The sequence below is a fragment of the Pseudomonas sp. GL_093 genome (genome assembly GCF_057837605.1).
The window spans coordinates 4790937-4903425 of record NZ_CM174448.1 but is presented as its reverse complement, the minus strand read 5'-3'; the positions used below and the strand labels follow the sequence as shown (position 1 = coordinate 4903425).

Sequence of the window (112489 nt, the reverse complement as noted above, 5' to 3'; positions counted from 1 at the left end):
CATGAACAGCACCACCAGGGTATGGAACAGCAGGGCGAAAGGACCGTTCTTGGACATGACGAGTTATCCCAATGACTTCTTGTAGCGGCCTTCGATCATCCGGTTCCACGACAGCATGATCAGCAGGTTGAGCAACAGCAGGGCCACGGCGATGGCCGCGCCCATCGGCCAGTTGAGCTCCGACAGGTACTGGTCGTAGATCAGCGTGGCGACCATCTTTATCCGGCGCCCGCCGAGCAGGCCGGGAATCGCGAAGGAGCTGGCTGCGAGACCGAACACGATCAAGGTGCCCGAGAGCACGCCGGGCATGATTTGCGGCAACACCACTTGGCGCATCACGGTGAAGTGGCTGGCACCGAGGGACATCGCGGCTTGCTCGGCGGCCGGGTCGAGTTTTTGCAGCGAGGTCCAGACCGGGATGATCATGAACGGCAGCATCACGTGGACCAGCGCAATCACCACCGCGAACGGCGTGTAGAGCAGCTTCATCGGCGAGCCACCGAAGGCTTGCAGGGTCTGGTTGACCAGGCCGTCGGCACCCAGCAGCAGGCTCCAGCCGAAGGCGCGCACCACCACCGAAATCAGCAACGGGGTGAGGATCAGAATCAGGAAAATCGAGCGCCAAGGCGTGCCCATGCGGCTGAGGATGTAGGCCTCGGGCACGCCGATCACCACGCAGAGGAGGGTGGTCAGGGCGCTGATCCACATCGTGCGCAGAAAGATTTCGTAGAAGTACGAATCGCCGAGCAGGCTGCTGTAGTGACCGAGGGTGTAGGCGTCGCTGTTAATCCCCGAGCTGTAGTCGAAGACGTTGAACGACAGCACCAACGTCAGCAGCAAAGGGATAACCAGCAGGCTGAGGTACAAGGCCAGGGCCGGTGCCGACAGCCAGTAACCCTGGCGTCCCTGGCGAATGGCGACAAGCGTACTCATGCCGGCACCTCGTCGACACTCAGCACCCGCAGCAACGTTGCGTCCCAATCGAGGCCGACCGCCGTGCCTTCGGTCAGCGGTGCCGAACCGTCGTTGCGGCGCACCACACTGAGTTCGCCCAGAGTCGTCGATACGCCATAAAGCCATTGGCTGCCAAGAAAGAAGCGACTGACGATGTTGCCTTGCAGACGGCCCTGACCTTTGTCCCGCAAGTCGATTTTTTCCGGGCGCAGGCTCAGGGTCAGTTCGCCGCCACTGCTCACTTGGACGGTGCCGGTACTGTCCCGATCGCCGGGCAGCAAATTGGCCTTGCCGACGAAGCCGGAAATGAACTCGGTGCGTGGGTGTTCGTAAAGGGTGTAGGGCGCGTCGATTTGGGTGATGCGCCCGGCCTGCATCACCACTACCCGGTCGCTGATGGACAGCGCTTCGGACTGGTCGTGGGTGACCATCAATGTGGTGATCCCGACTTCGCGCTGGATGCGGCGAATCTCGAATTGCATCTCTTCGCGCAGGTTGGCGTCGAGGTTGGACAGCGGCTCATCGAGCAGCAGCACCGGCGGTTCGATCACCAGGGCTCGAGCGAGGGCAACGCGTTGACGCTGGCCACCGGAGAGCTCTCGCGGGTAGCGCTCGGCATGCTGGTTGAGGCGTACCAGTTTCAGCACCCGGTCCACTCGCTGCTGCAACTCGCCGTTGGCCACTTTGCGCATGCGCAGGCCGAAGGCGACGTTGTCTTTCACGGTCATGTGCGGGAACAGCGCGTAACTCTGGAACACCACACCCAGACCACGGCTGGCGGGTTTGGCGTGGGTGATGTCGCGACCGTCCAGCACAATGCGTCCGCTCGTGACTTCGACGAAGCCGGCGATCATTTGCAGGGTGGTGGTTTTGCCGCATCCGGAGGGGCCGAGCAGCGAGACGAACTCGCCTTTTTCGACCGAGAGGTTAGTAGCAACGACGGCGTCGATCTCGCCGTAACGTTTGCCGAGTCCTTCAAGTTGCACAAAAGCCATAACTGCGCTCCACCTGAGATTGTTATGCGTCGCCCGAAGGCGCGCTTTTTTGTATGGGCAGATACGAAAAGTTCTTGCTGGGTGCGTTGGCGCTCGACTTCAGTCGGCTGCCGCTGTTGTTCGAATCGCCCCTGTCTGGACGCAGAGTAGGACGAAGAATAGGATGGGCTCAATGGCCTATTTCACTGAAGCGATGATTATTTTCAGTTTCATTCGGTGAGTAAATTAATTCTCGAGAAAAACCATGACAGATTCCATTGAACGGAATGAAAGCAAAAGTGATGTCGGTGTTGGCGCAGTCTCCAGACTGTTTGCCGTGCTGCGCAGCCTGGGTGACACCGTCGAGGGCGGGGAGCGGGTGACGCAACTGGCCCAGCGCATCGGTTTGTCACAACCGACCACGCACCGCTTGCTGCGCAGCCTGATGGATGAGGGCATGGTCGAGCAGGATGCGCGCAGCAAACGCTATCGCCTGAGCCTGGAGTTCTTTGCCCTGGCGGCCCGCGCCGGGAACACCGGAAACCTGCGCGAACTGGTGCGTCCGGCGTTGCTGCGGCTGTCGGCATCGTTGGGGGATTCGTTGTTTTTGTTGGCGCGCAGTGGTTTTGATGCGATCTGCCTGGATCGCAGTGAAGGGCCGTTTCCGATCCGTACGTTTACCGGTGACATTGGCGGGCGGGTGGCGCTGGGTGTGGGGCAGGGTAGCCTGGCGATTCTTGCGTTTTTGCCGGAAGAAGAGCGCGACACGGTGATTCACTACAACTTGCCGAGGCTCAAGGATTTCCACCTGTACGACGAGGTGTTCCTGCGCTCCGAAGTCGAGAACGTGCGCAAGCTCGGTTACGCCGGGCGCAACACCGGCGTGTTGCAGGGCATGGCCGGGGTGGCGGTGCCGATTCTGGATCGTGAAGGGCGGGCGGTCGCGGCGTTGAGTGTGGCCACCGTCAGTGATCGGCTGGGGCCGGATCGCTTGCCGACGGTGGTCGAAATGCTCAAGCGCGAAGCGGCGCTGATCGGGCCGCGGATCAATCCGTTCGACCCGTTGCTGCGTAGGCCTTCGCAAGTGTTTGGGCAGGGTTGAAACCGCCACAACTCCCCCTGTGGGAGCGGGCTTGCTCGCGAATGCGGTTCAACATTCAATATTTATGTCGACTGTCACACCGCTTTCGCGAGCAAGCCCGCTCCCACAGGGGGATTGGTGGTGTGTTCAGAACTGCGCGGTTTGCTTGAGCATCTGCGCCGCCGGCGTATCGCTCGGGCTGACCATCGCGTAGTTGTACCCGCCCCCCGACCAGTACTCGGCCTGCAACTCGCCATCGTTGCGACTGCCCCTCGGTAACAGGTAGTTTTTCGGTCCCGGTGGGCGGACGTAGAAGCTGACTTTATGGCCGCTTTGATCCTCGTAGACCACCATCGCCGCCGGCCCTTGCTCGGTGCTCAGCAAGCGCCCGCTGACCGGTTTGAAACCGGCGCCCGAGAGGTCAGGCAAGCGATTGGCCTGAGTGAAATAGCGGTCGAGCCAACCCTGCATGTCACCGTCATCGCTGACTTTGTAATCGGCCGGCAAGATGCCTTGCTGGGCAATCAGGCGATAGGCCTGCAGGGCATCGGTCATCGGCAGTTGGGCACTGACGAGCGTCATCTCCCGGGCTTGCCAACCGCTGAACCCGCCGACGCTGACCGCGATCAGCAACACGGCAGCGCTGGCCAGGTGACGGCGAGATTGTCGTTTGAGGCGTTGGCGAATCAGCGCCGGGTCGAGGTCCGGATTGGCCGGTTGCTGCAGGGCACCGCTCAATGCCGCGCGCAATTGCTGGGCGTCCTGCTGCCAGGCACGCACTTGTGCAGCCACTTCCGAGTTGCTGGCCAGAAAAGTGTCCACCAGACGTCGGTCGGTATCGCTGAGTTGCTGGTCGACATAGGCGTGCAGGTCACGCTCGCTTGGGGGCAGGCTGATCATTTGAGTCTCCGCAGAGAAGGGCGGGTGATTTCGCCGTCGCTCAACTGGCGCAAGGCTTGGCGGGCACGGGACAGGCGGGACATTACGGTGCCGGTGGGGACGTCGAGAATCTCGGCGACCTCTTTGTAACTCAAGCCTTCGACCGAGACCCAGAGCAGCAGGGCACGTTGTTCAGTGCTGAGTTGATCGAAGGCTTTCAGGGTCGATTGGGCGATCACGGTGCGTTCCACCGACGGCTGTGAATCGTCACGCCCGGTAAAGAATTCGAGCATCCGCGCATAACGCCGGGAGCGCCGGTGAGCATCGAGAAACTGTCGATACAGAATCGAAAACAACCAGGCGCGCAAGTCGCCCTCGGGGCGTTTGTCAACCCAACTCGACAGCGCGCGCTCAAGGCAAGACTGCACCAGGTCGTCGGCGCTGCTGGGATTGCGCGTCAACGACACGGCAAACCGGCGCAATCTGGGAATGATTTCTCGCAGTTGTTCGTCGATATCGTTCATGAAGTTCTGGCTAGTCACTACGCTTGAGTGTCTAGGAAGACGCCCGGCGTTCGAGGTTATTCCACGCCTGAAAAAATAAATACCGGGCGAGGGAATAAACCAGCGCGGGGTTCGTCTGCTTGATCCTTCTCACTTGTGGCCGATGGCCCTGGAGTCTTTCATGGTAGATCGCTCATCACCGCCAACCCGGCCACCTTTAAGTGCCGCGAGCCTGACATTACGTCTGGCCGGTATTGCTGTGGTGGTTGCCGCCCTGGCTGGGGCTTTTGCCTACGTCAACGGCACCTTCGACCCACAGCGCCTGACGCCGAAAAAACTGATCAATGTGCTGGAAACCAACAACGGCGTGCACCCGGGCTTCCGGCGTAACCACTCCAAAGGCGTGTGCGTGATCGGGCATTTCGAGAGCAGTGGCGAGGCGCGCAGCTATTCCAGCGCTCAGGTGTTCAATGTAGCGCGGACCCCGGTGGTCGGGCGTTTCGCATTGCCGGCCGGTAATCCTTATGCGCCAGACAACAGCGTGCCGATCCGCAGCCTGGCACTGCGCTTCACCCAGGCCAACGGCCAGCAATGGCGCACCGGGATGAACAGCATGCCGGTGTTCCCGGTGGGCACGCCCGAAGCGTTCTACCAATTGCAGCAGGCCCAGTCGCCGGATCCGGCCACCGGCAAGCCGAACCCGGCTGCCGTGCCAGCGTTCTTCGGTTCGCATCCGGAAGCTGCACCGTTCCTGGCCTGGATCAAAACCGCCAAGCCGTCGGCCAGCTACGTGACGGAAACCTACAACAGCGTCAATGCGTTTTACCTGGTGAACGCTGCGGGACAGCGGCAGGCGGTGCGCTGGAGCATGGTGCCCGTCGCTCAGGATGCAGCGGGTGCTACGGCGCCTGAGGGAGGTGAATTCCTGGAGAAAGACCTGGTACAGCGCATTTCCGCAGGGCCGCTGCGTTGGCAGTTGAACATCACACTGGCCAACCCTGGCGATCCGGTCAACGACGCCAGCAAGGCCTGGCCCGACGGTCGCAAAGTGTTGAACGCCGGCACGTTGGTGCTCGAAAGCACCCAGCCACAACTCAATGGCGAATGCCGGGACATCAACTACGACCCGCTGGTACTGCCCGCTGGTATCGAAGGTTCCGACGACCCTTTGCTCGCCGCTCGTTCAGCGGGGTACGCCACTTCCTACCTGCGTCGTACCAGCGAAGTCAGCCAGTTGCCCGCTGCTAATAAACAGGAGTCTCGTCAATGAGCGCTCAACCGAACCATTTCGCGCCGTTAGCGCGATTGCTGCACTGGCTGATGGCGCTGATGATCATTGCCATGCTGTTTATCGGCGCGGGCATGGCCGCTTCGGTGTCCGAGCGTCATGAGTGGCTGATTCATCTGCACAAACCCTTGGGCGTCGCGATTCTGCTGCTGGTGATCGTGCGCCTGGCCGTGCGATTTTCCACTCAACAGCCACCGCTGCCAGCGGATCTGCCGGGTTGGCAAGCGCTGGCGGCCAAGGCTTCGCATGTGTTGCTGTACGCCTTGATGCTGATTCTGCCGCTGCTGGGTTGGGCGATGATTTCGGCGGCGGGGGATCCGGTGATGCTCAGCAGTTCGTTACAGTTGCCATCGATCGTACCGGCGAATGCGCAGGTGTTTGCGTTCCTGCGCAAGGCTCACGGGTATCTGGCGTATTTGTTGTTCTTGACGGTGCTGCTGCATTTGGCGGCGGCGTTGTTTCACGGTTGGGTGCGCCGCGATGACGTGCTGGACAGCATGTTGCGGGGCAAGGATCGCGGCTGATCCCCTGTAGCAGCTGGCGAAGCCTGCGTTCGGTTCGGGCCGCGTTCGGACGAAGCAGACGTCAATCGATTCACCACGGTTTAACTGAATGACCGAGGCGTTTGATTTTGCGACTGCTTCGTCCGAACGCGGCCCGAACCGAACGCAGGCTGCGCCAGCTGCTACATGGATCGGGCCGTCAGCGCAAGGTGTTGACCATATCCGCAACGGTCGTCAGCACATCCTTGCCCAACTGCTTCGAACGCTTGCCGGACCAGCCGGTCAGCGCATTCGGCGCATCGTTGTTGTCCTTGAAGGGCATTTCCAGGGTCAGTGACAGGCAGTCGAATTTCTCGCCGACGCTGTTGCACGCCAGGGTCATGTTGGCTTTGCCCGGTTCGTCGCGGGTGTAGCCGTGCTTGGTCTGGAAGTCCTTGGTCAGGTGCTTCAGATGACTGCGGAAATGCTCTTCGAGTTTTTCGATCCGTGGCGTGTACCCCGGATTGCCTTCGCAACCGGCGGTGAACACGTAGGGGATTTCTTCATCGCCATGGATGTCGAGGAACAGGTCGACGCCGTACTTTTCCATCTGCTGCTGAACGAACAGCACTTCCGGGCTGATTTCCTGGCTGGCGCTCTGCCAGGCGCGATTCAGGTCCTGGCCCATGGCGTTGGTGCGCAGGTGACCGTGAAAAGCGCCGTCCGGGTTCATGTTCGGAACCAAGTACAGATCGGCGCTGGTCAGCAGTTTGTTCAATACCGGATCGTCGTGTTTTTCGAGACGTTCGATCACGCCTTCCATGAACCACTCGGCCATGTGTTCGCCGGGGTGTTGCTGGGCAATGATCCAGACCTTGCGCTGACCTTCGGCGCCCGTGCCTTTACGCAGCAGCTGGATGTCTCGACCTTCGACGCTCTTGCCGGTGGCCAGCATTTCGGTGCCGGCCTTGGTCAGCGCTTGCTCGATCAACCAGTCATGGCGACCGCGGCTGTAGGGTTCGAAGTAAGCAAACCAGGCGTTTGTGGCGGTGGCTTCAAGGCTGAAGCGCAGGCAGTCACCTTCGAAAATGGTCGGCACCCGGAACCAGTTGACGTGGTCGTAGGACGCCACCGCCTGATAACCATCCCAGGCTTTGTTGTAGGAGGACTTGCTGGCATTGTTCAGACGAAACCAGTGTTCCTGACCGACGTGCAGACCGCTGGCCTTGAAGTGGAACCACTGAAAGTGTTGGCTGCGGGTGTCTGGCTTGATGGCCAGCAGGGCTTGCAACGGATTGCTGATGTCCAGCACTTCAATGTTGCCACTGTCGAAGTTGGCACTGATGTCGAAAGAGGATTTAGCCACGGCCATAGTCGATTCCTGAATATGATTTTTATGGCTGCTACTTTACACGCTGGGAAGGGAAAAACCGGGGGAAATTATGGGCTGAAGCGGGGGGCGTCCTCCTTGACGCCGACGCAGCTTAGAGACTGTGCGATTGATTCTCAAGCGCTATTTTTTATTAGTTTGGGCCAATGATGCCGGGCTTCTCTTGCCAACGGATATTCTTTTGATATCATCCGCGCCATTCGAATTTGCAGCACCTAAAGACTTCATTAGCCTGAAGGTAAAGCCAGAATAACTGGCAAAAAAAAGACCCGGCAAAAAGCCGGGTCAAAAACCGTGATTAGCCTGATGAGGAGATAGTCCAGGAGACCGACCTAAGGTCACTTGGACAATCAACTGATCTCGCGACCAGCTGCATGCAATAATAATCATTCTCGTTTGCAAGTCAAATGCTTTTATCTGCGCGATTGGAAAAATCTTTCCTGTCCTCCTCGCAAGCACCCGTGTCTCACCCGTTCTGATCGCCCTCCAGGGATCGATCTACCATCGCCCTGGCCATGTCGATCATGTGCACCGCCGAAAACGCCAGGTCCCGACTTGCGCCCTGTAAATTGCTGGCTGACTCGTACGCGATGGCGGCGGCACAACGTAGCAAATCCGTGGCATGGACCAGCGCCTCTTCGCGGCTGATGTTGCGGTTTACGTCAAAGAAACGTTCTTCGACCACTTCTTCTGAAACAGCTGGTTTCAAGTAATAGTCCAGTGCTCGTTGCGCGGCGGCAGAGCCTTTTGGCGAGGTGAGGGACGTGTCGATTTGCATGTCAGGCAGGTCGTTGCTGGGGATGGACATGGCGATGGCAAGCTCCGTGATAGATTCAGATCCGTGAACCAATCCTAGTACGTACTGTATTTATGACGAGAGATTAAATACTACAATTTGTGTTTTGATGGCCGGAGGCGCCCACGTATCGTGCCGCACATGGATAAATGGATTGAATTGGTCAAGGCCAAGATGAGTGAACTCAAAGTCACTCAAGAAGAACTCGCAGATCGCCTCGGGATGTCCCAGGGCGGCGTCGGCCACTGGCTGAACAAACGCCGCGACCCCGGCGTCGTCAACATGAACCGTGTGTTGAAGGCGCTGGGCATGGACTTTCTCGAAGTGGTGCTGGTGATCCGCGAACCACTCATCCTGGAAGAGGAGGAGATGCCTCTGGCGCTGAAGTACAACCCGTACTTCCGCTACCCGGTCAGTGACTGGAAGGAGCCGGCGCAGCTGCGCGATGGTGAGCTGACGGTGTATCGCAAGGAGGAACGCTTCGAGCTGACCGACTACCACGCCCAGGGCCCGGCCTTCTGGCTGCGTGTGGTCGGCGATGCGATGACCGCGCCCACGGGTATCAGCATCGCCGAGGGCATGATGATCCTGGTGGACCCGGCCATCGTGCCGGAACCCGGAAAACTGGTGATCGCCCAATGGCCCGACAGCGCCGAGGCGACCTTTCGCAAGCTGATCGAAGAGGGCGGGCAGCGTTACCTGATCCCGCTCAATCCGACGTATCCGAAAGCCCTTTACACCGAAGAGTGCCGAATTATCGGCGTGGTGGTTCAGGCGACAGCCAGGTTCTAATCAGATCGGTCCTCGCAAGACGTAGGACCGATCTTCATTTCATGCTTCTTCAAACTCGACCAACGCACTGCCTTCACTGACCATCTCGCCTTCCTGGCAATACAGCGCCTTGATCACTCCGGCGTGTGGCGCACGAATGCTGTGCTCCATCTTCATCGCCTCCAGCACCACCAGTTGCGCCCCGGCTTCTACCGTTTGCCCGGCCTCCACCAGTACCCGCACGATGCTGCCATTCATGGGCGCGGTCAGCCCGCCGTGATGGCTGTGACTGGCTTCGACGGCACTGATCGGGTCGTAGGACTCGATGCGGCGCAATTCACCTTCCCATTGCAGATACAGAACGTCGCCACGGCGGATTGCCCGATGCTGGCGACGCAGGCCGTTGTGCTCGGTCAGCAGTTGCTCGCCCTTGAGTTGAGCGGTGTGGGCATCAGCGTCGCCCAGCGTCAGCGCGCGATCCTGGCCTTCACAACTCAAGTGCAGGGTGATTTCTGTCGGCAGTCCGGCACGGAAACCATTGCTGTTGGCCCAAGGCGAAACCGGGTCATCGGCTCGTGGAGAACTCGGCTGGCTTTGGGTAAATGCCTGGGCGGCGGCTTGCCAGAACTCGTCACTGAGGTCCGAGGCGACTGGCAGCAGTTCTTCCTGATAACGCGGAATGAACCCGGTATCCAGTTCAGCCGCAGCAAACGCCGGATGGCCGACGATCCGGCGCAGGAAGTTGATGTTGGTCTTGAGCCCGCCAATGGCAAACTCATCGAGCATGCTCAGCAGCCGCAGTCGCGCCTGTTCACGATCCTCGCCCCAGGCAATCAGTTTGCCGAGCATCGGGTCGTAGAATGGCGAGATCTCGTCGCCTTCTTCGACACCACTGTCCACCCGCCGTCCCGGACCTTGCGCGGATTCGCGATACAGTTCCAGTCGACCGGTCGCCGGCAGGAAATCATTGCTTGGGTCTTCGGCATACAACCGCACTTCGATGGCATGCCCGATCAGCGGAACCTCGGCTTGAGTCATCGGCAGCGCTTCGCCATGGGCCACACGAATCTGCCAGGCCACCAGATCGAGGCCGGTGATGGCTTCGGTGACCGGGTGTTCGACTTGAAGGCGTGTGTTCATCTCCATGAAGAAGAACTCACCGCGAGAGTCCAGCAGAAACTCCACGGTGCCGGCGCCGACATAGCCGATGGCTTGTGCCGAACGCACGGCGGCTTCGCCCATGGCACGACGCAGTTCCGGGCTCAAGCCTGGAGCGGGTGCTTCTTCAACGACTTTTTGGTGCCGACGCTGAATTGAACAGTCACGTTCGTTGAGGTACAGGCAGTTGCCGTGCTGATCGGCAAAGACCTGGATTTCCACGTGGCGCGGTTTGAGCAGGTACTTCTCCACCAGCATCCGAGAATCGCCGAACGAGGATTTCGCTTCACGCTGGGCCGAGGCCAGGGCTTCGGCCAACTGGCTGACGTCCTCGACCACTTTCATGCCTTTGCCGCCACCGCCCGCGGTGGCCTTGAGCAGCACTGGATAACCGATGCGTTCGCAGGCGTCGCGGAAGGTGTCGAGGTCCTGAGCTTCGCCGTGATAGCCAGGCACCAGCGGCACGCCGGCGGTTTCCATCAAGGCTTTGGCGGCGGATTTGCTGCCCATTGCATCAATGGCTGAGGCGGGCGGGCCGAGGAAAATCAGGCCAGCTTCTTCAATCGCGCGGGCGAACCCGGCGTTCTCGGAAAGAAAGCCATAACCCGGATGAATCGCCTGAGCGCCGCTGGCCTTGGCCGCGGCGATCAGTTTGTCGATTTGCAGGTAGCTGTCGGCGGCTTTGCTGCCACCGAGATCGACGCGGATATCCGCTTCGCGGCTGTGTCGGGCTTCACGGTCAGTGGCGCTGTGCACGGCCACGGTGGTCAGGCCCAGGGCTTTGGCGGTGCGCATCACCCGGCAAGCGATTTCGCCGCGGTTGGCCACCAGCAGGGTGGTGAGAACAGGTGCGCTCATCAACGCGGCTCCTTGGTGGTGGTTTCGGCTTGCCAGCTCGGCGGACGTTTTTGCAGAAAGGCCCGCAGGCCTTCCTGACCTTCGGGGCTGACGCGAATTCGGGCGATGGCATTTTCGGTGTAGCGGCGTAGTGCCGGGGTCAGCGCGCCGTGGCCGACTTCGCGCAGCAAGTCCTTGCTGGAGCGCATGGCGGCCGGGCTGTTGAGCAACAGGTTGTCGATCCACTGCTCGACTTTCTGTTCCAGCTCAGCGATCGGATAACTCTCCGACAACAGGCCGATTTCTCGCGCTCGTTGTCCGCCGAAACGCTCGGCGGTCAGCGCGTAGCGACGTGCTGCGCGTTCGCCGATGGCTTGCACCACGAACGGACTGATCACCGCCGGGGCCAGGCCGATGCGCACTTCCGACAGGCAGAACTGCGCGTCATCGGCGCCGATGGCCATGTCGCAGCAACTGATCAGGCCCAGCGCGCCACCGAATGCAGCGCCTTGCACCACTGCCAGCGTCGGGACCTTCAGCTTGGCGAGGTTGTACATCAACTCCGCCAGTTCCCGGGCGTCGTCGAGGTTGGTGTGGTAATCGAGTTCGGCCGATTGCTGCATCCAGGCCAGGTCCGCGCCGGCACTGAAATGCTTGCCGCGTCCACGCACTAACAGGAAACGCAGACTGGCATCGCTCGACACTTTGTCCAGCGCGAGGATCAGTTCGCGGATCATTTCGGCGTTGAACGCGTTGTTCTTTTCTTCACGGCTGAGCCACAGGGTGGCAAAACCACGCGGGTCGGTCAGCAGTTCGAGGGTGTTGAAGTCGCTCATGATTTTCTCCCGATCACATCCGGAACACGCCGAAGCGGCTCTGTTCGACAGGCGCATTCAGCGACGCCGACAAGGCCAGGGCCAATACATCGCGGGTTTGCGCCGGGTCGATGACACCGTCGTCCCACAACCGGGCGCTGGAGTAGTAGGGATGACCCTGTTCTTCATACTGGTCGAGGATCGGTTGCTTGATCTCGGCTTCCTGCTCGGCGCTGAAACTTTGGCCACTGCGCTCGGCCTGCTCGCGTTTAACCTGTACCAAAACACCCGCGGCCTGCTCGGCGCCCATCACACCGATGCGTGCGTTCGGCCACATCCACAGGAAACGTGGATCGTAAGCCCGGCCGCACATGCCGTAGTTACCGGCACCGAAACTGCCACCGATGATCACGGTGAACTTCGGCACCTTGGCGCACGCCACGGCGGTCACCAGTTTCGCGCCGTGCTTGGCGATGCCGCCGGCCTCGTATTTCTGGCCGACCATGAAACCGGTGATGTTTTGCAGGAACAGCAGTGGAATGCCGCGCTGGCAGGCCAGTTCGATAAAGTGCGCGCCTTTCTGCGCGGCTTCGGCGAACAGAATGCCGTTGTTGGCGAGGATCGCGATCGGGTAACCGTGCAAGTGGGCAAAGCCGCACACCAGGGTCGTCCCGAACAGTGCTTTGAATTCGTCGAACACCGAACCGTCCACCAACCGCGCAATCACTTCACGCACATCGAACGGCTGCTTGGCATCCGCCGAGACCACGCCGTACAACTCGTCGCTGTTGTAGAGCGGGGCGATGGGCGTGCGCTGTTGCACTTCGCCGAGTTTGCGCCAGTTGAGGTTGGCGATGCTGCGCCGTGCAATGGCCAAGGCGTGTTCGTCGCTCTCGGCGTAGTGGTCGGCCACTCCGGAAATCTTGCAGTGCACATCGGCCCCGCCGAGGTCTTCGGCGCTGACCACTTCACCCGTGGCGGCTTTCACCAGTGGCGGGCCGGCGAGGAAAATCGTCGCTTGCTCGCGCACCATGATCGCTTCGTCGGCCATGGCTGGCACGTACGCGCCACCGGCGGTGCAGGAACCCATGACCACCGCGATTTGCGGGATGCCCATGGCGCTCATGTTGGCCTGGTTGAAGAAGATCCGTCCGAAGTGCTCGCGGTCCGGGAACACTTCATCCTGACGTGGCAGGTTGGCGCCGCCAGAGTCCACCAGGTAGATGCACGGCAAACGGTTCTGCTGGGCAATGGTTTGGGCGCGCAGGTGTTTTTTCACGGTCAGCGGGTAATACGAGCCACCTTTTACGGTGGCGTCGTTGGCGACGATCATGCATTCGACGCCTTCCACACGGCCGATCCCGGCGATCACGCCCGCGGCCGGAACGTCCTCGCCATACACCTCGTAGGCCGCCAGTTGGCTGATCTCGAGAAACGGTGAACCCGGATCGAGCAGGCGATTGATCCGTTCACGTGGCAGCAGTTTGCCTCGCGAGGTATGGCGCTCTTGCGCCTTCGGGCCGCCACCTTGCTGCACTTTAGCGAGCAGGGTGTGCAGGGCGTCGACCTGTTTGAGCATCGCCGCGCTGTTGGCCGCGAACTCCGCCGATCGGGGGTTGAGCTGGGTATGCAGGATAGCCATGGACAGCTCCGTTTAGCGGGTTTCGTTGAACAGTTCGCGACCGATTAGCATGCGACGGATCTCACTGGTGCCGGCGCCGATTTCGTACAGCTTGGCGTCACGCAGCAGGCGACCGGCCGGGAATTCGTTGATGTAGCCGTTGCCACCGAGAATCTGGATCGCATCGAGGGCCATTCGGGTCGCGCATTCGGCGCTGTAGAGGATGACTCCAGCAGCGTCCTTGCGGGCGGTTTCGCCACGCTCGCACGCCTGGGCCACCGCATAGAGGTAGGCACGGCTGGCATTGAGTTGGGTGTACATGTCGGCGACCTTGCCCTGGATCAGCTGGAATTCGCCGATGCTTTGGCCGAACTGCTTGCGGTCGTGGATGTACGGCACGATCAGGTCCATGCAGGCTTGCATGATCCCTGTCGGGCCGCCGGACAGGACAACGCGTTCGTAATCGAGGCCGCTCATCAGCACCTTCACGCCGCCGTTGAGCACGCCGAGGATGTTTTCTTCCGGCACTTCCACGTCATCGAAGAACAGCTCGCAGGTGTTGGAACCGCGCATGCCGAGCTTGTCGAATTTGTTGCTGCGGCTGAAGCCTTTGGAATCGCGTTCAACGATGAACGCGGTGATGCCGTGGGGGCCTTTTTCCAGGTCGGTCTTGGCGTAGATCACGTAGGTGTTGGCGTCCGGACCGTTGGTGATCCAGGTTTTGCTGCCGTTCAGGACGTAGTGATCGCCGCGTTTGTCGGCGCGCAGTTTCATCGACACCACGTCAGAACCGGCATTCGGTTCGCTCATGGCCAGGGCGCCGATGTGTTCGCCGCTGATCAGCTTCGGCAGGTATTTGGTTTTCTGTTCGTGATTGCCGTTGCGGTTGATCTGGTTGACGCAGAGGTTGGAGTGCGCGCCGTAGGACAGGGCGACCGAGGCCGAACCGCGGCTGATTTCTTCCATGATCACCACGTGGGCCAGGTAACCCAGGCCAGCGCCGCCGTACTCTTCCGGTACGGTCACGCCCAGCAGGCCCATGTCGCCGAATTTACGCCACAGGTCGGCGGGGAACAGGTTGTCGATGTCGATCTGAGCAGCGCGTGGTGCGATCTCTTTGGCGACGAAGGACTGAACCTGATCGCGCAGCATGTCGATGGTTTCACCGAGGGCAAAGTTCAGGGATGGGTAGCTCATGGGTCACCTTTTGGCTTTTTTGTAGGGTAGGGAGGGCCGTGATGTGGTTCTCACCTTTACGTTAACGTAAGCCTGTGACGAATGGCTGTCAATCACCCTTTACGTTAACGTCAACTTGAGCGAGAGTAGAGCCAGTTCTGAATGATCGGGGCTAGCCATATGCCTCGTTCCAACAACCCACTAATAAAGACAATAGGGGTCGTCATGGATCAACCCAGTGCAAGCCCGCAGCGCAGCTATACCCGCGGTTCCCAGGACAAAGCCTTGCTGGCGATGACCATCGGCCAGGCATTCGATAACACCGTCGCGAAGTATCCGACCGGGGAGGCGCTGGTCGTGCGCCATCAACAGTTGCGCTACACCTGGCAGCAACTGGCCGAAACCGTGGATCTGCATGCCAAAGCGCTGTTGGCGTTGGGTTTGCAGACCGGTGATCGTCTGGGTATCTGGGCACCGAACTGCGCCCAATGGTGTATCAGCCAGTTCGCCAGCGCGAAAATTGGCGTGATTCTGGTCAACATCAACCCCGCCTACCGCAGCTCCGAACTTGAATACGTGTTGAAGCAATCCGGTTGCCAATGGCTGGTCTGCGCTGGCGCCTTCAAGTCCTCCGACTATCACGGAATGCTGCAAAGCCTCGTTCCCGAGCTGGCTGAGCAATCCATCGGAAAGTTGCAGAGCGAACGACTGCCGGAGCTGCGCGGTGTCATCAGCCTTGATCCTCAGCCGCCATCGGGCTTCCTGCCGTGGTCGCAATTGACCGATCTCGCGGGGAGCGTGTCGGCCGAGCAGTTGAACGAACGACAGCACAGCCTGCATTTCGACCAGGCGGTAAATATCCAGTACACCTCCGGCACCACCGGTTTTCCGAAGGGCGCGACCCTCAGTCACTACAACATTCTGAACAACGGTTACATGGTCGGCGAAAGCCTCGGCCTGACCGCGAGTGATCGTCTGGTCATCCCGGTACCGCTGTATCACTGCTTCGGCATGGTCATGGGCAACCTCGGCTGCATGACCCACGGCAGCACCATGATTTACCCCAACGATGCCTTCGATCCGCTGCTGACGTTGACCACTGTCGCTGAGGAAAAGGCCACCGCGCTCTATGGTGTGCCCACCATGTTCATCGCCATGCTCGATCAGCCCAAACGTGCTGAATTTGATCTGTCGAGCCTGCGCACCGGGATCATGGCCGGGGCGACTTGTCCGATCGAAGTGATGCGTCGGGTCATCAGTGAAATGCACATGAGCGAGGTGCAGATTGCCTACGGGATGACGGAAACAAGTCCGGTGTCGTTGCAGACAGGTCCGTCAGACGAACTGGAATTGCGCGTCACCACCGTCGGCCGAACTCAGCCGCAACTGGAAAGCAAAATCATCGACGAGGCGGGCAACCTCGTGCCGCGCGGCACTATCGGTGAGCTGTGCACCCGCGGCTACAGCGTGATGCTCGGTTACTGGAACAACCCGCAAGGCACCGCGGAAGCGATTGACCAGGCCGGCTGGATGCACACCGGTGATCTGGCGAGCATGAACGACGAAGGCTACGTATGCATTGCCGGACGTAACAAGGACATGATCATCCGCGGCGGTGAGAATATTTACCCGCGGGAGTTGGAAGAGTTCTTCTTCACCCACCCGGCTGTCGCCGATGTGCAAGTGATCGGGATTCCGTGCTCGCGTTATGGCGAAGAGATTGTTGCGTGGATCAAGTTCCATCCGGGCCACAGCGCCACCGAGCAAGAGCTGCAAGCGTGGTGCAAGGAGCGCATCGCGCACTTCAAGACACCGCGTTACTTTAAGTTCGTCGATGAGTTTCCGATGACCGTGACCGGGAAGATCCAGAAGTTTCGGATGCGTGAGATCAGTATCGAGGAGTTGCGCGGTAACCAAGACTGACAACAATCCCCTTGTGGGAGCGGGCTTGCTCGCGAAGGCGGTGGATCAGTCGACACATGCAGTGACTGACACGCCGCCTTCGCGAGCAAGCCCGCTCCCACAATTTGATCGAGGAAAACCTGAATGCCAGAAAGCACAAAGGGGAGCCGAAGCTCCCCTTTAATTTTGTCGTTGCGCGTGCTCTTTTTTTATTATTGAGGGGCGGTCTGTTGTTGTTTTTTGAAACCGTGGCCCTTTACCGCTGTTTTTGTCGATCCCCATCCGGGATCAAGAGCAAACGTATTTTTTTGAGCGCTGATCTACTTTTTCGCTAAGCGATCCAACCAGTTCGGGAGCTACCTGAAGGTAGTTTTATTGTTCTCTGCCCGGTTGCGGGTTACTCCGAAAAGCACCCTGAAAAGCACATCCTCTCCAAAAAAATCTGTTAGCTGCGTCTCTGCCGTGTTGTTTTTGTTATGTCAGAGTCGTTACGTCTTATTTTTATTAGGTTTGCCGCTTTTTTTGTTCTTGTTATGTAATAGAGATAGCAGAAGGCGTGCCAACTTTTAAAAAGCCTTTAAAATCAACGTCTTAAGTTTTTGTCGGGTTTTTCGTTCAGTCAAAACCCGACAATTTGTTTCCGTGTTACTCGCTTGTGCCCCACGTTTCAGACGCAGCGGTAACACCCGGACACATCCGCGCACTCACTGTGCGCTACGAGCCTTGGCCACGCGCGAACCGGTCGGTCGCCCCAGCACCGTGCAAATCTGCTGACCGGCCAGAATCAAGGCGTCCAGGTCGATACCGGTCTCGATACCCAGGCCGTTGAGCAGGTAAACCACGTCTTCGGTAGCGACGTTACCGCTGGCGCCCTTGGCGTACGGGCAGCCGCCGAGGCCGGCGATCGAGCTGTCGAACACCGAGATGCCTTCCAGCAGACTGGCGTAGATGTTGGCCATGGCCTGGCCATAGGTGTCGTGGAAGTGTCCGGCCAGTTTTTCACGGGGTACATCGGCTGAGACCACGTCGAACATCTTGCGGGTCGCGCCAGCGGTGCCCGTGCCGATGGTGTCGCCTAGGGAAACTTCATAGCAGCCCATCGCGTAGAGCTCGCGAGCGACTCGAGCGACTTGTTCCGGCGCCACGTTACCTTCGTAAGGGCAGCCCAGCACACAGGACACGTAACCGCGCACGCTGACACCGTGTTGCCTGGCCGCGTCCATGATCGGCACGAAGCGCTCCAGGCTTTCGCTGATCGAGCAATTGATGTTGCGCTGCGAAAACGATTCCGACGCGGCGGCGAACACCGCGACTTCCTTGACCCCGGCCGCGATGGCGTCTTCAAACCCGCGCAGGTTCGGTGCAAGTGCACCATAGGTCACGCCCGATTTACGCTGGATTTGTGCGAAGACGTCGGCGGAACCGGCCATTTGCGGTACCCATTTGGGTGAAACGAAACTGCCGACTTCTATATAGCCGAGACCGGCGGCGGTCAGCGCGTCGACCAGTTGCACCTTGTCCGCAACGCTGATGGGTTGGGCTTCGTTTTGCAGACCGTCGCGTGGGCCGACTTCGACCAGGCGTACGTGGGCGGGAAGGGACATAAGCAATTCACCTGTGGGTTAAGGACTACTGAACGGTCTGTTGATTCTTGATGGTCTGTTCCAGCGCCTGTGTGCAACGCTCCTGCGCGGTGTCCAGTTCCAGCTTCATCTGTTCGATGTCGAGCATTTGCTGCTCGAGCTGTTCACGACGTTCGGCGATTTTGGTCAGCATGGTTTGCAGCTGTTTCTGATTGCCACCGGTGGGGTCGTAGAGTTCGATCAACTCGCGGCATTCGGCCAGGGAGAAACCAATGCGCTTGCCCCGCAGAATCAGCTTCAGGCTGACTTTGTCACGGGGTGAGTAGATGCGTTCCTGACCGCGTCGCTCGGGGCTGAGCAGGCCTTGCTCTTCATAAAAGCGAATAGCCCGCGTGGTGATGTCGAGCTCGCGGGCGAGGTCGGAAATGCTATAGGTCTGGCTGCTCATGGAAGCGCTCGAAAAAGGTCATAGCGCTAAGCTAAAGGCAGGTTGACGTTTACGTCAAGCGGCATGAATCTTCAGTGTTCTTGCGGACCTCATCGCGAGCAAGCTCGCTCCCACACTGGACCGAGGTGAACTCAAATCCAATGTGGGAGCGAGCTTGCTCGCGATGGGGGCGCCTCGGTGTCCAGTCCTACACTTTATCGAGCTTCTTCTCATGTGCGGTAACTTGCTGGCATAACTCGATCATCTGCTCGCGCATCCAGCGGTTGGCCGGGTCCTGATCAGTGCTTTCGTGCCAATAGAGGTGGGTTTCCACCGGTGGCACATCGTTGACCGGCAGGTTCACCGAGTACAAATCGTGGCGACGGGCAAAGCGTTCCGGCACGGTCATGACCATGTCGGTCTGCTGCAACACCTGAGATGCCATCAAGTAATGCTGGGATCGCAGGGCGATCTTGCGCTGGATGCCCATTTTGCCCAGGGCCAGGTCGACATGGCCCAGACCGCTACGGCGGCTGGAGATATGGATGTGGGTCAGCGACAGGTAATCATCGAGGGTGAACTTCTCTTTACCCGCCAGCGGATGGCCTTTGCGCATGGCGCACACGTAACGGTCTTCCATCAACTTGACGTGGCGCACTTGCGGGTCGGTGTTGAGCGGTGCATCGACGGCGAAATCGAGACGCCCGGCCGCCAGTTCCTTGGTGGTTTCGCGGCGCTTGGACAGAAAGCTTTCGATGATCACCGTCGGCGCCAGGCGCCGCAGGCGCTGGAACAGTGCCGGCAGGATCACCGCTTCGGTGAGGTCGGTCATGCTGATGCGATACGTCTTGACCGCCTGCAACGGGTTGAAAATACGGCTTTCCTGCACCGACACCCGCAGCAAGGAGAGGGCGTTGCGCACCGGTCCGATAATGTTCTGCGCCATGGGCGTCGGGACCATGCCCTGAGCGGTACGCACGAACAACGGGTCATTGAAGGTCTCGCGCAGACGGGCCAGAGCGTTCGAGACCGCCGGTTGAGTAATGCCGACAATCTGCCCGGCACGGGTCAGGTTGGCTTCGGTGTAGATCGCGTCGAAGACGATGAAAAGGTTGAGGTCGACCTTGCTCAGATTCATTGCGCTGCACTCTTATTGTTGGGCTCTCGATTAGCCGATCATATATCGGTGATGAATGTTAATACACGCCGAGAATAGGCTAGGTAAATTTTCGTAGCTGTTCTAGCATCGATTGCATGACCTGAACAACTCATCAAAACCCTCCGTTAAAAGGTAGAGCTGCCCATGGATTTCGCTTATTCGCCCAAGGTGCAAGAACTGCGTGAGCGCGTGACCGCGTTCATGGACACCTACGTTTATCCCGCCGAAGCGGTGTTCGAGCGCCAGGTCGCCGAGGGCGATCGCTGGCAGCCGACCGCAATCATGGAAGAGCTCAAACTCAAGGCCAAGGCTGAAGGTTTGTGGAATTTGTTTCTGCCGGAGTCCGAACTCGGCGCCGGCCTGACCAACCTCGAATACGCGCCGTTGGCCGAAATCATGGGTCGCTCGCTGCTGGGCCCTGAACCGTTCAACTGCTCGGCGCCAGACACCGGCAACATGGAAGTACTGGTGCGTTACGCCAACGAAGAGCAGAAGCAACGCTGGCTCGAACCGCTGCTGCGCGGCGAAATCCGCTCGGCGTTCGCCATGACCGAGCCGGACGTGGCCTCGTCCGACGCCACCAACATGGCGGCCCGCGCCGTGCGTGATGGCGACGAGTGGGTGATCAACGGTAAAAAATGGTGGACCTCAGGCGCTTGCGATCCACGCTGCAAGATTCTGATCTTCATGGGCCTGAGCGATCCTGACGCGCCGCGTCATGCCCAGCACTCGATGATTCTGGTGCCGGTGGATGCTCCGGGCGTGAAGATCGTTCGTCCGCTGCCAGTGTTCGGTTACGACGATGCACCTCACGGCCACGCCGAAGTACTGTTCGAAAACGTCCGCGTGCCGTACGAAAACGTCCTGTTGGGCGAAGGACGCGGCTTTGAAATCGCTCAGGGTCGCCTTGGCCCGGGTCGGATTCACCACTGCATGCGTTCAATCGGCATGGCCGAACGTGCATTGGAACTGATGTGCAAACGGGCGGTAACCCGTACTGCGTTCGGTAAACCTTTGGCACGTCTGGGCGGCAACATCGACAAGATTGCCGACTCGCGGATGGAAATCGACATGGCGCGCCTGCTGACGTTGAAAGCGGCGTACATGATGGACACCGTGGGCAACAAGATTGCGAAAAGCGAAATCGCTCAGATCAAGGTTGTCGCGCCGAACGTAGCCTTGCGGGTGATCGACCGGGCGATCCAGATCCATGGCGGGGCAGGGGTGTCCAACGATTTCCCACTGGCCTACATGTATGCGATGCAACGCACCCTGCGCCTGGCCGATGGCCCGGACGAAGTGCACCGCGCGGCGATCGGCAAGTTCGAGATCGGCAAGTACATGCCTAAAGAGATGATGCGCAGCAGCCACTAAGACCGCGACGTTTGTATCGCGGGCCTGGATCAGGCTCGCGATAGCGTTGAAGCGGCCTCAATCAACAGAAGGCAACCCGTAGAACGCTCGCGCACACGCCGTACTGTGAGCAGCCAGATCTTCCTCGCTCTCCCCGCGATGCAACGCCACTTCACGCAACACTTCGGTCAGATACGCCGGTTCGTTGCGACCATTCTTCGGCTTGGGTCGCAGACTGCGCGGCAACAGATACGGCGCATCGCTTTCCAGCATTAGCCGTCCCTGTTTGATCTCTTTCACCAACGGATGCAGGTGCGTGCCCCGGCGCTCGTCGCAGATCCAGCCGGTGATGCCGATGTGCAAATCCAGATCGAGGTAACTGAACAGCGCCTTCTTTTCGCCCGTGAAGCAATGCACCACGGCGGCCGGCAATTGATCACGGTAATCGCGAAGGATCTCCAGCAAGCGCTGACTGGCATCGCGCTCGTGGAGGAACACCGGCAATTGCAGCTCGACTGCCAACTCCAAGTGTTTTTCCAGAACTTTTTCCTGCTGTGGGCGCGGCGAGAAATCGCGGTTGAAATCCAGCCCGCATTCACCCACCGCCACGACGTTCGGCTCTTTGAGCAAACTGCGCAGACGCTGGGCGCTGTCGGCGTTCCAGTCGCTGGCGCAGTGGGGATGAATGCCGGCGGTGGCGAACAGCCGTTGAGCCGTTTCGTCCAGTTGCCGGCACAATTCCAGCGCCTGCTCGCTGCCCTCGACACTGGTGCCGGTGAGCACCAATTGGCAGACCCCGGCAGCGTAGGCGCGGTCGAGTACAGCCTGGTGTTTGTCGGCAAAACTGGGGTTGGTCAGGTTGACGCCGATATCGATGAGTTGCATGGTGCTACCTCGGACCAAAGGCCGGAAAGCATATCAGAGCTGTAGATTTATAAGAAAAGCCAAGAACTACAATGAGTTAAAGCTGTCTCTTGATGCCGCGAGACAGGTCAGGGTGGCTAAGGTGCCATCACTGTGCCAGTCTTTCGCACTTTGCCAGCGCTCACGGCGCTCTGTTTCTGTCGTTCGATTTCATGAAAATTCTTGAGGTCGGCCCAGTATTCTTTCTGGAGAGTGGATGATACGTCCCTCGGTTCTGCTACTGCTGTGTTGCTCGTTGCTGCTGCCGATGCCGGCGGTTGCGCGTCTGGCCGGGCCGCTGCAAGCCGTGCCTTCGGCCAAAGTGCGCGACTTGGCGGAAATCCGCAGCAGTCGCGTGCTGCGCGTGTTGGTCAACCAGAGCCGCAACAGCTCCGGCGAAGTCCAGGGCCAGGCCATCGGTGTTGAATACCATCGCTTGCGTGCCTTCGAGCAATACCTCAACGGTCACGCCCGTGACGGTCAGGAAATCACCCTCAAGATCATTCCCAAGGGCAAGGATCAACTGATCGGCGCTTTGCAGCGCGGCGAGGGTGATCTGGTCGCACCGGGGGAACTGCTGGACCTGCAACCGGGCCACGCGATCAGCACCAGTGAACCGATTGCCAGCAACATCCCGTTGATATTGGTCGGGATCAAAGGCGAGCGACGTTACACCCGTCTCGAACAACTCTCTGGCAAGACCCTGGCGTTGCCCACCGGCAGTGCCGCCGGGGACGCGGTCAGTCAGATCAATCAAAAGCTCGCACTGCTTAAACTGCCACCGGTGACCATCGAGTGGGTCGATCCCAGTCTGGCGGTCGAGGATGTGCTGGAGATGGTCCAGGGCGGAATCTTTCACCTGACGATCGTCGAACAACCCATTGCCGAGCGCTGGGGCAAGATCCTGCCCAAGTTGCGTTTCGATCGGCAGGTGCTCATCAGTGAGCCGGGCGAAGAGTTCTGGTTCGTGCGCCGCGACGCCTCAATGTTGCGCGCGAGCATTGATCGCTTCCTGACCGGTTACAAAAAACCATCGGATCAGGATGCCGCGTTCCTGCGGATCTATCGACGTCTGTATCAAGTGCACTATCCATTGGCCAAGGCTGATCGGCAGCGGCTCGAGAAACTTCGACCAGTGCTGCAGAAGCACGCCGAAGCCCAAGGTATGGACTGGCTGAACCTGGCGGCCCTGGCGTTCAAGGAATCAGCCCTGCAACCCAATGCCCGCAGTGGCAGCGGTCCTACCGGCCTGATGCAGATCACCCCGTCCGCCGCCCAGCGGGTGGGGGTCAACAACATTCAGGATCTCGACGCCAATGTGCAGGCCGGGGCCAAGTACCTGGCGATGATCCGCCGCAAGTTCTTTGCCAGCCCCAAACTCAACGAGCGCGAGCGCATGGCGTTCGTGCTGGCGGCCTACAACATGGGGCCGGAGCGGGTTCAGGGCATGCGTGCCGAGGCTCGTCGGCGCGGTTTGAATCCCAATCAGTGGTTCTTCCAGGTCGAGCGCATTGCCATGGAGCAGGTGGGAATGGGCGCCGTCAGCTATGTTAATAGCGTGAACAAGTATTACTTGGCGTTCGATCGGGAGCGGGAGTCGTTGGAGCCCCAGGGGCAGAAAGTTGCCTCACGTAAGTGATCGAATAAACTGATTGTTATGGCGAATTTATTGCGCTTTTAACATGAAATTTACTGATTAATATAGCGGCCAACCAACACACACTGACAACGGATGACACAGCATGAGCACACTGATCAACAAGGTACTGTTTACCCGCGCTGGCTACGGCCTGACCCTTCTGCGGATCTTCGTCGGCATCATCTTCGCAGCCCACGGCTCGCAGAAACTTTTCGGGGCGTTCGGTGGTTACGGTCTGGCGGGCACCGCGCAGTACATGGAAAGCATTGGCCTGGCGCCGGGTTACCTGATGGCGACGCTGGCCGGTGGTACCGAGTTCTTCGCCGGTCTGGCCTTGATCATCGGCTTGTTGGTTCGCCCGGCAGCCCTGGGCCTGACCATCCTCTCACTGGTGGCGATCTTCTCGGTGCATCTCCCTCACGGTCTGTTCATGGTCAACAACGGTTATGAATTCGCCCTGGCCCTGCTCGGTGGCACTATCGCGGTGTTGATCGAAGGCGCCGGCAAGCTCTCGGCTGACCGCGCTATCGCTGGCTGACCGCTCTGGTTCAATGAAAAGGCCCGCATAGCGCGGGCCTTTTTTGTGCTCGTCATTCTTGACACTGTCCGGTCAGCTTCTCTAGGATGCTGCCTATGCGCCGATTTAAACAGCTACTTGCGGGGCGCCAGGTGACTCATTCAGTTGCCGATAGAAGCTTGAAACAGGCTTCGAAATACCGCTAAAGCGCTGGTTCGGTGTTGCCTCTCACCTGCCATGCAGACTTTTGAGGCAGAGACACGACACAATGAATGCACTAAGCCCCGTTATACGCCCCGCGCCGATCACGGCACACCAGACCCAGCGCAATCCAAAAATCCTGCTTGGCGGCAAACATCAGCCGACACTTTTGCGTTATCTCGATGGCTGGCCACGTCGCACCGGTGGGCCTGCGGCCTTCCTGATCCAGTTTGTCGAAGAGGGTGAATCGCTGGCTCGATTTGCCAGCGACAGTTTCGATCTGGCGGTGATTCAATCGCCCAGCCTCGAGGACGCCCCCGAAGTGATCAAGCAATTGATTCGCGTTGCCCGACAGGGGCTGATTACCCGCCGTTGAGGCGTTGAACGCTGCGGCTCAAAGATACTCGATCGCGACGATATACACGCACTGCTCACCGGTCGGTGTCTGGACCCGAACCTCGGCGTCCAGCGCCTTGCCGATCAGGGCGCGGGCCAACGGCGAATCGATGCTGATCAGGCCCAGTTTCAAATCCAGTTCATCCGGCCCGACGATGCGGTAGCGCGACTCCTTCCCGTCCTCGTCTTCAATCGTGACCCAGGCGCCAAAATAGACCTTGTTTGGATTGCTCGGTTTTTCGCTGACGACTTTGAGCGCTTCCAGCCGCTTGGTGAGAAAGCGTACGCGACTGTCGATCTCGCGCAGCATTTTTTTGCCGTAGGTGTATTCGGCGTTCTCCGAGCGATCTCCCTGTGCCGCGGCCTCGCTGACCGACTGTGTCACCTGCGGCCGGCGCACATGCCAGAGCTCATGAAACTCGGCCCGCATCCGCGCTTCACCTTCGGGGGTGATCAGCGCGGTGCCAGCGGTGCGGGGAGGGCGATAACGGCTCATGGCAACTTCTTGTGGTGGAGAGAGCTTGAGTCTATCAACCCTCGCGCAAGACTGTCAGGGGGCTGGCGTTCAGCGCGCGACGTGTGCCGAACACGCCAGCACCGCCGATCAGCACCGCGCCGATCAGTGGCAACACCAGCAACCACGGATGCGGGTGCCACGGCAGGTCGAAGGCGTAGCGGTAGAGCACCAGACTCACCAGTTCCGACCCCAGCGCCGCCAACAATCCGCTGACCGCCCCAAGCAAACCGAACTCGATCCGCCGGGCCTTGACCAACAGTTGCCGCTCGGCCCCCAGCGCTCGCAACAATGCGCCTTGGCGAATGCGTTCATCGAGCGTCGCCTGCAAGCCTGAAAACAACACCGCCATCCCCGCCGCCAACACGAACAACAGCACGTATTCCACCGCCAGGGTGACTTGGGCAAGGATGCTGCGCAGCTGCTCGAGCAAGGCTTCGACTTGCAAGATGGTCACCGCCGGGAACGCCCGGGACAGATCCACAATTTGCTGGTCATGACCGGCCGCCAGATAAAAACTGGTCAGGTAGGTCGCCGGCAGATCCTTCAGTGTGCCGGGCTGGAAGATCATGAAGAAGTTAGGCTGGAAGTTGTCCCAGTTGATCTCCCGCAGGCTGGTGACTTTCGCCTCGCGATTGACGCCGCCCACGGTAAACACCATGTGATCGCCGAGCTTGAGCTTCAGGCTTTCGGCGACTTTGCCTTCCACCGATACGCCGGGAATCTCGTCTGGCGTCTGTTCGGTCCACCAGTTACCCGCCGTGAGTTTGTTGCCCGCCGGCAAATCCGCCGCCCAGGTCAGGCTCAGGTCGCGCTGGATCGCTCGATCACCGGCCGAATCCTTGCTGACGATTTCCTGTACCGGCTCGCCGTTGACGCTGATCAGCCGTCCCGGTACCACCGGGTACAGCGGCGCCGATTGCGCCGACAGTTTGATCAGGCGATCGATGAACGCCTGTTTGTCCGCCGGCAGAATGTTCAGCGCGAAATAGTTGGGCGCGTTTTTCGGTAGCTGGTTCTGCCAGGTGTCCAGCAACTCGCCGCGCAGCAATGCGATCAGCGCCATGGACAGCAGAATCAAACCGAAGGCCAGGGATTGCCCCGCGGCCGCCAGTGGGTGACGCAGCAATTGACCTAGCCCGAGGCGCCACGGCAAAGAGGCGCGCGCCAGCATTCGACGCAGGCTCTTCAGAAGCAGCAACAGCAAGCCGCCAAGCACCAACGCCGCGATCACACCGCCACCGAGCAGGGCGAAGGTCAATACCAAGTCCAGGCTCAGACGCCACATGATCAGCCCGAGGGCGCCCAATGCCGCGCCATAAACCATCCAGGTGCTGGAAGGAATCGGCAGCATGTCCCGACGCAAGACCCGCAATGGCGGTACTCGACCCAGTGCCGCCAGTGGCGGCAAGGCAAAACCGGCCAGCGCCACCAGCCCGGTGCCGATCCCGGCGATGGCTGGAAACAGACCGCCCGGTGGAACGTCGGTCGGTAATAAATCATGCAGCAGCGCGAACAGTCCCAGCTGCGCGAACCAGCCGATGAGGGCACCGCTGAAGCTGGCGAGCAGCCCGAGCACCGTCAGCTGCAAACTGAACAGCACCATGGTTTCCCGTCGGGACAGCCCCAGACAACGCAGCAATGCACTGGCATCGAATCGGCGGGTGGCGAAGCGCGTCGCCGACAGCGCCACTGCCACACCCGACAACAGAACCGCCACCAGACTGGCCATGTTCAAATAACGCTCGGCCTTGCCCAAGGCGCCGCCGATCTGTCGGTTGCCATCGCGGGCATCCTGCAAACGCTGGTTGGCGGCCAGACCGGGTTTGATCAATTTACGGTAGGTTTCCAGGGCCTCGGCTTTACCGCGCCAGAGTTCGCGGTAACTGACCCGGCTGCCGGGTTGCACCACGCCGGTCGCGGCGAGGTCGCTGAGGTTGATCAGCACCCGCGGCGTGAGGCTATAGAAGTTGCCGGCACGGTCCGGTTCGTAGGTCAGCACTCGCGCCAGTTTGAGGGTTCGCATGCCGACGTCGATGCTGTCGCCGATCTTCAGGTCCAGCGCGGTCAACAGTCGTGCTTCGACCCAGGCTTCACCGGGTTTCGGTCCGCCACCGGTTTCTTCCGGGGCAAAGGGCGCCGGGGCACTTTTCAGTTCGCCGCGCAGTGGGTAGACGTCATCGGCAGCTTTGATGCTGGACAGCTGAATGCCATTGTCAGTGGCGATGACGCTGGAAAACTCCACCACTTGAGCGTGTTCGAGGCCCAGCTCCGTGCCGCTTTTAATCTGTTCGGGCCGTGCCGGTGAACTGCCTTCGAGCAACAGGTCGGCACCGAGAAACTCGGTGGCGCGCAGCATCATGGCGCCGTTCAGGCGGGCGCCGAAGTAGCCGATGGCGGTACTCGCCGCCACGGCCACCAGCAAGGCAAAGAACAACACGCGCAACTCACCGGCGCGGGCGTCGCGCATTAGTTGGCGGAAGGCAAGACTGAACAGGCGCAACAGCGGCAGGCGTGCCATCAAGGCTCCAGAGGGGCGACCAGCAGGCCGGCTTCAAGGCGGATCAGGCGTCGGCAGCGATGTGCCAGGCGTTCGTCGTGGGTTACCAGCACCAGGGTTGTGCCGCGTTCCTGGTTGAGTTCGAACAGCAGATCGCTGATGCGCTCGCCAGTGTGGCTGTCGAGGTTGCCGGTGGGTTCGTCGGCGAACAGCACATCGGGTTCTGCGGCAAACGCGCGGGCAATCGCCACGCGCTGCTGTTCGCCACCCGAAAGCTGGCGTGGCGAATGGGTCAGTCGCTGGCCCAGGCCGACCCGTTGCAGCAGCTCGGTGGCGCGTTCGCGGGCGTCTTTTCGGCCATCGAGTTCCAGCGGCAGCATCACGTTTTCCAGGGCGTTGAGGCTGTCGAGCAGCTGAAAGGACTGAAACACAAACCCGACATGCTCGGCCCGGATACGGGCGCGCTGGTCTTCATCGAGATTGCTCAGGGCTTGCCCGGCGAGGGTGACGTCGCCGCTGCTCGGCAGGTCGAGGCCAGCGAGCAAGCCGAGGAGGGTGGACTTGCCGGAACCGGAGGCGCCGACGATAGCCAGGCTGTCGCCCTTGTTCAGTTCCAGGCTGAGTTCGTGCAGGATAGTCAGTTCACCTTCCGCGCTGGGAACCACTTTGCTGAGGTTCTTCGCGGTGAGAATGCTTGCGCCCATGGAGAATCCGATGCGTGTGTGGTTTTTGAGTGCTGGCCTGGCCTTGATGTGCATGGCCCAGAACGCAGCGGCGGGTACAGTCCTGATCGTTGGCGATAGTATCAGCGCGGGTTTCGGGCTGGATACCCGGTTGGGGTGGGTGTCATTGCTCGAGCAACGGCTCAAGCGCGAAGGTTTCGACGATAAGGTGGTCAATGCGTCCATCAGCGGCGACACCAGCGCCGGAGGCCAGGCGCGCCTGCCCGCGCTGCTTGCAGAGCATAAGCCGGAGCTGGTAATCCTCGAGTTGGGCGGCAACGATGGCCTGCGCGGATTGCTGCCAACGCAATTGCAACAAAACCTTGCAGCAATGATCGACAGCTCCCGCGCGAGTGGCGCCAAGGTGCTGCTGCTCGGCATGCAATTGCCACCTAACTACGGCGTTCGTTATACCGAGGCCTTTGCGAAGGTCTACAGCACACTGGCCAACGAGAAAAAAATCCCGCTGGTGCCGTTTTTTCTCGACGGCGTGGGCGGTCATCCGGACTTGATGCAAGCCGACGGCTTGCACCCGGCTGCCGGGGCTCAGGACAAGTTGCTGGAAAATGTCTGGCCTACACTGAAACCGCTGCTTTGACGCTTTTCTAGCGGCGGTGTTTCGGCTAAGGTGGCGCCCCCGATTTGGAGCCCCCGATGCCGCGTCCTGCCTGGTCACTTTTTGCCTACCAACTGATCGAGCCTGACGAACAGCTGGATCTGTTCGCCTGCCAGGAAGTGCGGGTACATCTGGTGACCCGTCAACTGGAGTTGGGCGGCTCGGCGGACCGGACCTTGTGCGGCAGCCTGTTGCCAGCACAACCGCGCTGGTCGAGCGTCGATCGCCGTGTGTTCCAGGATCAGCGCCTGTGCTCGCTGTGCCGGGCCATTCTGGAATCGCAAAAACGCGGCACATCGCCGATCTGGCCGGAACTGCGTTTCGAGCTTTAGACGCTGATAGATTGCTTGCTATCGGTCAACTCCCCGATTTTCCAGATGCCGGTGTACAATCTCGTTTTTATACCCTTGTCGATCATGCGAAGGATTTTCCGGATGTTGCCGCGCTTTCCTGCCGTCACCCGCTACCTGTCTCTCGCCGCCCTCTGTGTGGCGGGTCCCGTAGCAGCATTGGAGCTGCCCCTGCCACCGCCCGGTGAAGACATCGTCGGTCAGGTCCAGGTGATCAAGGCCAAGTACGAAGATACCTTCGCCGACCTTGGCACCACCTACGATCTGGGCTATTCGGAAATGGTCGCGGCCAACCCTGGCGTCGATCCATGGCTGCCGGGAGCTGGCACCGAAGTGGTGCTGCCGACACGCTTCATCCTGCCGCCGGGCCCGCGTGAAGGCATCGTCATCAACCTGGCCGAGTACCGCCTCTATTACTTCCCGAAAGGCCGGAACGTGGTGTACACCTTCCCGCTGGGTATCGGCCGTGAAGGCTGGGGCTCGCCGATTGCCCATACCAGCATCACCGCCAAGACGCCGAACCCGACCTGGACCCCTCCAGCGTCGATCAAGGCCGAGCACGCCGCCGATGGCGATCCACTGCCGAACGTGGTGCCGGCTGGCCCGGACAACCCGCTGGGGCCGTTCAAGTTCACGCTGGGCACGCCGGGCTACCTGATCCACGGTTCGAACAAGAAGTTCGGCATCGGCATGCGCACCAGCCACGGTTGCTTCCGCATGTTCAACAACAACGTGCTGGAAATGGCGAGCATGGTGCCGGTAGGCACGTCGGTGCGCATTATCAGCGACCCGTACAAGTTCGGTGTCAGTGGCGGCAAGGTGTATCTGGAAGCGCACACGCCGCTGGACGACAAGGGCAACCCTTCTGTGGTCGACAAGCACACCGCGGTAATCAACGCGATGCTCAAGCGTGAGGACATCACCAACAACCTGCGCATGAACTGGGATGTGGTCCGCGACGTGGTTGCTGCCGAAGATGGTCTGCCGGTGGAAATCGGAGTGCCGAATTCCTCGGCGGCGATGGTGACGAGTGCGCCGATCGACCCGTTGCAGTAATGCTTGAAAGGAGCCCGCCGATGCTGACCGCGTCGGCGGGTTTTTTATTGCCTGTACGAAATAGCGGGCAATAAAAAAGCCGACCCAAAAAATGGGTCGGCTTGATAACAATCCCGAGGGATTATTACTTGCGGCTAGCTTTGTCCAGCATGCGCAGAGCACGCTCGTTAGCTTCGTCAGCAGTCTGTTGTGCTTTTTGAGCAGCAGCCAGAGCTTCATCAGCTTTACGGTAAGCTTCGTCTGCACGAGCCTGGGAGCGAGCTGCTGCGTCTTCAGTAGCAGTCAGACGTGCTTCGGTTTCTTTCGATACGCTGCTGCAACCGGTAGCCAGAACTGCGGCCAGAGCCAGAGCAGAGAATTTCAGAACGTTGTTCATCGTGTTCCCCTTCAAGGACTTTCTATTAAGTTAGCTGTCTCCTCAGATTGAGGAAATAGCCGGCGTACATACTACCCATTACTTGTCGTAAGTAAACTGACGTAAAGCAAGAAGCCAAAAAAATTGTAGGCGTTGATTCTTTTTCGAGCAACTTTTAACTGCATTGTTTAAAAAATATCCAGCTGGGAGGCCCGAGCTGAGCGAGCCGCCGAAGAAAAGTTCCGCGCGCTCACAGCTCTTTTCCGAGTCTTGGCTAAAGTCTATCTAGATGGATTCGTCTACACTTTTGTTCGGATTCTGCGTGGCGCCTCTCATATCTTTCTCCATGTTCAGGTGACTTTAACAAAGGGCGCTCGTCTTAAGTCTCAACATCCGGCAATGTTCAGGCTGTCGACCTTCAGATATCCTGGTCGAGCCGTCTCTGCGTAACCCGGAGCAGCACCCCCGCCCCCCCAGCGTGATGACGAGCGTACCTTGAGCATTTCTGCCTAATGGTGCCTACTATTTGATACGTGCTCGGTTGCGCGAGATGGGTGCAGTTCTTCTCGGTGTCCATTCAGGCACGGGGTGGCGTAGATGTTCCTTCGCCGGAAAAACATCGGTAAGGTAGGGGTCAGAATTCCAGACCCGCGAGGAGTAGTGATGAGCGAGGCGTTGTCCATCCACCATGACCAGGCTGGTCATCAGTTCGAGACCAATGTGGACGGTCATCGTGCCTACCTGACCTATATGGATCTGGGGAAACAGACCCTGGATATCTATCGCACCTTTGTGCCCAACGCGCTGCGTGGTCGCGGCATAGCGGCCGCCTTGACCGAGAAGGCGTTGGAGTACGCTGAAGAAATGGGTTACACCGTCATTCCATCGTGTTCCTACGTGGAACGCTACATGGAGCGTCATCAGCGGCACGCGGCCAAGCTGAGCCAGTAACCTTTCAAAGAATCGAACGCATAAAAAAACGCCGGGTCAAGCCCGGCGTTTTTTTGTGCGGCGAAAAGTGATCAGCTGCGATCGCGTTTCGGCAGCACGTCCTTGAGCTTGGCATGCATGCTGCGCAAGGTGTTTTCGGTGGCGGACCAGTCGATGCAGGCATCGGTGATCGACACGCCGTATTGCAGGTCGGCGAGGTCTTTCGGGATCGCCTGGCAGCCCCAGTTCAGGTGACTTTCGACCATCAGGCCGATGATCGACTGGTTGCCTTCGAGGATCTGGTTGGCGACGTTCTCCATCACCAGCGGTTGCAGGGCCGGGTCCTTGTTGGAGTTGGCGTGGCTGCAATCGACCATGATGTTCGGCTTGATCTTCGCTTTGTTCAGCGCTTGCTCGCAGAGCGCGACGCTGACCGAATCGTAGTTCGGCTTGCCGTTGCCACCGCGCAGTACCACGTGACCGTAGGCATTGCCCTTGGTGGTGACGATCGACACGCCACCTTCCTGGTTGATACCCAGGAAGCGGTGAGGGCTGGAAACCGATTGCAGGGCGTTGATAGCGACCGTCAAGCCGCCGTCGGTGCCGTTCTTGAAGCCGACTGCCGAGGACAGGCCGGAGGCCATTTCACGGTGAGTCTGGGATTCGGTAGTGCGCGCACCGATGGCCGACCAACTGATCAGGTCCTGCAGGTACTGCGGAGAGATCGGGTCGAGGGCTTCAGTTGCGGTAGGCAGGCCCATCTCGGCCAGGTCCAGCAACAATTGACGACCGATGTGCAGACCGTCCTGAATCTTGAAGGAATCGTCCAGGTACGGATCGTTGATCAAACCTTTCCAGCCGACGGTGGTGCGTGGCTTCTCGAAATACACGCGCATGACCAGATACAGGGTATCGGACACTTCGGCCGCAAGCGCCTTCAGGCGTTCGGCGTATTCGTGGGCAGCCTTGATGTCGTGGATCGAGCAAGGCCCGATGACAACAAACAGGCGGTGGTCGGTGCCATCAAGAATGTTGCGAATGACTTCGCGGCCCTTGGTGACGGTGCGCAGGGCAGCGTCGCTCAGAGGGATATCACGCTTGAGCTGATCGGGAGTGATCAGCGTCTCGTTGGAAGCGACGTTTAGGTCGTTGATCGGTAAATCAGCCATCGTTTACTCGTCAGGTCACGGGTGCCGGCCGCCAGCGAACCCGCGCGGCGGAGCACAGCAAATTAAGCGCGTCGGGGAGCAGAACCTTAGCGCGTTACACCGTGGCTCGACAATGGGCAGACACCGGTTTAATCCAGTACAACCTGCGCAAATGCCTTGCGAACCGTCTCGTGAGAGAACTCGTCGGCATGCTCCTGGACCCATTCGAGGGCCAGGGCCTGGGTTTCCTGCAGATCGTCATGCGCGTCATGCAGGCGGCAGTAACGTTCGATCTGGCACACCTGCTCGCCCATCCGGGCACTGAACATCATCTGCTCGTCAACGAAGGCAATGCCTACCAGATAACCGCGTTTTCGTCGCAGGCACCAGGCCACATAGCCCAGAAAACGCATGTCGGGGTTCAAGGTCGGCATGCGAATTTCCAGCGCCGTACCGTGGCGCCACGCCCGGTGATAATTGCAAGCCATGCCCCCGAGGCTGATAGTGTGCAGCTGTTGCCGTGAAATACACTCAGGTTTGAGCAACGTTAATTCGACGGGCACATCGTCAGGGTGAGGAATAAAACGTCCCATGAACACGGACTCCATGTGTCGGCCATCTGACATTGTTCCACCCAGTATAGTGGTCGAATTGGAACTGACTGATTTCGACGCCGACCAACGGCTGCTGGCGATGAGCGGTGTGTCGCTGGTCATTTTCACCAGCGTCGGCTGCGCCAGTTGCCGTTTTGCCCGTGAGCAATTGCCACGACTCGACCTGGACGTCGATCGGTTGTGCTGGATCGATGCCGGGAACAATGGCGGGGTGGTCGAGCGATATCAGGTTTTTTATTTGCCGGCGCTGTTTGTGGTACGCGACGGTGAATTTTTCGGGGCACTAAAATCGCGCCTGACCAGCACCGAGCTCAATGCAGCCGTGGGTCAGGCGTTGAGTCGAATTGCAGAGGAGTTGCCATGATGGGGGCTGTGACCAAACCGACAATCGGTATTATCGGAACCGGCGCGATCGGCGGGTTCTACGGGTTGATGCTGGCGCGTGCCGGTTTCGATGTGCATTTTCTGTTACGCAGTGAGTTTTCGGCAGTGGCCGAGCGCGGGTTGAAGCTCGACAGTGCGATGCACGGCGCGCTGACGTTGAATCCGGTTCAGGCCTATTCGACGGCCGAAGACATGCCGCCCTGTGACTGGTTGTTGGTGGGTGCGAAAACCACCAGTAACGCGCAACTGGCACCGACGATCATTCAAGCCGCGGCACCGAATGCCAAAGTGTTGTTGCTGCAAAATGGCCTGGACGTTGAAGACAGTCTGCGAGCGTTGCTCCCCGATTCGCTGCACGTGCTCGGTGGGCTCTGCTATATCTGCGTTCATCGCGACGGACCAGGCGTCATCACTCATCAGGCGCTCGGCGCGGTGAATGTTGGCTATCACAGTGGCCCGGCAACCGATGAGCAGGCGCGCATGGCGATTGTCGAGGAGGGCGCCGGGCTGTTCCGTACCGCCGGCATCGACTCCCAGGCCATGGCGAACCTGCATCAGACACGCTGGCAAAAACTGGTCTGGAATATTCCCTACAACGGTCTGTCGGTGCTGCTCGGGGCAAGCACCACACCGTTGATGGCCGATGCCGACAGTCGGGAACTGATCAAGGCTCTGATGGCGGAAGTGGTTCAGGGAGCAATCGCCTGCGGTCACGACGTACCGGCCGGTTATGCCGATCATCTGTTCATGGTGACCGAGAAGATGCCGGACTATTGGCCGAGCATGTACCACGATTTTCTGCACAAACGACCGCTTGAGCTGGATGCGATTTACGCCCGGCCACTGGCGGCAGCCAAGGCCGCAGGGTGCGAGTTGCCGCGAATCGAAGCCTTGTATCGCAGTTTGAGTTTTATCGATCGACGTAACACCTGAGTCGATCATCCTGAGGGGGAAGGGCATGGCAAAGACTATCGACGACAAACTGGTGCTGGCGATTTCTTCGCGTGCGCTGTTCGACCTGAGCGAAAGCCACAAGGTCTATCTGTCGAGCGGCGTCGAAGCCTATCGGCAATATCAGATCGAACACGAAGACGAAATCCTCGAGCCCGGTGATGCATTTCCCTTGGTGCAGAAACTCCTCAACCTCAATTCCAGCCTTGGCCGCGCCCGGGTCGAGGTGATTCTGGTGTCGCGCAACAGTGCCGACACCGGCCTGCGGGTTTTCAATTCGATCCACCACTATGGCCTGGCGATTTCCCGTGCGGCGTTTGTCGGCGGACGCAGTCCTTATCCGTACCTGAAGGCATTTGGCTGCGACCTGTTTCTCTCGACGCATGCCGAAGACGTGCGCAGTGCACTGGATGCCGGGTTCGCCGCAGCGACCATTCTGTCGGGTGGCGCCAGCCGTGCGGCCAGTGACGAATTGCGCATTGCCTTCGATGGTGATGCGGTGCTGTTTTCCGACGAATCAGAGCGCGTCTATCAGTCCGGTGGTCTGGAAGCGTTTCAGGCCAGCGAGCGTGAAGCCGCCCGCGAGCCATTGCGCGGTGGGCCGTTCAAAGGCTTCCTCGCCGCCCTCAATCTGTTGCAGCGCGAGTTCCCGGAAGACGCCTGTCCGATCCGCACCGCGCTGGTGACCGCGCGATCGGCGCCGGCCCATGAGCGAGTGATTCGTACCTTGCGCGAATGGGACATTCGTCTGGACGAGTCGCTGTTTCTCGGCGGCCTGACCAAGTCGGCGTTTCTTGAAGCCTTTGCCGCCGACGTGTTTTTCGACGATCAGGCCGGTCATTGCGAGCTGGCCCGCGAGGTGGTCGCCACTGGCCACGTGCCGCATGGCATAAGCAACGAGCAAAAGGTTTAAGCCCACGGTTCAACGCGTTACGCGAAACGTCGTACTCGCCAAGGCACTGCTAAGCTGAATCAATCTCCGCCATGTCGGCACTCGAGGAGGTCATATGATTCGTTCTATGTTGTACGCCACTGACCTCGGCCTGTACGCACCTTTGGTAATGCATCATGCCTTGGCGCTGGCGCGAACTTTCAATGCCGATCTGTACGTGGTGCACGCCGTTGAACCGATGGGGCTGTTCGCCGAATCGGTGCTTCAGAGTTACCTCGATGAGCAAGCATTGAACGAGTTTCACAGTCAGGGCCTGAATACGGTGATTGCCAATATCGAGCAGCGGGTGCTCGACAGCTTTCGTGAAGAATTGGGGGAGGACGGGGCGCAGGATCTGGAGCGGATTCAAGCGGTGCGGGTGCTTCAGGGCGATCCGTCACAGGTGATTCTCGACCAGGCGCAGAAACTCTCCGTGGATTTGTTGATCGTAGGTAGTCATAGCCATGGTGCTGGCGCGGAAACGCCTTTGGGCCGGACTGCCGCGCGGGTGCTGCAACTGTCTCGGGTGCCAGTCTATCTGGTGCCGCTGGTGGAACGTCGTCGCCAAGGGGATCGTTAGTGTCCTGCCTCGCGTATTCACGAGGCCGGACACCAGAACACGAATAGTGGCCGTTTGATAAAAAAGTTCTAGATTTATTCTTCAAACCATTAATATAGTTATATACCGTCGCTGATGCCCGTGGCGTCTACCTGCTTTGAGGGATTCATATGAAGCTTCAACAATTGCGCTACATCTGGGAAGTGGCGCACCACGACCTCAACGTTTCCGCTACAGCCCAAAGCCTTTACACGTCGCAACCGGGCATCAGTAAGCAGATCCGTCTGCTGGAAGACGAATTGGGGGTCGAGGTTTTCGCTCGCAGCGGCAAGCACCTGACCCGCGTCACCCCGGCCGGCGAGCGAATTATTACCACCGCCGGCGAGATCCTGCGCAAGGTTGAAAGCATCAAGCAGATCGCCCAGGAATTCTCCAACGAGAAGAAAGGCACCCTGTCGATTGCCACCACGCACACCCAGGCGCGTTATGCGTTGCCACCGGTGATCAGCAATTTCATCAAGCAATACCCGGACGTTGCCCTGCACATGCACCAGGGTTCACCGATGCAGATCGCTGAAATGGCCGCTGACGGCACCGTGGATTTCGCCATCGCCACCGAAGCGCTGGAACTGTTCGGTGATCTGGTGATGATGCCGTGCTATCGCTGGAACCGCTGCGTGGTCGTGCCCCAGGGCCACCCGCTGACCAAGCTGTCGAAGCTGACCTTGGAAGCGCTGGCCGAATACCCGATCGTGACGTACGTGTTCGGTTTCACCGGCCGTTCGAAGCTCGACGAAGCGTTCAGCCATCGTGGCCTGACACCGAAAGTGGTGTTCACCGCCGCCGACGCCGACGTGATCAAGACTTACGTTCGCCTGGGTCTGGGCGTGGGCATCGTGGCGAAAATGGCGGTCGATGCCAAACTCGATAGCGACCTGGTCATGCTTGATGCCAGCGACTTGTTCGAATCCAGCATTACTAAAATCGGTTTCCGTCGCGGCACGTTCCTGCGTGGCTTCATGTGCGACTTCATCGAGAAGTTCGCCCCGCACCTGACCCGCGAAGTCATGGCCAAGGCCATCCAGTGCCACAACAAGCAGGAACTGGAAGAGCTGTTCGACGGCGTCGAACTGCCGGTCCATTAATTGAGTGTCCTGCCTCGCAAATACTGTTCCTTTTTGACGGCGTCTGTTGCCGTCATGCTGCGTTGCCGCTCCTCGCCATAGCGGGCTATGACTCGTCGCGGCGCCTTGCCTGACGACAACAGCCACTCGTCAAAAGAGGAACGTATTTGTGAGGCAGGACACTTCCCGCTATACCACCTCGGTAACAGAAAACTGTTGCCGAGCACCCGCCACCAGAATCTCCACCTCGTCCCCTTCGAACTTGCCCAGCAGACTCTTGCCCAGCGGTGAGCGAGGGGTGATGACAGTAATCCATTGCCCCACCACGTCGACCTTCAAACCCGCCGCGTCGGGGGCCAGAAACAACCATTGCTCACGACCCTTTTCGTCTTCCAGACCGAGCAAGGCGCCGACTTCTATGCCGCGCTGATCGTCGTAAGGGCGCAGTGTCAGGTTCTGGCAAAGCGTCAGTGACTGCCTGATTTCCTCCACCCTTTTGGCTTGCCCGGCTGCCAGGTAAGAAGCCTCCAGACCCAGCGTGTCGTACTTGTTCTCGGCAATGTTTTCTTCGTGGGTCGCGGTTTCGTAAGCGGTTTGTGCGGCACGCTCGGCGATGTCGAGGTCGATCCGCAGCTTGTCGAGAATCAGTTGGTGGACGGTCGGCTTGTGCATAGAGAGCTTCTTGATCAATCGCAGAATTGCAGGACGTTGGCGCGGCTTTTTTCGCTCGGCGCAGTCTGGTCCTGTTGCAGCCAGAACTGGCATTTCGGGTTGGACAGATTGCGGCCGGTGCTGCGGGCCTGATCCATTCGTTGCTGCTGCTCGTTCTTGCGCAGGTTCTCTTCGTACCGTTCGAACAACGGGCTCTGCGGCGGAATATCCGGCACCGGTTGCACCACCACCGGTGGTTTGGCCAGATGCTGCACGGCTTCAGCCACGGGCGCCAGCTGCTCGCTGAACAACAGTCGAGAGGCGAGCCAGCACGTCAGCGCGATTGCGATAAACCCCAGCCACACACCCAGGGCAATGCTGCCGGTCAGTTGCAAGGCGTTGAGCTGGATCGGCAACGGGCGGCGCGGGTTGGGACGGTAGGGCATGGCTGCCTCCTGGCGGGTGGTCGCGGGCGAGTGGCGATTGTCGCATGAAGATTAATCGCCGTCGGCTCTTCTGCACGGGGTAATTTATGAGGACAATCGGCGCCTTTGCCAACGGGAGCCTGGAATGCGTGAAATGAAAGCCCGCTGGGATATTTTCTGCGCGGTGGTCGACAACTTTGGCGACATCGGCGTGACCTGGCGTCTGGCCCGACAACTGGTGGCCGAACATTCGGTGACGGTGCGTTTGTGGGTCGATGATTTGCGAGCCTTCGAGCGCTTGTGCCCGGAAATCGACATCAACGCCTCACAGCAATGGCAGCAGGGCGTCGAAGTGCGCCAGTGGACGGCCGACTGGCAGCCCACTGAAGCCGCTGATGTGGTGATCGCCGCGTTCGCCTGCCAATTGCCGAGTGCTTACATGGAGGCCATGGCCGAGCGGGAAAAACCGCCGCTGTGGATGAATCTCGACTATCTGAGTGCCGAGGACTGGATCGTCGGCTGCCACGGCTTGCCGTCGGTGAAGTACAAGAGCGTACAAAAATTCTTCTTCTTTCCGGGGTTTCAGAAGGGCACCGGTGGCTTGCTGCGTGAAAGCGGATTGCTTGAGCGTCGTCAGCAGTTTCAGCAAAACCCCGAGGCTCAGCGAGAATTCCTGCAAGGTTTAGGGGTTGATCACGCGCAAGGTGCGCAGTTGATCTCGCTGTTTGCCTACGAAAATAACGGGCTGGCCAGTTGGCTCGAAGCAATGGCTGCCGACTCGACGCCCACGCATCTTCTGGTGCCCGAAGGCAGGATTCTTGGGGACGTCGAACGTTGGCTCGGTGTGGACGGTCTGGTGGCCGGCGCGGTGCACGTGCGCGGTGAATTGACCGTGCAAGTGCTGCCGTTCGTCCGACAGGATCAATACGATCACCTGCTCTGGTGCTGCGATTTCAACGCCGTGCGCGGTGAAGATTCCTTTGTCCGCGCCCAATGGGCGGGCCGGCCGCTGCTCTGGCACATCTATCAGCAGGACGAAGACATCCACTTGGACAAGCTCGACGCCTTCCTCGCTCTGTACACCAAAGGCCTGTCCGAGCCTGCCCGCGAGGCGATCAGCGGTCTTTGGCGAGCGTGGAATGCGGGTGACAATATGACCGCGCACTGGCAATCGACCCGAAAACACTGGCCAGAACTGCAAAAACACGCCGAAGCGTGGTGTCTGGAACAGGCTTTGCAGGCAGATCTTGCCGCAGCGCTGGTACAGTTTTATGTAAATTGGATATGATACGCGGCCTAGATTTTTGTAAATCCCATCCAAATTCGGATATTCGCAATGAAAACTGGTAAAGAACTGAAACCCGGTACCGTGATCCGTCTCGAAAACGATCCTTGGCTGGTTCAGAAAGCTGAATTCACCAAGTCTGGTCGTAACAGCGCCATCATGAAGACCAAGCTGAAAAACCTGCTGACCGGTTACAAGACCGAGATCGTTTACAGCGCTGACGACAAACTGGACGACGTAATCCTCGACCGCAAAGAAGCGACCCTGTCCTTCATCAGCGGCGACACCTACACGTTCATGGACACCACCGACTACACCATGTACGAGCTGAACGCTGAAGACATCGAAGCCGTTCTGCCTTTCGTTGAAGAAGGCATGACCGATGTTTGCGAAGCGATCTTCTTCGAAGAGCGTCTGGTTTCCGTAGAACTGCCGACCACCATCGTGCGCGTAGTTGACTACACCGAAGGTTCGGCTCGCGGCGACACTTCCGGCAAGGTGATGAAGCCTGCCAAGCTGAGCAACGGTACTGAGCTGCAAGTTGCTGACTTCATCGAAATCGGTGACAAGATCGAGATCGATACCCGCGAAGGCGGTTCCTACAAAGGCCGTGCTAAATAAGCACAGCTTCAGGAATGAAAAAGCCCGACCATTGAGTCGGGCTTTTTTATGCCTGCCAGAAATACAGCTTCAGGTGCAACGGTGGACACTGTGGGAGCGAGCTTGCTCGCGATAGCGGTAGATCAGTCAACATCTGTGTTGAATGTGAAGCCGCCATCGCGAGCAAGCTCGCTCCCACAGGTTTTATTTCAGGTGTTGCTTGAGTTCTTCGGACGCTTGCAACATCGCCGAACGCACCGCCGGCACCTGGCTCACAACGTTAAGCAAACCATAGTCGTGAATCATGCCGTTGTAGCGCACGGCGGTGACCGGCACCCCAGCTTCGTCGAGTTTGCGGGCGTAGGCTTCACCTTCATCGCGCAACACGTCGGCGCCGGCGGTCTGCACCAGGGCAGGTGGCAGGCCCTTGAGTTGCGCAGTGGTCGCCCGCAGCGGCGACGCGTAGATCTCGTTACGCTGTTTGGCATCGGTGGTGTAGTTGTCCCAGAACCACTTCATCATGTTTTTGGTGAGGAAGTGCCCCTCGGCAAACTGGTTGTAGGACGCCGTCTCGAAGCTGGCGTCAGTCACCGGCCACAGCAGCACCTGGAACTTGATCGCCGGCGTGCCCTTGTCTTTGGCCATCAGCGCAACCACTGCCGCCATGTTGCCGCCGACGCTGTTGCCGGCCACGGCCAGACGTTTGCCGTCGACGTTGATCTCTTTACCGTGCTCGGCCACCCATTGGGTTGCGGCGTAAGCCTGGTTGATCGCCATCGGGTAATGCGCTTCCGGTGACGGGGTGTAATTGACGAACACCGCCGCCGCCCCCGAACCGGTAACCAAGTCCCGAACCAGACGTTCATGGGTCGGGAAATCTCCCAGCACCCAGCCGCCGCCGTGGAAGAACATGAACACTGGCAGCGGACCTTTGACTCCGGCCGGCCGGACGATGGTCAGGTTGAGCGGTTGGCCGTCGACTTGAATGGTTTTCTCGCTGACATCAGCTTTTGGCAGCGTCAGTTTCACCCCTGCTTGTGCGCCGACCAGCACGGCGCGGGCTTCTTTAGGCGTGAGTTGTTCCATCGGTTTGCCGGTGCCGGCGTTCAGAACGTCGAGGAACGCTTGGGTGTTGTGTTCAACACCCTCACCTGCAAACGCGCTGTGGATGGACAAGGCGAGAAGGGTGCCGGTCAAGACTTTACTGAAAGTGCTCATGTTCGTTTCCTGGTTCGGGCCTGGGAATCAGCGGTTAGACGGTAACGTGCAGGCGCACATCGACGTTGCCACGGGTGGCGTTGGAATACGGGCAGACCTGGTGGGCAGCGTCGACCAGGCTTTGTGCATCGGCTTGTTCAAGCCCCGGCAGGCTGATGTGCAGGTCGATGTCCAGGCCGAATCCGCCAGGGATCTGGCCGATGCCAACGTGGGCGGTGATCGAGGCGTCGTTCGGGATGGTGCGTTTGGTCTGGCTGGCCACGAATTTCAGTGCGCCGATGAAGCAGGCGGAGTAACCGGCGGCGAACAGTTGCTCAGGGTTGGTCGCTGCGCCGCCGGCACCACCGAGTTCTTTGGGCGTGGCGAGTTTGACGTCGAGGATGTTGTCGCTGGAAACCGCACGACCGTCACGGCCGCCAGTGGAGGTTGCGATAGCGGTGTAGAGAGTTTGCATGGTGTGAGCCTCGTTCGGGTTTGGGTGTTTCGCGCTAAATGTTTGCGCGCTAAGTAAGTGCGAGATGAATGTATCGCGCAAATATTTAGCGCGCAATATAAATTTTTGAAAAAGTTTTGGTCGGGTTTTTGGCGGGCGATGCGAAGGGTTGAACTAGAGCTGTCGAGGCGGGATTTTCAGGACTGAAAATTTTTTCGGAGAGGGGCGAACGTGGCTGGAAGGGGCACCCCAAAACCAATGTGGGAGCGAGCCTGCTCGCGATAGCGGTGTATCAGTCGACATCAATGTTTGAATGTCAGACCGCTATCGCGAGCAGGCTCGCTCCCACAGGGTATCTAGGTTGATTTGAATATCAGAGGCTGTCTTGCAGATTGCTGCGCAGCGTTTGCAGTTCCGCTTGCAGCTTCTGCAATCTCTCCAGCGTCATCCCGCTGGCGCCGAGGATGCACTGGGGAATACCGCGCGCCCGCTCCCGCAATGCACGACCCTGTTCGGTGAGTTCGACAATCACCACCCGCTCGTCTTCACGGCTGCGGGTGCGGCTGAGTAAACCTTCGACTTCCAGGCGCTTGAGCAACGGCGTCAATGAGCCAGGATCGGTCAACAGGCGCGTGCTGATTTCGCCTACGGTCAAACCGTCCTGTTCCCACAACACCATCATCGCCAGGTATTGCGGATAGGTCAGGCCCAGTGCTTGCAACAGCGGCTTGTAGACCTTGGTCATCAGCAGCGAGGTGGAATGCAGGGCGAAGCAGGCCTGATTATCCAGCAGCAGGTCGTCGCAGTTATCCGGGGTGTTGCGCTCGGTGGTCATTTCGAAGCCTTGATCAGTGATCGTCATAAATCTAGCGGGCGAATCTTTAATGCGCCAGATAATTCTAGCCTAGTGCCGGTCGAGGGTACTTTGCAGCGCCAGATCCCACGGCGGGATCGGGCTGAAGCGGGTTTTCAGGTATTCGAGCAATAAGCGACTGCGGGGATTGGGTTGTTGCTCAAGGCGCAAGGCATAAATGCCGGTCGTTTCCGGTGGTGGCAAGCCGTGTTCGCAGAACAGCGGAAGCAGTTCACCGCGTAACAGGTATTCGCTGGTCAACCAGGTTGGTAAGTGTGCGATACCCAGCCCGGCCAAAGCGCCGCAGACCAAAGCCTCGGCGTTATTGGCACTCATGCGGATGCGCGCCGGGCGGTGCAAGTGCATCTGCCCGTCCCGTTCGAAGCGCCAGGCGAACGGCGGGGCCAGGCCATCCCAGTCGAGCCCGTCGTGTTCAATCAGCTGCGCCGGATCGGTCGGCACACCACGTCGTTGCAAATACTCCGGGCTGGCACAGGCAATGCGCACCATGCTCGCCAGCGGCGTGGCCACCAGCCGGGTATCGGCCATTTGCCCGGCGCGAAGCACCAGATCGACCTTGCCCAGATTCAAACCCTGCATGTCGACGAAACTGTCGATCAGGTGCAACTGCACGTCGAGGCCGGGGTAGAGCATCAGAAAATCGGCAATCACCGGCGCCAGATGCCGTCGTCCAAACGCTGCCGGTGCATCGATCCGAATCAAGCCTTCCGGTGCGTTGCTCAAGGATACCGCCTCAGCCCGAGCCAGCCGCAGTTCAGCCACGATCCGCCGCGCGCGCTCGGCAAACGCCAAACCCGCCGGGGTCGCGCGCACCGCGTGGGTGCTGCGAATGAACAACTGGCTGCCGACGGCGTTTTCCAGGCTGTCGATGCGCCGGGCCACCGCCGAAGGGGTCAGCGGGTGGCGGCGGGACGCGGCGGAAAAACTGCCGGTTTCCAGCACGTCGAGGAACAGACCCAGCTGTTCGGTCAATTGATTGGGGTTCATGGTGTTGTCAGCGCTTGTGCGAAGTTGGCACAGCCATTGTGCGTTGCTGTGCGTTTCCCCGCCAGCGCCGACTGCGTAGGATGATTAGCCTGACGTGAAGGGAAAATCGACTGTGATTGAGTTTTTGATGTACCTGATGTTTGGCGCCGCCTTGGGCACCCTCGGTGGGTTGTTCGGCATTGGCGGTGGTTTGATCGCGATCCCGCTATTGGGCGTATTGTTCGGCCTCGATCAGCAGATTGCCCAGGGCACGGCGCTGGTGATGGTGGTGCCCAACGTGATGTTGGCGCTGTGGCGTTATCACCAGCGCAACCGGATTGAATTGCGCCATGCGCTGCCATTGGCGTCGATGGGGTTCTGTTTTGCCTGGATCGGCTCGATCTGGGCGGTGGGCATTGATGCGCAAACCATGCGCGTCGGATTTGTTGCGTTCCTGATTGCCTTGTCGGCCTACAACCTGGTGCGAATGTTCGTCGCCAACGCGCCGGCGTCTGCGCAGATGAATTATTCATGGCCATGGCTGGGCGTGCTCGGCGCCGCCTCCGGGACCATGGGCGGGTTGTTTGGCGTGGGCGGGGCGGTGGTGGCAACGCCGGTGCTGACCAGCCTGTTCGGCACCAGTCAGGTGGTTGCGCAGGGTTTGTCGCTGGCGCTGGCGTTGCCGAGTACGGGCGTCACGCTGGTGACTTACGCAGTGCACCATCAGGTGGACTGGATGGTCGGCCTGCCCTTGGCGGTCGGCGGTCTGATGAGCATCAGCTGGGGCGTGAGGATCGCCCACGCACTGCCGGAGCGACTGCTGCGTGGGTTGTTCTGTGGCTTTCTGGTGCTCTGCGCGGTGATGCTCGCCCTTAAAGTTTGAAGCCTTCGACGATGTGTTCGGCCAGGCACTCAGTGATCGGCGACGGGTTGTGCAGGTTGCGCACCAGCATGATGCTGGCCTCGGGCAGAATCGGCAGGTCTTCGGCTTCACCGAGAATGCGCATGTCCGGGGTGACCAGGCTTTCCAGCTGCGCGGTCACCGCCAGGCCGGCGCTGACCACCGCCATGATTGCCGACAGGCTGTCGCTGTTGTACGCCACGCGGTAATCGCGACCCATGGCATCCAGTGCATTGCAGGCCCATAAGCGGCAGAAGCAATCACTGTTGAACATCGCCAGCGGCAGCGGCGTTTGCTCATGGGCACTGAAACATTGGGCTTCGGCCCAGACGAAATGCTCCTTGCGCAATAGTTGGCCAATCTCGTTGCCTGGTTCACGGGTGACGATGGTCAAGTCCAGGTCCTGGCGCAGCAGCAATTGTTTTGATGATTCGCAGTGCACCTCGATCTGGATCAGCGGATACGTCTGGGCAAATCGCCGCAGAATCCCCGGCAAAAAACGCATCACGTAATCGTCCGGCGTACCGATGCGCACCATGCCGACCATGTGCGGCTCGCGCAGCGTATTGAACACCTCACTGTGCAGCTTGAGGATGCGCCGGGCATAGCCGAGCAGCACCTGGCCCTCAGCCGTCAGGCGCACCTGCCGTCCGTCGCGCTGGAATAGTTGACGCTGCAACACATCCTCTTCCAGCCGCTTCATCTGCATGCTCACGGCGGACTGAGTGCGATTGACTAACTCGCCGGCCCGGGTAAAACCGCCCTGGTCAGCGATGGCGACAAAGGTGCGCAGCACTTCAGTGTCGATACTTGGGAAGGCGGACATTCATCAATCTCCGAGATGTGTTACATCAGAAACATTCGTTGGATTGATCTTAGCCCCAGCGCGACACTTGAGCCATCCAAACGGAGGGCAACAAGATGAAAGGTCAACATGAGTATCCAGCAGTAGAAAAGCACTCGATCCACCTGGTATCCGATCTGCTGCACAAATTCAGTCGCTGGTACGAACTTCACCGGGAGCGCGAGTTGTTGGCGAGTCTGAGCGATGAAGCACTGAAGGACATCGGCATGAGTCGTGCGGATGTGGAGTTCGAGTCGGTCAAACCGTTCTGGAATGACCCGATGCACAAATGAGTAATGCACAACTACACAAACCGTCTCCCGGTGAGGTAGGTTGCGAGCAGACAAGGAGATGCTCATGCCCGCAACACTGTCCTTTTCCATCAAACAGGCTCGGCGTCTGGCGCTGGCCGCCCAAGGGTTCAACGGGCGCCAGCCGCCAGCGGCGATCAAACCGGTTCAGCTCAATCGTCTGATCGAGCGGCTGGGCATTCTGCAGATCGATTCGGTCAATGCATTGGTGCGTTCGCACTACCTTCCCTTGTTTTCCCGCCTCGGCAATTACTCATCCGACTTGCTCGACCAGGCTGCCTGGAGTTCGGGCCGGCGGCGCACGCTCTTCGAGTATTGGGGGCATGAAGCCTCTTTGCTGCCCTTGTCGATGTACCCGTTGATGCGCTGGCGCATGCTGCGTGCGACCCGTGGTGAAGATATCTACCAGCAACTGGCACGTTTCGGGCGTGAGCAGCAGGACACGATTCGCCGGGTGTTGGCCTCGGTTCAGGACCTGGGCGCGCTGGGTGCCGGAAGCCTGTCGACCCGTCAGGAACGGGCAGGGCCCTGGTGGGACTGGAGCGCGGAAAAGCATGCGCTGGAATGGTTGTTCGCCGCCGGTGAAGTGACCGTGGCCGGGCGGCGCGGATTCGAGCGACTTTATGATCTGCCGGAGCGGGTGATTCCTTCGGCGATTCTTGCGCAGCCGTTGTTGAGTGAGGCCGAGGCCCAGCGCGGCCTGTTACTGCATGCCGCGACAGCGTTGGGCGTCGGAACAGAAAAAGACCTGCGGGATTACTTTCGCTTGAGTCCAGGTGATGCCCGTCCGCGCTTGGCGGAACTGGTGGAGGCGGGTGAATTACTGAGCTGTGAAGTCCAGGGCTGGCGGCAACCGGCCTATTGTCTGCCGGAGCCGAAAGTGCCGCGCAAGGTTGAGACTAGCGCTTTGCTTTCACCCTTCGACTCACTGATCTGGGAGCGCAGTCGCACCGAGCGCCTGTTCGATTTCCGCTATCGGCTGGAGATTTATACGCCGCCGGACAAGCGGGTCTACGGCTACTACGTGTTGCCTTTTTTGCACAATGAACGGATTGCGGCGCGGGTGGATCTACGCGCCGAGCGGGCGTTGGGCAGGCTGGCGGTGCACGCTGTGCATGAGGAAGAGCCGGGGCTGGATGAGGAGGGGATGCTGGCGTTGGCGGTCAATCTGCGGCGAATGGCGGATTGGTTGGGGCTTGAGCGGGTTCAACTGAATTGCCCGCGGGCGAGTGCGGCGCGGTTGCGGGTGGCATTGGCTCAGCTCAGTGGTGATTGAGCTGACGCCATCGCGAGCAGGCTCGCTCCCACAATTGACCGAGTTGTCCAAGCGGACGCGGTCTAATGTGGGAGCGAGCCTGCTCGCGAAGGCGGTCTATCAGGCGGCGAAAGACTTACTGACTCAGCGCCGGACTTGCTTCAACGTCTCGGCAATGAGAAACGCCAACTCCAGCGACTGATCGGCATTCATCCGCGGGTCGCAATGGGTGTGATACCGATCCGACAACCCGTCTTCGGTAATCGGCCGCGCACCGCCAATGCATTCAGTAACATTCTGCCCGGTCATCTCGATGTGGATGCCGCCGGCATACGTGCCTTCCGCTTCGTGAACCTGGAAGAACTGCTTCACTTCGCCAAGGATCTGTGCAAAGTCGCGGGTCTTGTAGCCGCTGCTGGCCTTGATGGTGTTGCCGTGCATCGGGTCGGAACTCCACAGCACTTGCTTGCCTTCGCGTTGCACGGCACGGATCAGTTGCGGCAGGTGATCGCCGACCTTGTTCGCACCCATCCGCGCAATCAGGTTCAGACGACCCGGATCGTTGTCCGGGTTGAGCACGTCGATCAGGCGAATCAGGTCTTCGGGGTTCATGCTTGGGCCGACTTTGACCCCGATCGGATTGTTCACGCCACGCAGGAATTCGACGTGAGCGCCGTCGAGCTGACGGGTGCGATCGCCGATCCACAGCATGTGCGCCGAGCAATCGTAGTAATCGTTGGTCAGGCTGTCGCGGCGTACGAAGGCTTCTTCGTAGTTCAGCAGCAATGCTTCGTGGGCGGTGAAGAAACTGGTTTCGCGCAGTTGCGGCGAGCTGTCCATGCCGCAGGCACGCATGAAGGCCAGGGTTTCATCGATGCGATCGGCCAGGTGGCTGTACTTCTCGGCCAGCGCCGAGTTGGCGATGAAGTCCAGGTTCCACTTGTGCACCTGATGCAGGTCGGCAAAACCGCCCTGGGCGAAGGCGCGCAGCAGGTTCAGGGTCGCGGTGGACTGGTGGTAGGACTGGAGCAAGCGCTCCGGATCCGGCACGCGGCTTTTTTCGTCGAAACCGATGCCGTTGACGATGTCGCCACGGTAGGCCGGCAGGGTCACGCCGTCGATGGTTTCGTCGTTGGCCGAACGCGGTTTGGCGAATTGCCCGGCCATGCGCCCGACCTTGACCACCGGGCAACCGGCGGCGAAGGTCATGACGATCGCCATTTGTAACAGGACTTTAAAGGTGTCGCGGATTTTCGCGGCGGAGAACTCGGCGAAGCTTTCGGCGCAGTCGCCGCCCTGTAGCAAAAACGCGCGGCCCTGGGTCACTTCAGCAAACTGACGGCGCAACTCCCGGGCTTCACCGGCAAACACCAGCGGCGGATAACTGGCCAGCGTTTGCTCGACGTGCAGCAAATGCGCTGCGTCGGGGTATTGGGGTTGTTGCTGGATCGGCAGGGCGCGCCAGCTGTCAGGGCTCCAGGGTTGGCTCATCACGGTCTCTAGTGTTTTACGCTCGGACGGTCATGTTATCAGCAATTAGTGCGTGACCTGTTCCCGTCGCTTCGCGGACAATCGCGCCTTTGCCGCGCCACTCCGCGGTTTTATTGCGTTGCCGGGTCCGGTGACGATCAGGAGACGAAATGACTGAGGAGCGCGTCGAGCATCTGCTCGCCGAGGTACAGGATGAGTTCGGCGTGATTCGCGTGCTGGAAGTGGCCGATTACCGTTTTCTCGAGTTCGGTGATGCCATCGAACAGAGCTGCGTGTTCACGGCTGACCCGAGCTGGCTCGAATACGATTACACCCGGGCGATGCTGATTGGCGCGTTGTGCCACGAGCAGCCGGAAAGCGCGCTGTTCCTCGGCCTCGGTGCTGGCACTCTGACCCAGGCCTGCCTCAAGTTTCTGCCGCTGGAGGACGTCGAAGCCATCGAGCTGCGCCCCGACGTGCCACGCCTGGCCATTGAATACCTTGGGCTGGATGACGATCCGCGGCTGTACATCCGGGTGGGCGATGCGCTGGAACTGCTCGATACCGCTGAGCCGGCGGATCTGATTTTCGTCGACCTCTATACCGATGTCGGGCCGGGTGTCGGGCATCTGGCGTGGAATTTCCTGGAAAACTGTCAGAAACGCCTGAACCCGGGTGGCTGGCTGGTGATCAATCAGTGGGCCACCGATGATGGCAAACCGTTGGGCGCCGCATTGTTTCGCGGGCTCTATCACCGGCATTACTGGGAACTGCCGGTGAAGGAGGGCAATGTGATTCTGCTCGTGCCTTCGGAGCTGGATCAGGAACTGGACATGGACGGCTTGATCGCCCGCGCCGAAGGGCTGGCGCCGCGGTTGGGGTATTCGTTGCAGTCGTTGATCAAGGCGATCCGCCCGGCGACATAAGTGTTGCCTATTAGGGCCTCATCGCGAGCAAGCTCGCTCCCACATTGGAATGCATTCCCCTGTGGGAGCGAGCTTGCTCGCGATGGCTATCTTCCAGTCAACACAAAACTAAAGCCCTTTAAAGACTCCCGGTCGCTTCTCGATCATCGACCGCACACCTTCCTTGGCATCCTCACTGGCCAGCAACTTCTTCACCAGCGGCGGCAAACTCCGCGCCGCCGCTGTTTCCCCTTCATAACGCGCCTGCCTCGCAGACATCAACGTCGCCTGAACCCCAAGCGGCGCTTGCCGGGCAATCCGCTCGGCCAACTCCATCGCCCGTGGCAGCAGATCCTCGCTGGCCATGACTTCCTGCACCAAGCCCAGGTGCAACGCCTCATGGGCATCGAATTCATCGCCAGTGAGCAGCCAGCGCATGGCATTGCCCCAGCCAGCAACCTGATGCAGGCGCAACGTGGCGCCGCCGAACGGGAAGATCCCGCGTTGCACTTCTTTCTGGGCGAAACGGGTGTTGCTGGCGCACAGGTTGATATCGGCGGCCAGCATCAATTCGATCCCGACGGTCAGGCAGTAGCCTTGCGCGGCGACAATCACTGGTTTGCTGACCCTGGGGCCGGCGAAAACACCCCATGGATCGCAGCCGCCGGGCGGTGCCTGCCAGCCTTCGGCCAGGGCCGCACTGGCACTGACCAGATCCAGCCCCGCGGTGAAATGCTCACCATGGCCAAACACCACCGCCACCCGCGCCTCGCTGTCGGCCTCGAACTCGCCATAGGCCAGGCTCAGTTCGTTGAGCAGGTCGAGATCGAAGGCGTTGCGTTTGGCCACCCGATCCAGGCCGATCATCAGGACATGACCGTGCCGTTCACGGCTCACACGACTGGAGCAGGGCTGATTCATGGAGCATTTCCTCGGGCGGGAAGGGGGTGTCAGACAGCAGGTCTGCCTGAAAACGATGAACCGTTTTAGCGCCATCGCCAGCAGGGCCGGGCCTTTGAAAAATAGACCGTTGCACGATTATCCGCAAAGCCTGTGACACAACGGTGTATCCGTCAGTTTTCCGACAAATAATGCTCCCTTTTTGGGCTAATTCCGGTATAGTGCGCGCCGGCCTTTAACCGGGCCGCGTTTAGGTAGCGCAATTCCCCGAAGTCAGCTTCGGCTGCATGTCCGCACAGCGGACTCTCCCTTGACGAATCTTTTTCATTCATTCGTTTTCGCAAATCCCCGCCGACAAAGCAGCCAGGGCGACTCTTGAGTCTTACACGGCATGCGCAGCTTTGGAGCATGGGTCTTTGCGGATGCACTTAGAGGCAGACCCATGACCCAGGAAACCGGCGGCTTCGCCGCTTTTAATCTTAATCCGAATATTCTTGCAGCCGTCATTGCGACTGGCTACGAAGAGCCTTCGGCTATTCAGCAGCAATCGATCCCGATCATCATGGCCGGCCACGACATGATTGGTCAGGCGCAAACCGGTACGGGTAAAACCGCTGCGTTCGCCCTGCCGATCCTGCATCGCATCGATCCTGCCAAGCGCGAGCCGCAAGCCCTGATCCTGGCGCCAACCCGTGAGTTGGCGCTGCAAGTAGCAACCGCTTTCGAAACCTACGCCAAGCAAATGCCGGGCGTTACCGTTGTGGCCGTTTACGGCGGCGCCCCTATGGGTCCACAACTGAAAGCAATCCGTAATGGCGCACAGATCGTTGTCGCCACTCCGGGCCGTCTGTGCGACCACCTGCGTCGCGACGAAAAAGTTCTGTCGACCGTGAACCACCTGGTTCTCGACGAAGCTGACGAAATGTTGAAACTGGGTTTCATGGACGACCTCGAAGTTATCTTCAAGGCTCTGCCTCCAACCCGTCAGACCGTATTGTTCTCGGCCACCTTGCCGCAGTCGATCCGTGCCATTGCCGAACGCCATCTGCGCGATCCGCAACACGTGAAGATCCAGACCAAGACTCAGACCGTTACCGCGATCGAACAGGCTCACCTGTTGGTTCACGCTGACCAGAAGACCTCGGCTGTATTGAGCCTGCTGGAAGTTGAAGACTTCGATGCCCTGATCATGTTCGTGCGCACCAAGCAAGCGACCCTGGACCTGGCCAGTGCCCTGGAAGCCAAAGGCTACAAAGCCGCTGCGCTGAACGGTGACATTGCTCAGAACCAACGTGAGCGCGTGATCGAATCCCTCAAGGATGGCCGTCTGGACATCGTTGTGGCGACCGACGTTGCTGCTCGTGGTCTGGATGTTCCGCGCATCACTCACGTGTTCAACGTTGACATGCCGTACGATCCAGAGTCCTACGTTCACCGTATCGGCCGTACCGGCCGTGCTGGTCGCGAAGGTCGTGCACTGCTGCTGGTGACTCCACGTGAGCGCCGCATGCTGCAAGTGATCGAGCGTGTAACCGGTCAGAAAGTTGCCGAAGTTCGCCTGCCGGACGCTCAGGCTGTTCTCGATGCCCGCATCAAGAAACTGACCAACAGCCTGTCGCCGCTGGTGGCTGATGCCGAATCGACTCACGGTGATCTGCTGGATCGCCTGACTGCCGACATCGGTTGCACCCCGCGTGCACTGGCCGCTGCTCTGCTGCGCAAGGCAACCAACGCTCAAGCGTTGACCCTGGCTGCCATCGAGAAAGAACGTCCACTGGTGCCGAACAACGCACCGCGTGGCGATCGTCCAGAGCGTACCGGTGATCGTCCGGACCGTGGTGATCGTGAGCGTCGTGCTCCGGTTCCATTGGCCGAAGGTCGTGCTCGTTGCCGTACCGCGCTGGGTGCGCGTGATGGTATCGCTGCCAAGAACCTGCTGGGCGCTATCCTCAATGAGGGTGGTCTGGCTCGCGAAGCAATCGGTCGCATCCAGGTGCGTGACAGCTTCAGCCTCGTTGAGCTGCCGGAAGATGGTCTGGAGCGTCTGCTGACCAAGCTGAAGGACACTCGCGTTGCTGGTAAGCAGTTGAAGCTGCGTCGCTATCGCGAAGATTGATCCGCTCTCGGGCTGATTGATCGAACATAAAAAATCCCCGACTGGTTCGGGGATTTTTTTGCCTGCCGTTTGTAGCAGCTGTCGAGCCTGCGAGGCTGCGTTCGGCGGCGTAGCCGTCGCCAATCCTGTCACCGCGGTGTATCTGAAAGAGCAAGGTGTCTGGTTTTACGACTGCTCCGCCCGAGCGCGGACCGAGCCGAACGCAGCCTCGCAGGCTCGACAGCTGCTACAGATTTAGTCCGTCACTTGGCCGCCACCTGCCGTGATCACTTGCACGCTCATGCGGGGTGTCGCCAGGTCGAGCCCGGCTTCGTCCAGGTGCCGCTTGAGTGACAGGTTGAACGCTCGGGACACTTCCCACTGCTTGATCGGCGCGGTCTTGAACCGGGCGCGAAGAATCGCGTTGCCCGACTCGAAACTCTCGACCCCCTGAATCTCCAGTGGCGACCAGATGTTGCGCCGTTGCAGTGGGTCGGTGCGCATCTTCTGGCCGACGTCGCGCATCAGTTTGATCGCGTTATCGATGTCCATGCCGGAGGGGATCGCCACCCGGAAAATCGCGTAGCCGAATTCCCGGGAGTAGTTCTTGATGCTTTTGATTTCGCTGAACGGAATGGTGTGGACGATACCGTCGATGTCCCGCAGGCGCACGGTACGAATGGTCAGCCCTTCGACGGTGCCCAGGTGGCCGCCAACGTCCACGTAGTCGTCGATGGCCAGCGAGTCTTCGATGATGATGAACAGCCCGGTGATCAGGTCCGCCACCAGCGACTGCGCACCGAAACCGATGGCCAGACCGATCACACCGGCACCGGCCAGCAGTGGCGTGACGTTCATGCCCATGTTCGCCAGGGCGACGATCAGCGCAATGATGAAAATCGCCACGAACAACACGTTGCGGATCAACGGCATCATCGTCTGCGCGCGGGCATTCGCCAGGCCTTTGCGCGAGCGGGTGAGGGCGTGGTGCACGGCGGTGTCGCTGAGAATCCAGATCAGCCAGGCAAAAATCAGTGTGCCGCCGAGGCTGAACAGTTTGACGCTGACTTCATGGCCTTCGCCTTCGGTGAAGCGGATCAGCGACATGCCCCAGACCCGCAGGCCGAGTTCGATGAACGCCAGCCAAACCACCAAATGAGCGAGTGTGTAGAAGAAGCTTTTCAGGCGCTCCGAATACAGCGCATGACGCTTCACGCTGCGCTGTGGTTTGAGTGAATGGCGGCGCACCAAGCCGTTGATGACCATGCACAACACCAGCAGCACGGTGCAGATCAGCGACTGACGCAACGCAGTGCTGGTATCGCCGGCCGAGACGAAGGTGGCGAACAGCGAAATACCCACCAGCACCAGCGCCGGCATGTACCAGAAGGTCCCGAGAATTTCGATCGTGTCGCTGAGGGCGCGGCGGGTCAGGCGCCGGGACAGCGGTTGGTTGCGGATCAAGTGGGCGATGGGGCGACGGAACCGCAGGATGAACAGCCCCGTGGACAACGCCGCCAGTACGTTGGCGACTGTCGAGGCGGTGTGCGCCAGATGACTGCCAAGGCTTTCGACCAGCCGCGGATCGCTCAGGGCTTCACCGAAGGCGGCGAAACTGCCGATCAGCCACAGCGGCCGAAAGGCTTGATGCCGCAGGATGTACAGGGCGCGGTGGCGGTGTGGGCCGTCGAGCAGCGAAAAGGCGATCACGCAGATCGCCGAAAAACAGGTGCCGACCACCAGCGCATAAGCCAGCACCATGGCCAGGCTTTTGCCCAGTGACGAGGGCAGGGCGTAGCTCATGTAGACCGTCATGACCAAGGCAATCAGCCACGGCCCGAGTTTGCGCAGGGCGAAGCGCAACATGTCCAGGGCCTTGGGGTGCTGCGGCAGTTCTTCGGTCAGGCCGAAGCGCATCCGCACCCGGTGGCTGACCCAGATCAGCGCGGCGGCCAGCAAACTCCAGAGCATCAGGATCATGGCAAAGGCAAAGATGATCGGCAGCCATTCATTGGCCGGCAGCACCAGCGCTATCAGTTCATCTTCAGCGAGTTTGAACTCTTCGGACCAGCGAGTGAGAGGGCTGTCGGCGCCTGAAAACTGTTTTTCGAAACTGGCCAGGGTGCCACCGATCAGTCCCAGGACGCCTACTTCGGTGACCGGCTGGGCCTTCTTGGTGACATCGCGCAGCTTCTTCAAATCCGCCAGCAATTTGGAGCGTTGCTGATCGTTCTCCAGCGACTTGATGACTTCGTCCAGGGATTGCCCCAAGGGCTCTTGCGCCTCTGGCTGTTTTGCAGAGCTGTTGAGCAGGCTGGGCAAGCCGACCGCCTGGGCAGGCGCCATCGGCAGCAGCGTCATGAGGCAGACAAGGAATAAACACGGCAGGGCAAAAAGACGAGCGAACACTAGGCGGTCAACCTCGGGATGAGCGGATCGACCGAGTGTACGAGCCCGTCAAAATCAATGCGAGCCAAGGGGGAGGATTTATTCGTTGAGTTTGGCGAGGATCTTGAAAATCACGGTGGCGAGGATCATCAACATGCCGATCCACATCGCGAACACGCCGATGTTCTTGTCGCGAAAATTGAAGCCGATTGCCAGCATGATCATCCCGGAAAGAATCGGGATCAGCATGGCGTGAAACGAAGACAACGAGATCATGAGCGACTGCCTTGTCGAAAGGGGTATTGAAAGTGTAGGAGCTGTCGAGTGAAACGAGGCTGCGATCTTTTGACTTTGCTATTTAAAAACAAGATCAAAAGATCGCAGCCTCGTTTCTCTCGACAGCTCCTACCAGCTCCTACACGGGTTACGGCAGCTCGTGGCAGGCGTAAAACGCGCTCAACACTTTGACCAGGTGCGCCAGATCATGGCTGCCGCACAGTTCACGGATCGAGTGCATGGCGAAGGTTGGCAGGCCGATGTCCACGGTGCGCACGCCCAGGTGGCTGGCGGTGATCGGGCCGATGGTCGAGCCGCAACCCATGTCGCTGCGCACCACGAAGCTCTGTACCGGCACTTCTTCGGCCATGCACAGGTGGCGGAAGAACCCGGCGGTTTCGCTGTTGGTGGCGTAGCGCTGGTTGCTGTTGACCTTGATCACCGGGCCGGCGTTGAGTTTCGGGCCGTGATTGGCATCGTGCTTGTCGGCGTAGTTGGGGTGCACGCCGTGGGCGTTGTCGGCCGAGACCAGCAGGGATTTCTGAATGGTCCGTACGAATTCATCACCTTCAGGCAGCAGGCGACGCAGCGTCTGCTCCAGCATCGGGCCATCGGCGCCGCAGGCCGAGCAGGAACCGACTTCTTCGTGATCGTTGCAGACCAGCACGCAGGTTTCGTCGGTTTCGGTGGTCAGCAAGGCTTGCAGGCCGGCGTAGCACGACAGCAGGTTGTCCAGGCGCGCCCCGGCAATGAAATCGCCATGCAGGCCGATGACCGCAGCGCTTTGGGTGTCGTAGAAGCTCAGCTCATAGTCGAGCACCACGTCGGCGTTCAAGCCATGTTCGCGGGCGAGTTGATCGGTGAGCACGGCGCGGAAGTCCACGCGCTCGTCACCGGCAAATTGCGCAAGGATTGGCGGCAGTTCGGTCTGGGCGTTGATCGCCCAGCCCATGTTGGCTTCACGGTTCAGGTGAATGGCCAGGTTCGGGATGATGGCGATCGGCGCCTTGAAGTCGACCAGCTGGCTCTCGACCTTGCCGTCACGGCGGAAGGTTACGCGGCCGGCCAGGGACAGGTCGCGGTCGAACCATGGCGCCAGCAGTGCGCCGCCATAGACTTCGACACCTAGCTGCCAGAAGCCCTGACGTTGCAGTTCCGGCTGGGGTTTGACGCGCAGGCACGGGCTGTCGGTGTGCGCGCCAACCAGGCGAATGCCGCCGTGCAGGGGCGAATGACGGCCCATCTTGAACGCGACGATCGACGAGTCGTTACGGGTGACGTAGTAACGACCGTTGGCTTCGGTGGTCCATGGCTCGCGCTCATCAAGGCGTTGATAGCCCGCCGCTTCCAGGCGCTGAACAAGGCTGGCGGTGGCATGGAATGGGGTAGGGGAGGCCTTGAGGAAATCGATCAGGCCTTGGTTCAACTCTTCGCGCATAAGTAGCTCCAGACAGCAATGGCGCAAGTTTAACGTATTGGCTCACGGCATTGCAGAGACAATGCCGTTCGGCGTGCGCCGGCTGCCGGTTGGCGAAGAGGATGAGTCAGCCGGTGATCAGGTTGCCATTGAGGAACACTTCGCGACGTTGCTTGCGGCCCACATATTCATGTTTGCTCGCGAGGTACACCTCGTTGAATTTTTCCTTCGAGATACCCGGGATTTGTCGAATGTAGTCGTCCACCAGGCGGTCATAGGCGGCTTCGGTAATGAGCTTGTAGATGTCCCGGCGATAGAAGAAGCCCAGTTGAAAACCCAGGGTTTCGCTTTGATGGTTTGTCTGGCCGGCAAAGCAGTTTTCAAAATCAATGGCTTTGAGTGGGGTCCGCAGCGTTTCCGGGATCATGATGTTGCCGGCCCAGAAATCCATGTGCGTGATGTTCTTGCGCGACAAGGAGCTCAGCAGTTCGAAGGCATCGAGAATGAATGTTTCGACGTTGTCCGGGTTGCGTTTAAGCCATTGCACACCGTCGACATGATCGTCGAGCAGGCGCGTGATAATGAAATACTCCTGGGTCAGCCCCAGTCGGTCTTTGGTGTAACCGAACCCTTGCAGCGGTGGCATTTGCACGCCACGGCGCTGCGCTTCTAGCGTGTTGATCAGCTCTTCCAGCGGCCAGTCGAATCGACCATTGCGCTGCGGTTTGCCAAAGGTCACGCGCACTTTTGCCTTCAAGGTATCCAGCGGCTGGACCTTGGCAAACAGCGGCGTATCGCCGGAGGCCAGCGGCGCACTCGCACGGGTGAGCTTGTGGGCACGTCGTTTGTGTATGAGCTGTTCAAGCGCCTGTTGTGCTTCGGCTGAAGGCTGCTCGCTAAGGTGTAGCGTGGTGTTGAACAGGCAGAAGGTGAACGGGTAGTCGTCTTGGAATGTCTTGTTGCTGAGCACGAGGGCTTCCTGCCTGCTATCAAAGTGATGGCATTTTACGTTTCATTACAAATTCATGACAATATTTTCACGCCAATTTCACGTCTATTTGTAACAAGAAATAAAAAAAGCGCCCTCAATGGAAGGGCGTTTTTTGGTTCGGCGGTTGCTTAAAAAGGCGCAGGACACTCGAAGCGCAAGCGTTCGCCGCTTTGCGGGTGAGTAAAGCTCAGCATGCTCGCGTGCAGACATAGTCGTGGCCAGGCGGCCAGTGCTTGCTCGTGGGCATACAGTCCGTCACCCAGCAGTGGGTGGCCGATGGAAAGCATGTGCACGCGCAACTGATGGGAGCGGCCGGTGATCGGCGTCAATTCGACACGACACCAATCGCCGCAACGCTCCAGTACGCGCCAGAAGGTCAGGGCATTTTTGCCGAATTCATGGTCCACCACATGGCGTGGCTTGGTCGGCGGGTCGTAGCGCAACGGCAGATCGATGCTGCCACTGTCCAGTTCCGGTTGTCCCCAGCACAGGGCGGTGTAGGCCTTTTCGGTTTCGCGGTCGTGAAATTGCCGAGACAGCTCGCGATGAGTGTCCGGGTCACGGGCCAACAGAATAATGCCGGAAGTTTCCCAGTCCAGACGATGGACAATTCGCGCTTCCGGGTAGCCGTTTTCTTGCAGGCGGGTAATCAGGCAGTCCTTGTTGTCATCGGCCCGGCCAGGGACAGAGAGCAGCAGGGTCGGTTTGTTCACCACCAGTACGGCGGCGTCCTCATGGATGATGCTGATGTTGGACAGCGGCATTAAAACAGCCTCGTAACAAACGCCAACGGCGGCTCAGGCCCCTTCCATTAACAGAAGGGGCCTGAGCCGCCGTGGCTCCAGCCGGATCGACTCAGCGATCTGGCAGGGTGATATTGAGTTCCAGAATCGAGCAGCTGCCCTGGTTTTCCAGAGCGACGTGCACGTCATCGGACCCGATATTGACGTACTTGCGGATGACCTCGACCAATTCCTTCTGCAAGGCTGGCAGGTAGTCCGGTGTACTGCGTTGGCCGCGTTCGTGCGCCACGATGATCTGCAGACGCTCTTTCGCTACCGACGCGGTGCTGACCTTTTTGCTGGCACGAAAGAAGTCAAAAAGATTCATTATCTACCTCCAAACAGGCGCTCGAAGAATCCCTTCTTCGTTACATCGAGAAAACGATGCTCCACGTTTTTGCCCAGCAGACGATCGACCGCATCGCTGTATGCCTGACCGGCATCGCTCTGGTCGTCGAGAATGACCGGCACGCCCGAGTTGGAAGCCTTGAGAACCGCTTGGGATTCCGGAATGACACCCAGCAGGGCGACCGCCAGAATCTCTTTGACGTCTTCGACGCCGAGCATCTCGCCGTCACTGACTCGTTGCGGGTTGTAGCGGGTCAGCAGCAGGTGTTCCTTGATCGGCTCTTCGCCTTTTTCAGCGCGGCGCGATTTGCTGGCCAGCAGGCCGAGCATGCGGTCCGAGTCACGAACCGAGGACACTTCCGGGTTGGTCACGATAATCGCTTCGTCTGCGAAGTACATGGCCAGGTGGGCGCCTTTTTCGATGCCGGCCGGAGAGTCGCAGACCACGTATTCGAAGTCTTCTTTCAGCGCCATCAACACTTTTTCCACGCCTTCCACAGTCAGCGCGTCTTTATCGCGAGTCTGACTGGCGGCCAGTACGTAGAGGTTTTCCAAGCGTTTGTCTTTGATCAGGGCTTGTTGCAGGTTGGCTTCGCCGTTTACCACGTTGACGAAGTCATACACCACGCGGCGCTCGCAACCCATGATCAGGTCGAGGTTACGCAAACCGACGTCGAAGTCGACGATAACTGTTTTGTGACCGCGCAGTGCGAGGCCGGTACCGATAGCAGCACTGGTGGTGGTCTTACCCACACCACCCTTGCCGGATGTAACCACGAGAATCTTGGCCAAGGTGTTTCACCCCTAAGGAAAAAGGACATTTAGCCCCTGAAAAACATCTCTAGAAAAACTACTGCAGTCGGACAGCCTTGGCTGGAATTCGGTCCAGAACGGCGCTTACCTCGGGTAAACACTGCTTATGGCCTTTTTCCTACTTCGTTTGAGCCGTTTTCGCTACGTTTTAGAGATGTTTGGAAAATGCGGCAGTATCCGTTAAAGCCGAATGATGTTCAACACATCGCCCGACAGGCTGACCTGTACACCTGCGCCCCACAAAGGGTCGCGACGCAGATCCTCCGAAACCTTGTAGTGGCCTGCGATGGAGACCAGTTCAGCGCTCATTTGCTGACAGAAAATCCTGGCTTTCGTGTCGCCTTTGACGCCGGCCAACACGCGACCACGCATCGGGCCGTATACATGGATGTTCCCGTCGGCGAGAAGTTCCGCCCCCGGGCTGACCGACGAGATCACCACCAGATCGCAACCCTGGGCATAAATCTGCTGCCCACCGCGTACGGGTGAGGTGATGATCTTCGTTGGCTTGATAGTCGGCTCCGGCGGTTTTTCCGGTTTTTTCTGGACTTGGCCTTCGAACGGGTCCAACGGACGCTCACGGGCGCCGGACGGTGGCAGCACCGGCAGGTCGACCGCGATGGCCGCGGCAATGTCTTCGATGCGGCTGGCACGGATCGCCAGGGTGCGCAGGCCATGCTGGCGGCAGACGCGCATCAGGCCCGGTAGATCGACCGCACCGTCGCTGGCCGGGAGTTTGTCCAGGGCCAGCACCAATGGCGCGTTACTAAAGAAGTTAGGCGCCTGGGCAACCTTGGCGGCCAGTTGACGATCGAGGTTCTCGAGGTCGTTACGGGCCAGTTCCAGCACCGTAATGGCGAGCATGCTGCCCTTCAGCTGGAACACGGGATCTTGGTCTAGCGGTTCGGTTTGGCTCATGGTCGGCATACAACGACTTGTCACTAAAAGTGCCGAGACTTATAACGAGAACGCCCGCGAGCCGCAAGCCGGGTCGAACGATGTAGAATGCGCGGCCATTGTCTTTCCGGAACCTTTAATGGATCGCCCGCGTTTTCGAACAGCATTTCTATCTCCACGTTTCTGGCCGCTGTGGTGTGGCTTGGGGCTGTTGTGGCTGATTGTGCAGTTGCCGTATCCGGCGTTGCTGTCGATCGGTCGCGCCCTGGGTACATTGATGTATCGAGTAGCGGGCGACAGACGGCGCATTGCCAAGCGCAATCTCGAACTGTGTTTCCCTGAAAAAACCGCTGCCGAGCGCAAGCGCCTGCTCAAGGAAAACTTTGCCTCAACGGGCATCGCGTTTTTCGAAATGGCCATGAGCTGGTGGTGGTCGCGCGAGCGTCTGGCGAAGCTGGCCCATGTCGAAGGGTTGGAGCATTTGAAAAAAGCCCAGCGCGACGGCAAAGGCGTGATCCTGATGGCTATTCATTTCACCACGCTGGAAATCGGCGCGGCGTTGCTCGGCCAGCAGCACACCATTGATGGTATGTACCGCGAACACAAGAACTCGCTGTTCGATTACATCCAGCGAAATGGTCGCGAGCGGCATAACCTCGACTCATTGGCCGTGGAGCGCGAAGACGTGCGCGGCATGCTCAAATTGCTGCGCGCAGGCCGGGCGATCTGGTACGCACCGGATCAGGACTATGGCGCCAAGCAAAGTATCTTTGTGCCGCTGTTTGGGATTCAGGCCGCGACCGTCACTGCCACCAGCAAGTTTGCGCGGTTGGGCAAGGCGCTGGTGGTGCCGTTCACTCAGGAACGTCTGGCGGACGGCAGCGGTTATCGACTGGTGATTCATGCACCGCTCGAGGGTTTCCCCGGCGAAACCGAAGAGGCCGATTGCCTGCGGATCAACCAATGGATCGAAGGCGTCTTGCGCGAATGTCCGGAGCAATACCTTTGGGCCCATCGCCGCTTCAAGAGCCGTCCGCCGGGTGAGCCGAAGCTGTACGCAAAACGCGGTTGAACCACCGTCCTTATAAGCACCATGGAGTGTTGCGATGAGTCCTGCTGAACCGGTTACAGGGTTGATTCTTTCCGGCGGCGGGGCTCGGGCGGCCTATCAGGTGGGTGTGCTGGCGGCGATTGCCGAGCTGTTGCCGGTCGGCGCGAGCAATCCGTTTCCGGTGATCGTCGGCACCTCGGCCGGCGCAATCAACGCGGTCAGCCTCGCCAGCGGGGCGATGGATTTTCGGGGTGCGATTCAACGTCTGACAGCCTTCTGGCAGGGCTTTCGCAGTCATCTGGTGCTGCGTAGCGACTGGCCGGGCGTGATCCACCAGGCCAGCCGTTTTGTCAGCCACAGTTTGCTCGGGATTGGCGCTCAGGTGCCGGTGGCCTTGCTCAACAGCTCGCCGCTGCGCGGATTGCTCGACGACAAATTGCAGATGAGCGGGATTGCCGAGGCCATCGCGCAGAAGCAGTTGCAGGCGGTTGCGGTGACTGCGTTCGGCTACGAGTCCGGTCAGGCGGTGACCTTTTATCAGGGCGGCGGCACCATCAATGCCTGGTTGCGCCATCGGCGAATCGGCGTCCCCACGCAATTGACCGTCGATCACTTGCTGGCCAGTTCCGCCATTCCGTTGTTGTTCGCGCCAGTGAAAATCGGTGAAGAGTATTTCGGCGACGGCGCGGTTCGTCAGTCGGCACCGATCAGTCCGGCGCTGCACCTGGGCGCCAACCGAGTGCTGGTGGTGGGCGTCAGCGGCAACCCCCGCGGCGTCGACCCGGAACAACCGCTGCAGCGCGTCTACACCGGTCAGCAGCCGAGCCTGGCGCAGATCGGTGGGCACATGCTCAACAGCACGTTCATTGACAGCCTGGAAAGTGACATCGAGTTGCTGCAGCGGCTCAATCAGTTCAGTCATCTGCTGCCCGATGGCACGCCGACGCGCGCGCTGGGTGTGGCGCCGGTAGACGTGCTGGTGATTTCGCCGAGTCAGCCGATCGACGAGATTGCGGCGCGGCATCGGCAGGAATTGCCAGCGGCGCTGCGCCTGTTTCTGCGCGGGCCGGGGGCGACCAAGACGAGCGGGGCGGGGGTGCTGAGTTATCTGCTTTTCGAGGCGGGGTATTGCAGCGAATTGATTGATTTGGGGCGGCGGGATGCGTTGGCCAAGCGCGGAGAGTTGTGCCGCTTTCTCGGGTTGGCGGAGCCTGTGGTTTCGGTTTGAGATCGGCGGTGTGGCCATCGCGAGCAAGCTCGCTCCCACAGGTTTTGTGTCGTTCGCCGAGTATGTGAACGACACAAAACCTGTGGGAGCGAGCTTGCTCGCGATGGCGTCCTTACAGACGCCGCTGAATCAGAAGTGGAACTTCACCAGGAAGCTCGTGGTGCTCTGATCGGTTTTGAAGCCCTGACTGTCTTCAATACCGTACTTGTTTTTCCAGTAGTCATACTCGACGCCGACGTACAACTGCTTTTCGCCAAGGTTCAGCGCCTTGCCCAAGTCGTACTTGACCTGTGGATTGAAGTGCAGGTTGGCGTGGTATTCGCCTTTTTTGTTGACGTCGTTGTCGACCACCCAGTCCATGAAACCGTCGATCAGGATGTTCGAATCACCCACCGGGATGGTGTAAGACCAGACCGGAGTGACCTGCCAGATATTGTCACCTGGGCGGTCGCCTTCGGTATGACGGTTGTAGAAGTTCAGCTGGAAGTAGTCGAAGCCCGGGATCGCCAGGTCGAAACCAGGACCGATCAAGTAGGACTCGGTATCGTTTTCACCGAACTCGTAGGTCATAGCCAGCAGTACGTCTTTGATCGGGCCGAATTCAAGCTTTTGGTCGAAGATCTTGCCGAACGACAAGCGTGGGCTGATCTCGCCGTAGTAGGTGTTCGAGCCGGCGTAGCTATCGTCCTTGCCGTTGTAGAAAATCTTGTCGACGAACATGAAGTTGTCGCCGTATTTCCAGCCATCGACGTGTTCGAAGGTCACCGTCTGCTGAATGCGCGGATTGACCTGGAAGTCCTTGCCATACAGGTAGGTCAGGCTGTTGTTCTGCCATTGCAGCAAGTCGCCGGCCATGGCCTGGCCCCCGGCCAGCAAAGATCCCGCCAGCATCAGGCTAGTGCACGTACGTTTCATTCGGTTGCTCCCAAAAAGTAGGTGGTTCCACGTTATTTTTCTAAGGTCGGCGCTCTGGTGTGGCGCCTTTTTCTGTAGCTGTAAAAATCATCCAATCGGTCAGCTTCAGTGCTGTTAGCAAGAGCTGAGCCAAGGCTTTTGAAAAGCCAAAAAACTCCCGTTCGGCGGCTCAAGAGCAGTCGATTGAGAGTGGTTTTGGAGTGCCTTGGTGCCGTCCAGAGCCGGGATAAGTTGGCTTTCTGGTCAGGAATTAAATCCGGGCTTTTTTTTAGACCAGATTCGGGCGGCCGCGGAGAATACTGACTCCTTGGCCAGGTCTCAAGTGCCCCGCAACAGCGCACCGACGACAGGTTTGGAGCACGGTTGCGGATCATCTAGAAATGCACCTTCACCAGCAGGCTGGTGGTGTTCTCGTTAGTGTCGAGGTTGGCGTTGTTTTCGATGCCGTATTTGTCTTTCCAGTAGCTGTATTCGACGCCGACATACACCTGTTTCTCCCGCCAGCCCAAGGCCTTCCCCAGGTCATATTTGATCTGCGGGTTGAAGTGCAGGTTGGCGTGGTAGGTGCCCTGTGAGTTCTGGTCGTTATCCACGACCCAGTCGATGTAGCCGTCGATCAACAGGTTCGAGTTGCCCAATGGCAGGGTGTAGGACCAGGCCGGCGTGATCTGCCAGACATCGTCGCCGGGACGCGAGCCTTCGGTCTGGCGATAGTAGAAGTTCAAGGTGAAAAAATTGAAGCCCGGTACCGCGAGGTCGAAACCGGGGCCGATCAGATAGGCCTCGGTGTCGTCTTCGCCATTCTCGTAGGTCATGGCCAGCAACACGTCCTTGATCGGGCCGAATTCGAAACGGCGGTCGAGGATTTTGCCGAAAGACAGGCGCGGGCTGAACTCGCCGTAATAGGCGTGAACGCCTTTGTTCCGGTCTTTCTCGCCGTTGTAGTAAGTGCTGTCGACGAACAGGAAGTTGTCGCCGTACTTCCAGCGGTCGGCGTGCTCAAAGGTTATCGTCTGCTGGATCGACGGGTTGACCGCGAAATCCTTGCCATACAGATAGCTCAGGCTGTTCGTCTGCCACAGCAGCAGATCGCCGGCCATGGCCTGACTGGCGGCCAACAGGCCACCGCCCAACAGCATGTTTGTCTGTGTCCGAATCATCTGTTGCTCCCTCTTGTTTTTATTGTTTGAGGCGCAGGCATCCACTGACCTGTGGGAGCAGGCCAGCTCCCACAGGTTTTGTGGTTTTAGTCAGTTAATGCGGGTGGGCGTGGCAGTCGTTGATGGCCGCGCGTTCGGCGCCGCCGAGGATGTTGAACAGCAGGTTCAGCGACAAAGCACTCAACGTCGCCATGGCAATACCGCTGTGAGTGATGGGACTCATCCACATCGGAAGGTGCGCGAAGAACTCCGGACGCACCACCGGAATCAGCCCCATGCCGATGCTCACCGCCACCAGCAACTGGTTGCGACGGTCACCGATGTCGGCTTCCTGAAGAATCTTGATGCCGGTGGCGGCGACCATGCCGAACATCGCAATCGCCGCGCCACCCAGTACGGCCGGTGGAATCGAGGCAACGAGGAACGCGGCTTTGGGCAACAGGCTCAACACCACCAGCAAACCACCGGCAACGATGGTCACCGAGCGGCAACGCACGCCGGTCATCTGCACCAGGCCGATGTTCTGCGCGAAAGAGGAGTGGGTGAAGGTGTTGAAAAAACCGGCGAAGAACGAGGCGCCGGCATCACACAACAAGCCGCGACGCAGCATCCGTGGGCAGACTTCCTGACCGGTGATTTTGCCCAGTGCCAGGAACATCCCGGTGGATTCGACGAAGATGATCACCACCACCAGGCACATGGAAAGGATCGGTGCGAGTTCGAACTTCGGCATGCCGAAATGCAGCGGGGTCACGAATTGCAGCCACGGCGCCTGGGCCATGCCGCTCAGGTCGACCATACCGATCAAGCCGCAGAGCACGTAACCCAGGCACATGCCGATCAGCACGGAAATGTTGACCCAGAAACCGCGCATGAAGCGGTGGACCAGCAGAATGGTGGCCAGCACCAGCGCAGCGATGGCCAGGTAAATCGGTGAGCCGAATTGAGCAGCGCCAGCACCGCCACCCGCCCAGTTCACGGCAACGGGGAACAGCGACAAACCGATCGAGGTGATGACCGTGCCGGTCACCAGAGGCGGGAAGAAGCGTACGACTTTGGACATGAATGGCGCGATGATCATGCCGAAGAATCCGGCGGCGATGGTTGCACCGAAGATCCCTTGCAGACCGATGCCCGGCATGCCGGCCATGGCGACCATGCTGCCGACGGCGGCGAAACTGGCGCCCATCATCACCGGCATACGGATGCCCATGGGTCCGATGCCCAGCGACTGCACGATGGTGGCGATCCCGGCCACCAGCAGGTCGGCATTGATCAGGAAGGCGATTTCTTCACGAGTCAGGCCAGCGGCCTGTCCGATGATCAGCGGCACCGCGATGGCTCCGCCGTACATCAGCAGAACGTGTTGCAGGCCGACCAGGATCAGTTGCAAAAGGGGTAAACGCTGAATGGCGGGTGCGTCGGGGATGCGCGCTTTGGATAGCTCGGACATGCAACACCTCGGATCTTTTTTATTCTTGTGATTTTGTGCATCAGGTTGACCGCGGTGCGGCCAATCGCGAGCAAGCTCGCTCCCACAGGTCCTGCGTAATCTCTGTGGGAGCGAGCTTGCTCGCGATGCTTTTGCTACTTAATTGGTGGGAGCTCCCTGAACAATCCACGCGCCGATCAGGTCACGTTCCTGCTGGGTCATCTGGGTGATGTTGCCCAGTGGCATGATCTGGCTGGTGACGGCTTGAGCCTGGATGCGTGCAGCGTTCTGGCGGATCTGCTCGGGGGTATCGAACATCACGCCGGCCGGTGCAGCACTGAACAGCGGGCTGGTCGGTTTGGCCGAATGGCAAACCGCGCAACGTTCCTGGATCACGCTGTGAACCTTGTCGAAGCCGGGGCCGGCGTTGGACGCCTGAGCCGGCGCAGCGGCAGGTGCAGCAGGTTTCGCCGCTTCAGGTTTCACACCGCCACCGAGGGCAGTTTCCGGCAGCGGCTGGTACTCGATGGTGCCAGGCGCCTTGGCCACTTCAGGAGCGCTGGGCATCTGCGCCGGGCCAGTCACGTAAGCCAGGCAGATCATGCCCACTGCTGCAACGGGCAAGGTCCAGGCAAACTTGTGGCTGTCATGACGGGTGTTGAAGTAGTGACGCACCAACACCGCCAGCACCGCGATTCCGGCCAGGATCAGCCAGTTGTATTGGCTGCCGTAGGTGCTCGGAAAGTGGTTGCTGATCATGATGAACAGCACCGGCAAGGTGAAGTAGTTGTTGTGACGCGAACGCAGCAAGCCTTTGGCCGGCAGCGCCGGATCCGGCGTGCGGTTTTCGGCAATCGCGGCAACCAGTGCGCGCTGCGCCGGCATGATGATGCGGAACACGTTGCCGACCATGATGGTGCCGATGATCGCGCCGACGTGCAGGTACGCACCACGACCGCTGAACACTTTGCTGAAGCCGTAAGCGGCGCCAATGATCAGCACGAACAGGATTCCGCCTAGCAGGGCAGGGCGTTTACCCAGAGCCGAGTCGCAGAGGAAGGAGTAGACGAACCAGCCAACGAACAACGAGGCAATGCCCAGCGCGACCCCTTCAGGGCCGGTCAGGCTGCTGCCTGGTGCCAGCAGGTACAGCGTCGGGTTGGAGTAGAACACCACGCACAGCAGCGCGATCCCCGACATCCAGGTGAAATAGGCTTCCCATTTGAACCAGTGCAGGTTGTCCGGCATGGTCGGTGGAGCCAGTTTGTATTTTTCCAGGTGATAGATACCGCCGCCGTGGATCGCCCACAAATCGCCCGCCAAGCCACTTTTCGGGTTGACCCGATTGAGGTTGTTTTCCAGCCAGACGAAATAGAACGACGCGCCGATCCAGGCCACGCCAGTAATCATGTGAACCCAGCGCACGCTCAGGTTCAGCCATTCCAACAGATGTGCTTCCACAGTCTTTACCTCTCGCCTGTCACTCTGTTGTCGAGTGATCAGACCTTCTCTTATTGGTGGGGGGCGAGGATCAAACGCTCATCCTCTTTGAAAAAATGCTCATCGCAGTTATTGCCTGTGCCACTGCGATCAACCACCAGGAAGTCATCCCGCTTTTCGATCGTCAGCACCGGATGGTGCCAAACGCCGCGATGGTAATTAATGCCCTGCCTGCCGTTGGTGACGAAGGCGCGGACCAAGCCTGATACAGGTTCATCGCCAAGTGGCGCGACCACGATCAGAAAGGGGTTGCCGAGCAGCGGAATGAAAGCCTGGCTGCCCAGCGGGTGACGCTCCAGCATGCTGACGGTCAGCGGCATGTCCTGCGCATCGGCGCGGAAGATGCTGATGATCGCGTTGTCCTCTGGCGTGGCGGTTTGCACCGTCGCCAGTTTATGGAAGCGCATGGTCGAACCGTTGTTGATCATGAAGTGATCGCTGCCGTCGGTTTCGATCACGTCACCGAAAGGGGCGAAGGCTTCTTTGGTCAGCGGTTCAATCGTCAATGTGCGCATGCTGGTCTTCTTTTCCGAGTTCTGTGTTGTTGGTTCTATTGCTATCGCTGGCAGGCCAGCTCCCACATTTGGAATGCATTCCCCTGTGGGAGCCAGCCTGCTGGCGATTGGGTTCAGCGCTTATTTAGCGACCTTGCCCAGTACCCGCAGGCGGCTAACACCACCATCCGGGAACACGTTCAGGCGGATGTGGGTGATCGGGCCCAGCGCCTTGATCTGCTCGGCGAAGGTGTGTTCGGCGTGCATTTCCAGTTTCTGCGCCGGCAGCAATTCGCGCCAGAACAGCGATTGGGTTTCGATCTGGCTGTCGGTGCCGCCCTTCACGAACGCGCCCTGGATCGAGCACGTGTCCGGGTAGTTGCCCTTGAAGTGCAGGGTGTCGACGATGACTTTCTCGATCTCGCCGGCATGACCCAGCGCGACGATGACCCAGTCATTGCCTGGCGTGCGACGACGTGCGGTTTCCCAGCCGTCGCCCATGTTGATGCCACGGCCCGGGTTGAGGATGTTGCTCATGCGACCGAAGTGTTCGTCGGAGCAGGCGAGGGCGCGGCCACCGTTCAGGGCTGCTGCCAGGTCAACTTGCTCGTTGTCGCCCACAGCGGACCAGTCGCGGAACGGAACACCGTAAACACGCAGACGGGCCACGCCACCATCCGGGTAGATGTTGAAACGCAGGTGGCTGAACGCTTGGTCGTTGTTGATTTCGTGGTAGTGGTGGCTGTTGCCTTGCAGCTCGACGGCGGACAGCACTTCAGTCCACTGAGTGTTTTCGTCCGGCTCGCCCGAGGCCAGGAAGCACGCTTCCAGGGAGGCCGACGGCGGGAAGTTGCCGGTGAAGAATGAAGTGTCGATGTCCACGCCTTTGATCGAACCCGGTACGCCCAGGCGGATCACGGCGCTGTCGTAGCCTTCGAAGCGCTTGCGGCGCGACTCCCAGCCGTCCATCCACTTGCCGTTGTCATCGAACACGCCCTCCTTCCACACAGCCGGGGTCGGCTGGAACAGGCGGTTGGCATCAGCGAACCAGTCATCGGTGACCGAGATGATTTTGGTGCCCAGGCGGGCGTCGGCCAGGTTGACGAACTTCTCGAAAGGTACGGCGTAAGCTTTCATTCTTCTTGTCTGCCTTTAATTAGTTGGCTTGGGATGCTTGCGAGGCCCTGGGTGCTTTTTGCGTTTGAGAGCACTCGGGCCAGGCTCGCTATAGGGTCAGTAATCGGAACAGGGCAATCTTGTTGATTTCCGCCAGCGCGCATTTGAACTCGGTGTCTTGCGGGTTGTGAATGCGCGTTTCGAACGCCGCGAGGATCTGATGCCGGTTGCTGCCTTTTACCGCCATGATGAAGGGAAACTTGAACTTGGCTTTGTAGGCGTCGTTCAGCTCGGTGAAGCGTTGAAACTCTTCGGCCGTGCATTGGTGAATACCCGCGCCAGACTGTTCTTCAGTGCTGGCTGCGGTCAGCTGGCCCTGGACGGCGGCTTTGCCGGCCAGGTCCGGGTGAGCGTTGATCAGTGCCAATTGGCCTTCGTGATCGGCACTCAACAGGATGTCGCTCATGCGCTGGTGCAGGGTTTCGATCTCGTCGATCGAAGCGTCCTGGCCCAGGTCGAAGGCCTTCTCGGCCACCCATGGCGAATGTTCGTAGATGTCGGCGAAAGCGGCGACAAACGCGTCGCGGCTCAGGATCGATGGCTTCAGGGTTTGGAACTGACTCATTTCGAGGCCCCTTGATACGGGTGGGTTTCGTGCCAGTGGCGAGCGATGTCGACGCGACGGCTGAACCACACCTGTTCATGACTTTTAGCGTATTCGATAAAGCGCTTGAGCGAGGCCAGACGCGCCGGACGGCCAATCAGACGGCAGTGCAGGCCGATCGACAACATCTTCGGTGCGTCGGCGCCTTCGGCATACAGCACGTCGAAGGCGTCTTTGAGGTATTCAAAGAAGTCGTCGCCCTTGTTGAAACCCTGGACCTGGGTGAAGCGCATGTCGTTGGTGTCCAGGGTGTACGGAATCACCAGGTGCGGCTTGCCGGTCGGGTTGTTCGGTTCCCAGTAGGGCAGGTCGTCGTCGTAGGTGTCGCAGTCGTAGAGGAAACCGCCTTCTTCCATTACCAGTCGACGAGTGTTCGGACCGGTGCGGCCGGTGTACCAGCCCAGTGGGCGCTCGCCGGTGATTTCGGTGAGCACGCGGATCGCTTCGAGCATGTGCTCGCGTTCCTGCGCTTCGTCCATGTACTGATAGTCGATCCAGCGATAGCCGTGACTGCAGATTTCGTGGCCGGCATCGACCATCGCACGGATCACGTCCGGGTGACGCTGGGCGGCCATGGCCACGGCGAAGATGGTCAGCGGAATGTCGAATTCCTTGAACAGTTTCAGAACCCGCCAGACGCCGACGCGGCTGCCATACTCGTAAAGGGATTCCATGCTCATGTTGCGCGCGCCTTGCAGTGGCTGCGCCGAGACCATTTCCGAAAGGAAGGCTTCAGATTCTTTATCGCCGTGCAGGATATTGCGTTCGCCGCCTTCTTCGTAATTGAGCACGAAGGACAAGGCGATGCGGGCATTGCCCGGCCAGTGTGGGTGAGGAGGGTTACTGCCGTAACCGATCAGGTCGCGTGGGTAGTCAGCGCTCACTGCAGTCTTCCTTCTTATTCGTTCGACTTGTTCAAGGTCAGATTTGTGAGGCGGCCTGCAGTGTGATGACAGGCTGGCGTCACAGCGATGGGCTGATTGTATACAACTTTATATCCACTTTGTAAGCCTGTTTTTTTGCATTTTTCAAAACTGTCATCTTCACATGTTGTTGCAAGAAACCTGCCTGATTGGTCAGCTAATGGATGGAAGGTCCTTTTATCCTATGGTTCGGTGGCAGATTCGTCGGGAATCACTGAATGACGGGTATAGCGGTAAATATGTTGTTTTTATTGTGTACAATTTTTTTGAAAAGTGTCTTAATCAGTCGCTCGCCGCAGCTTTTCGTGCTCCGAATCGGTGCGGTCTCCTTTTCAACTGACTTCGGGAGGCGCGAGGTCTGACTGCTCCATGCAGGCAGGCGCGCAGAATCAATGGGACGTTTGACTACTCACGTTTTAGACGCTGCACACGGTTGCCCGGGCAGCTCGATCAAGGTCGAGTTGTACCGCGTTGAAGGTTCGCAGCTGGAATTGGTCGCCACTGCGATAACCAACAGCGATGGCCGGGTCGATGCACCGCTGCTGCAAGGCGATGACTACCGTTCAGGGGTCTATCAGGTTCAGTTTCATGCGGGCGATTACTACCGCGCCCGTGGCGTTCAGCTGCCAGAACCCGCGTTCCTGGATGTGGTGGTGCTGCGGTTTGGCATCTCTGCAGAGCAGGATCACTACCACGTGCCATTGCTGATTTCGCCGTACAGCTATTCGACCTACAGAGGAAGCTAGGACTTTCCCCCCAGAATCCTGCGCATATAGCTTCTTTGGTCTTTCGCCCGCTCACACTGCGGGCTTTTTTTTGCCTTCAGAAATGGGGTGCATGTGCCGACGCCTTCGCGAGCAGGCTCGCTCCCACAGGAGTACGCATTCCAATGTGGGAGCGAGCTTGCTCGCGATGCTTTTGCTCTTTAGCGGCTCAACAACGACGCCGCGCCCGCACCACTGAACAACCCCGCACTCACCCGGTTAAACCAGCTCTGCCCCTTGCCGCTGCGCAGATACCGCGCCGCACCATGAGCACCCAGCCCATAAGCCAACTTGCACAGCAAATCCAGCACGGTCCAGGTCGCAATCATCACCAGCAACTGCGGCAGGAACGGTTGCTCGGCACTGAGGAACTGCGGGAGGAAAGCGGCGAAGAACAGAATGTCTTTCGGGTTGCTGGCGCCCAACATGAACGCGCGCCCGAACAGTGCGCGAAAGCGTGGAACCGGCGTAGCCTGGGGCACTTCAGCGCCGTGGGAGGGCTGACGCGATTGCTGCCAGCTCTGCCAGGCCAGGTAGAACAGGTACAGCGCACCGACGATCTTCAAGGCGCTGAACAGCTGTTCCGACGCCAGCAGCAAGGCGCCCAAACCCAGCGCCGACGCACTGAGCAAGCAGATCGACGCAATCACGCCACCCAGAAACGCCGGGTAAGAACGGCGCAAACCGTAATTCAGACTGTTGCTGATCATCAGCAAAGACAGTGGCCCCGGGATCAGGATTACCACCAGCGCAGCGCCGCTGAACAGCAGCCAGGTTTCCAGACTCATCACTTTCCTCCATTTGCACAAAAGCCTCACCCGACGGGGTGAGGCTGTTTTGAAACACCGTTTTTGAAACGTAGACGGCTTACAAGAAAATGAACTTGGCGATGAAGATCGCGCAGAGCACCCACAGACTGATGGAAATTTCCTTGTGCTTACCGGTGCAGGCCTTCAGTACCACGTAAGTGATAAAGCCCAGCGCGATGCCGTCGGCGACCGAGAAGGTCAGGGGCATCATGATCGCGGTTACGATCGCCGGAATGCTGTCGGTCGCTTCGTCCCATTCGATGTGCGCCATGCCGCCCATCATCAGCATCGCCACATAAATCAGCGCACCGGCGGTTGCGTAAGCGGGGATCATGCCAGCCAGCGGTGCGAAAAACATTGCGGCAATAAATAGCACACCTACGGTCACTGCGGTAAGACCAGTCCGACCACCAGCGGCTACACCCGCGGCACTTTCCACGTAGCTGGTGACCGGCGGAACACCGACCATCGCACCGAATACGCTGGAAGCACTGTCGGCTTTCAGGGCGCGGGAGAGGTTTTCGATCTTGCCATCCGCGTTCACCAGGCCGGCGCGCTGGGCGACGCCCATCAGGGTGCCGGCGGTGTCGAACATGTGCACGAAGAGGAAGGCCAGCACCACGCTGATCATGCTGACGTTGAACACGCCCGCGATGTTCATGGCCATCCAGGTCGGCGCCAGGCTCGGCGGGGCGGACATGAGGCCCTCGTAGTGCACCAGGCCCAGGCCCCAACCCGCCAGGGTGACGGTGATGATGCTGATGAGGATCGCGCCGAACACTTTGTGATAGCTGAGTACGGCGATCATCAGGAAGCAGATGGCGGCCAGCAGCGGACCAGGTTCGCGCAGGGAGCCGAGCTTGATCAGGGTGGCCGGGCTGTCGACCACGATGCCCGCGGTTTTCAAGCCGATCAGTCCCAGAAACAGGCCCACACCGGCACCCATGGCAAAGCGCAAACTGACCGGGATGCTATTGAGCAGCCATTCGCGGATCCGCGAAAAAGTCAGGAACATGAACAACACACCGGAAACAAACACCGCGCCAAGGGCGGTTTCCCAGTTGTAGCCCATGGTGCCGACCACGGTGTAAGTGAAGAAGGCGTTCAAGCCCATGCCCGGCGCCAGGCCAACCGGCCAGTTGGCGTACAGGCCCATCAACAGGCAACCCAACGCGGCGGCGATGCAGGTGGCGACGAACGCGGCACCGTGATCGATCCCGGCATCGGCCATGATGTTGGGGTTAACGAAGATGATGTAGGCCATGGTGATAAAGGTTGTCAGACCGGCAATCAACTCGGTCTTCACCGTGGTGCCATGCAAGCTGAGTTTGAAGATGCGCTCCAGCCAGCCATTGCGTAATGGCGGCGAGAGTTCCAGCGTCGGGGCTTCGGATTTGCGGCTTTCCACAGCGAATACTCCTCAAGAGTTTTATTGTTATTTCCAGGGCCGGACCCATGAGGGTGGCAGCGACCCTTTGAGGTGCTTGCGATTTGTTGACCGCTTGGTCAGGAACTCGCACGAAGTGGATTATGCTTTTGTATACAAATAAAGCAAATAATGTTTTTGATTTTGTAGACGAAAAGTTTGGCAATAGGGATATATCGCCTGTTCTGGTCCCTACAAATCCACCAGGGAAAAACTCAATCAGCAGCCACCTGACTTTTACCTAGCGCCAGATTCACCGCCAGCCACCCATTCACCGCCGTCTCACCCGCCTCGGCAAACACTCGCTCCAGCAATTTCACCTGCTCACGCCGCAACGACTGCTCAAACCGCGCGCCATCGTCGGTCAGCTCCAGCAACCGCTTACGCTTATCGGTCTGGGACGCGACACTGTTCACCAAATGCATTTCCACCAACTGACGCAGCGGAATATTCAGCGCCTGCTTCGTCACCCCGAGCAATGCCAGCAACTCCTTGACGCTCAAGTTCGGGTAGCGCGCGATGAAAAACACAATGCGTTGATGCACCCGGCTCAAGCCACGACGCTCGAGCATTTCGTCGGCTTTCGCAGTGAACGCCTGGTAACCGAAGAAAAACGCTTCCATCGCTTGTTGCTGAGTCGCGGGGTTTTTAAGGTCAAGCATGTTGACGTATCCGTCCGGTCTGTCGTAATTTCGGTCAATCAGTTTGACTCATTTTTCTCAGGCCTCGCTACCGGTGACCCCATGGCATTTTCCGAACGTGTCTCGCGCCTTAAAAGTTCTTTGATCCGTGAAATTCTCGCCGCCGCCCAGCGCCCGGAAGTGATGTCGTTCGCCGGCGGCTTGCCCGCCGAAGCCATGCTGCCAAAAGTCGAGTGGGCCGACATGCCGCTGTCCATGGGCCAATATGGCATGAGCGAAGGTGAACCGGCGCTGCGTGAAGCGCTGGCAGCAGAGGCGCGGGCGATGGGCGTACCCTGCGAGGCGAGTCAGGTGTTGGTGGTCAGCGGCTCCCAGCAAACCCTCGATCTGGCGGCCAAGCTGTACATCGACAAAGGCACCGAGATCCTGCTTGAAGCACCGACTTATCTGGCGGCGTTGCAGATTTTTCAGCTGTTCGGCGCCGACTGCATCACTGTCCCGTTGGAGGCTGATGGCCCGAACCTGGTGCAGTTGCGTACTCGTCTGGAAAAACACCGTCCGGCGTTCATCTACCTGATCCCGACTTTTCAGAATCCTTCAGCCGTGCGCTACAGCGAAGCCAAGCGCGATGCCGTGGCAGCCTTGCTCGATGAGTTCGGCGTGACCTTGATCGAAGACGAGCCTTACCGCGAGCTGACCTTCGACGGTGGCAGCGCCACGCCGATTGTCAGCCGCTTGAAAAAGGCCAGCTGGATCTACACCGGCACCGTGTCGAAAACCTTGCTGCCCGGATTGCGAGTCGGTTATCTGATCGCCAGTCCGGATCTCTTTCCGCACTTGCTGAAACTCAAGCAATCGGCGGACCTGCACACCAATCGCGTGGGCCAGTGGCAAGCGCTGCAGTGGATCGGCACCGACAAATTCCAGCATCACTTAAGCGAGCTGCGGGACTTCTACCGGGTTCGTCGGGACGCGTTCCAGTCAGCCCTGGAAACGCATTTTGCTGATTTGGCGGACTGGAACGTGCCGCAGGGCGGGCTGTTTTTCTGGCTGACTCTCAAGCAGCCGATGGACACGCGTACGTTGCTCAAGGCCGCACTGGCAGCGGATGTGGCGTTCATGCCGGGCGAGCCGTTCTTCCCCGAACCGGACAGCAATCCGGGGCATTTGCGCCTGAACTTCAGCCACATCGCCCCGGCACGGCTGGACGAAGGGCTCAAGCGGTTGGCAGCGGTGCTGCGTCAGGCTCAGGCAGCGCAAGCGGCTTGAAGCTGCAGGTATGAGAGGGTGCAAAAACAAATAAACCGGCCAATGGGCCGGTTTATTTTTATCCGAAATCTGTACGGCTTCAGGCTGCGGCAAACCGCTTGTCCAGATAATCGATGATCACCTTGGACTCATACATCCAGGTCGTCTGGCCATTCTCTTCGATGCGCAGGCACGGCACCTTGATCTTGCCGCCCTGTTCCAGCAGGGCCTGACGATCCTGTTCATTGTTCTTCGCATCGCGCAACGCCACTGGCACGTTCAAGCGGCGCAGGGTGCGGCGGGTTTTCACGCAGAACGGGCAGGCGTGGAACTGATACAGGGTCAGGTCCTTGGCCGCTGTGTTGATCTGAGCCTGAACCTCGGCAGGGCGCTGCTTTTTGCCTGGGCGGGTAATGAAGTCGATGAAGATGATCAGTTGGCCAAGGCCGACACGAAGCGCTTTAACGAACACGGTATAAGCCTCACAGGGGCAAACAGAAGGCGCGCAGCTTACCTGATTTTTCACCGGCGAAAAAAAACCGGCGATGAATGCCGGTTTTCTTCTGCTGCGAATTACTTGATCAGGCTGAGAAACTCGCTGCGGGTGGCCGCGTTTTCGCGGAACTCACCCAGCATCACTGACGTGATCATCGACGAATTCTGTTTCTCCACACCGCGCATCATCATGCACATGTGCTTGGCCTCGATCACCACCGCAACGCCCAAAGCGCCGGTGACTTGCTGGACCGCATCGGCGATCTGGCGGCTGAGATTTTCCTGGATCTGCAGGCGGCGGGCGTACATATCGACGATCCGCGCGACTTTCGACAGGCCCAATACCTTGCCGCTCGGGATGTAGGCGACGTGAGCCTTGCCGATAAACGGCAGCAGGTGGTGTTCGCACAACGAGTAGAGCTCGATGTCCTTCACTAGCACCATTTCGCTGTTGTCGGAGCTGAACAAGGCACCGTTGGTGACCTCTTCCAGTGTTTGTTCATAACCGCGGCAGAGGTACTGCATGGCTTTGGCGGCACGTTTTGGCGTGTCGAGCAGGCCCTCGCGGGAGACGTCCTCGCCCAATTGGCCGAGAATCGCGGTGTAGTTCTGTTCCAGTGTCACAGAGGCTGATTCCATACGGGTTTCAGAGGGGTACTGTTTCTGTCTGTACCAATTGTGTACCAATCAAGCTCTTTTCAATCTTCCCGAGCTCACCCCAGTCGGTGCTGGCGTTGATCCATCGGGTGCAGGTCGATAGCAATATCTGAACGCTATGACCGAGCTGAGTGGCAATAATCGCAGGGTTCATCCCCGACATGAGGCACATGGTAGCGTATGTGTGCCGGCAGTTGTATTGCCGGCGGGCGCGAATCCCCAAATCGGTCATTTCGGGTTTGCGCATCCCGCTACACCCTGTCGCCAAGGTGCAGCAGTGATGCTTCCCTGAAGCCTGTATTGCTCATCAGGCCGAGCAGGTCGTATCAGGCGTGAGTGATCGACAGATCGCTGATGATGCAGACAGAACCGTCTAGCGGGTCGGTAGTGTCGGAGTAATCGATCTGGTTGTACACGCCCCCGTGAAAGGCGAGAGTTTTCGTGTCCCAGGTGTTGTCGAGGCGCATGATCGCGGAAGTGGATTTAACGCCGTTACAGCTAGCCGATACAGAGACGGCGCCGCTCGAATTGGCGTGAATGTTGATTTTGAAAAGTGCACCGAGCGGCACGTTCTCCAAAATCGTCGAGTTGACCGGATCGTCCTGGAGGTAACTGGTTCGGAACCCCATGGTGATTTTTCCTTTGTTCCAGAACACCTTTACCGGAGGTCGCTCTGAATCCTTCACATGGATCTGGCCGATCACGACTTTCTGCAGCGAGTTGACCTTCGTCAGTCGCATTTCCTGGCGGTTCCAGTGGTCCGCTGCGCTGGAGAACAGCCAGTAACCAGGCTCTTTCCACTCACAGCGGGTTCGTAGTGTGCTCTTGCTCGAGGCTCCAAGTGTCGGCGCCGTCATCTGCAGCGAACCATCTTCAAGCATTGAGATGACGTCGGGGCATTCGAGAAGTGCGCGCCAGCCGATGAGCTCAAGCGCAATCGGGTTGGTGTCGGAGATTGGAAGCGGGGTAGCGATGGTGAAGTTGCTGATGTCTACAGTCATGGTTTTTGCCTCAGTCCATTGATGTCGCTTTTTGCTCAGGTGAGCCTTGCGTTTGATGCAGGCCTACATCCCACTGCCCACTCAGTGAATGGGCAGAAGTGATGCCTGGCAGCTTCCGATCGATTACCCGTTGGCTTGAGTACAAATATGGGTGTTCCCATATTTTGTGTCAATGGGTATTCCCATATTTTATTCCGTGCCTATATTCCAAATACAAAAAAACCCGCGCTTGGCGGGCTTTTCTTGGATGGGCGTCGATTTACTGTATTGCACGTTATGGCACTAAACGCTCACGAATCACCGCAACTCAGTTCACCGCGAATACATCGCCCACCAAAAGACATGACCCAGGATCGCAAGCTGCTGCTCCTGGATCTCGGCGAAGGTGTAGTCCTCGTCTGGATGCTCGTCACGGTTGAAGCTGCGGAGGCGGATGCCACTGGGCAGTCGGTAGACCTGTTTCACGCGGAGCTGGCCGTTGTGGTTGATCGCGTACATGTCGCCGTCGACGATGTCGCCCAGCGAGTTCTTTCCGACGTTCATACCAACGGTAGCGCCGTCGCGCAGTACCGGGAGCATGCTGTTTCCGCTCACCACCACGCACTTGGCGTCGTTGAACTGCACGTTGTTGTGACGCAGGTCTTTCTTGAAGAAGCGCAGTCGGGCGCTGTCGTTTTCCGCGATCACGAAACGGCCTGAACCGGCCGCCAGCTCAACTTCACGCAGGAAGGGGACATAAACCTCGTCGTCATCCAGGGGCGTGCTGTCGTCCCAAGGCTGGATGTCTGACATTGAAACGCTTGGAGGGGGGCGATTCAACGGAACAGCATCGGACACCCCTTTAAGCATGTCACCGACACCTTCAGCCAGCCACATCGGTGAAACGCCACACGCTGAAGCGATCTGGGCAGCAAAGGCTGTTGCCTTCGATTTCCCGCGCTCGAGGTCGGAGATTGAGGTTTGCGTCAGGCCTGCGCGTTCGGCAAGCTCGGTCTGATTGAGCTTGGCGTGTTGGCGGGCTGCTTTGAGTCGTTCTTTAAATTCCATCTGCGAAGTATTACGGGAGCTCCCATATCATTGCAAATCGTTATCCCGATAATTTGCCAGGCGACCGCTTTACTCGTCGCGACCTTCCATCATGGTTCGTTTGAGCATCACATAAACCGCTCCGGCGCCGCCGTGTTTCGCTTGGCACGAGGTGAAGCCGAGCACTTGTGAATGTTGGCGCAGCCAGGTGTTGACGTGGCTTTTGATCATTGGCCGCTTGCCGTCCAGACGCACGGCCTTGCCGTGGGTGACGCGTACGCAGCGGATTTCGAATTTGGTCGCTTCGGCCAGAAACGCCCAGAGGGTTTCCCGAGCCTTTTCCACGTTCATGCCATGGAGGTCGAGGCTGCCTTCGAACGGAATCTGTCCGATCTTGAGCTTGCGCATCTGGCTTTCCTGAACACCGTCACGCGCCCACATCAGCTCGTCTTCCGGGCCAACATCGATAACGAACTGATCGGACAGCCCGTCAACGGTGGTGGCATCGGTGCGTACGGTGGCGGCTTGTCGCAACTTGGCGATTTGTGCGCGGTCAGCCTTGGGTTTGCCGGTTTCGGCGCGATCGTGTTTGATCGGCTTGACGCCTTGGATCGCGCTTTTGAACAGGGAAAAATCGTCGTCTTGCATGTCAGCCTCCGCGAAGGGCGGCCAGTTTACCCAACTCGAGGCGAATGGGGCGCGAGAAAACGCGCAGCACTCGGCTCAGTCGTGCTTTTTCATCAAATGCGGGGAGATGTTCAGTTCTTGCGACTGCCGCGAGCGGCGACGGCAGCGGCGCCACAGCCACACGCCGAGGTACAGCACGAACAGGCCAATCGCCAGAATCACTGCCGAACCGACCCGGTTGGTATTCAACTCGCCCAGGGCGGGCGCGTGGCCAAGCAGGCTGGCTATGCCTGCCATCGCCAGCAACACACCGCTCATCGACAGCAAGGCAGCAAATGCCGCGCCGATTCGAAAACGCCAGTTGCGTTGGCCTTTGGGCCGCAAGCGGCGAGCGTCAAAACCATCGGATAACTTCATTCCGACCTTCCTCAATGGGTATCGGCCCTTCGACCGGGAGTTGACCGGGATGTTCCTGAGGCTAAGACAATTACAGCAAATGATAGGTTTTTGCGGATGAGCGGCGGCATGGACCGCTCATCGAGCGTCAATCAGATCAGTTCGTGAGTCAGCGCGAGGGTGGCGAAGTTGTCCGCCATGATCGCCATTTCGGTCTGCTGAACGTGGTCTGCGCTCAATACGCCGCCCTTGTAAGGCAGGTCGCGAGTGGCGCAGGCGTCTTCCACCAGCGTGCAACGAAAGCCCAGGTTCTTCGCGGCGCGCACCGTGGTGCTGACGCTGGAGTGGCTCATGAAACCGCACACGATCAGGTCCAGGGAGCCGAGATTCTGCAGGCGTTCCAGCAGTTCGGTGCCGTGGAACGCACTCGGTAGCAATTTACCGATGATGGTTTCGTCGCCCTGTGGTTCCAGGCCCGGGATGAACTCACCGCGCTCACCTTGTGGATCGAACAGCCCACCGACGGTGCCGAGGTGGCGGACATGGACGATCGGCCGGCCGGCTGCACGGGCAGCGGCCACCAGTTGCTTGATGTTCGCGACGGCAGCATCCATGCCGATCAGGGCCAACGGGCCGCTGAGGTATTCTTTCTGGGCATCGATGATGACAAGGGTCGCATGGCTCAGAACGGCTGCTGCATAACCGCGGCCGCTGAGTTGAAACATCGTTTTTGGAACGGACATTCTGGGGCTCCTTCGAGTGGGGCTTTTGCGACATTGTCCTCTGGCTGAGCGCTTCTGTGAATCGCTACCATCGTAGGCGCCGTCTTTGCTGGCTCGCAGCCTTGTCAATAGGCTCGTTTTGTTCAATAGCCGGCCGAAAAAATAGAATAGTCCTACATTTGCGCCGGTAGTTTTCCCGCGTCGTCGAGACGCGTTTTGGCTGTTAGAATCGCCAGTCGTTTTTTTTGGAGTTTGCCCCGTGATCACTTCCCGACTTCGTACCCTGCGCGACCATATCCGTTGGGCCGTCAGCCGCTTCCATGGGGAGGATCTGTTTTTCGGCCATGGGACCGACAACGCCTGGGACGAAGCGCGTCAGTTGGTGTTGGGTGCCTTGCACTTGCCGTGGGAAATCGCCGACAGCTATCTCGACTGCAATCTTGAAGAAGACGAGCTGGTCAAGCTGCAACGCATGCTCAAGCGCCGTATCGAAGAACGCATTCCTACCGCCTACCTGTTGGGTGAAGCGTGGTTTTGCGGCATGTCGTTCATTGTCGATGAGCGCGTCTTGATCCCTCGTTCGCCGATTGGCGAACTGATCGAAAAACGTTTCGCTCCGTGGCTGGGTACCGCACCTGCGCGGATTCTCGACTTGTGCACCGGTTCCGGCTGCATCGGTATTGCCTGTGCCTACGAGTTCCAGAACGCCGAAGTGGTGTTGGCCGATCTGTCGTTCGAAGCACTGGAAGTGGCCAACCAGAACATCGAGCGCCATGGCGTCGATGAGCGGGTATACACGGTTCAGGGCGATGGTTTCGATGGTTTGCCGGGTCAGCGTTTCGACCTGATCGTGTCAAACCCGCCTTACGTCGATGCGGAAGATTTCGCCGACATGCCGGACGAATACCAGCACGAACCGGAGCTGGGCCTGGCCTGCGGTGATGATGGTTTGAACCTGGTGCGTCGCATGCTCGCCGAAGCGGCGGATCACCTGACCGAGAAGGGCTTGCTGATTGTCGAGGTGGGCAACAGCCAGGTTCACGTTGAGGCGCTGTACCCGGAAGTCGACTTCGCCTGGCTTGATTTCGAGCGTGGTGGGCATGGCGTGTTCATGCTGACGGCGGAACAGTGCCGCAACCATCAGGCGCTATTCGCTTCCCGAGTTTAACCCGTAACAATCGTTCCCACGCGGAGCGTGGGAACGATCAGGTCTGCGCGATCACCGGTGCGTGGCAATCCAGATCAACAACCCCGCCTGAAACACCGCAAACGCCACCAGACAGGTAATGGTAAAGCGCAGTCCGGCGTCTTCGCGCTTGTACTTGCTGACCTTTTCTTCGTGTTTCTTGAGTTTGACTTCCTGCTCGGCGAGATTTTGCTCGGCTTGCTGGAGCATCTGCGCCGCCTCAAGAATTTCCACGACCTGCAGTTTTTCCGTACTCCAGTCACCCAACAGGTCGCCGACCTGCACTTCTTTGACGCTGCCCTTCAAATGCTGGGCGTCGGCGTAGATCACGTCGAAACCATGCATCCGCAAAAAGTGATCGCGACGCAGGCGAGTGTCTTCGTTCAGCGCATCCTTGTTGTTCAGGTCGGTGCCGTCGACGGTGTAGCCGGGCCATCTCTTTTTCGCCCAGGTAATGCCCTGAGCGGCCATATAGCGACCGATGCCACGGTTCATCGGTTCGATCTGCAAACCGCTGTCAGGCCCGAAATGCACGCGCTTGGTGGCGTGATCGACCCACACGTCCAGATGATTCTGTTCTTTGCGCACGCGCTGGCCGGGCAGCGAAATGCTCATGCGCATCAGGCTGTGTTCCTTGTTGTTGCGCTCGGCGTAACCGAATTCAACAAAGCGCAGCGGCCGTCCACCGGTGTTGCGGTCGGTTTGCAATGGCGCCAGACGGAGCATCTTGTGGTGCTCGGCGTGGACGTCCGCCCACGGCAGCTCGACCACTGGTGGTGCGTCTTTTTCAGCAGTGGTGTCGGGTGAAGTCTGGGTATCAGTCATAACGGCGAGATCCTGTCCAAGCTCTGCTTGCCGCCAGTCATAGCGCTGGCGACAAAGGCTTATCGGCCGTTTTTTTTAAGACTAGAGGGCAAACAGCGCTTAACTGGTGCGAAGTCCGTCAATAAACCCGAGGATTCGCGTGCCGAGTTCGGCCGCCAGCGGCAATTGCGGATCCTTATAAGAGGCCAATTGCCGTTTTACATCGATGGGCACGATGCGCATCACGTGGTTCATGCCCTCGATCAGCGCCAGTTCGGCGTCCGGTTTGGCGGCCTTCAACAGCCTGGCGTCACCGACGCCGACCTGGATGTCATTGCTGCCCTGGATGATCAGCGCCGGCATCTTCAACTTGGCGAACGCCGCCGCCGGGTCCTGGCGGAACAATGAAATCAGATACGGCTGCACGCTCGGGCGGAAAATCACCTGCAACTGCGGCGGAACGTTGTCATCAGTGTGGCCGGCCTTGAGGCTGTCGAGCAGTTCATTGCTGCGCAGCATCAGTGCTGGCGGCAGGCGATTGCTCAATTGTTGGCGCAACACCTGATCGATCGGCCGGGCGCTGCCGGACATGGAGATGACCGCGGCGGCATCCAGGCTCGGCGCCGCGAGGCTGGCGATCAAGGCGCCTTCGCTGTGGCCCAGCAGGATCAGCTGGCCAAAGCGCGGGTCGGTTTTGAGCTTCTGGCCCCAGGCCTCGGCGTCGGCCACATAGGCTTCAACCGACAGATTGCGTTCGTCCAGGGTCGCCGCAAGACTCGCCGCCACGCCGCGTTTGTCATAACGCACGCTGGCGATGTTGTGTTTGGCCAGGACCCAAGCGAGACGCTTGAGGCTGTCGTTGCGTCCACCGTCGGGGTTGTTTCCGTCACGATCCGTAGGACCGGAGCCGGAAATGATCAGGACAACCGGTACCGGCGTGTCGGACTTGGGCAGCAATAACGAGCCGAAAAGCTCACCGGTGCCGGTGTCCAATGTGATCGGGCGTTGCAGGACGGTGGCCTGTACAAAGCCGGTAAAGAGGGTAAGGCTCAAGGCTATAACTCGCAGCATCATCACGCCATCATGAACAAGGTGCCGGTTGGACTCGCAGGCACCCATAAGGTTCGAGGATGAACTAGTTGGGTAGCCTGCGTATACTGGCGCGCATTACGTATTTGGTTCGAATTCACGGAGCGTCCTGCATGTCCGGCAATACCTACGGCAAGCTGTTCACTGTCACCACCGCGGGCGAAAGCCATGGCCCGGCGTTGGTCGCCATTGTCGACGGCTGCCCGCCGGGCCTGGAGATCTCTCTGGAGGATCTGCAGCGTGACCTGGATCGCCGCAAACCCGGCACCAGCCGCCACACCACCCAGCGTCAGGAAGCCGACGAAGTCGAAATCCTCTCCGGCGTGTTCGAAGGGCGCACCACCGGTTGCCCCATCGGCCTGTTGATCCGCAACACCGACCAGAAGTCCAAGGATTACTCGGCGATCAAGGACCTGTTCCGCCCGGCCCACGCCGACTACACCTATCACCACAAATACGGCGAGCGCGATTACCGTGGCGGCGGTCGCAGTTCGGCCCGCGAAACGGCCATGCGCGTGGCCGCCGGGGCGATTGCGAAAAAATACCTGGCCACTCAGGGCATCGTCATTCGTGGCTACATGAGCCAGCTCGGCCCGATCGAAATCCCGTTCAAGACCTGGGATTCGGTGGAGGAAAACGCCTTCTTCAGCCCTGATCCGGACAAAGTCCCGGAGCTGGAAGCCTATATGGACCAGTTGCGTCGCGACCAGGATTCGGTCGGCGCGAAGATCACCGTAGTCGCTGAAGGCGTAATGCCTGGCCTCGGCGAGCCGATCTTCGACCGTCTCGATGCCGAACTCGCTCACGCGCTGATGAGCATCAACGCAGTCAAAGGCGTGGAAATCGGCGCCGGTTTCGCCAGCGTTGCCCAGCGCGGCACCGAGCACCGCGATGAAATGACCCCGCAAGGTTTCCTCAGCAACAACGCGGGCGGCATTTTGGGTGGCATTTCGTCGGGTCAGCCGATCGTCGCGCACCTGGCACTCAAGCCAACCTCGAGCATCACCACGCCGGGTCGTTCCATCGACATCCATGGCAACCCGGTGGAAGTCGTCACCAAGGGGCGTCATGACCCGTGCGTCGGCATCCGCGCCACGCCAATCGCCGAAGCGATGATGGCCATCGTGCTGATGGATCACCTGTTGCGTCACCGCGGGCAGAACCTGGACGTGCGCGTGAGCACGCCGGTGCTGGGTCAGCTTTAATGGCTGACCTCAAAGCCGCTGCTGTCAGATGACAACAGCGGCGCTCCCGTACTGGCGGCTCTCCAGTTTCTATCTGTTCTATTTCGCCTTGCTCGGTTCGACAGCGCCGTTTCTGGCGCTGTACTTCGATCACCTGGGCTTTTCCAGCGCGCGCATCGGCGAGCTGGTGGCGATCCCGATGCTGATGCGTTGCTTGGCGCCGAACATCTGGGGCTGGCTCGGTGATTACACCGGCCGACGCCTGGCCATCGTGCGCTTTGGTGCGGTGTGCACGCTGCTGACGTTTTCGCTGATCTTCGTCAGCAAGACCTACGCCTGGCTGGCGATGGTCATGGCCTTGCACGCGTTCTTCTGGCACGCGGTGTTGCCGCAGTTCGAAGTCATCACGTTGGCGCACTTGCAGGGCCAGACTAATCGTTACAGTCAGATCCGCCTGTGGGGTTCCATCGGTTTTATCATCACCGTGGTTGCGCTTGGCCGGCTGTTCGAATGGTTGAGCCTGGATATCTATCCGCTGGCGTTGGTGCTGATCATGGCCGGGATCGTGGTCAGCAGTTTGTGGGTGCCGAACGCCCAACCGGCTCAGGGCAATCGAATTGCGGGAGATGGGTTTCTCAAGCAATTGCGCAATCCCGGGGTGCTGGCGTTTTACGGTTGCGTGGCGCTGATGCAGATGAGCCACGGTCCTTATTACACCTTTCTGACCTTGCACCTGGAGCGACTCGGGTACAGCCGTGGGCTGATCGGCGTGCTTTGGGCGGTCGGTGTGGTCGCCGAAGTCTTGATGTTTCTGGCCATGAGCAAGATCCTCGCGCGTTTCTCCGTGCGACGGGTGCTGTTGGCGAGTTTTCTGCTGGCGGCGTTGCGTTGGTTGTTGCTCGGTTCGTTTGCTGAGTTCCTGTGGGTGCTGTTGATTGCCCAGGTGCTGCACGCGGCGACATTCGGCAGCTTTCACGCGGCTGCCATCCAGTTCGTGCAACGTAGCTTCGGCGCACGCCAACAAGGGCAGGGCCAGGCGTTGTATGCCGCACTGGCCGGCACTGGCGGCGCACTGGGCGCGTTGTATTCCGGCTACAGCTGGAATGCCCTCGGCCCCGCATTGACCTTTAGTATTGCCAGCCTCGCAGCCTTCGCGGCAGCCGTTATCATTGCCACACGTATGCAAGAGGACCGGCCATGAGCCTTACCCGTGAGCACCTCACCCAGGAAATCATCGATGCCGGGCTTTTTCTGTATGGCCGCGGCTGGTCGCCGGCCACCAGCAGCAATTACTCGACGCGCCTGTCGCCGACTGAAGCGCTGCTGACGGTGTCCGGCAAGCACAAAGGTCAGCTTGGCCCCGATGATGTGCTGGCCACCGATCTGTCTGGCAACAGCCTGGAACCGGGCAAAAAACCGTCCGCCGAAACCCTGTTGCACACCCAGCTCTACAACTGGCGCCCGGAGATCGGCGCGGTGCTGCACACGCATTCGGTGAACGCCACGGTGCTGTCGCGCCTGACGCCGCAAGACTTCATCGAGTTCGAAGACTACGAACTGCAAAAAGCCTTCAGTGGTGTGTCGACCCACGAATCCCGGGTACGTGTGCCGATTTTCGACAACGATCAGGACATTGCGCGCCTCGCCGCCAAGGTGCAGCCTTGGCTCCAGGCCCATCCCGATTGCGTCGGCTACCTGATCCGCGGCCACGGCCTCTACACCTGGGGCGCGCGCATGAGCGATGCGCTGCGGCAGATCGAGGCCTTTGAATTTTTGTTCGAGTGCGAGTTGAAGATGCGCTCACTCTTGAACCGTCAAGCATGAACCGTTAAGGAGTTGCCCTGATGAGCAGCCTGTCCGTTTACCACGTCTCAAGCCCTGATTTACCGAACAAGGTGCTGACGCATTTCGAAGACATCGCCTCGACCCTGGCCGAGCAGGGCGTGCGTTTCGACCGCTGGCAAGCCGCGGCGAAAATCCAGCCCGGCGCCAGTCAGGAAGAAGTGATCGCCGCGTATCAGGAACAAATCGACAAGCTGATGACCGAACGCGGTTACATCACCGTCGATGTCATCAGCCTGAACAGCGATCACCCGCAAAAAGCCGAATTGCGCGCCAGGTTTCTCGACGAACATCGCCATGGCGAAGACGAAGTACGATTTTTCGTCGCCGGCCGTGGCTTGTTCACCCTGCACATTGACGATTACGTCTACGCGGTGCTGTGCGAGAAAAACGACCTGATCTCGGTGCCGGCCGGCACCCCGCACTGGTTCGACATGGGCGAGCATCCGCATTTCGTCGCGATCCGCCTGTTCAACAACCCTGAAGGCTGGGTGGCCAATTTCACCGGCGACGACATCGCCAGTTGCTTCCCGCGTCTTGAGGACTGAGGCGATGCCGATCAAAGCGATTCTCACCGACATCGAAGGCACCACCAGCGCGGTGAGTTTTGTGTTCGACGTGCTGTTTCCCTACGCGACCAAACACTTGCCGGATTTTGTTCGCCAGCACGCCGCGCGTGCGGATGTTGCCGAGCAACTGGCCGCCGTTCGCCAGGATACCAACGAGCCGAACGCCGACGTCGAGCGGGTGATCGACATTCTTCTGCAATGGATCGCCGACGACCGCAAAGCCACGCCGCTGAAAGCGTTGCAAGGCATGGTCTGGGAACAGGGTTATCAGGCCGGGGAGTTGAAAGGCCACGTTTATCCGGACGCCGTTGAAGCGCTCAGACGCTGGCATCAGGAAGGCTTCAAACTGTTTGTTTATTCGTCCGGTTCGATTCAGGCGCAAAAACTGATCTTTGGCTGCTCGGAAGCGGGGGACCTGTCGCCGCTGTTCAGTGGTTATTTCGACACCACCTCGGGGCCCAAGCGTGAAGCGCAGTCCTACGAGCGCATTACCCAGTCCATTGGCCTGGACGCTTCGCAGATCCTGTTTCTGTCCGACATCGTCGAGGAACTGGACGCGGCGCACACGGCGGGAATGGCTACGTGCGGGCTGGCCCGTGAAGGCGGGGAGTTGGCGGGGCATGTGACCGTCGACAATTTTGAGCGGATCGATCCTTCCACGTTCTAAGCCACGTCGCACATAACCTGTGGGAGCGAGCTTGCTCGCGATAGCGGTCTGTCAGTCAACTCAAGTGTTGAATGTTCAGCCGCCATCGCGAGCAAGCTCGCTCCCACAGTGTTTTAGGGGTTTAAACCGAGTGATACGTCGGCAGGGCAAACCGCTGCTGGCTTTGCAGCATGGAAATCTGTGGCAGTTCGCTGGCCTGTTCGGCGATGTCACGGCGAATGGCACTGATCACCCAGGACAGCTGATCACCGGCATGCAATTGCTGGTAGGAAATCGAGCGTTTGAAGACTTTGCCGTCGGTGCTGCTCAATGTCAGCAGAATGCCGCCGTCCGGACGTGGCTGGGTGGTCACTTCGAAGTTGGAGAACAGGGACGAAAATTTTTCTTGGATCAGGTTCATGTCTATCAGCTCCGTTAGCTCTTGAATGGCAAGCATGCAGAGGTAGTTGCAGTGATTGTGCCAGCACCTGATTTTTTAAAAGTCCTTACATATCAATTAGTTAGTTTTTAAGTGATTTTGCACTTTCGTGCAATCTGCATGAATGGCCATCGTGCATCCTGCATTTTGCGTGGTCGACGTCGATTCGATGGAACCATTTGCCCGGCGCAGGCTCACGATTTCGAATGCCGCAGACGTGGATACAAATCATTTCAAAAACCGCGTGTACAGCTCAGGAACCGCTGACGTATTTTCGGCCTCAATCAACGCCGCCCGAACAATAAAAAGATCGACCGGGAGCAACCATGAGCCGCACGCCGCACGACACAATTACCTGGGGCATGATGCTCCGCAAGCTGCCTTCCATTGCCAAAGCCATTCCTCGCGTGGTGAAGGGCATGAAAGCCGCCAACGTCAAGGACCCGACCCAACCGTGTGGCCTGGGCTGGAGCTTCGAGCAAGCGACGTTGCGCAATCCCGACGGCCCGGCATTGCTGCAGGGCGAGGTAGCGCTGACTTATTTTCAGGTCAACCAATGGGCCAATCGCATTGCCCATCATCTGATTGCCCAAGGCATCCGCAAGGGCGATGTGGTGGCGGTCTTTATCGAGAATCGCCCGGAACTGCTGGTGACGATTCTGGCGGTGGCCAAGGTTGGCGCGATCAGTGCCTTGCTCAATACGTCGCAGACCCGCGATACCCTGGCTCACAGCCTGAACCTGGTGGCACCCGTGGCGATCATTGTCGGAGAAGAGCTGGTCCCGGCGTTTTCGGCAGTTCGCGAACGGGTGTCGATCGAGGCGGCGCGCACCTGGTTCGTCGCTGATCGAGACACCTTCAGTCATCCGGGCATTGCGCCCGACGGGTTCATCAACCTGATGACCGCCAGTGTCGTCAGCTCCAGCGCCAACCCCGTCAGCAGTCAGCAGGTTTTTTTCGACGACCCTTGTTTCTATATCTACACCTCGGGCACCACCGGCTTGCCCAAGGCCGGGGTGTTCAAACACGGCCGCTGGATGCGCAGCTCCGCAAGCTTCGGGCTGATCGCCTTGGATATGCGCCCGGAGGATGTCGTCTATTGCACCTTGCCGCTCTATCACGCCACCGGGCTGTGCGTGTGCTGGGGCTCGGCGATCAGTGGCGCCTCGGGCTTTGCCATTCGCCGCAAGTTCAGCGCCAGTCAATTCTGGAACGATGTGCGCAAGTACCGCGCGACCACTCTCGGTTATGTCGGCGAATTGTGCCGCTACCTCGTGGATCAACCGCCCAGCGCCGACGACAGCAAGCACTGCGTGACGAAGATGATCGGCAATGGTCTGCGCCCCGGCGCATGGGGCGAGTTCAAGACGCGATTCGGTGTGAATCACATCTGCGAGCTCTACGCCGCCAGCGACGGCAACATCGGTTTCACCAACATCCTTAACTTTGATAACACCGTCGGTTTTTCCCTGATGTCATGGGAGTTGGCGGCGTACGACCACGACAGCGGCGCGCCGATTCGGGATGCCCAGGGCTTCATGCGCAAAGTCGCCAAAGGCGAGCAGGGACTGTTGCTGGCGAAGATCGACGACAAGGCGCCGCTTGATGGCTACACCGATCCGCAGAAGACCGAAAAGGTTGTGCTGCACGACGTGTTCGAGAAGGGCGACCGTTACTTCAATACCGGTGACCTGCTGCGCAACATCGGTTTTGGTCACGCGCAGTTTGTTGATCGCTTGGGAGATACATTCCGCTGGAAGGGCGAAAACGTCTCGACCACCGAGGTCGAAAACATCCTTCTGCAACACCCGAATATTTCCGAGGCCGTGGCCTACGGCGTGGAAATCCGCAACACCAACGGGCGTGCGGGGATGGCGGCGATTACGCCAGCCGAGTCCCTGGCGACCCTGGATTTCAGTGAGCTACTGGCTTTCGCCCGAGAGCAAATGCCCGCCTATGCGGTGCCGTTGTTCCTGCGAGTCAAAGTGAAAATGGAGACCACCGGCACCTTCAAATATCAGAAGACCCGCCTCAAGGACGAAGCCTTCGACCCCGGCAAAACCGGCGATGATCCGATCTACGCCTGGTTACCGGGGACCCAGACTTATGTGCAGGTCACTCCGCAGTTGCTGGCGGATATTCACGGCGGCGCTTTTCGTTATTGAATGCAGCGCTATTGAATGTGGCTATGGCCGTCCATGAGAAAAAAGAAGTGACAGCCTCGGGGCTGCTCGGGAAACTGTCGGCTTTGCGAATAACCGAACGTGGAGTGCCCAATGTCAGACCAAAGCCGCCAGATGTCCCCCGAAGAAGCCGCTGAATTTGCCGAACAGGTATTCAACAAGGCGCGCGAGGGCGATGCGGCCATGATGGCTGCGCTGTTGACCAAGGGCCTGCCGCCGAACCTGCGTAACCACAAGGGCGACACCTTGCTGATGCTGGCCGCTTACCACGGCCATGTGGAGACGGTAAAAGTCCTGCTCGAGCACAAGGCCGACCCGGAAATCCGCAACGACAACGGCCAGAGCCCGATTGCCGGCGCGGCGTTCAAGGGTGACCTGGCGGTGGTCAAGGCACTGGTTGAAGGCGGCGCGCAAGTGGAAGGTTCGTCCTTCGATGGCCGTACTGCGCTGATGATGGCGGCGATGTTCAATCGCGTCGAAATCGTCGACTACCTGATCAGCAAAGGCGCCGACCCGAAAGCCAAGGATGCCAATGGCGTCTCTGCGCTGGATGCCGCCAAGACCATGGGCGCAGTGGACACCACGGCGCAGTTGCAGAAGCTGCTTGGCTGATCTCCATCGTGTAGCAGCTGTCGAGCCTGCGAGGCTGCGTTCGGCTGCGAAGCAGTCGTGAAATCAGGCGATGCGGTGTTTCAGGAAGACCGCACATACAGGTTTTACGACGGCTGCGTCCGAACGCGGCCCGAACCGAACGCAGCCTCGCAGGCTCGACAGCTGCTACACACACACACACACACACACACACACCGTCAATACACCCAAACCTCAACCCGCCGATTCTTGATTCGCCCCTCATCCGCGCTATTGGCCGCCACTGGCATCTCGGCGCCAAAACCACGGATCTCGCGAAATACCACGCCGCTTTTCACCAGTTCGCGCCGCACCGCCATCGCGCGCAGTTTCGACAGCAGATCGGCGCGCGCCGGATCACTTTTGGCGTCGCCAAACCCCACCAGCGTCACCTGCCGATTGATCTTGTCACGCTGCTTTATATAGTCGAGCACCCGCGACAGGTCCTGCCGGGCCTTGTTGTCCAGCGTCGCACTGCCTTCTTCGAAACGGAAATTCACTGTCAGTCGTTGGGCGTGACGGCTGAGCGCCTGATAGCCCTCAGGCATCAGCGCGTTCGGTGTGACGGTCATGGCCTGGACGGTCTGGGCGATAAAACCATTGGCCGCGACAATCGCCTGACCCTTGCTGCTTTGGGCGAACGCCACCAGTGCTTCGGCCCAGGGATTTTTCCCATTGGGTGGCAGGTAAAAGAACAGCCGGCGGGACAGCGGATAGTCTTCCGTGGCAATCAGGCTGTTGAGCGGCAACATGGCTTGGGATTGGCCATCGGCAATCGCCACGGCTTTGGCCTGACGCACGTAAGGCAGGCCGATGAAGCCGATACCTTGCGGGTCGAGGCTGACCGCGTCGGACAATTGCTCGCTGGATTCGAAACGTTTCGCCGCGCTGCTCAGCGTTTTCCCACGACGGCTGAGGACCAATTCCTTGAACGTGTCGTAGGTGCCCGATTGGTCATCCCGCGCATAGAGATGAATCGTCCCACCGGTGCCGCCGAGTTCTTCCCAGGTTTTTGCCTCGCCGCTGAAGATTCGTGCCAGTTGTTCGGTGTTCAGTTCACTCAACGGATTTTGCGGATGAAGGATGATCGCCAGGCCATCGATGGCGATGACCTGCTCGGCGCCGGGGCTTTTAAAGTCGCCCAGGCGTGCAAGGTCTGTCCGTTCGCTGTCCTTGATCGGGCGCGAGGAGGCGGCGAGGTCGGCGGTGGCGGTTTTCAGGGCGGTGAAACCGGTGCTGGAACCGTGGGCCGCGATGTCCACCGCGACCCGGCGGCCCTGAACGGTTTCGCCGATGACGCGCAGTTCGTTGGCTTTGTCCGGGGCCTCGCTGTGAACCTTGAGCAGGCCCTGTTCGCGCATCAACCCCTCAACCAGCGCCGGGCCCAATGCCGCACCAATGGTGTTGGAACCCTGGATGCGCAACACCGGGCCAGACTCGGGCGTCGGCAACGCGCCAGCCGACGCCGTCAGCGGCAGCCAGGCGCACAGCATCAACAGGAACAACACGCGCAGCGTCATGCCAGCACCTTATAAGCCAAAGGAAGTGCCGGGAGAATAAGTCAGTAAGGTTTCTGAAAGATGACAGTCTTTAAATGTGGGAGCGAGCCTGCTCGCGAAGAGGGCGTAACATTCAACGCAAATGTTGAATGTAAGATCGCTTTCGCGAGCAGGCTCGCTCCCACAGTTGATCTGTGTCGACAGGTAGGGATCAGCTCAATTCAAGCCAGATCGGCGCGTGATCCGATGGTTTTTCCATCCCGCGCAGTTCGTAATCCACCCCCGCATCCTTCACACGTGACAACAACCCATGGGACGCCATGATCAAGTCAATCCGCAGCCCACGCTTGGGCTCATCCTCAAAACCGCGGCTACGGTAGTCGAACCAGCTGAAACGGTCGGCCACTTCCGGGTTCAAGTGACGGAAGCTGTCCACCAGGCCCCAGTTCTTCAAGCGGGCCATCCACTCGCGTTCTTCCGGCAGGAAGCTGCATTTGCCGGTTTTCAGCCAGCGTTTCATGTTGTCCGGGCCGATACCGATGTCGCAGTCTTCCGGGGAAATGTTCACGTCGCCCATCACCACCACCGGCTGATCGTTGCTGAACTGGGTTTCCAGCAATTGCTGCAGATCGCTGTAAAAGCGCTCTTTGGCCGGGAACTTGGTCGGGTGATCGCGGCTTTCGCCCTGTGGGAAATAGCCGTTCATGATGGTCACCGGCACGCCATTGGCGTCGGCGAACGTGCCCCAGATGAAGCGGCGCTGAGCGTCTTCTTCATCGGTGGCGAAACCTTTGTGCAGCGCGATAGGTTCCTGACGCGAGAGCAGGGCGACGCCGTAATGACCTTTTTGACCGTGGAAATACACGTGATAGCCCAGCGCCTGAACCTCGGCCAGCGGGAATTGGTCATCGTGAACCTTGGTTTCCTGCAGTCCGATCACGTCTGGCTGGTGCTTTTCGATCAGCGCCGCCAGCTGATGGGGGCGAGCTCGCAGCCCGTTGATGTTGAAGGAGACGATCTTCATGGTCGGCAGTCCTGGCAAAAGGGCGATGCTAGCTGACATGTAGGAATGGGGCCAGCGTGGGGTGAGGGGATTCACTGTGTTCTGTCAGATCTATATTGGCAGTTAGGGACGCCATCGCGAGCAGGCTCGCTCCCACAGGGGACGAGTCTGGTCTATACCTTGTGGGAGCGAGCCTGCTCGCGATAGCGGCAACGCTGATTTGGATCAGCAAGGAACTGTGCCGCTGCTTATAGGCTCGTACCAATAAGAGCGCAGTCATCTGACCTGTGCCAGGGGAGATCAACCGTTATGCCCGAAACTTCGACCGTCATCGCCGATATTCACATGCTCGACAGCGGCTATTCCCGCGAAGCACGTTCGTTGTTGTACCAGGCTTACCGGCATGAGCCGACGTTCGGCTACCTGTTCGAAGCGGAGCGCCCCGGTTATGAACAGCGGGTCCGCGCCACCGTGCGCGAACTGGTCAAACAACACTTTCTTCAGGACTTGCCGGCCATCGGCCTGTTGGTCAACGACCGGTTGATCGGCATCGCGCTGATCGCGCCGCCGCAACGTCGCCTGGGCATCACTGAAAGTTGGGCCTGGCGTCTACGCATGGTGCTCAGCACCGGGTTTCGCTGCACCCGACGCTATCTCGAGTATCACGATGCCGTGATGGCTTGCGTGCCGTCCGATTCGGTGCACCTGCTGCCATTGCTGGGGGTTCATCCGCAATTTCAGGGCAAACACTTTGGCGAACAATTGCTGCAAGCGGTGCATAACTGGTGCGCGGTGGATGAACACTCCGAGGGCGTAATCCTCGATACCGGGAATCCTCGTTATCTGGAGTTCTATAAGCGTCAGGGCTATGAGGAAATAGGAGAAGTCGCCGTAGGACCGATCCGCGAACACGTGTTTTTTCACGCCAATCCTCAGGTGTTACAAACAGCAACGGCATAAAGGTAGAACTTTCACCGCACGCTAGGCTCTATCACGCTCCCAAGCTCGTGATAGCATCCGCGCCTATGAATTTTCCAGGAAGAATGACCAGCGGCGTGCTGATGCTGATTACCAGCTGCGCGGCGCTGGCGCAAAGTGAATTGGATGTGCGGATCAAACCGTCCAACGATGAACTGAAAGCCAATATAGAGGGCTATATCGGCAGCCTCGGCGATCGTGACGAAGAAGCCTTGCTGCGCTTCAGTCGCGGCGCCGAAGAACAGGCGCGCAAGGCTGCCCAGGCCTTGGGTTATTACCAGCCGCAGATCGACTCGGATGTGAAGGGCGGCAAGACGCCGCGTCTGGTGCTGAACATCGATCCCGGCGAGCCGGTGCACCTGCGCAATGTCACTATTCGCATCGACGGCCCGGCCGCCTCCCTCAAATCCTTCCGTGTACCCAAAAGCGATGCGTTGAAAACCGGCGCCGTGCTCAACCATGGCCATTACGAAGATGCCAAGCGCCTGATTCAGAATCAGGCCTCGCGCTATGGTTTTTTCAGCGGTTACTTCAGCAGCCAGAAATTGTCGGTCGACCCGCGAGCCGGCGTTGCCGACATCGAACTGATCTACAACAGCGGCCCGCGCTATTCACTGGGCAAGGTCAGTTTCGAAGGTGACACGCCGTTCGACGAAGACCTGCTGCTGCGCATGGTGCCCTTCAAGGCGGGCGCGCCTTATGACTCCGAACTGATCGCCGAACTCAATCAAGCCATGCAATCGAGCGGCTATTTCGAAAGCGTGCGGGTGGATGCGGCGCCGACGGCGTCCAAGAACGACGTGATCCCGGTGGACGTCAAACTCGAAACCCGCAAACCACGGACCATGGGCCTGGGGCTGGGTTATTCCACCGACGTCGGCCCACGGATCAAGGCCAACTGGACCCGGCATTGGGTCAACCCTCAGGGGCACAGCTATGGCTGGGAGACCGAGGTTTCGGCGCCCCGGCAGAACGTCGGTGTGTTCTACGACATTCCCCTGGACCCGCCGCTGACCGACAAATTGCGGTTCGCTGCGGGCTATCAGAATGAAGAAATCGCCGACAAGGACTCCCTCAGCAAACTGCTGACCATCGGCCCCGAGTGGCACAGCAAGCTGCCCAGCGGTTGGCAGCGAGTGGTGTCGCTCAAGTGGCAGCGCGAGGAATACAGGCTCGGCGACGACTCGGGGCTCAGCACATTGCTGATGCCTGGCGTCAGCTATTCCTACCTTAAAAGTGACAACCGCATCGACCCGCACAACGGTTATCGCCTGGGATTCGAGACCAAAGTGGCCAAGGAAGGGTTGGGCTCCGACACCAACTTGATTTACGGCACCGCGTTGGTGAAAGGCTTGACCACGGTCTTCGACAAACACCGCTTCCTCGGGCGGGTGCAGGTCGGCGGCAGCGCCACCAACGGCTATAAATCGGTACCGCCGTCGTTGCGCTTCTTCGCCGGTGGCGATCAGAGCGTGCGCGGTTACGACTATCAGAGCCTGTCCCCGGAAAACTCCGAGGGTGACCGCATCGGCGGCCGTTACATGGTTGCCGGCAGCGTCGAGTATCAGTACTCCATTGCCGAAAAATGGCGGGTCGCGACCTTCATCGACCAAGGCAATTCCTTCAATACCCTCGAACTGCCGGACCTCAAGACCGGCGTCGGCATCGGTGTGCGCTGGGTTTCTCCGGTAGGGCCGATACGCCTCGACCTGGCCCATGCGATGGACGACGACGGCGGCATTCGACTGCACTTTTCCATGGGGCCTGAGCTGTGAATCGTGGTTTGAAAATAACGCTGCTGGCGATTCTGGCGCTGCTGATGCTGGTCGTTTTGGCCGTGGCCACAGTACTGGGCACGGCAACGGGCAGTCGCTGGGCGCTGGGGTTTGTGCCGGGTTTGACCGTCGAGAATTTCCAGGGCCGTTTGGGCGGACAGTGGAGTGCCGATCATGTGCTGTGGCAGCAGGACAGCAGCCGGGTTGAGCTGAGCAAGGTGATTTTCGCCTGGTCGCCGCTGTGCCTGACGCGCATGACCCTGTGCATCGAGCAATTGAAAGCCGATCAGGTCAGCCTGCAGTTTCCGCCAGGCACGGAAGAAGAAAGCAGCGGGCCGATCAGTCTCCCGGATTTGAAACTGCCTTTGGCCATCGAACTGGGCGATGTCCAGGTCGGCAGCCTGATGTTCAACGGCAGCGAAGAGCTCAAGGGCCTGCAACTGGCGGCGCACTGGACGGCCAACGGTTTGCAGATCGATTCCGTTCATTTGCAAAGGGATGACCTGAGCCTGAATCTTTCAGGCCTGCTGCAACCCAGCGGGAACTGGCCGCTCAAGGCCGAAGGCAAACTGACTCTGCCAGCCCCCGGCACCGGGCCTTGGACGCTGGCCCTGAAGGTTGAAGGCGATCTGCTGAAAACCCTCAACCTGAAAGCCGACAGCAGCGGTTACCTCGACGGACAATTGACCGGCGAACTGCAACCGCTGGTGGAAAACCTGCCGGCCAAGGTGCGGATCACCGCTGACGGTTTCAAGCCTGGCGCCGATCTGCCGGACACCCTGCAGCTCAACCAACTGGAGCTCACCGGCGACGGCGACCTGAAAAACGGTTACCAGTTGCTTGGCAAAGCCACGTTGCCCGCAGAACTTGGCCCGGTCGCGTTGTTGCTGCAAGGCAAGGTCGACGCCAACGGCGCTCAGATCGCCGGGTTGGACCTCACGGCCAACGACAAGCAAAGCCTGAAACTCACCGGCAACCTCGACTGGAGCAAAGGCCTGAGCGCCGATGCAAAAATCGATTGGCTGGATTTCCCGTGGCATCGCCTCTATCCGCTGATCGATGAGCCAGAAGTGGCGTTGCGCAGCTTCAACGGTGAGGTCTCCTACACCGACGGTAAATACCTCGGCAGCTTCAAAGCCGCACTCGACGGCCCGGCCGGGGCGTTCAGCCTGACCAGCCCGTTCAGCGGTGATCTGACGAAAATCTACCTGCAACAAATTCAACTCGAAGCCGGGCAGGGCAAGGCCGAAGGGCACCTGAACCTGCAATTCGCCGATGGCATTGCCTGGGACACCGCGCTGGACCTGTCGGCGATCAACCCGGCGTACTGGGTCGCGGAGTTGCCGGGCATCCTGGCCGGACCGTTGCGCAGCAAAGGCGAGATGAAGAATGAAAAACTCAGCCTGACCGCTGACCTGGATTTGAAAGGCAAACTGCGCGGCCAGCCGGCAGTGATCCAGGCCAAAGCCGATGGCGGCGGCGAGCAATGGAACCTCAGTGCATTGCAGATTCGCCTCGGTGACAACAGCATCAACGGCAAGGGCAGCCTGCAACAGAAGCTCGCCGGTCAGATCGATATCAAGCTGCCGCGCCTGGCCCAGCTGTGGCCGCAACTGCGCGGTCAGCTCAATGGTCGCATCGATGTCGCCGGGACGCTCAAGGCCCCGCAAGGCAAGCTCGGGCTGCAAGGCACGCAACTGGCCTTCGAAGACAATCGCCTGCAAAGCCTGAACCTGGACGCCACCCTCGACAGCGCGCAGCGCGCGAAAATCGACCTCAAGGGCAGCGGCATCCAGGCCGGTGAGACGTCACTGGGCACGCTGACCGCCAGCGGCCAGGGCGATATCAAAAACCAGAAACTCACCCTCGACCTGCAAGGGCCGAAGCTGAAACTCGCGCTCGGCCTCGACGGCAATCTGGACCAGGGCAATTGGCGCGGGCGCCTGGCCAGCGGCGATATCCAGGCCGGCGGTCAAGACTGGAAACTGCAAGGTCCGGCGAAGTTGGAGCGGCTGGCGGACGGCAAGATCAATTTTGGCGCTCACTGCTGGACGTCCGGCCCGGCTAGCCTGTGCGGTGAGGATCAGCGCCTGATGCCTGAGCCGAAGCTGCGTTATCACCTCAAACAGTTCCCGATCGACAGCCTGGCTCAGTGGTTGCCCAAGGATTTCGCCTGGAAGGGACGACTCAACGCCGACCTGCAACTGGACCTGCCGGCCAGCGGCCCGAACGGCCAGATCAGCATCGATGCCAGCGGCGGCACGTTGCGCATCAAGGAGAAGGACCAGTGGCTGGACTTCCCGTACCAGACCCTGAAACTCAACAGCAAACTCACGCCCAAGCGCATCGACACTGACCTCAACTTCGTTGGTGGCAAGCTCGGTGAGCTTATGCTCCAGGCGCAGATCAATCCGTTACCGAAGGACAAGCCACTGACCGGCTCATTCCGTTTGAATGGACTGGACCTTTCGGTAGCGCGGCCGTTTGTACCGATGGTCGAGAAACTGACCGGACGCTTGAATGGCAGCGGCACGCTCGCAGGTACACTGCTGGCGCCGCAGGTCAACGGCAATCTGCTGCTCAGCGACGGCGAGATTTCCGGGCCTGAACTGCCGATGGACCTTGAAGCGCTGCAACTTCAAGCCGTGATCGCTGGCGAAACCGTGCAATTGAACGGCGGCTGGAAAAGCGGCAAGACCGGGCAGGGCACCTTGAGCGGCAACATCGCCTGGGGTCAGGCATTGGTGGTTGATTTGGCGCTCAAAGGTACGCAATTGCCCGTCACCGTCGAGCCGTACGCCAAGCTGGAAGTGGCGCCGGACCTGAAGATTTCGGTGAAGGACGACAAACTGGCGATCACCGGCAAAGTGCTGGTGCCGAAAGGCGAGATCACCGTGCGCGAGTTGCCGCCATCGACGGTCAAGGTGTCCGATGACACGGTGATCGTCGGACAGCAGACCGAAGAGGGCAAACCGCCGATGGCCATGGCGATGGACGTCGATGTGGTGGTCGGTCAGGACAAGCTCAGCTTCGCCGGATTTGGCCTGACCGCCAACCTGCAAGGTCATGTGCACATCGGCGACAACATGGACACCCGCGGCGAGCTCTGGCTCAACGATGGGCGATACCGTGCCTACGGTCAGCGATTGACCGTGCGCCGGGCGCGTTTGCTGTTTGCCGGCCCGATCGATCAGCCGTATCTGGATATCGAAGCGATTCGCCAGACCGACGACGTGATCGCCGGCATTCGCCTGAGCGGCAGCGCCGAGCAGCCGACCACACAGATTTTCTCCGAGCCGGCCATGAGCCAGGAGCAGGCGTTGTCCTATCTGGTGCTGGGGCGTCCGTTGGCCAGTAACGGTGAAGACAACAACATGCTCGCCCAGGCCGCGCTCGGGTTGGGCTTGATGGGCAGTTCGGGAGTGACCAGCGGCTTGGCGAAAAACCTGGGGATTCAGGATTTTCAGCTCGATACCGAGGGTAGCGGCAGCGCCACCAGCGTGGTGGCCAGCGGCAATATCTCCGAGAAGCTCAGCCTGCGTTATGGCGTTGGCGTGTTCGAGCCGGCCAACACCATCGCCTTGCGTTACAAGCTGAGCAAGAAGGTCTACCTCGAAGCGGCGGGCGGCGTGGCCAGTTCGCTGGATATCTTCTACAAGCGGGATTTCTAACCCCGCGCTCCTTCAAAAAAACCGAGGCGCTCCAATCGCGAGCAAGCTGAACTGGTCAAGTAATTCTGGACACCAGTTAAGGTTCACGCAGCCAATTTCTCCATGGCTACCGGCGACCGGTAGTCGTTGTAGCTATGGAGTCTGACGTTGTTGTAACGCATCACATAACGCTGCACATCCACGCGTGCTTCATGCTCCGAGCTGTAGCCGTTTTCTGGTACCCACTCTGATTTCAGGCTCCCAAAGAAACGCTCCATCGGGGCGTTGTCCCAGCACTCACCTTTACGACTCATGCTTTGCAGGAGTCCGTGCTTACGCATCTCATTCCTGAATTTGTGGCTGGTGTATTGGCAACCTTGATCAGAGTGAAACAGCACCTCTTTTGGACGACCTCGCAATTGAACCGCCATTCGCAACGCTTCGCAGGTCAGCGTGGCATCGGAAATCATTGAAAACGACCACCCCACGATCCGGCGAGCAAACAAATCCAGCACCGCCGCGAAATACATCCAGCGCTTGCCCACCTTGATGTACGTCACATCGCCACACCACACCTGGTTGATCGCCGTGACATCAAACTTGCGCTTGAGCACATGCGGCGCCACCAACGCTTCCACGCCGGAAGATTTGTACTTGTGCCGCTGCCGCTGATGACTGGCAACACCGGCTTCGCGCATCAAACTGCGAGCCATATGCCGCCCGACACGATGCCCCTTTGCTTGCAGCTCCTTGGAAAGGGTGCGAGACCCCGCAGACGCTCTGGATTCCTTGTGATGCTCGACCAGCACGGCTTTAAGTTTCTCCCGCTCAGGCTTCACCTTGCCTTGGCGCTGACGCCAGGCGTAAAAGCTGCTGCGGTTGACTCCAAACGCCCGACAGCAATTGTTAACGCCGTACTGCTCGTCCAGCTCATTGATCAACGAGAATGATCTTTGGAGTCCAAAAGCAGGAGAGCACTGGCCTTTTTTAAGATTTCAATGTCCAGGTCTTTTTGCCTGAGCAACGCTTTGAGCTGCTGAATCTCTCGCTGATCGGCGGTGATTGCCTTGGCCCCCTCCGGGGTTGAACCTAAGCGCTCTTTGCGAACCTGATCGACCCAACGGCGCAAGGCGGTAGGGCCAATATCCAGACTGGCACAGACGTCGGGAACTGACTGCCCCTCGTCCAGCACCATACTGGCAGCCTTGAGTTTGAACTCACTCGAATAAGATTTACGCATATCCAGACACCTCAGATTTGGGCGCCATCATAGCGCCCGATTGAAGTGTCCAAAATCATTAGGCCAGTTCAAGCTCGCTCCCACAAGGTTCAGTGTGATCCCTGTGGGAGCGAGCTTGCTCGCGATGGCGTCAGATCGGTCACCGCAAAATCCATCGCCATTTATCAACTAAATAGCAAGCAACCTAACTATTACGTTGACATTCGCTGCCTAGGCAGTAACATCTCGACATACATTCTCTGCCTAGGCAGCTAATTGGTGGACAGATGAAACATTTCACCCCAGACGCATTCCATACTTGCCATCTCGGCCTCCTGCTCGGGCGTGCTGCGCTGCTCAAGGACCGGATCATCGACACGCACATGGAACCCCACGGCATCACCGCCGCGCAGTTCAAAGTGCTGATCATCATGGCCCAGTTCGGCGTCGATACCCCGGCCGAGCTGTGCCGTCACCTGTCGCTGGACAGCGGATCGATGACCCGCATGCTCGACCGTCTGGAACAGAAAGGCTTCCTCGCCCGCCAACGCTCCGAAGCCGATCGTCGTCAGGTTCAGCTGGTGCTGACCGAGCAAGGGCAGCAGTTGACTGACCGCCTGCCAGAGATCGGCGCCGACGCGATGAATGAACTGGCCGGCGCGATCACCCCAGAGGAGTTGCAGACCCTCGAACAGATCCTGAAGAAAATTTTGGTGGCAGCCGGTGACTCGATCACGTTGCTGCGGGTAGGTGACAAATGAGCAGTAAAACCTTGCGTACCGGCCTGAGCCTGGTGCTGGCGGCCATGACCCTGGCCGGTTGCGCCAGCTACAGCGGCCTGACCACCGAAGGCAAAAGCCTCGATGCGAAAAACCTCAAGGCCGGGCAATCACTCAGCGGCGTGACCTTGTCGCCCGCGGCCTGGCCAAAAAGCGACTGGTGGAAAAGCCTCGGCGACCCACAGCTCGACGGCTTGATCCGCGAAGCCCTGCACGACAGCCCCGACATGCAAATCGCCGACGCCCGCGCCCACCAGGCCAGCGCCGCCGCTTATGCAGCGGATGCCGCGCGCATGCCGACCCTCGATGCCAGTGCTGGCGTCAGCCGGTCGCGTCTGGCCCGGGATCAGGACCCGAGCGGGCAGGGCGGCACTTATTCCACCGTGCGCAACATCGGCGCCAGTTTCAATTACAACTTCGACCTCTGGGGCGGTCAGCGTGATGCCTGGGAAGCCGCACTGGGTCAGGCCCGTGCTGCCGAAGTCGATCAACAGGCCGCTCAGTTGACCTTGTCCGCCGACGTCGCTCGCGCTTACAGCGATCTGGGTCAGGCGCACATCGTCTATGACCTGGCCAGTGAAGACCTCAAGCGCACCAAACAAATGCTCGACCTGAGTCAGCGTCGCCTGAGCTCCGGGATCGACAGTCAGTACCAGTTCCAGCAAACCGAAAGTCTGGAAGCCACGTCCGAAGCCAGCCTGATCGACGCCGAAAAACGCCTGCAAAGCGCGAAAATCGCGTTGGCCGTCTTGCTCGGTAAAGGCCCGGATCGCGGCAACGAAATCGCCCGGCCGAAAATCCTCCAGGCCAGCGCCGTCGCGTTGCCCTCGGTGCTGCCGGCCGAGTTGCTCGGTCGTCGTCCAGACCTGGTGGCCGCACGTTGGCGGGTTGAGGCGGCGAGCAAGAACATCGACGCCGGGAAAACCCAGTTCTATCCAAACTTGAACCTTAGCGCTGCGGCCGGTGCCGAATCTTTGCTGGGCGACGCGATGTTCGGTTCGGCCAGTCGTTTCTTCAACATTGCGCCGACGATCTCTGTGCCGATTTTCGACGGTGGCCGCCTGCGCGCCGATCTCGATTCCCGCGATGCCGATTACGACCTCGCCGTGGCGCAGTACAACAAAAGCCTGGTGAAAGCCCTGGGTGATGTCAGCGACACCATCAACCAGTTGCGCGATATCGGCCGGCAGATCGGCGCTCAGCAGCACGCCACCGACATTGCCCAGGATTCTTACAACACAGTGGTCCAGCGATACGGTTCCGGCATCGGGAATTACCTGGACGTGCTCAGCATCGAGCAGCAATTGCTCCAGGCCCAGCGTCAGCTGGCCAACCTGAATGCCGAGCAGATCGACCTGTCGATCCAACTGATGCAGGCGCTGGGCGGCGGCTTCCAGGGCGAAACCCTGACCGCAGCCAACGCAACCCCAGCCACGCAGCACAACTAATTCAAGGTATTTGTCATGGCCACTGCCGATACAGCAACACAAACCCCTGACAACGCTCAAGACACCAGCAATTCGCGCAAACGCAAAGTGATGCTGTTTGTACTGACGATCGTGGTGATCCTCGCCGGTGTCGGCGTCTGGGGTTATCACGAATTCTACGGGCGCTGGAACGAAAGCACCGACGACGCCTATGTGAACGGCAACGTGGTGGAAATCACTCCGTTAGTCACCGGCACCGTGGTCAGCATCGGTGCCGACGATGGCGACCTGGTTCACGAAGGCCAGGTGCTGATCAACTTCGACCCGAACGACGCCGAAGTCGGTCTGCAAAGTGCCCAGGCCAATCTGGCCCGCACCGTGCGTCAGGTTCGTGGCTTGTACAGCAACGTCGACGGCATGAAAGCCCAGGTCAACGCGCAACAGGCTGAAGTGCAAAAGGCTCAGGACAACTTCAATCGCCGGAAAAACCTCGCCGCTGGCGGCGCGATTTCCCAGGAAGAACTGTCCCACGCTCGCGACGACCTGGCCTCGGCGCAAAACGCCTTGGCCAACGCCAAACAGCAACTGAAAACCACCAGTGCGCTGGTCGATGACACCGTGGTGTCGTCGCACCCGGACGTGATGTCCGCTGCCGCACAATTGCGTCAGGCTTACTTGAACAACTCCCGCAGCACCTTGATCGCACCGGTCACCGGTTATGTCGCCAAACGTTCCGTGCAACTGGGCCAACGCGTCCAGCCGGGCACCGCGTTGATGGCGGTCATTCCGCTGGATCAGCTGTGGATCGACGCCAACTTCAAGGAAACCCAACTGCGTGACATGCGTATCGGTCAGCCGGTAGACATTGAAGCCGACCTCTACGGCAGCGACGTGAAGTTCAGCGGCACCATCGACAGCCTCGGCGCCGGTACCGGCAGCGCGTTTGCCTTGTTGCCAGCACAGAACGCCACTGGCAACTGGATCAAGATCGTCCAGCGGGTGCCGGTGCGGATTCACATCAACGCCGAAGAACTGGCCAAGCACCCGTTGCGGGTCGGCCTGTCGACTCAGGTCGATGTGAACCTGCGCGACCAGAGCGGCCCGGTGCTGGCACAACAGCCGCCGCAAAAGGCTTCGTTCAGCACCAATGTGTATGACCGTCAGTTGGCCGAGGCCGACGCGATGATCACTCAGTTGATCCACGACAACAGCGCTGCGGTCAGCAAAACCGTTCAACGCTGATTGGTCATCACACCGACCCTGTGGGAGCGAGCCTGCTCGCGAATGCGGTTTTCTATTCAACATCACTGTTGACTGAACCAGCGCTTTCGCGAGCAGGCTCGCTCCCACAAGGTCAGCTGCGTCAGTAACAGGCGCTGCGCCAATCAGGTTCCAAAGGATTCGCGATGAGCAATAACGCCTCTTTCACGCCGCCCAGCCTGCTGCTCAGCACCATCGGCCTGTCGCTGGCGACCTTCATGCAAGTGCTCGACACCACCATCGCCAACGTGGCGCTGCCGACGATTTCCGGCAACCTGGGCGTGAGTTCGGAGCAGGGCACTTGGGTGATTACCTCGTTCGCCGTGAGCAACGCCATCGCGCTGCCGCTGACCGGTTGGCTCAGCCGACGGTTTGGTGAGGTGAAGCTGTTTCTCTGGGCGACGATTCTGTTCGTGCTGGCTTCGTTTCTGTGCGGTATCTCGACCTCGATGCCGGAGCTGATTGGCTTTCGCGTGCTTCAAGGTCTGGTGGCAGGCCCCCTGTACCCGATGACCCAAACGCTGCTGATTGCCGTCTATCCGCCCGCCAGGCGCGGCATGGCCCTGGCGTTGCTGGCGATGGTCACGGTGGTGGCGCCGATTGCCGGCCCCATCCTCGGCGGCTGGATTACCGACAGCTATAGCTGGCCATGGATTTTCTTCATCAACGTGCCGATCGGTGTTTTCGCGGTGATGGTGGTGCGCCAGCAACTCAAGGCGCGGCCGGTGGAAACCAGCTATCAGCCGATGGATTACGTCGGTTTGATCACGCTGATCATTGGCGTCGGCGCCTTGCAGGTGATCCTCGACAAGGGCAATGACCTGGATTGGTTCGAGTCGAACTTCATCCTCATCGGCGCGGCCATTTCAGTGATAGCGCTGGCGGTGTTCGTGATCTGGGAAATGACCGACAAACACCCGGTGGTCAATCTGCGGCTGTTCGCTTACCGCAACTTCCGCATCGGCACGATTGTGCTGGTGTTGGGTTACGCCGGGTTCTTCGGGATCAACCTGATTCTGCCGCAATGGCTGCAAACCCAGATGGGTTACACGGCGACCTGGGCGGGGCTCGCGGTGGCGCCGATCGGGATTCTGCCGGTGCTGATGTCGCCGTTTGTCGGCAAATACGCACACAAGTTCGACCTGCGGCTGCTGGCCGGCCTGGCGTTCCTGGCGATTGGCCTGAGCTGCTTCATGCGTGCCGGGTTTACCAACGAAGTGGACTTCCAGCACATCGCGCTGGTGCAGCTGTTCATGGGGATTGGCGTGGCGCTGTTCTTCATGCCGACCTTGAGCATTCTGATGTCGGACCTGCCACCGAGTCAGATCGCCGACGGCGCTGGCCTGGCGACGTTCCTGCGGACGTTGGGCGGTAGTTTTGCGGCGTCGCTGACGACGTGGATCTGGATACGCCGGGCGGATCAGCACCACGCCTATATGAGCGAAAGCATCAGCACCTATGAGCCGGCTACCCGCGAGGCGCTGAACAGCTTGGGCGGGGCGAGCAATCCGGCGTATGCGCAACTGGATCATGTGCTGACCAGTCAGGCGTACATGCTCTCCACCGTGGATTACTTCACGTTGCTGGGGTGGGCATTCATGGGTTTGATTGTGCTGGTGTGGCTGGCGAAACCGCCGTTTGCGGCGAAGGCTGGGCCTGCTGCTTCTGGTCACTAAGTCAAACACAGCGGATATGTGACTGGCTCAAAACTTGAAAAAAACACTGACCCCTGTGGGAGCGAGCTTGCTCGCGATGGCGGTGGACCAATCAATAAAGATATTGAATGTGAGTCCGCTATCGCGAGCAAGCTCGCTCCCACAAGGGTTTTGTGTCCGGTAGTTAGTTCGCAGGTGCTGCCAGCTGTGGCGGCAGGGTGAAGTCGAAGGGCGCCAACGCAAACCCCTGCTCATCCACCTGCAACGCCCAGCCCTGACGATCCCAATCCCCCAGCACAATGCGCTTGGCCGCTTGCTCGCCAATCTGCAACTTGTGAATGGCCGGGCGATGGGTGTGCCCATGGATCAAGGTTTTCACGCCAAAGGCCTGCATGATCCGCGGCACTTCTTCCGGCGTGACATCCACAATGTCATTCGCCTTCATCCGCGTCTGGGCACGGCTTTCACTGCGCAGCTTGCGCGCCAGTTTATGCCGGGTGCCCAAGGGCAGATGCCGCAGGATGAACAGGGTGATCGGGTTACGCAGATAGCGACGCAGCTTCATATAGGCTTCGTCGCGGGTGCAGAGGCTGTCGCCGTGCATCAACAGCACCGGCTCACCGTAAAACTGCACGACACTCGGGTCTTTCAGCAATGTGCAGCCGGCCTGTTTGCAAAAGGCCTGGCCGAGCATGAAGTCGCGATTGCCGTGCATCAGAAAAATGGCCGTGCCGCTGTCGCTGAGTTCGCGCAGGGCCTGGCAGATGGAACGCTGAAAGGGCGTCATGGCATCGTCGCCAATCCACGCCTCGAAAAAGTCGCCCAGGATGTACAACGCACTCGCCGAGCGGGCGCGTCCGGCGAGCAAATCCAGAAACGCCCGGCTGATGTCCGGGCGCTCCTCTTCCAGATGCAAGTCTGAAATCAGCAGTATCACTCAATGATCTCGGCTTTCTCGATGATCACGTCTTCTGCTGGTACGTCCTGGTGGCCGGACTTCATGGTGGTGGAAACACCTTTGATCTTGTCGACCACGTCGGTGCCTGCAACGACTTTGGCGAATACCGCGTAGCCCCAGCCCTGAGTGGTCTTGGCGCTGTGGTTCAGGAAGCTGTTGTCAGCCACGTTGATGAAGAACTGGGCGGAAGCCGAATGCGGCTCCATGGTGCGGGCCATGGCAACGGTGTACTTCTCGTTCGGCAGGCCGTTGTCGGCTTCGTTCTGGATGCTTGGGCGCTTGTCTTTCTTTTCTTTCATGCCTGGCTCGAAACCGCCGCCCTGGATCATGAAGTTACCGATGACGCGGTGGAAAACGGTGTTTTCGTAGTGACCGGCTTTGACGTACTCGATGAAGTTGGCCACGGTGATCGGGGCTTTTTCAGCGTTCAGTTCCAGGACGATGTCGCCATGGTTGGTGGTCAGTTTGACTTGGGTCATGATCGGGGACTCTTTTTAAAAAAAGCGTTTTCTGGGAATTCGTGGGTTTCGGGGCGTTGAAGCCCTCAACCGGTCCGGCCAATTTTGGCCAAGATGCGCAGTTTAGCGTGCCAAGCGCGAATTTCGAGGCTGTTTTTCATTTGCATCCGATTAAATGCAGCCGTTTTTTGCCCTGCGCTGTCAGCGACTTGACGGCATCGGCTATGATAAGCCCCTTTGTTTTAACAGCCGCTTTGATTTGGCCAACTGGCCGCGCACTTGTACGTTCAAGGATCCTATGAGCAAGCCCACTGTCGACCCTACCTCGAATTCCAAGACCGGCCCTGCCGTGCCGGTCAATTTCCTGCGCCCGATCATCCAGGCGGACCTGGACTCGGGTAAGCACACGCAGATCGTCACCCGTTTCCCGCCTGAGCCCAACGGCTACCTGCACATTGGTCACGCCAAGTCGATTTGCGTGAACTTCGGCCTGGCCCAGGAATTTGGCGGCGTCACGCACCTGCGTTTCGACGACACCAACCCGGCCAAGGAAGACCAGGAATACATCGACGCGATCGAAAGCGACGTCAAATGGCTGGGCTTCGAATGGTCCGGTGAAGTGCGCTACGCCTCGCAGTATTTCGACCAGTTGCACGATTGGGCCGTTGAGCTGATCAAGGCCGGCAAGGCCTACGTCGATGACCTGAGCCCTGAACAGGCCAAGGAATACCGTGGCAGCCTGACCGAGCCGGGCAAGAACAGCCCGTTCCGCGATCGTTCCGTGGAAGAAAACCTCGACTGGTTCGCCCGCATGAAGGCCGGTGAATTCAAGGACGGCGCACGCGTGTTGCGGGCCAAGATCGACATGGCCTCGCCGAACATGAACCTGCGCGACCCGATCATGTATCGCATCCGCCACGCTCACCACCACCAGACCGGTGACAAGTGGTGCATCTACCCGAACTACGACTTCACCCACGGTCAGTCGGACGCCATCGAAGGCATCACTCACTCGATCTGCACCCTGGAGTTCGAAAGCCATCGTCCACTGTACGAGTGGTTCCTCGAGAACCTGCCCGTGCCGGCGCAACCGCGTCAGTACGAATTCAGCCGTCTGAACCTGAACTACACCATCACCAGCAAGCGCAAGCTCAAGCAACTGGTCGATGAAAAGCACGTTCTTGGCTGGGACGATCCGCGCATGTCCACGCTGTCCGGCTTCCGCCGCCGTGGTTACACGCCTGCGTCGATCCGCAATTTCTGCGACATGGTCGGCACCAACCGTTCTGACGGCGTCGTCGATTTCGGCATGCTCGAATTCAGCATCCGTCAGGATCTGGACCAGAACGCTCCGCGCGCCATGTGCGTGCTGCGTCCGTTGAAGGTGGTGATCACCAACTACCCGGAAGACCAGGTCGAGAACCTCGAACTGCCGCGTCATCCGCAGAAAGAAGAACTGGGCGTGCGCAAGCTGCCGTTCGCCCGTGAGATCTACATCGACCACGATGACTTCATGGAAGAGCCGCCAAAAGGCTACAAACGCCTGGAACCCAACGGCGAAGTGCGTCTGCGCGGCAGCTACGTGATTCGTGCCGACGAAGCGATCAAGGACGCCGATGGCAACATCGTCGAACTGCGTTGCTCCTATGACCCGGAAACCCTGGGCAAGAACCCTGAAGGCCGCAAGGTCAAAGGCGTGGTTCACTGGGTGCCGGCTGCGGCCAGCGTCGAGTGCGAAGTACGTCTGTACGATCGCCTGTTCCGTTCGGCCAACCCTGAGAAGGCCGAAGACAGCGCCAGTTTCCTGGACAACATCAACCCTGACTCTCTGCAAGTCCTCACCGGTTGTCGTGCTGAACCCTCGCTGGGCAATGCACAGCCGGAAGACCGTTTCCAGTTCGAGCGCGAAGGTTACTTCTGCGCGGATATCAAGGACTCGAAACCCGGTCATCCGGTGTTCAACCGTACCGTGACCTTGCGTGATTCGTGGGGCCAGTGATTCAAGGAACCTAAAGTGCTTACGATCTACAACACGCTCACCAAGAGCAAAGAAGTCTTCAAGCCGCTGGATGGCAACAAGGTGCGCATGTACGTCTGCGGGATGACCGTGTACGACTACTGCCACCTGGGCCACGGCCGCAGCATGGTCGCGTTTGACCTGGTGACCCGCTGGTTGCGGTTCAGCGGCTACGACCTGACTTACGTGCGCAACATCACTGACATCGACGACAAGATCATCAATCGGGCCAACGAGAACGGCGAGTCGTTCGAAGCCTTGACCGAGCGCATGATCGCGGCGATGCACGAAGACGAAGCGCGCCTGAACATCCAGAAGCCCGACATGGAACCGCGCGCCACCGGGCATATCCCCGGTATGCACGCGATGATCCAGACCCTGATCGACAAGGGCTACGCCTACGCTCCGGGCAATGGCGACGTGTATTACCGCGTCGCCAAGTTCATGGGCTACGGCAAGCTGTCGCGCAAGAAAATCGAAGACCTGCGCATCGGCGCGCGGATCGAAGTCGACGAGTCCAAGCAGGACCCGCTGGACTTCGTATTGTGGAAGGGCGCCAAGCCGGGCGAGCCGAGCTGGCCTTCGCCTTGGGGCGACGGTCGGCCGGGCTGGCACATCGAGTGCTCGGTGATGTCGACTTGCTGCCTCGGCGAGACCTTCGACATTCATGGTGGCGGCAGCGACCTCGAGTTCCCGCACCACGAAAACGAAATCGCCCAGAGCGAAGCGGCCACCGGCAAGACCTACGCCAACGCGTGGATGCATTGCGGCATGATTCGCATCAATGGCGAGAAGATGTCCAAGTCCTTGAACAACTTCTTCACCATTCGCGACGTGCTGGAAAAGTACCACCCAGAAGTCGTGCGTTACCTGCTGGTGTCGAGCCACTACCGCAGCGCGATCAACTACTCGGAAGACAACCTCAAGGACGCCAAAGGCGCACTCGAGCGTTTCTACCATGCGTTGAAAGGTCTGCCAAGCGTGGCGCCTGCTGGCGGCGAAGCCTTTGTCGAGCGTTTCACTCAGGTGATGAACGACGACTTCGGCACGCCGGAAGCCTGCGCGGTGCTGTTCGAGATGGTTCGCGAGATCAACCGTCTGCGCGAGAGTGATCTCGATGCGGCGGCGGGTCTGGCGGCGCGCTTGAAGGAATTGGCTAGCGTGCTGGGTGTGTTGCAGCTCGAAGCCGATGACTTCCTGCAGGCCGGTGCCGAAGGGCGGGTTGATGCGGCTGAGGTTGATGCGCTGATTGCTGCGCGTCTGGCGGCTCGTGCTGGTAAAGACTGGGCCGAATCCGACCGTATCCGCGACCAGCTCACCGCCATGGGCGTGGTGCTGGAAGACGGCAAGGGTGGCACGACCTGGCGTCTGGCTGACTGATCGCTGCGTTTGTTACAAACAAAACCCGCCTTGTGCGGGTTTTTGTTTGCCCACTGATCGTTCCCACGCTCTGCGTGGGAATGCCTCAACGGACGCTCTGCGTTCGGCTTTGGAAGGGACGCGGAGCGTCCCGGGCTGCATTCCCACGCGGAGCGTGGGAACGATCAGTCGCCTGACTGGCGCAATCGCTTGTAAAGGGTGTTGCGACTAACCCCCAGCCGTCGGGCCAAGTGCGAGATATTGCCTCCCGCTGCCTGCAACTGCCGATTCAAGTCCTCGGCATCATTCAAATCCACAGCCAGCGGCTCTGGCAAATCCACCGGCTCCATCTCCAGATCGACAAAAAAATCATCCGGCAAATGCTCCGGCCGCACCGGTTGTTCCTCGGCCATGGCCAGCGCTACCTGCATCACGCTGCTGACCTGGCGCAAATTCCCCGGCCACGGGTGGCGCCCGAACAGCTCCAACACTTCGCGACTCAATCCCGCCCATTGGCTCGGCTCGCGGTGCTGTTCCCACAGACGTTTGAACAAGGCCTCTTTATCACTGCGTTCTCTTAACGGCGGCAGTTCCAGGGTCAAACCACCAATCCGGTAATACAAATCCTCACGAAACCGCCCCAATTGCACCTGCTCGCGCAATGAGCGGTTGGTCGCGGAAATAATCCGGATATCCACCGGGAACAACTCGCTGCTGCCCACCGGTTGCACGCAACGCTCCTGCAACACTCGCAGCAGTCGAGCCTGAGTCGGCAACGGCATATCGCCGATTTCATCAAGGAACAGGGTGCCTTTGTCGGCCTTGCGGATCAGCCCGATGCTGCCTTTCTGGTTGGCACCAGTGAACGCGCCTTTCTCGTATCCAAACAGCTCGGATTCCACCAGTTCGGCGGGGATCGCCGCACAGTTGACGGCAATGAAGGGTTTTTTGCTCCGCGAGCTGGCCTGATGTAGCGCCTTG

The 112489-nt window shown here is 59.3% G+C and carries 112 protein-coding genes and 1 pseudogene (2 of these 113 only partly in view); 46 read left to right on the top strand and 67 right to left on the bottom strand.

All coding sequences use genetic code 11. The features are described from left to right. The 3 genes in view from AC3IUE_RS22665 to AC3IUE_RS22655 are tightly spaced (at most 6 nt apart) and all read right to left on the bottom strand, a layout consistent with a single transcriptional unit that may run on beyond the window. Positions 1-57, bottom strand: the 5' portion of a protein-coding gene (locus tag AC3IUE_RS22665) for an ABC transporter permease (RefSeq protein WP_489263813.1). It extends 738 nt beyond the left edge of the window; only the first 57 of its 795 coding nucleotides appear in the window; its start codon is at positions 55-57; its stop codon lies off the left edge, out of view. Between the two features lie 6 nt (positions 58-63). Further along, positions 64-933, bottom strand: a complete 870-nt coding sequence (locus tag AC3IUE_RS22660) for an ABC transporter permease (protein ID WP_056740280.1) — start codon at positions 931-933, stop codon at positions 64-66. Beyond that, on the bottom strand, positions 930-1949 hold the full coding sequence (locus AC3IUE_RS22655; protein WP_056740282.1) for an ABC transporter ATP-binding protein: 1020 nt from the start codon (positions 1947-1949) through the stop codon (positions 930-932). The genes AC3IUE_RS22660 and AC3IUE_RS22655 overlap by 4 nt, the downstream gene beginning before the upstream one ends. A 244-nt stretch (positions 1950-2193) precedes the next feature. On the opposite strand from AC3IUE_RS22655, the gene AC3IUE_RS22650 reads away from it, so the two are divergent. After that, positions 2194-3030, top strand: a complete 837-nt coding sequence (locus AC3IUE_RS22650) for an IclR family transcriptional regulator (protein WP_008148459.1) — start codon at positions 2194-2196, stop codon at positions 3028-3030. Between the two features lie 126 nt (positions 3031-3156). On the opposite strand, the gene AC3IUE_RS22645 is transcribed toward AC3IUE_RS22650, so the two are convergent. Together AC3IUE_RS22645 and AC3IUE_RS22640 are read right to left on the bottom strand one after the other, a co-directional pair. Then, positions 3157-3909: an anti-sigma factor family protein gene (locus AC3IUE_RS22645; protein ID WP_489263811.1), complete on the bottom strand. Its 753-nt coding sequence runs from the start codon at positions 3907-3909 to the stop codon at positions 3157-3159. After that, the gene (locus AC3IUE_RS22640; protein WP_489263810.1) at positions 3906-4412 is read right to left on the bottom strand and encodes an RNA polymerase sigma factor; all 507 of its coding nucleotides are present in this window, start codon (positions 4410-4412) and stop codon (positions 3906-3908) included. The genes AC3IUE_RS22645 and AC3IUE_RS22640 overlap by 4 nt, the downstream gene beginning before the upstream one ends. A 160-nt stretch (positions 4413-4572) precedes the next feature. On the opposite strand from AC3IUE_RS22640, the gene AC3IUE_RS22635 reads away from it, so the two are divergent. Continuing rightward, positions 4573-5661, top strand: coding sequence for a catalase family peroxidase (locus AC3IUE_RS22635; protein ID WP_489263809.1), 1089 nt, complete (start codon positions 4573-4575; stop codon positions 5659-5661). Next, complete coding sequence (locus tag AC3IUE_RS22630) at positions 5658-6203, top strand: cytochrome b (RefSeq protein ID WP_056740290.1); 546 nt, start codon at positions 5658-5660, stop codon at positions 6201-6203. Before AC3IUE_RS22635 ends, AC3IUE_RS22630 begins: the two co-directional genes overlap by 4 nt. Before the next feature lie 178 nt (positions 6204-6381). Here AC3IUE_RS22630 and AC3IUE_RS22625 read toward each other — a convergent pair whose 3' ends face one another. Both AC3IUE_RS22625 and AC3IUE_RS22620 read right to left on the bottom strand, forming a co-directional pair. Next, positions 6382-7533 (bottom strand): M14 family metallopeptidase, encoded by a 1152-nt coding sequence (locus AC3IUE_RS22625; protein ID WP_489263808.1) that lies wholly within the window; start codon positions 7531-7533, stop codon positions 6382-6384. A gap of 484 nt (positions 7534-8017) precedes the next feature. Continuing rightward, a complete protein-coding gene (locus tag AC3IUE_RS22620; protein WP_489263807.1) occupies positions 8018-8359 on the bottom strand; it encodes a DUF6124 family protein in 342 nt (113 codons plus the stop codon). A gap of 129 nt (positions 8360-8488) precedes the next feature. On the opposite strand from AC3IUE_RS22620, the gene AC3IUE_RS22615 reads away from it, so the two are divergent. Beyond that, positions 8489-9139 carry a LexA family protein gene (locus AC3IUE_RS22615; RefSeq protein WP_489263805.1) on the top strand — a complete coding sequence of 217 codons (651 nt, stop codon included), beginning with the start codon at positions 8489-8491 and terminating at the stop codon, positions 9137-9139. A 39-nt stretch (positions 9140-9178) separates the two neighbouring features. Here the strand turns inward: AC3IUE_RS22615 and AC3IUE_RS22610 are convergent, their stop codons facing one another. Genes AC3IUE_RS22610 through AC3IUE_RS22595 form a run of 4 tightly spaced genes read right to left on the bottom strand, consistent with a single transcriptional unit; the run spans position 9179 to position 14746 of the window. Next, positions 9179-11134 carry an acetyl/propionyl/methylcrotonyl-CoA carboxylase subunit alpha gene (locus tag AC3IUE_RS22610; RefSeq protein WP_489263803.1) on the bottom strand — a complete coding sequence of 652 codons (1956 nt, stop codon included), beginning with the start codon at positions 11132-11134 and terminating at the stop codon, positions 9179-9181. Then, complete coding sequence (locus tag AC3IUE_RS22605; RefSeq protein WP_056740299.1) at positions 11134-11949, bottom strand: gamma-carboxygeranoyl-CoA hydratase; 816 nt, start codon at positions 11947-11949, stop codon at positions 11134-11136. The genes AC3IUE_RS22610 and AC3IUE_RS22605 overlap by 1 nt, the downstream gene beginning before the upstream one ends. Positions 11950-11962: 13 nt before the next feature. Then, entirely contained in the window at positions 11963-13570 is a 1608-nt protein-coding gene (locus AC3IUE_RS22600; RefSeq protein ID WP_415757170.1) for a carboxyl transferase domain-containing protein, read from the bottom strand. A gap of 12 nt (positions 13571-13582) precedes the next feature. Next, entirely contained in the window at positions 13583-14746 is a 1164-nt protein-coding gene (locus AC3IUE_RS22595) for an isovaleryl-CoA dehydrogenase (protein WP_046047545.1), read from the bottom strand. A gap of 204 nt (positions 14747-14950) precedes the next feature. On the opposite strand from AC3IUE_RS22595, the gene AC3IUE_RS22590 reads away from it, so the two are divergent. Continuing rightward, positions 14951-16648, top strand: a complete 1698-nt coding sequence (locus tag AC3IUE_RS22590; RefSeq protein WP_489263801.1) for an AMP-binding protein — start codon at positions 14951-14953, stop codon at positions 16646-16648. 683 nt (positions 16649-17331) lie between these two features. Here the strand turns inward: AC3IUE_RS22590 and AC3IUE_RS22585 are convergent. The 3 genes from AC3IUE_RS22585 to AC3IUE_RS22575 all read right to left on the bottom strand — a co-directional run bounded on the left by AC3IUE_RS22585 (position 17332) and on the right by AC3IUE_RS22575 (position 19775). Beyond that, positions 17332-18231 (bottom strand): hydroxymethylglutaryl-CoA lyase, encoded by a 900-nt coding sequence (locus AC3IUE_RS22585; RefSeq protein WP_489263800.1) that lies wholly within the window; start codon positions 18229-18231, stop codon positions 17332-17334. A gap of 25 nt (positions 18232-18256) precedes the next feature. Next, positions 18257-18658 (bottom strand): MerR family transcriptional regulator, encoded by a 402-nt coding sequence (locus AC3IUE_RS22580; RefSeq protein ID WP_056740306.1) that lies wholly within the window; start codon positions 18656-18658, stop codon positions 18257-18259. A gap of 187 nt (positions 18659-18845) precedes the next feature. Further along, positions 18846-19775, bottom strand: a complete 930-nt coding sequence (locus tag AC3IUE_RS22575) for a LysR family transcriptional regulator (RefSeq protein ID WP_046047541.1) — start codon at positions 19773-19775, stop codon at positions 18846-18848. Between the two features lie 165 nt (positions 19776-19940). Between AC3IUE_RS22575 and AC3IUE_RS22570 the strand changes: the two genes are divergently transcribed. Continuing rightward, positions 19941-21170, top strand: a complete 1230-nt coding sequence (locus AC3IUE_RS22570; RefSeq protein WP_489263799.1) for an acyl-CoA dehydrogenase — start codon at positions 19941-19943, stop codon at positions 21168-21170. Positions 21171-21227: 57 nt separating this feature from the next. On the opposite strand, the gene AC3IUE_RS22565 is transcribed toward AC3IUE_RS22570, so the two are convergent. Beyond that, the gene (locus AC3IUE_RS22565) at positions 21228-22034 is read right to left on the bottom strand and encodes a TatD family hydrolase (protein WP_489263798.1); all 807 of its coding nucleotides are present in this window, start codon (positions 22032-22034) and stop codon (positions 21228-21230) included. 235 nt (positions 22035-22269) lie between these two features. Between AC3IUE_RS22565 and AC3IUE_RS22560 the strand changes: the two genes are divergently transcribed. The 3 genes from AC3IUE_RS22560 to AC3IUE_RS22550 all read left to right on the top strand — a co-directional run bounded on the left by AC3IUE_RS22560 (position 22270) and on the right by AC3IUE_RS22550 (position 24785). Then, positions 22270-23691, top strand: coding sequence for an MltF family protein (locus AC3IUE_RS22560; RefSeq protein ID WP_489263797.1), 1422 nt, complete (start codon positions 22270-22272; stop codon positions 23689-23691). A gap of 103 nt (positions 23692-23794) precedes the next feature. Beyond that, positions 23795-24229 (top strand): DoxX family protein, encoded by a 435-nt coding sequence (locus AC3IUE_RS22555; protein ID WP_461999235.1) that lies wholly within the window; start codon positions 23795-23797, stop codon positions 24227-24229. 247 nt (positions 24230-24476) lie between these two features. Beyond that, entirely contained in the window at positions 24477-24785 is a 309-nt protein-coding gene (locus AC3IUE_RS22550) for a hypothetical protein (protein ID WP_046047536.1), read from the top strand. An 18-nt stretch (positions 24786-24803) separates the two neighbouring features. Here AC3IUE_RS22550 and greB read toward each other — a convergent pair whose 3' ends face one another. Genes greB through AC3IUE_RS22535 form a run of 3 tightly spaced genes read right to left on the bottom strand, consistent with a single transcriptional unit; the run spans position 24804 to position 28523 of the window. Next, a complete protein-coding gene (gene greB / locus AC3IUE_RS22545; protein WP_489263796.1) occupies positions 24804-25301 on the bottom strand; it encodes a transcription elongation factor GreB in 498 nt (165 codons plus the stop codon). Between the two features lie 34 nt (positions 25302-25335). Continuing rightward, positions 25336-27840 carry an ABC transporter permease gene (locus tag AC3IUE_RS22540; protein ID WP_489263795.1) on the bottom strand — a complete coding sequence of 835 codons (2505 nt, stop codon included), beginning with the start codon at positions 27838-27840 and terminating at the stop codon, positions 25336-25338. After that, positions 27840-28523 carry an ABC transporter ATP-binding protein gene (locus tag AC3IUE_RS22535; RefSeq protein ID WP_033057202.1) on the bottom strand — a complete coding sequence of 228 codons (684 nt, stop codon included), beginning with the start codon at positions 28521-28523 and terminating at the stop codon, positions 27840-27842. Before AC3IUE_RS22535 ends, AC3IUE_RS22540 begins: the two co-directional genes overlap by 1 nt. 10 nt (positions 28524-28533) lie before the next feature. On the opposite strand from AC3IUE_RS22535, the gene AC3IUE_RS22530 reads away from it, so the two are divergent. The 3 genes from AC3IUE_RS22530 (at position 28534) to AC3IUE_RS22520 (ending at position 30563) form a co-directional block, all read left to right on the top strand. Further along, positions 28534-29139, top strand: a complete 606-nt coding sequence (locus AC3IUE_RS22530) for an arylesterase (protein WP_282376523.1) — start codon at positions 28534-28536, stop codon at positions 29137-29139. Between the two features lie 56 nt (positions 29140-29195). Beyond that, a complete protein-coding gene (locus tag AC3IUE_RS22525; protein WP_003226812.1) occupies positions 29196-29489 on the top strand; it encodes a hypothetical protein in 294 nt (97 codons plus the stop codon). A gap of 102 nt (positions 29490-29591) precedes the next feature. Then, positions 29592-30563, top strand: a complete 972-nt coding sequence (locus tag AC3IUE_RS22520; protein WP_461999232.1) for a L,D-transpeptidase family protein — start codon at positions 29592-29594, stop codon at positions 30561-30563. A 124-nt stretch (positions 30564-30687) separates the two neighbouring features. Here the strand turns inward: AC3IUE_RS22520 and oprI are convergent, their stop codons facing one another. Next, positions 30688-30939 (bottom strand): outer membrane lipoprotei OprI, encoded by a 252-nt coding sequence (gene oprI / locus AC3IUE_RS22515; protein WP_002553018.1) that lies wholly within the window; start codon positions 30937-30939, stop codon positions 30688-30690. A gap of 642 nt (positions 30940-31581) precedes the next feature. Between oprI and AC3IUE_RS22510 the strand changes: the two genes are divergently transcribed. Further along, the gene (locus tag AC3IUE_RS22510; RefSeq protein WP_008057026.1) at positions 31582-31869 is read left to right on the top strand and encodes a GNAT family N-acetyltransferase; all 288 of its coding nucleotides are present in this window, start codon (positions 31582-31584) and stop codon (positions 31867-31869) included. Between the two features lie 71 nt (positions 31870-31940). Here AC3IUE_RS22510 and AC3IUE_RS22505 read toward each other — a convergent pair whose 3' ends face one another. Together AC3IUE_RS22505 and AC3IUE_RS22500 are read right to left on the bottom strand one after the other, a co-directional pair. Beyond that, complete coding sequence (locus AC3IUE_RS22505; RefSeq protein WP_056740324.1) at positions 31941-33017, bottom strand: 3-deoxy-7-phosphoheptulonate synthase; 1077 nt, start codon at positions 33015-33017, stop codon at positions 31941-31943. A gap of 128 nt (positions 33018-33145) precedes the next feature. Beyond that, complete coding sequence (locus AC3IUE_RS22500; protein WP_056740326.1) at positions 33146-33589, bottom strand: PilZ domain-containing protein; 444 nt, start codon at positions 33587-33589, stop codon at positions 33146-33148. Here AC3IUE_RS22500 and AC3IUE_RS22495 point away from each other — a divergent pair. The 5 genes from AC3IUE_RS22495 (at position 33588) to cysB (ending at position 37580) form a co-directional block, all read left to right on the top strand. Then, a complete protein-coding gene (locus AC3IUE_RS22495) occupies positions 33588-33974 on the top strand; it encodes a YbbN family protein (protein WP_489263793.1) in 387 nt (128 codons plus the stop codon). The genes AC3IUE_RS22500 and AC3IUE_RS22495 overlap by 2 nt on opposite strands. Beyond that, the gene (locus AC3IUE_RS22490; protein WP_489263792.1) at positions 33971-34927 is read left to right on the top strand and encodes a putative 2-dehydropantoate 2-reductase; all 957 of its coding nucleotides are present in this window, start codon (positions 33971-33973) and stop codon (positions 34925-34927) included. Before AC3IUE_RS22495 ends, AC3IUE_RS22490 begins: the two co-directional genes overlap by 4 nt. A gap of 25 nt (positions 34928-34952) precedes the next feature. Continuing rightward, on the top strand, positions 34953-35858 hold the full coding sequence (locus AC3IUE_RS22485) for a 5'-nucleotidase (protein WP_223430592.1): 906 nt from the start codon (positions 34953-34955) through the stop codon (positions 35856-35858). Between the two features lie 94 nt (positions 35859-35952). Continuing rightward, complete coding sequence (locus AC3IUE_RS22480) at positions 35953-36456, top strand: universal stress protein (protein ID WP_046047529.1); 504 nt, start codon at positions 35953-35955, stop codon at positions 36454-36456. Between the two features lie 149 nt (positions 36457-36605). Continuing rightward, the gene (gene cysB, locus AC3IUE_RS22475) at positions 36606-37580 is read left to right on the top strand and encodes an HTH-type transcriptional regulator CysB (RefSeq protein WP_008148549.1); all 975 of its coding nucleotides are present in this window, start codon (positions 36606-36608) and stop codon (positions 37578-37580) included. Between the two features lie 168 nt (positions 37581-37748). Here cysB and AC3IUE_RS22470 read toward each other — a convergent pair whose 3' ends face one another. Then, positions 37749-38231 (bottom strand): GreA/GreB family elongation factor, encoded by a 483-nt coding sequence (locus tag AC3IUE_RS22470; RefSeq protein ID WP_129436979.1) that lies wholly within the window; start codon positions 38229-38231, stop codon positions 37749-37751. Between the two features lie 14 nt (positions 38232-38245). After that, complete coding sequence (locus AC3IUE_RS22465) at positions 38246-38656, bottom strand: hypothetical protein (RefSeq protein WP_046047527.1); 411 nt, start codon at positions 38654-38656, stop codon at positions 38246-38248. 124 nt (positions 38657-38780) lie between these two features. On the opposite strand from AC3IUE_RS22465, the gene earP reads away from it, so the two are divergent. Further along, complete coding sequence (gene earP / locus AC3IUE_RS22460; protein WP_489263790.1) at positions 38781-39923, top strand: elongation factor P maturation arginine rhamnosyltransferase EarP; 1143 nt, start codon at positions 38781-38783, stop codon at positions 39921-39923. 48 nt (positions 39924-39971) lie between these two features. Then, positions 39972-40541, top strand: a complete 570-nt coding sequence (locus tag AC3IUE_RS22455) for an elongation factor P (RefSeq protein WP_028619992.1) — start codon at positions 39972-39974, stop codon at positions 40539-40541. A 183-nt stretch (positions 40542-40724) separates the two neighbouring features. On the opposite strand, the gene AC3IUE_RS22450 is transcribed toward AC3IUE_RS22455, so the two are convergent. The 4 genes from AC3IUE_RS22450 to AC3IUE_RS22435 form a co-directional block, all read right to left on the bottom strand. Continuing rightward, positions 40725-41738 (bottom strand): alpha/beta hydrolase, encoded by a 1014-nt coding sequence (locus tag AC3IUE_RS22450; protein WP_489263789.1) that lies wholly within the window; start codon positions 41736-41738, stop codon positions 40725-40727. Between the two features lie 34 nt (positions 41739-41772). Next, positions 41773-42192: an organic hydroperoxide resistance protein gene (locus tag AC3IUE_RS22445; RefSeq protein ID WP_027925717.1), complete on the bottom strand. Its 420-nt coding sequence runs from the start codon at positions 42190-42192 to the stop codon at positions 41773-41775. 352 nt (positions 42193-42544) lie between these two features. Further along, positions 42545-43006 (bottom strand): MarR family winged helix-turn-helix transcriptional regulator, encoded by a 462-nt coding sequence (locus AC3IUE_RS22440; RefSeq protein WP_095129095.1) that lies wholly within the window; start codon positions 43004-43006, stop codon positions 42545-42547. A gap of 69 nt (positions 43007-43075) precedes the next feature. Next, positions 43076-44032: a LysR family transcriptional regulator gene (locus AC3IUE_RS22435; protein WP_056740339.1), complete on the bottom strand. Its 957-nt coding sequence runs from the start codon at positions 44030-44032 to the stop codon at positions 43076-43078. A gap of 112 nt (positions 44033-44144) precedes the next feature. Here AC3IUE_RS22435 and AC3IUE_RS22430 point away from each other — a divergent pair, with 112 nt between their 5' ends. After that, positions 44145-44894 (top strand): sulfite exporter TauE/SafE family protein, encoded by a 750-nt coding sequence (locus AC3IUE_RS22430; RefSeq protein WP_056740340.1) that lies wholly within the window; start codon positions 44145-44147, stop codon positions 44892-44894. On the opposite strand, the gene AC3IUE_RS22425 is transcribed toward AC3IUE_RS22430, so the two are convergent. After that, positions 44884-45738, bottom strand: a complete 855-nt coding sequence (locus AC3IUE_RS22425) for a LysR substrate-binding domain-containing protein (RefSeq protein ID WP_461999221.1) — start codon at positions 45736-45738, stop codon at positions 44884-44886. The two genes, AC3IUE_RS22430 and AC3IUE_RS22425, sit on opposite strands and share 11 nt — an antisense overlap. Positions 45739-45833: 95 nt before the next feature. On the opposite strand from AC3IUE_RS22425, the gene AC3IUE_RS22420 reads away from it, so the two are divergent. After that, positions 45834-46049: a DUF1127 domain-containing protein gene (locus AC3IUE_RS22420; protein ID WP_033057173.1), complete on the top strand. Its 216-nt coding sequence runs from the start codon at positions 45834-45836 to the stop codon at positions 46047-46049. Between the two features lie 64 nt (positions 46050-46113). After that, the gene (locus tag AC3IUE_RS22415; RefSeq protein WP_489263788.1) at positions 46114-47343 is read left to right on the top strand and encodes a winged helix-turn-helix domain-containing protein; all 1230 of its coding nucleotides are present in this window, start codon (positions 46114-46116) and stop codon (positions 47341-47343) included. A gap of 123 nt (positions 47344-47466) precedes the next feature. Here the strand turns inward: AC3IUE_RS22415 and AC3IUE_RS22410 are convergent, their stop codons facing one another. Beyond that, complete coding sequence (locus AC3IUE_RS22410; protein ID WP_056740344.1) at positions 47467-48813, bottom strand: class II 3-deoxy-7-phosphoheptulonate synthase; 1347 nt, start codon at positions 48811-48813, stop codon at positions 47467-47469. A 149-nt stretch (positions 48814-48962) separates the two neighbouring features. Between AC3IUE_RS22410 and AC3IUE_RS22405 the strand changes: the two genes are divergently transcribed. Then, on the top strand, positions 48963-49718 hold the full coding sequence (locus tag AC3IUE_RS22405) for a spermidine synthase (protein WP_046047519.1): 756 nt from the start codon (positions 48963-48965) through the stop codon (positions 49716-49718). A 108-nt stretch (positions 49719-49826) separates the two neighbouring features. Here AC3IUE_RS22405 and AC3IUE_RS22400 read toward each other — a convergent pair whose 3' ends face one another. Further along, positions 49827-50618: a crotonase/enoyl-CoA hydratase family protein gene (locus tag AC3IUE_RS22400; protein ID WP_489263787.1), complete on the bottom strand. Its 792-nt coding sequence runs from the start codon at positions 50616-50618 to the stop codon at positions 49827-49829. Positions 50619-51039: 421 nt separating this feature from the next. Between AC3IUE_RS22400 and AC3IUE_RS22395 the strand changes: the two genes are divergently transcribed. Continuing rightward, positions 51040-52713: a DEAD/DEAH box helicase gene (locus tag AC3IUE_RS22395; protein ID WP_008146183.1), complete on the top strand. Its 1674-nt coding sequence runs from the start codon at positions 51040-51042 to the stop codon at positions 52711-52713. A 234-nt stretch (positions 52714-52947) separates the two neighbouring features. On the opposite strand, the gene AC3IUE_RS22390 is transcribed toward AC3IUE_RS22395, so the two are convergent. From AC3IUE_RS22390 to minC, 8 genes are all read right to left on the bottom strand, one after another. Further along, positions 52948-55101: a mechanosensitive ion channel family protein gene (locus AC3IUE_RS22390; RefSeq protein ID WP_489263785.1), complete on the bottom strand. Its 2154-nt coding sequence runs from the start codon at positions 55099-55101 to the stop codon at positions 52948-52950. A 78-nt stretch (positions 55102-55179) separates the two neighbouring features. Continuing rightward, positions 55180-55356, bottom strand: coding sequence for a hypothetical protein (locus AC3IUE_RS22385; protein ID WP_177338837.1), 177 nt, complete (start codon positions 55354-55356; stop codon positions 55180-55182). 148 nt (positions 55357-55504) lie between these two features. Beyond that, positions 55505-56794, bottom strand: a complete 1290-nt coding sequence (locus tag AC3IUE_RS22380) for a M18 family aminopeptidase (RefSeq protein WP_033057168.1) — start codon at positions 56792-56794, stop codon at positions 55505-55507. Positions 56795-56900: 106 nt separating this feature from the next. Next, positions 56901-57743 (bottom strand): protein kinase family protein, encoded by an 843-nt coding sequence (locus AC3IUE_RS22375; RefSeq protein ID WP_056740352.1) that lies wholly within the window; start codon positions 57741-57743, stop codon positions 56901-56903. Positions 57744-57892: 149 nt separating this feature from the next. Then, positions 57893-58528 (bottom strand): RluA family pseudouridine synthase, encoded by a 636-nt coding sequence (locus tag AC3IUE_RS22370; RefSeq protein ID WP_056740354.1) that lies wholly within the window; start codon positions 58526-58528, stop codon positions 57893-57895. Positions 58529-58619: 91 nt separating this feature from the next. Next, a complete protein-coding gene (gene minE / locus AC3IUE_RS22365; RefSeq protein WP_007898843.1) occupies positions 58620-58874 on the bottom strand; it encodes a cell division topological specificity factor MinE in 255 nt (84 codons plus the stop codon). Next, a complete protein-coding gene (gene minD / locus AC3IUE_RS22360; RefSeq protein WP_056740357.1) occupies positions 58874-59686 on the bottom strand; it encodes a septum site-determining protein MinD in 813 nt (270 codons plus the stop codon). Before minD ends, minE begins: the two co-directional genes overlap by 1 nt. A gap of 201 nt (positions 59687-59887) precedes the next feature. Further along, positions 59888-60625 (bottom strand): septum site-determining protein MinC, encoded by a 738-nt coding sequence (gene minC / locus AC3IUE_RS22355; protein ID WP_489263784.1) that lies wholly within the window; start codon positions 60623-60625, stop codon positions 59888-59890. A 118-nt stretch (positions 60626-60743) separates the two neighbouring features. Between minC and AC3IUE_RS22350 the strand changes: the two genes are divergently transcribed. Both AC3IUE_RS22350 and AC3IUE_RS22345 read left to right on the top strand, forming a co-directional pair. Then, positions 60744-61676 carry a lipid A biosynthesis lauroyl acyltransferase gene (locus AC3IUE_RS22350; RefSeq protein ID WP_489263783.1) on the top strand — a complete coding sequence of 311 codons (933 nt, stop codon included), beginning with the start codon at positions 60744-60746 and terminating at the stop codon, positions 61674-61676. A gap of 34 nt (positions 61677-61710) precedes the next feature. Then, positions 61711-62883 (top strand): patatin-like phospholipase family protein, encoded by a 1173-nt coding sequence (locus AC3IUE_RS22345; RefSeq protein WP_489263782.1) that lies wholly within the window; start codon positions 61711-61713, stop codon positions 62881-62883. Between the two features lie 129 nt (positions 62884-63012). Here AC3IUE_RS22345 and AC3IUE_RS22340 read toward each other — a convergent pair whose 3' ends face one another. The 8 genes from AC3IUE_RS22340 to puuE form a co-directional block, all read right to left on the bottom strand. Continuing rightward, positions 63013-63798, bottom strand: a complete 786-nt coding sequence (locus AC3IUE_RS22340; RefSeq protein WP_489263781.1) for an outer membrane protein OmpK — start codon at positions 63796-63798, stop codon at positions 63013-63015. Between the two features lie 374 nt (positions 63799-64172). Next, positions 64173-64958, bottom strand: coding sequence for an outer membrane protein OmpK (locus AC3IUE_RS22335; protein WP_489263779.1), 786 nt, complete (start codon positions 64956-64958; stop codon positions 64173-64175). 94 nt (positions 64959-65052) lie between these two features. Continuing rightward, complete coding sequence (locus tag AC3IUE_RS22330; RefSeq protein ID WP_489263778.1) at positions 65053-66411, bottom strand: nucleobase:cation symporter-2 family protein; 1359 nt, start codon at positions 66409-66411, stop codon at positions 65053-65055. Between the two features lie 138 nt (positions 66412-66549). Then, the gene (locus AC3IUE_RS22325; protein WP_429534761.1) at positions 66550-67851 is read right to left on the bottom strand and encodes a urate hydroxylase PuuD; all 1302 of its coding nucleotides are present in this window, start codon (positions 67849-67851) and stop codon (positions 66550-66552) included. Between the two features lie 50 nt (positions 67852-67901). Beyond that, positions 67902-68405 (bottom strand): ureidoglycolate lyase, encoded by a 504-nt coding sequence (locus tag AC3IUE_RS22320; protein ID WP_010456681.1) that lies wholly within the window; start codon positions 68403-68405, stop codon positions 67902-67904. 120 nt (positions 68406-68525) lie between these two features. After that, positions 68526-69521, bottom strand: a complete 996-nt coding sequence (gene alc / locus AC3IUE_RS22315; RefSeq protein WP_489263777.1) for an allantoicase — start codon at positions 69519-69521, stop codon at positions 68526-68528. A gap of 88 nt (positions 69522-69609) precedes the next feature. Continuing rightward, the gene (gene uraD / locus AC3IUE_RS22310; RefSeq protein WP_489263776.1) at positions 69610-70125 is read right to left on the bottom strand and encodes a 2-oxo-4-hydroxy-4-carboxy-5-ureidoimidazoline decarboxylase; all 516 of its coding nucleotides are present in this window, start codon (positions 70123-70125) and stop codon (positions 69610-69612) included. Beyond that, positions 70122-71048 carry an allantoinase PuuE gene (gene puuE, locus AC3IUE_RS22305; protein WP_489263774.1) on the bottom strand — a complete coding sequence of 309 codons (927 nt, stop codon included), beginning with the start codon at positions 71046-71048 and terminating at the stop codon, positions 70122-70124. The genes uraD and puuE overlap by 4 nt, the downstream gene beginning before the upstream one ends. A 431-nt stretch (positions 71049-71479) precedes the next feature. On the opposite strand from puuE, the gene uraH reads away from it, so the two are divergent. Then, positions 71480-71833 carry a hydroxyisourate hydrolase gene (gene uraH, locus AC3IUE_RS22300; RefSeq protein WP_008146146.1) on the top strand — a complete coding sequence of 118 codons (354 nt, stop codon included), beginning with the start codon at positions 71480-71482 and terminating at the stop codon, positions 71831-71833. A gap of 179 nt (positions 71834-72012) precedes the next feature. Here uraH and AC3IUE_RS22295 read toward each other — a convergent pair whose 3' ends face one another. The 3 genes from AC3IUE_RS22295 to AC3IUE_RS22285 form a co-directional block, all read right to left on the bottom strand. Next, on the bottom strand, positions 72013-72639 hold the full coding sequence (locus AC3IUE_RS22295; protein WP_489263773.1) for a LysE family translocator: 627 nt from the start codon (positions 72637-72639) through the stop codon (positions 72013-72015). 79 nt (positions 72640-72718) lie between these two features. After that, positions 72719-74068, bottom strand: a complete 1350-nt coding sequence (locus AC3IUE_RS22290) for an NCS2 family permease (protein ID WP_056740374.1) — start codon at positions 74066-74068, stop codon at positions 72719-72721. Between the two features lie 233 nt (positions 74069-74301). Continuing rightward, positions 74302-74748 (bottom strand): MarR family winged helix-turn-helix transcriptional regulator, encoded by a 447-nt coding sequence (locus tag AC3IUE_RS22285; protein ID WP_489263772.1) that lies wholly within the window; start codon positions 74746-74748, stop codon positions 74302-74304. Positions 74749-74829: 81 nt separating this feature from the next. Here AC3IUE_RS22285 and AC3IUE_RS22280 point away from each other — a divergent pair, with 81 nt between their 5' ends. Then, entirely contained in the window at positions 74830-75996 is a 1167-nt protein-coding gene (locus AC3IUE_RS22280) for an aminotransferase-like domain-containing protein (protein WP_489263771.1), read from the top strand. 79 nt (positions 75997-76075) lie between these two features. On the opposite strand, the gene AC3IUE_RS22275 is transcribed toward AC3IUE_RS22280, so the two are convergent. The 8 genes and pseudogenes from AC3IUE_RS22275 to AC3IUE_RS22240 form a co-directional block, all read right to left on the bottom strand. Continuing rightward, positions 76076-76447 (bottom strand): glutathione S-transferase N-terminal domain-containing protein, encoded by a 372-nt coding sequence (locus tag AC3IUE_RS22275; protein WP_056740381.1) that lies wholly within the window; start codon positions 76445-76447, stop codon positions 76076-76078. 101 nt (positions 76448-76548) lie between these two features. After that, entirely contained in the window at positions 76549-77094 is a 546-nt protein-coding gene (folE, locus tag AC3IUE_RS22270; protein ID WP_010456659.1) for a GTP cyclohydrolase I FolE, read from the bottom strand. Between the two features lie 22 nt (positions 77095-77116). Then, positions 77117-77359 (bottom strand): annotated as a pseudogene (locus AC3IUE_RS22265) (site-specific integrase); the annotation flags it as partial. A gap of 94 nt (positions 77360-77453) precedes the next feature. Then, the gene (locus AC3IUE_RS22260; RefSeq protein ID WP_223433596.1) at positions 77454-78128 is read right to left on the bottom strand and encodes a polysaccharide lyase family 7 protein; all 675 of its coding nucleotides are present in this window, start codon (positions 78126-78128) and stop codon (positions 77454-77456) included. Between the two features lie 312 nt (positions 78129-78440). Beyond that, on the bottom strand, positions 78441-79175 hold the full coding sequence (locus tag AC3IUE_RS22255; protein ID WP_489263770.1) for an XRE family transcriptional regulator: 735 nt from the start codon (positions 79173-79175) through the stop codon (positions 78441-78443). A gap of 69 nt (positions 79176-79244) precedes the next feature. Beyond that, positions 79245-79802 carry a Smr/MutS family protein gene (locus AC3IUE_RS22250; protein ID WP_056740389.1) on the bottom strand — a complete coding sequence of 186 codons (558 nt, stop codon included), beginning with the start codon at positions 79800-79802 and terminating at the stop codon, positions 79245-79247. A gap of 75 nt (positions 79803-79877) precedes the next feature. Next, positions 79878-80198: a hypothetical protein gene (locus tag AC3IUE_RS22245; RefSeq protein WP_056740391.1), complete on the bottom strand. Its 321-nt coding sequence runs from the start codon at positions 80196-80198 to the stop codon at positions 79878-79880. A 131-nt stretch (positions 80199-80329) separates the two neighbouring features. Further along, complete coding sequence (locus tag AC3IUE_RS22240) at positions 80330-80920, bottom strand: cysteine hydrolase family protein (RefSeq protein WP_033057146.1); 591 nt, start codon at positions 80918-80920, stop codon at positions 80330-80332. Positions 80921-81158: 238 nt separating this feature from the next. Here AC3IUE_RS22240 and prmB point away from each other — a divergent pair, with 238 nt between their 5' ends. Beyond that, the gene (gene prmB, locus AC3IUE_RS22235; protein WP_489263769.1) at positions 81159-82067 is read left to right on the top strand and encodes a 50S ribosomal protein L3 N(5)-glutamine methyltransferase; all 909 of its coding nucleotides are present in this window, start codon (positions 81159-81161) and stop codon (positions 82065-82067) included. Between the two features lie 51 nt (positions 82068-82118). Here prmB and AC3IUE_RS22230 read toward each other — a convergent pair whose 3' ends face one another. Next, a complete protein-coding gene (locus AC3IUE_RS22230) occupies positions 82119-82910 on the bottom strand; it encodes a hypothetical protein (protein ID WP_056740395.1) in 792 nt (263 codons plus the stop codon). A gap of 99 nt (positions 82911-83009) precedes the next feature. Further along, entirely contained in the window at positions 83010-84008 is a 999-nt protein-coding gene (locus tag AC3IUE_RS22225) for an alpha/beta hydrolase (RefSeq protein ID WP_489263768.1), read from the bottom strand. Positions 84009-84091: 83 nt separating this feature from the next. On the opposite strand from AC3IUE_RS22225, the gene aroC reads away from it, so the two are divergent. From aroC to mtnC, 5 genes are read left to right on the top strand one after another with little or no spacing between them, the layout of a single operon-like run. After that, positions 84092-85183, top strand: coding sequence for a chorismate synthase (gene aroC, locus AC3IUE_RS22220; protein ID WP_046047494.1), 1092 nt, complete (start codon positions 84092-84094; stop codon positions 85181-85183). Positions 85184-85211: 28 nt separating this feature from the next. After that, positions 85212-86363, top strand: a complete 1152-nt coding sequence (locus tag AC3IUE_RS22215; RefSeq protein WP_489263767.1) for an MFS transporter — start codon at positions 85212-85214, stop codon at positions 86361-86363. Further along, positions 86360-86986, top strand: a complete 627-nt coding sequence (locus tag AC3IUE_RS22210) for a methylthioribulose 1-phosphate dehydratase (protein ID WP_489263766.1) — start codon at positions 86360-86362, stop codon at positions 86984-86986. Before AC3IUE_RS22215 ends, AC3IUE_RS22210 begins: the two co-directional genes overlap by 4 nt. 20 nt (positions 86987-87006) lie before the next feature. After that, positions 87007-87552 carry a 1,2-dihydroxy-3-keto-5-methylthiopentene dioxygenase gene (locus AC3IUE_RS22205; RefSeq protein WP_489263765.1) on the top strand — a complete coding sequence of 182 codons (546 nt, stop codon included), beginning with the start codon at positions 87007-87009 and terminating at the stop codon, positions 87550-87552. Positions 87553-87556: 4 nt separating this feature from the next. Next, complete coding sequence (mtnC, locus tag AC3IUE_RS22200) at positions 87557-88240, top strand: acireductone synthase (protein WP_489263764.1); 684 nt, start codon at positions 87557-87559, stop codon at positions 88238-88240. Between the two features lie 121 nt (positions 88241-88361). Here the strand turns inward: mtnC and AC3IUE_RS22195 are convergent, their stop codons facing one another. Next, entirely contained in the window at positions 88362-88640 is a 279-nt protein-coding gene (locus AC3IUE_RS22195) for a DUF3509 domain-containing protein (RefSeq protein ID WP_008146103.1), read from the bottom strand. Between the two features lie 344 nt (positions 88641-88984). On the opposite strand from AC3IUE_RS22195, the gene AC3IUE_RS22190 reads away from it, so the two are divergent. Then, complete coding sequence (locus AC3IUE_RS22190) at positions 88985-90823, top strand: long-chain-acyl-CoA synthetase (RefSeq protein WP_489263762.1); 1839 nt, start codon at positions 88985-88987, stop codon at positions 90821-90823. Positions 90824-90934: 111 nt separating this feature from the next. Then, a complete protein-coding gene (locus tag AC3IUE_RS22185) occupies positions 90935-91453 on the top strand; it encodes an ankyrin repeat domain-containing protein (RefSeq protein WP_056740408.1) in 519 nt (172 codons plus the stop codon). Between the two features lie 197 nt (positions 91454-91650). On the opposite strand, the gene AC3IUE_RS22180 is transcribed toward AC3IUE_RS22185, so the two are convergent. Together AC3IUE_RS22180 and xthA are read right to left on the bottom strand one after the other, a co-directional pair. Further along, positions 91651-92991 carry a substrate-binding domain-containing protein gene (locus AC3IUE_RS22180; protein ID WP_489263761.1) on the bottom strand — a complete coding sequence of 447 codons (1341 nt, stop codon included), beginning with the start codon at positions 92989-92991 and terminating at the stop codon, positions 91651-91653. Positions 92992-93181: 190 nt separating this feature from the next. Beyond that, positions 93182-93994, bottom strand: a complete 813-nt coding sequence (gene xthA, locus AC3IUE_RS22175; RefSeq protein WP_489263760.1) for an exodeoxyribonuclease III — start codon at positions 93992-93994, stop codon at positions 93182-93184. A gap of 288 nt (positions 93995-94282) precedes the next feature. Here xthA and AC3IUE_RS22170 point away from each other — a divergent pair, with 288 nt between their 5' ends. The 3 genes from AC3IUE_RS22170 to AC3IUE_RS22160 all read left to right on the top strand — a co-directional run bounded on the left by AC3IUE_RS22170 (position 94283) and on the right by AC3IUE_RS22160 (position 100397). Beyond that, positions 94283-94933 carry a GNAT family N-acetyltransferase gene (locus AC3IUE_RS22170; RefSeq protein ID WP_046047485.1) on the top strand — a complete coding sequence of 217 codons (651 nt, stop codon included), beginning with the start codon at positions 94283-94285 and terminating at the stop codon, positions 94931-94933. Positions 94934-94998: 65 nt separating this feature from the next. Next, positions 94999-96726 (top strand): autotransporter assembly complex protein TamA, encoded by a 1728-nt coding sequence (locus AC3IUE_RS22165; protein ID WP_489263759.1) that lies wholly within the window; start codon positions 94999-95001, stop codon positions 96724-96726. Then, the gene (locus AC3IUE_RS22160) at positions 96723-100397 is read left to right on the top strand and encodes a translocation/assembly module TamB domain-containing protein (protein ID WP_489263758.1); all 3675 of its coding nucleotides are present in this window, start codon (positions 96723-96725) and stop codon (positions 100395-100397) included. Before AC3IUE_RS22165 ends, AC3IUE_RS22160 begins: the two co-directional genes overlap by 4 nt. An 83-nt stretch (positions 100398-100480) precedes the next feature. Here AC3IUE_RS22160 and AC3IUE_RS22155 read toward each other — a convergent pair whose 3' ends face one another. Continuing rightward, positions 100481-101317 (bottom strand): IS3 family transposase, encoded by an 837-nt coding sequence (locus tag AC3IUE_RS22155; protein ID WP_056739091.1) that lies wholly within the window; start codon positions 101315-101317, stop codon positions 100481-100483. Further along, positions 101314-101616 carry a transposase gene (locus AC3IUE_RS22150; RefSeq protein WP_056739092.1) on the bottom strand — a complete coding sequence of 101 codons (303 nt, stop codon included), beginning with the start codon at positions 101614-101616 and terminating at the stop codon, positions 101314-101316. The genes AC3IUE_RS22155 and AC3IUE_RS22150 overlap by 4 nt, the downstream gene beginning before the upstream one ends. A 266-nt stretch (positions 101617-101882) precedes the next feature. On the opposite strand from AC3IUE_RS22150, the gene AC3IUE_RS22145 reads away from it, so the two are divergent. The 4 genes from AC3IUE_RS22145 (at position 101883) to AC3IUE_RS22130 (ending at position 106737) form a co-directional block, all read left to right on the top strand. Further along, positions 101883-102356 (top strand): MarR family winged helix-turn-helix transcriptional regulator, encoded by a 474-nt coding sequence (locus tag AC3IUE_RS22145; protein WP_046047482.1) that lies wholly within the window; start codon positions 101883-101885, stop codon positions 102354-102356. Beyond that, a complete protein-coding gene (locus AC3IUE_RS22140) occupies positions 102353-103822 on the top strand; it encodes an efflux transporter outer membrane subunit (RefSeq protein WP_489263757.1) in 1470 nt (489 codons plus the stop codon). Before AC3IUE_RS22145 ends, AC3IUE_RS22140 begins: the two co-directional genes overlap by 4 nt. Before the next feature lie 15 nt (positions 103823-103837). Next, on the top strand, positions 103838-105043 hold the full coding sequence (locus AC3IUE_RS22135; protein WP_489263756.1) for an EmrA/EmrK family multidrug efflux transporter periplasmic adaptor subunit: 1206 nt from the start codon (positions 103838-103840) through the stop codon (positions 105041-105043). A gap of 164 nt (positions 105044-105207) precedes the next feature. Continuing rightward, positions 105208-106737, top strand: a complete 1530-nt coding sequence (locus AC3IUE_RS22130; protein WP_095128971.1) for a DHA2 family efflux MFS transporter permease subunit — start codon at positions 105208-105210, stop codon at positions 106735-106737. Positions 106738-106900: 163 nt separating this feature from the next. Here the strand turns inward: AC3IUE_RS22130 and lpxH are convergent, their stop codons facing one another. Beyond that, positions 106901-107653, bottom strand: coding sequence for a UDP-2,3-diacylglucosamine diphosphatase (lpxH, locus tag AC3IUE_RS22125; protein WP_489263755.1), 753 nt, complete (start codon positions 107651-107653; stop codon positions 106901-106903). After that, the gene (locus AC3IUE_RS22120) at positions 107650-108153 is read right to left on the bottom strand and encodes a peptidylprolyl isomerase (RefSeq protein ID WP_033057103.1); all 504 of its coding nucleotides are present in this window, start codon (positions 108151-108153) and stop codon (positions 107650-107652) included. The genes lpxH and AC3IUE_RS22120 overlap by 4 nt, the downstream gene beginning before the upstream one ends. A gap of 277 nt (positions 108154-108430) precedes the next feature. Here AC3IUE_RS22120 and AC3IUE_RS22115 point away from each other — a divergent pair, with 277 nt between their 5' ends. Both AC3IUE_RS22115 and cysS read left to right on the top strand, forming a co-directional pair. Further along, positions 108431-110131: a glutamine--tRNA ligase/YqeY domain fusion protein gene (locus AC3IUE_RS22115; protein WP_046047618.1), complete on the top strand. Its 1701-nt coding sequence runs from the start codon at positions 108431-108433 to the stop codon at positions 110129-110131. A gap of 15 nt (positions 110132-110146) precedes the next feature. Next, positions 110147-111529 carry a cysteine--tRNA ligase gene (gene cysS, locus AC3IUE_RS22110; RefSeq protein WP_489263754.1) on the top strand — a complete coding sequence of 461 codons (1383 nt, stop codon included), beginning with the start codon at positions 110147-110149 and terminating at the stop codon, positions 111527-111529. Between the two features lie 164 nt (positions 111530-111693). Here cysS and AC3IUE_RS22105 read toward each other — a convergent pair whose 3' ends face one another. Further along, positions 111694-112489, bottom strand: partial view of a sigma-54-dependent Fis family transcriptional regulator gene (locus AC3IUE_RS22105; RefSeq protein WP_489263753.1) — the 3' end only. Its footprint extends 1040 nt past the window's final position; 796 of the gene's 1836 nt are visible here — the last part of the coding sequence; the start codon falls outside the window, past its right edge — the gene reads right to left on this strand; the stop codon is at positions 111694-111696.

Coding starts and splice junctions, on each gene's coding strand:
- AC3IUE_RS22660 (WP_056740280.1), bottom strand. CDS start 933: ATGAGTACGCTTGTCGCCATTCGCCAGGGACGCCAGGGTTACTGGCTG.
- AC3IUE_RS22655 (WP_056740282.1), bottom strand. CDS start 1,949: ATGGCTTTTGTGCAACTTGAAGGACTCGGCAAACGTTACGGCGAGATC.
- AC3IUE_RS22650 (WP_008148459.1), top strand. CDS start 2,194: ATGACAGATTCCATTGAACGGAATGAAAGCAAAAGTGATGTCGGTGTT.
- AC3IUE_RS22645 (WP_489263811.1), bottom strand. CDS start 3,909: ATGATCAGCCTGCCCCCAAGCGAGCGTGACCTGCACGCCTATGTCGAC.
- AC3IUE_RS22640 (WP_489263810.1), bottom strand. CDS start 4,412: ATGAACGATATCGACGAACAACTGCGAGAAATCATTCCCAGATTGCGC.
- AC3IUE_RS22635 (WP_489263809.1), top strand. CDS start 4,573: ATGGTAGATCGCTCATCACCGCCAACCCGGCCACCTTTAAGTGCCGCG.
- AC3IUE_RS22630 (WP_056740290.1), top strand. CDS start 5,658: ATGAGCGCTCAACCGAACCATTTCGCGCCGTTAGCGCGATTGCTGCAC.
- AC3IUE_RS22625 (WP_489263808.1), bottom strand. CDS start 7,533: ATGGCCGTGGCTAAATCCTCTTTCGACATCAGTGCCAACTTCGACAGT.
- AC3IUE_RS22620 (WP_489263807.1), bottom strand. CDS start 8,359: ATGTCCATCCCCAGCAACGACCTGCCTGACATGCAAATCGACACGTCC.
- AC3IUE_RS22615 (WP_489263805.1), top strand. CDS start 8,489: ATGGATAAATGGATTGAATTGGTCAAGGCCAAGATGAGTGAACTCAAA.
- AC3IUE_RS22610 (WP_489263803.1), bottom strand. CDS start 11,134: ATGAGCGCACCTGTTCTCACCACCCTGCTGGTGGCCAACCGCGGCGAA.
- AC3IUE_RS22605 (WP_056740299.1), bottom strand. CDS start 11,949: ATGAGCGACTTCAACACCCTCGAACTGCTGACCGACCCGCGTGGTTTT.
- AC3IUE_RS22600 (WP_415757170.1), bottom strand. CDS start 13,570: ATGGCTATCCTGCATACCCAGCTCAACCCCCGATCGGCGGAGTTCGCG.
- AC3IUE_RS22595 (WP_046047545.1), bottom strand. CDS start 14,746: ATGAGCTACCCATCCCTGAACTTTGCCCTCGGTGAAACCATCGACATG.
- AC3IUE_RS22590 (WP_489263801.1), top strand. CDS start 14,951: ATGGATCAACCCAGTGCAAGCCCGCAGCGCAGCTATACCCGCGGTTCC.
- AC3IUE_RS22585 (WP_489263800.1), bottom strand. CDS start 18,231: ATGTCCCTTCCCGCCCACGTACGCCTGGTCGAAGTCGGCCCACGCGAC.
- AC3IUE_RS22580 (WP_056740306.1), bottom strand. CDS start 18,658: ATGAGCAGCCAGACCTATAGCATTTCCGACCTCGCCCGCGAGCTCGAC.
- AC3IUE_RS22575 (WP_046047541.1), bottom strand. CDS start 19,775: ATGAATCTGAGCAAGGTCGACCTCAACCTTTTCATCGTCTTCGACGCG.
- AC3IUE_RS22570 (WP_489263799.1), top strand. CDS start 19,941: ATGGATTTCGCTTATTCGCCCAAGGTGCAAGAACTGCGTGAGCGCGTG.
- AC3IUE_RS22565 (WP_489263798.1), bottom strand. CDS start 22,034: ATGCAACTCATCGATATCGGCGTCAACCTGACCAACCCCAGTTTTGCC.
- AC3IUE_RS22560 (WP_489263797.1), top strand. CDS start 22,270: ATGATACGTCCCTCGGTTCTGCTACTGCTGTGTTGCTCGTTGCTGCTG.
- AC3IUE_RS22555 (WP_461999235.1), top strand. CDS start 23,795: ATGAGCACACTGATCAACAAGGTACTGTTTACCCGCGCTGGCTACGGC.
- AC3IUE_RS22550 (WP_046047536.1), top strand. CDS start 24,477: ATGAATGCACTAAGCCCCGTTATACGCCCCGCGCCGATCACGGCACAC.
- greB (WP_489263796.1), bottom strand. CDS start 25,301: ATGAGCCGTTATCGCCCTCCCCGCACCGCTGGCACCGCGCTGATCACC.
- AC3IUE_RS22540 (WP_489263795.1), bottom strand. CDS start 27,840: ATGGCACGCCTGCCGCTGTTGCGCCTGTTCAGTCTTGCCTTCCGCCAA.
- AC3IUE_RS22535 (WP_033057202.1), bottom strand. CDS start 28,523: ATGGGCGCAAGCATTCTCACCGCGAAGAACCTCAGCAAAGTGGTTCCC.
- AC3IUE_RS22530 (WP_282376523.1), top strand. CDS start 28,534: ATGCGTGTGTGGTTTTTGAGTGCTGGCCTGGCCTTGATGTGCATGGCC.
- AC3IUE_RS22525 (WP_003226812.1), top strand. CDS start 29,196: ATGCCGCGTCCTGCCTGGTCACTTTTTGCCTACCAACTGATCGAGCCT.
- AC3IUE_RS22520 (WP_461999232.1), top strand. CDS start 29,592: ATGTTGCCGCGCTTTCCTGCCGTCACCCGCTACCTGTCTCTCGCCGCC.
- oprI (WP_002553018.1), bottom strand. CDS start 30,939: ATGAACAACGTTCTGAAATTCTCTGCTCTGGCTCTGGCCGCAGTTCTG.
- AC3IUE_RS22510 (WP_008057026.1), top strand. CDS start 31,582: ATGAGCGAGGCGTTGTCCATCCACCATGACCAGGCTGGTCATCAGTTC.
- AC3IUE_RS22505 (WP_056740324.1), bottom strand. CDS start 33,017: ATGGCTGATTTACCGATCAACGACCTAAACGTCGCTTCCAACGAGACG.
- AC3IUE_RS22495 (WP_489263793.1), top strand. CDS start 33,588: ATGAACACGGACTCCATGTGTCGGCCATCTGACATTGTTCCACCCAGT.
- AC3IUE_RS22500 (WP_056740326.1), bottom strand. CDS start 33,589: ATGGGACGTTTTATTCCTCACCCTGACGATGTGCCCGTCGAATTAACG.
- AC3IUE_RS22490 (WP_489263792.1), top strand. CDS start 33,971: ATGATGGGGGCTGTGACCAAACCGACAATCGGTATTATCGGAACCGGC.
- AC3IUE_RS22485 (WP_223430592.1), top strand. CDS start 34,953: ATGGCAAAGACTATCGACGACAAACTGGTGCTGGCGATTTCTTCGCGT.
- AC3IUE_RS22480 (WP_046047529.1), top strand. CDS start 35,953: ATGATTCGTTCTATGTTGTACGCCACTGACCTCGGCCTGTACGCACCT.
- cysB (WP_008148549.1), top strand. CDS start 36,606: ATGAAGCTTCAACAATTGCGCTACATCTGGGAAGTGGCGCACCACGAC.
- AC3IUE_RS22470 (WP_129436979.1), bottom strand. CDS start 38,231: ATGCACAAGCCGACCGTCCACCAACTGATTCTCGACAAGCTGCGGATC.
- AC3IUE_RS22465 (WP_046047527.1), bottom strand. CDS start 38,656: ATGCCCTACCGTCCCAACCCGCGCCGCCCGTTGCCGATCCAGCTCAAC.
- earP (WP_489263790.1), top strand. CDS start 38,781: ATGCGTGAAATGAAAGCCCGCTGGGATATTTTCTGCGCGGTGGTCGAC.
- AC3IUE_RS22455 (WP_028619992.1), top strand. CDS start 39,972: ATGAAAACTGGTAAAGAACTGAAACCCGGTACCGTGATCCGTCTCGAA.
- AC3IUE_RS22450 (WP_489263789.1), bottom strand. CDS start 41,738: ATGAGCACTTTCAGTAAAGTCTTGACCGGCACCCTTCTCGCCTTGTCC.
- AC3IUE_RS22445 (WP_027925717.1), bottom strand. CDS start 42,192: ATGCAAACTCTCTACACCGCTATCGCAACCTCCACTGGCGGCCGTGAC.
- AC3IUE_RS22440 (WP_095129095.1), bottom strand. CDS start 43,006: ATGACCACCGAGCGCAACACCCCGGATAACTGCGACGACCTGCTGCTG.
- AC3IUE_RS22435 (WP_056740339.1), bottom strand. CDS start 44,032: ATGAACCCCAATCAATTGACCGAACAGCTGGGTCTGTTCCTCGACGTG.
- AC3IUE_RS22425 (WP_461999221.1), bottom strand. CDS start 45,738: ATGTCCGCCTTCCCAAGTATCGACACTGAAGTGCTGCGCACCTTTGTC.
- AC3IUE_RS22420 (WP_033057173.1), top strand. CDS start 45,834: ATGAAAGGTCAACATGAGTATCCAGCAGTAGAAAAGCACTCGATCCAC.
- AC3IUE_RS22415 (WP_489263788.1), top strand. CDS start 46,114: ATGCCCGCAACACTGTCCTTTTCCATCAAACAGGCTCGGCGTCTGGCG.
- AC3IUE_RS22410 (WP_056740344.1), bottom strand. CDS start 48,813: ATGAGCCAACCCTGGAGCCCTGACAGCTGGCGCGCCCTGCCGATCCAG.
- AC3IUE_RS22405 (WP_046047519.1), top strand. CDS start 48,963: ATGACTGAGGAGCGCGTCGAGCATCTGCTCGCCGAGGTACAGGATGAG.
- AC3IUE_RS22400 (WP_489263787.1), bottom strand. CDS start 50,618: ATGAATCAGCCCTGCTCCAGTCGTGTGAGCCGTGAACGGCACGGTCAT.
- AC3IUE_RS22395 (WP_008146183.1), top strand. CDS start 51,040: ATGACCCAGGAAACCGGCGGCTTCGCCGCTTTTAATCTTAATCCGAAT.
- AC3IUE_RS22385 (WP_177338837.1), bottom strand. CDS start 55,356: ATGATCTCGTTGTCTTCGTTTCACGCCATGCTGATCCCGATTCTTTCC.
- AC3IUE_RS22380 (WP_033057168.1), bottom strand. CDS start 56,794: ATGCGCGAAGAGTTGAACCAAGGCCTGATCGATTTCCTCAAGGCCTCC.
- AC3IUE_RS22370 (WP_056740354.1), bottom strand. CDS start 58,528: ATGCCGCTGTCCAACATCAGCATCATCCATGAGGACGCCGCCGTACTG.
- minE (WP_007898843.1), bottom strand. CDS start 58,874: ATGAATCTTTTTGACTTCTTTCGTGCCAGCAAAAAGGTCAGCACCGCG.
- minC (WP_489263784.1), bottom strand. CDS start 60,625: ATGAGCCAAACCGAACCGCTAGACCAAGATCCCGTGTTCCAGCTGAAG.
- AC3IUE_RS22350 (WP_489263783.1), top strand. CDS start 60,744: ATGGATCGCCCGCGTTTTCGAACAGCATTTCTATCTCCACGTTTCTGG.
- AC3IUE_RS22345 (WP_489263782.1), top strand. CDS start 61,711: ATGAGTCCTGCTGAACCGGTTACAGGGTTGATTCTTTCCGGCGGCGGG.
- AC3IUE_RS22340 (WP_489263781.1), bottom strand. CDS start 63,798: ATGAAACGTACGTGCACTAGCCTGATGCTGGCGGGATCTTTGCTGGCC.
- AC3IUE_RS22335 (WP_489263779.1), bottom strand. CDS start 64,958: ATGATTCGGACACAGACAAACATGCTGTTGGGCGGTGGCCTGTTGGCC.
- AC3IUE_RS22330 (WP_489263778.1), bottom strand. CDS start 66,411: ATGTCCGAGCTATCCAAAGCGCGCATCCCCGACGCACCCGCCATTCAG.
- AC3IUE_RS22320 (WP_010456681.1), bottom strand. CDS start 68,405: ATGCGCACATTGACGATTGAACCGCTGACCAAAGAAGCCTTCGCCCCT.
- alc (WP_489263777.1), bottom strand. CDS start 69,521: ATGAAAGCTTACGCCGTACCTTTCGAGAAGTTCGTCAACCTGGCCGAC.
- uraD (WP_489263776.1), bottom strand. CDS start 70,125: ATGAGTCAGTTCCAAACCCTGAAGCCATCGATCCTGAGCCGCGACGCG.
- uraH (WP_008146146.1), top strand. CDS start 71,480: ATGGGACGTTTGACTACTCACGTTTTAGACGCTGCACACGGTTGCCCG.
- AC3IUE_RS22295 (WP_489263773.1), bottom strand. CDS start 72,639: ATGAGTCTGGAAACCTGGCTGCTGTTCAGCGGCGCTGCGCTGGTGGTA.
- AC3IUE_RS22285 (WP_489263772.1), bottom strand. CDS start 74,748: ATGCTTGACCTTAAAAACCCCGCGACTCAGCAACAAGCGATGGAAGCG.
- AC3IUE_RS22280 (WP_489263771.1), top strand. CDS start 74,830: ATGGCATTTTCCGAACGTGTCTCGCGCCTTAAAAGTTCTTTGATCCGT.
- AC3IUE_RS22260 (WP_223433596.1), bottom strand. CDS start 78,128: ATGACTGTAGACATCAGCAACTTCACCATCGCTACCCCGCTTCCAATC.
- AC3IUE_RS22255 (WP_489263770.1), bottom strand. CDS start 79,175: ATGGAATTTAAAGAACGACTCAAAGCAGCCCGCCAACACGCCAAGCTC.
- AC3IUE_RS22250 (WP_056740389.1), bottom strand. CDS start 79,802: ATGCAAGACGACGATTTTTCCCTGTTCAAAAGCGCGATCCAAGGCGTC.
- AC3IUE_RS22245 (WP_056740391.1), bottom strand. CDS start 80,198: ATGAAGTTATCCGATGGTTTTGACGCTCGCCGCTTGCGGCCCAAAGGC.
- AC3IUE_RS22240 (WP_033057146.1), bottom strand. CDS start 80,920: ATGTCCGTTCCAAAAACGATGTTTCAACTCAGCGGCCGCGGTTATGCA.
- AC3IUE_RS22230 (WP_056740395.1), bottom strand. CDS start 82,910: ATGACTGATACCCAGACTTCACCCGACACCACTGCTGAAAAAGACGCA.
- AC3IUE_RS22225 (WP_489263768.1), bottom strand. CDS start 84,008: ATGGGTGCCTGCGAGTCCAACCGGCACCTTGTTCATGATGGCGTGATG.
- aroC (WP_046047494.1), top strand. CDS start 84,092: ATGTCCGGCAATACCTACGGCAAGCTGTTCACTGTCACCACCGCGGGC.
- AC3IUE_RS22215 (WP_489263767.1), top strand. CDS start 85,212: ATGACAACAGCGGCGCTCCCGTACTGGCGGCTCTCCAGTTTCTATCTG.
- AC3IUE_RS22210 (WP_489263766.1), top strand. CDS start 86,360: ATGAGCCTTACCCGTGAGCACCTCACCCAGGAAATCATCGATGCCGGG.
- AC3IUE_RS22205 (WP_489263765.1), top strand. CDS start 87,007: ATGAGCAGCCTGTCCGTTTACCACGTCTCAAGCCCTGATTTACCGAAC.
- mtnC (WP_489263764.1), top strand. CDS start 87,557: ATGCCGATCAAAGCGATTCTCACCGACATCGAAGGCACCACCAGCGCG.
- AC3IUE_RS22195 (WP_008146103.1), bottom strand. CDS start 88,640: ATGAACCTGATCCAAGAAAAATTTTCGTCCCTGTTCTCCAACTTCGAA.
- AC3IUE_RS22190 (WP_489263762.1), top strand. CDS start 88,985: ATGAGCCGCACGCCGCACGACACAATTACCTGGGGCATGATGCTCCGC.
- AC3IUE_RS22185 (WP_056740408.1), top strand. CDS start 90,935: ATGTCAGACCAAAGCCGCCAGATGTCCCCCGAAGAAGCCGCTGAATTT.
- AC3IUE_RS22180 (WP_489263761.1), bottom strand. CDS start 92,991: ATGACGCTGCGCGTGTTGTTCCTGTTGATGCTGTGCGCCTGGCTGCCG.
- xthA (WP_489263760.1), bottom strand. CDS start 93,994: ATGAAGATCGTCTCCTTCAACATCAACGGGCTGCGAGCTCGCCCCCAT.
- AC3IUE_RS22170 (WP_046047485.1), top strand. CDS start 94,283: ATGCCCGAAACTTCGACCGTCATCGCCGATATTCACATGCTCGACAGC.
- AC3IUE_RS22165 (WP_489263759.1), top strand. CDS start 94,999: ATGAATTTTCCAGGAAGAATGACCAGCGGCGTGCTGATGCTGATTACC.
- AC3IUE_RS22150 (WP_056739092.1), bottom strand. CDS start 101,616: ATGCGTAAATCTTATTCGAGTGAGTTCAAACTCAAGGCTGCCAGTATG.
- AC3IUE_RS22145 (WP_046047482.1), top strand. CDS start 101,883: ATGAAACATTTCACCCCAGACGCATTCCATACTTGCCATCTCGGCCTC.
- AC3IUE_RS22140 (WP_489263757.1), top strand. CDS start 102,353: ATGAGCAGTAAAACCTTGCGTACCGGCCTGAGCCTGGTGCTGGCGGCC.
- AC3IUE_RS22135 (WP_489263756.1), top strand. CDS start 103,838: ATGGCCACTGCCGATACAGCAACACAAACCCCTGACAACGCTCAAGAC.
- AC3IUE_RS22130 (WP_095128971.1), top strand. CDS start 105,208: ATGAGCAATAACGCCTCTTTCACGCCGCCCAGCCTGCTGCTCAGCACC.
- AC3IUE_RS22120 (WP_033057103.1), bottom strand. CDS start 108,153: ATGACCCAAGTCAAACTGACCACCAACCATGGCGACATCGTCCTGGAA.
- AC3IUE_RS22115 (WP_046047618.1), top strand. CDS start 108,431: ATGAGCAAGCCCACTGTCGACCCTACCTCGAATTCCAAGACCGGCCCT.